This is a genomic window from Paenibacillus sp. S25 (assembly GCF_019454085.1).
In the GTDB taxonomy this organism is placed as follows: Bacteria; Bacillota; Bacilli; order Paenibacillales; family Paenibacillaceae; genus Paenibacillus; species Paenibacillus polymyxa_B.
In genome coordinates this window covers 5,005,343-5,120,685 of record NZ_CP073683.1, presented here as the reverse complement: position 1 = coordinate 5,120,685, position 115,343 = coordinate 5,005,343, and the positions used below count along the sequence as shown (strand labels likewise).

The 115,343-nt window shown below is 45.8% G+C and carries 99 protein-coding genes and 1 pseudogene (2 of these 100 running past the window's edge); 68 read left to right on the top strand and 32 right to left on the bottom strand.

The features are described from left to right. The 4 genes from KAI37_RS26825 to KAI37_RS22490 form a co-directional block, all read left to right on the top strand. Nucleotides 1-204: the 3' portion of a non-ribosomal peptide synthetase gene (locus KAI37_RS26825; protein ID WP_481856563.1), read on the top strand. Its footprint begins 11,007 nt before the window's first position; the window shows 204 of its 11,211 coding nt (coding positions 11,008-11,211); its start codon lies off the left edge, out of view; it ends in the stop codon at nucleotides 202-204. A gap of 1 nt (nucleotide 205) precedes the next feature. Beyond that, the gene (locus tag KAI37_RS26820) at nucleotides 206-7,810 is read left to right on the top strand and encodes an amino acid adenylation domain-containing protein (protein ID WP_481856562.1); all 7,605 of its coding nucleotides are present in this window, start codon (nucleotides 206-208) and stop codon (nucleotides 7,808-7,810) included. Nucleotides 7,811-8,294: 484 nt separating this feature from the next. Beyond that, nucleotides 8,295-8,615: a hypothetical protein gene (locus tag KAI37_RS22495; protein WP_220030258.1), complete on the top strand. Its 321-nt coding sequence runs from the start codon at nucleotides 8,295-8,297 to the stop codon at nucleotides 8,613-8,615. A gap of 101 nt (nucleotides 8,616-8,716) precedes the next feature. Further along, nucleotides 8,717-8,914 (top strand): hypothetical protein, encoded by a 198-nt coding sequence (locus KAI37_RS22490; protein WP_158659126.1) that lies wholly within the window; start codon nucleotides 8,717-8,719, stop codon nucleotides 8,912-8,914. An 864-nt stretch (nucleotides 8,915-9,778) separates the two neighbouring features. Here KAI37_RS22490 and KAI37_RS22485 read toward each other — a convergent pair. Both KAI37_RS22485 and KAI37_RS22480 read right to left on the bottom strand, forming a co-directional pair. Continuing rightward, nucleotides 9,779-10,351 (bottom strand): DinB family protein, encoded by a 573-nt coding sequence (locus KAI37_RS22485; protein ID WP_220030255.1) that lies wholly within the window; start codon nucleotides 10,349-10,351, stop codon nucleotides 9,779-9,781. A gap of 772 nt (nucleotides 10,352-11,123) precedes the next feature. Next, nucleotides 11,124-11,678, bottom strand: a complete 555-nt coding sequence (locus KAI37_RS22480; protein WP_076294792.1) for a GNAT family N-acetyltransferase — start codon at nucleotides 11,676-11,678, stop codon at nucleotides 11,124-11,126. A gap of 692 nt (nucleotides 11,679-12,370) precedes the next feature. Between KAI37_RS22480 and KAI37_RS22475 the strand changes: the two genes are divergently transcribed. After that, nucleotides 12,371-12,613, top strand: coding sequence for a dihydrofolate reductase family protein (locus KAI37_RS22475; RefSeq protein WP_143756843.1), 243 nt, complete (start codon nucleotides 12,371-12,373; stop codon nucleotides 12,611-12,613). 406 nt (nucleotides 12,614-13,019) lie between these two features. Here the strand turns inward: KAI37_RS22475 and bglS are convergent, their stop codons facing one another. Next, nucleotides 13,020-13,733 (bottom strand): beta-glucanase, encoded by a 714-nt coding sequence (bglS, locus tag KAI37_RS22470; RefSeq protein WP_071643153.1) that lies wholly within the window; start codon nucleotides 13,731-13,733, stop codon nucleotides 13,020-13,022. 491 nt (nucleotides 13,734-14,224) lie between these two features. Between bglS and KAI37_RS22465 the strand changes: the two genes are divergently transcribed. The 5 genes from KAI37_RS22465 (at nucleotide 14,225) to KAI37_RS22445 (ending at nucleotide 19,963) form a co-directional block, all read left to right on the top strand. Next, the gene (locus KAI37_RS22465; RefSeq protein WP_071643152.1) at nucleotides 14,225-15,202 is read left to right on the top strand and encodes a LacI family DNA-binding transcriptional regulator; all 978 of its coding nucleotides are present in this window, start codon (nucleotides 14,225-14,227) and stop codon (nucleotides 15,200-15,202) included. 164 nt (nucleotides 15,203-15,366) lie between these two features. Next, nucleotides 15,367-16,692 carry an ABC transporter substrate-binding protein gene (locus KAI37_RS22460; protein WP_104495574.1) on the top strand — a complete coding sequence of 442 codons (1,326 nt, stop codon included), beginning with the start codon at nucleotides 15,367-15,369 and terminating at the stop codon, nucleotides 16,690-16,692. A gap of 59 nt (nucleotides 16,693-16,751) precedes the next feature. Next, on the top strand, nucleotides 16,752-17,636 hold the full coding sequence (locus KAI37_RS22455; RefSeq protein ID WP_053326151.1) for a carbohydrate ABC transporter permease: 885 nt from the start codon (nucleotides 16,752-16,754) through the stop codon (nucleotides 17,634-17,636). Next, the gene (locus KAI37_RS22450; protein WP_071643150.1) at nucleotides 17,636-18,463 is read left to right on the top strand and encodes a carbohydrate ABC transporter permease; all 828 of its coding nucleotides are present in this window, start codon (nucleotides 17,636-17,638) and stop codon (nucleotides 18,461-18,463) included. Before KAI37_RS22455 ends, KAI37_RS22450 begins: the two co-directional genes overlap by 1 nt. An 84-nt stretch (nucleotides 18,464-18,547) precedes the next feature. Continuing rightward, entirely contained in the window at nucleotides 18,548-19,963 is a 1,416-nt protein-coding gene (locus tag KAI37_RS22445) for a glycoside hydrolase family 32 protein (protein WP_220030253.1), read from the top strand. A 75-nt stretch (nucleotides 19,964-20,038) separates the two neighbouring features. Here KAI37_RS22445 and KAI37_RS22440 read toward each other — a convergent pair whose 3' ends face one another. Then, a complete protein-coding gene (locus KAI37_RS22440) occupies nucleotides 20,039-21,226 on the bottom strand; it encodes a macrolide family glycosyltransferase (RefSeq protein WP_076294788.1) in 1,188 nt (395 codons plus the stop codon). Nucleotides 21,227-21,425: 199 nt separating this feature from the next. Here KAI37_RS22440 and KAI37_RS22435 point away from each other — a divergent pair, with 199 nt between their 5' ends. The 6 genes from KAI37_RS22435 (at nucleotide 21,426) to KAI37_RS22410 (ending at nucleotide 28,649) form a co-directional block, all read left to right on the top strand. Then, a complete protein-coding gene (locus KAI37_RS22435) occupies nucleotides 21,426-21,620 on the top strand; it encodes an H-type small acid-soluble spore protein (protein ID WP_025723179.1) in 195 nt (64 codons plus the stop codon). 19 nt (nucleotides 21,621-21,639) lie between these two features. Continuing rightward, nucleotides 21,640-21,810, top strand: coding sequence for a hypothetical protein (locus KAI37_RS22430; RefSeq protein WP_179085973.1), 171 nt, complete (start codon nucleotides 21,640-21,642; stop codon nucleotides 21,808-21,810). 253 nt (nucleotides 21,811-22,063) lie between these two features. Further along, complete coding sequence (locus KAI37_RS22425; protein ID WP_071643147.1) at nucleotides 22,064-23,302, top strand: sensor histidine kinase; 1,239 nt, start codon at nucleotides 22,064-22,066, stop codon at nucleotides 23,300-23,302. Beyond that, entirely contained in the window at nucleotides 23,299-23,949 is a 651-nt protein-coding gene (locus KAI37_RS22420) for a response regulator (protein WP_025723800.1), read from the top strand. Before KAI37_RS22425 ends, KAI37_RS22420 begins: the two co-directional genes overlap by 4 nt. Before the next feature lie 201 nt (nucleotides 23,950-24,150). Next, nucleotides 24,151-25,542: an efflux RND transporter periplasmic adaptor subunit gene (locus KAI37_RS22415; RefSeq protein ID WP_220031518.1), complete on the top strand. Its 1,392-nt coding sequence runs from the start codon at nucleotides 24,151-24,153 to the stop codon at nucleotides 25,540-25,542. Next, the gene (locus KAI37_RS22410; RefSeq protein ID WP_071643145.1) at nucleotides 25,539-28,649 is read left to right on the top strand and encodes an efflux RND transporter permease subunit; all 3,111 of its coding nucleotides are present in this window, start codon (nucleotides 25,539-25,541) and stop codon (nucleotides 28,647-28,649) included. The genes KAI37_RS22415 and KAI37_RS22410 overlap by 4 nt, the downstream gene beginning before the upstream one ends. 140 nt (nucleotides 28,650-28,789) lie before the next feature. On the opposite strand, the pseudogene KAI37_RS22405 reads toward KAI37_RS22410, so the two are convergent. Then, nucleotides 28,790-29,569: pseudogene (locus KAI37_RS22405) on the bottom strand (PhzF family phenazine biosynthesis protein). Nucleotides 29,570-29,784: 215 nt separating this feature from the next. Between KAI37_RS22405 and pdxR the strand changes: the two are divergent. The 3 genes from pdxR to KAI37_RS22390 all read left to right on the top strand — a co-directional run bounded on the left by pdxR (nucleotide 29,785) and on the right by KAI37_RS22390 (nucleotide 32,828). Further along, nucleotides 29,785-31,266 (top strand): MocR-like pyridoxine biosynthesis transcription factor PdxR, encoded by a 1,482-nt coding sequence (gene pdxR, locus KAI37_RS22400; protein WP_071643141.1) that lies wholly within the window; start codon nucleotides 29,785-29,787, stop codon nucleotides 31,264-31,266. Nucleotides 31,267-31,342: 76 nt separating this feature from the next. Beyond that, the gene (locus KAI37_RS22395; RefSeq protein WP_025718002.1) at nucleotides 31,343-31,804 is read left to right on the top strand and encodes a MarR family winged helix-turn-helix transcriptional regulator; all 462 of its coding nucleotides are present in this window, start codon (nucleotides 31,343-31,345) and stop codon (nucleotides 31,802-31,804) included. Then, nucleotides 31,791-32,828 carry a threonine aldolase family protein gene (locus KAI37_RS22390; protein ID WP_071643137.1) on the top strand — a complete coding sequence of 346 codons (1,038 nt, stop codon included), beginning with the start codon at nucleotides 31,791-31,793 and terminating at the stop codon, nucleotides 32,826-32,828. The genes KAI37_RS22395 and KAI37_RS22390 overlap by 14 nt, the downstream gene beginning before the upstream one ends. 223 nt (nucleotides 32,829-33,051) lie before the next feature. On the opposite strand, the gene KAI37_RS22385 is transcribed toward KAI37_RS22390, so the two are convergent. After that, a complete protein-coding gene (locus tag KAI37_RS22385) occupies nucleotides 33,052-33,891 on the bottom strand; it encodes a helix-turn-helix transcriptional regulator (RefSeq protein ID WP_023990412.1) in 840 nt (279 codons plus the stop codon). Nucleotides 33,892-34,079: 188 nt separating this feature from the next. Here KAI37_RS22385 and KAI37_RS22380 point away from each other — a divergent pair, with 188 nt between their 5' ends. After that, nucleotides 34,080-37,388 (top strand): pectinesterase family protein, encoded by a 3,309-nt coding sequence (locus tag KAI37_RS22380; RefSeq protein ID WP_220030251.1) that lies wholly within the window; start codon nucleotides 34,080-34,082, stop codon nucleotides 37,386-37,388. A gap of 189 nt (nucleotides 37,389-37,577) precedes the next feature. Continuing rightward, nucleotides 37,578-38,795, top strand: a complete 1,218-nt coding sequence (locus KAI37_RS22375; protein ID WP_220030249.1) for a macrolide family glycosyltransferase — start codon at nucleotides 37,578-37,580, stop codon at nucleotides 38,793-38,795. 8 nt (nucleotides 38,796-38,803) lie between these two features. Here the strand turns inward: KAI37_RS22375 and KAI37_RS22370 are convergent, their stop codons facing one another. Beyond that, nucleotides 38,804-40,030 carry a sugar efflux transporter gene (locus tag KAI37_RS22370; protein ID WP_220030248.1) on the bottom strand — a complete coding sequence of 409 codons (1,227 nt, stop codon included), beginning with the start codon at nucleotides 40,028-40,030 and terminating at the stop codon, nucleotides 38,804-38,806. Between the two features lie 231 nt (nucleotides 40,031-40,261). Here KAI37_RS22370 and KAI37_RS26590 point away from each other — a divergent pair, with 231 nt between their 5' ends. After that, nucleotides 40,262-40,387 (top strand): hypothetical protein, encoded by a 126-nt coding sequence (locus KAI37_RS26590; protein WP_256703417.1) that lies wholly within the window; start codon nucleotides 40,262-40,264, stop codon nucleotides 40,385-40,387. On the opposite strand, the gene KAI37_RS26815 is transcribed toward KAI37_RS26590, so the two are convergent. The 3 genes from KAI37_RS26815 to KAI37_RS22355 all read right to left on the bottom strand — a co-directional run bounded on the left by KAI37_RS26815 (nucleotide 40,329) and on the right by KAI37_RS22355 (nucleotide 43,295). After that, entirely contained in the window at nucleotides 40,329-40,481 is a 153-nt protein-coding gene (locus tag KAI37_RS26815) for a helix-turn-helix domain-containing protein (RefSeq protein ID WP_081396614.1), read from the bottom strand. The genes KAI37_RS26590 and KAI37_RS26815 overlap by 59 nt on opposite strands. A 105-nt stretch (nucleotides 40,482-40,586) precedes the next feature. After that, on the bottom strand, nucleotides 40,587-42,092 hold the full coding sequence (locus tag KAI37_RS22360; protein ID WP_220030246.1) for an alpha/beta hydrolase family protein: 1,506 nt from the start codon (nucleotides 42,090-42,092) through the stop codon (nucleotides 40,587-40,589). A gap of 429 nt (nucleotides 42,093-42,521) precedes the next feature. Further along, nucleotides 42,522-43,295 carry an alpha/beta fold hydrolase gene (locus KAI37_RS22355; RefSeq protein WP_220030245.1) on the bottom strand — a complete coding sequence of 258 codons (774 nt, stop codon included), beginning with the start codon at nucleotides 43,293-43,295 and terminating at the stop codon, nucleotides 42,522-42,524. A 184-nt stretch (nucleotides 43,296-43,479) separates the two neighbouring features. On the opposite strand from KAI37_RS22355, the gene KAI37_RS22350 reads away from it, so the two are divergent. Then, on the top strand, nucleotides 43,480-45,072 hold the full coding sequence (locus KAI37_RS22350; RefSeq protein WP_081366865.1) for an alkaline phosphatase family protein: 1,593 nt from the start codon (nucleotides 43,480-43,482) through the stop codon (nucleotides 45,070-45,072). A 46-nt stretch (nucleotides 45,073-45,118) separates the two neighbouring features. Here KAI37_RS22350 and KAI37_RS22345 read toward each other — a convergent pair whose 3' ends face one another. Beyond that, nucleotides 45,119-45,910, bottom strand: coding sequence for an arsenite methyltransferase (locus KAI37_RS22345; protein WP_220030244.1), 792 nt, complete (start codon nucleotides 45,908-45,910; stop codon nucleotides 45,119-45,121). A gap of 98 nt (nucleotides 45,911-46,008) precedes the next feature. Then, on the bottom strand, nucleotides 46,009-46,458 hold the full coding sequence (locus KAI37_RS22340) for a MarR family winged helix-turn-helix transcriptional regulator (protein WP_076294337.1): 450 nt from the start codon (nucleotides 46,456-46,458) through the stop codon (nucleotides 46,009-46,011). Between the two features lie 131 nt (nucleotides 46,459-46,589). On the opposite strand from KAI37_RS22340, the gene KAI37_RS22335 reads away from it, so the two are divergent. The 3 genes from KAI37_RS22335 (at nucleotide 46,590) to arsC (ending at nucleotide 48,763) form a co-directional block, all read left to right on the top strand. Further along, entirely contained in the window at nucleotides 46,590-46,940 is a 351-nt protein-coding gene (locus KAI37_RS22335; RefSeq protein ID WP_071643122.1) for an ArsR/SmtB family transcription factor, read from the top strand. Between the two features lie 88 nt (nucleotides 46,941-47,028). Continuing rightward, the gene (locus tag KAI37_RS22330; RefSeq protein ID WP_071643120.1) at nucleotides 47,029-48,318 is read left to right on the top strand and encodes an arsenic transporter; all 1,290 of its coding nucleotides are present in this window, start codon (nucleotides 47,029-47,031) and stop codon (nucleotides 48,316-48,318) included. A 25-nt stretch (nucleotides 48,319-48,343) separates the two neighbouring features. Continuing rightward, entirely contained in the window at nucleotides 48,344-48,763 is a 420-nt protein-coding gene (gene arsC, locus KAI37_RS22325) for an arsenate reductase (thioredoxin) (RefSeq protein ID WP_071643118.1), read from the top strand. Between the two features lie 41 nt (nucleotides 48,764-48,804). On the opposite strand, the gene KAI37_RS22320 is transcribed toward arsC, so the two are convergent. After that, nucleotides 48,805-49,200 carry a winged helix-turn-helix transcriptional regulator gene (locus KAI37_RS22320; RefSeq protein WP_013373192.1) on the bottom strand — a complete coding sequence of 132 codons (396 nt, stop codon included), beginning with the start codon at nucleotides 49,198-49,200 and terminating at the stop codon, nucleotides 48,805-48,807. Nucleotides 49,201-49,361: 161 nt separating this feature from the next. Here KAI37_RS22320 and KAI37_RS22315 point away from each other — a divergent pair, with 161 nt between their 5' ends. Beyond that, nucleotides 49,362-49,922, top strand: coding sequence for an NAD(P)H oxidoreductase (locus KAI37_RS22315; protein ID WP_071643116.1), 561 nt, complete (start codon nucleotides 49,362-49,364; stop codon nucleotides 49,920-49,922). 122 nt (nucleotides 49,923-50,044) lie between these two features. Here the strand turns inward: KAI37_RS22315 and KAI37_RS22310 are convergent, their stop codons facing one another. The 3 genes from KAI37_RS22310 to KAI37_RS22300 all read right to left on the bottom strand — a co-directional run bounded on the left by KAI37_RS22310 (nucleotide 50,045) and on the right by KAI37_RS22300 (nucleotide 53,266). Further along, nucleotides 50,045-51,295: an ABC transporter permease gene (locus KAI37_RS22310; protein WP_220030243.1), complete on the bottom strand. Its 1,251-nt coding sequence runs from the start codon at nucleotides 51,293-51,295 to the stop codon at nucleotides 50,045-50,047. After that, nucleotides 51,279-52,598, bottom strand: a complete 1,320-nt coding sequence (locus tag KAI37_RS22305; RefSeq protein ID WP_220030242.1) for an HlyD family secretion protein — start codon at nucleotides 52,596-52,598, stop codon at nucleotides 51,279-51,281. Before KAI37_RS22305 ends, KAI37_RS22310 begins: the two co-directional genes overlap by 17 nt. 134 nt (nucleotides 52,599-52,732) lie before the next feature. Continuing rightward, entirely contained in the window at nucleotides 52,733-53,266 is a 534-nt protein-coding gene (locus KAI37_RS22300) for a MarR family winged helix-turn-helix transcriptional regulator (RefSeq protein ID WP_071643111.1), read from the bottom strand. Nucleotides 53,267-53,505: 239 nt separating this feature from the next. On the opposite strand from KAI37_RS22300, the gene KAI37_RS22295 reads away from it, so the two are divergent. Beyond that, complete coding sequence (locus KAI37_RS22295) at nucleotides 53,506-54,681, top strand: alanyl-tRNA editing protein (protein ID WP_220030241.1); 1,176 nt, start codon at nucleotides 53,506-53,508, stop codon at nucleotides 54,679-54,681. A 12-nt stretch (nucleotides 54,682-54,693) separates the two neighbouring features. On the opposite strand, the gene KAI37_RS22290 is transcribed toward KAI37_RS22295, so the two are convergent. Both KAI37_RS22290 and KAI37_RS22285 read right to left on the bottom strand, forming a co-directional pair. Next, nucleotides 54,694-55,395, bottom strand: a complete 702-nt coding sequence (locus tag KAI37_RS22290) for a YoaK family protein (RefSeq protein ID WP_071643107.1) — start codon at nucleotides 55,393-55,395, stop codon at nucleotides 54,694-54,696. A 193-nt stretch (nucleotides 55,396-55,588) separates the two neighbouring features. Further along, entirely contained in the window at nucleotides 55,589-56,107 is a 519-nt protein-coding gene (locus KAI37_RS22285; protein ID WP_220030240.1) for a DJ-1/PfpI family protein, read from the bottom strand. 149 nt (nucleotides 56,108-56,256) lie between these two features. Here KAI37_RS22285 and KAI37_RS22280 point away from each other — a divergent pair, with 149 nt between their 5' ends. Beyond that, nucleotides 56,257-56,649: a winged helix-turn-helix transcriptional regulator gene (locus KAI37_RS22280; protein ID WP_013312050.1), complete on the top strand. Its 393-nt coding sequence runs from the start codon at nucleotides 56,257-56,259 to the stop codon at nucleotides 56,647-56,649. 170 nt (nucleotides 56,650-56,819) lie between these two features. On the opposite strand, the gene KAI37_RS22275 is transcribed toward KAI37_RS22280, so the two are convergent. Continuing rightward, nucleotides 56,820-57,155 carry a winged helix-turn-helix transcriptional regulator gene (locus KAI37_RS22275; RefSeq protein WP_023990392.1) on the bottom strand — a complete coding sequence of 112 codons (336 nt, stop codon included), beginning with the start codon at nucleotides 57,153-57,155 and terminating at the stop codon, nucleotides 56,820-56,822. A gap of 252 nt (nucleotides 57,156-57,407) precedes the next feature. On the opposite strand from KAI37_RS22275, the gene KAI37_RS22270 reads away from it, so the two are divergent. From KAI37_RS22270 to KAI37_RS22250, 5 genes are all read left to right on the top strand, one after another. Next, nucleotides 57,408-58,505: an FAD-dependent monooxygenase gene (locus KAI37_RS22270; RefSeq protein WP_071643103.1), complete on the top strand. Its 1,098-nt coding sequence runs from the start codon at nucleotides 57,408-57,410 to the stop codon at nucleotides 58,503-58,505. 83 nt (nucleotides 58,506-58,588) lie between these two features. Next, the gene (locus tag KAI37_RS22265) at nucleotides 58,589-59,353 is read left to right on the top strand and encodes a GTP cyclohydrolase II (protein WP_071643101.1); all 765 of its coding nucleotides are present in this window, start codon (nucleotides 58,589-58,591) and stop codon (nucleotides 59,351-59,353) included. Then, nucleotides 59,350-60,450, top strand: coding sequence for a bifunctional diaminohydroxyphosphoribosylaminopyrimidine deaminase/5-amino-6-(5-phosphoribosylamino)uracil reductase RibD (ribD, locus tag KAI37_RS22260; RefSeq protein ID WP_220030238.1), 1,101 nt, complete (start codon nucleotides 59,350-59,352; stop codon nucleotides 60,448-60,450). The genes KAI37_RS22265 and ribD overlap by 4 nt, the downstream gene beginning before the upstream one ends. 583 nt (nucleotides 60,451-61,033) lie before the next feature. Then, nucleotides 61,034-63,952: a glycosyl hydrolase gene (locus KAI37_RS22255; protein ID WP_220030236.1), complete on the top strand. Its 2,919-nt coding sequence runs from the start codon at nucleotides 61,034-61,036 to the stop codon at nucleotides 63,950-63,952. An 835-nt stretch (nucleotides 63,953-64,787) separates the two neighbouring features. Beyond that, nucleotides 64,788-65,906 (top strand): slipin family protein, encoded by a 1,119-nt coding sequence (locus KAI37_RS22250; RefSeq protein WP_220030234.1) that lies wholly within the window; start codon nucleotides 64,788-64,790, stop codon nucleotides 65,904-65,906. A 60-nt stretch (nucleotides 65,907-65,966) separates the two neighbouring features. On the opposite strand, the gene KAI37_RS22245 is transcribed toward KAI37_RS22250, so the two are convergent. Continuing rightward, nucleotides 65,967-66,380, bottom strand: a complete 414-nt coding sequence (locus KAI37_RS22245; RefSeq protein ID WP_029519325.1) for a chemotaxis protein CheW — start codon at nucleotides 66,378-66,380, stop codon at nucleotides 65,967-65,969. A 275-nt stretch (nucleotides 66,381-66,655) separates the two neighbouring features. On the opposite strand from KAI37_RS22245, the gene KAI37_RS22240 reads away from it, so the two are divergent. The 16 genes from KAI37_RS22240 (at nucleotide 66,656) to KAI37_RS22165 (ending at nucleotide 81,841) form a co-directional block, all read left to right on the top strand. After that, nucleotides 66,656-67,591, top strand: a complete 936-nt coding sequence (locus KAI37_RS22240; protein ID WP_023990386.1) for a DNA-binding transcriptional repressor DeoR — start codon at nucleotides 66,656-66,658, stop codon at nucleotides 67,589-67,591. Between the two features lie 208 nt (nucleotides 67,592-67,799). Next, nucleotides 67,800-68,462 (top strand): deoxyribose-phosphate aldolase, encoded by a 663-nt coding sequence (gene deoC, locus KAI37_RS22235; RefSeq protein WP_076294330.1) that lies wholly within the window; start codon nucleotides 67,800-67,802, stop codon nucleotides 68,460-68,462. 30 nt (nucleotides 68,463-68,492) lie between these two features. Continuing rightward, nucleotides 68,493-68,888, top strand: coding sequence for a cytidine deaminase (locus KAI37_RS22230; RefSeq protein ID WP_076294329.1), 396 nt, complete (start codon nucleotides 68,493-68,495; stop codon nucleotides 68,886-68,888). 76 nt (nucleotides 68,889-68,964) lie between these two features. Next, nucleotides 68,965-70,143: a NupC/NupG family nucleoside CNT transporter gene (locus tag KAI37_RS22225; protein WP_071643087.1), complete on the top strand. Its 1,179-nt coding sequence runs from the start codon at nucleotides 68,965-68,967 to the stop codon at nucleotides 70,141-70,143. 32 nt (nucleotides 70,144-70,175) lie between these two features. Continuing rightward, entirely contained in the window at nucleotides 70,176-71,357 is a 1,182-nt protein-coding gene (deoB, locus tag KAI37_RS22220) for a phosphopentomutase (RefSeq protein WP_025722511.1), read from the top strand. Between the two features lie 103 nt (nucleotides 71,358-71,460). Continuing rightward, complete coding sequence (gene deoD / locus KAI37_RS22215) at nucleotides 71,461-72,168, top strand: purine-nucleoside phosphorylase (RefSeq protein WP_013312036.1); 708 nt, start codon at nucleotides 71,461-71,463, stop codon at nucleotides 72,166-72,168. Nucleotides 72,169-72,200: 32 nt separating this feature from the next. Continuing rightward, nucleotides 72,201-73,502 (top strand): pyrimidine-nucleoside phosphorylase, encoded by a 1,302-nt coding sequence (locus tag KAI37_RS22210; protein ID WP_076294327.1) that lies wholly within the window; start codon nucleotides 72,201-72,203, stop codon nucleotides 73,500-73,502. Between the two features lie 205 nt (nucleotides 73,503-73,707). After that, nucleotides 73,708-74,280, top strand: coding sequence for a TetR/AcrR family transcriptional regulator (locus tag KAI37_RS22205; RefSeq protein WP_220030233.1), 573 nt, complete (start codon nucleotides 73,708-73,710; stop codon nucleotides 74,278-74,280). A 49-nt stretch (nucleotides 74,281-74,329) separates the two neighbouring features. Further along, the gene (locus tag KAI37_RS22200) at nucleotides 74,330-75,520 is read left to right on the top strand and encodes an MFS transporter (protein WP_220030232.1); all 1,191 of its coding nucleotides are present in this window, start codon (nucleotides 74,330-74,332) and stop codon (nucleotides 75,518-75,520) included. Between the two features lie 151 nt (nucleotides 75,521-75,671). Continuing rightward, entirely contained in the window at nucleotides 75,672-75,932 is a 261-nt protein-coding gene (locus KAI37_RS22195; protein WP_258383011.1) for a hypothetical protein, read from the top strand. A gap of 35 nt (nucleotides 75,933-75,967) precedes the next feature. Then, entirely contained in the window at nucleotides 75,968-76,462 is a 495-nt protein-coding gene (locus KAI37_RS22190; RefSeq protein ID WP_220031517.1) for a hypothetical protein, read from the top strand. A 116-nt stretch (nucleotides 76,463-76,578) separates the two neighbouring features. Continuing rightward, complete coding sequence (locus tag KAI37_RS22185; RefSeq protein WP_220030231.1) at nucleotides 76,579-77,262, top strand: hypothetical protein; 684 nt, start codon at nucleotides 76,579-76,581, stop codon at nucleotides 77,260-77,262. A 354-nt stretch (nucleotides 77,263-77,616) separates the two neighbouring features. After that, nucleotides 77,617-78,681: a sulfate ABC transporter substrate-binding protein gene (locus KAI37_RS22180; RefSeq protein ID WP_071643077.1), complete on the top strand. Its 1,065-nt coding sequence runs from the start codon at nucleotides 77,617-77,619 to the stop codon at nucleotides 78,679-78,681. A 78-nt stretch (nucleotides 78,682-78,759) separates the two neighbouring features. Beyond that, a complete protein-coding gene (cysT, locus tag KAI37_RS22175) occupies nucleotides 78,760-79,593 on the top strand; it encodes a sulfate ABC transporter permease subunit CysT (RefSeq protein WP_071643075.1) in 834 nt (277 codons plus the stop codon). A 79-nt stretch (nucleotides 79,594-79,672) separates the two neighbouring features. Continuing rightward, complete coding sequence (gene cysW, locus KAI37_RS22170) at nucleotides 79,673-80,548, top strand: sulfate ABC transporter permease subunit CysW (protein WP_071643073.1); 876 nt, start codon at nucleotides 79,673-79,675, stop codon at nucleotides 80,546-80,548. A 162-nt stretch (nucleotides 80,549-80,710) separates the two neighbouring features. After that, nucleotides 80,711-81,841 carry an aminotransferase class V-fold PLP-dependent enzyme gene (locus tag KAI37_RS22165; protein WP_220030230.1) on the top strand — a complete coding sequence of 377 codons (1,131 nt, stop codon included), beginning with the start codon at nucleotides 80,711-80,713 and terminating at the stop codon, nucleotides 81,839-81,841. An 84-nt stretch (nucleotides 81,842-81,925) separates the two neighbouring features. Here the strand turns inward: KAI37_RS22165 and phnE (KAI37_RS22160) are convergent, their stop codons facing one another. The 4 genes from phnE (KAI37_RS22160) to KAI37_RS22145 form a co-directional block, all read right to left on the bottom strand. Next, nucleotides 81,926-82,723 (bottom strand): phosphonate ABC transporter, permease protein PhnE, encoded by a 798-nt coding sequence (phnE, locus tag KAI37_RS22160; RefSeq protein WP_071643069.1) that lies wholly within the window; start codon nucleotides 82,721-82,723, stop codon nucleotides 81,926-81,928. Next, on the bottom strand, nucleotides 82,720-83,574 hold the full coding sequence (gene phnE / locus KAI37_RS22155; RefSeq protein ID WP_071643067.1) for a phosphonate ABC transporter, permease protein PhnE: 855 nt from the start codon (nucleotides 83,572-83,574) through the stop codon (nucleotides 82,720-82,722). The genes phnE (KAI37_RS22160) and phnE (KAI37_RS22155) overlap by 4 nt, the downstream gene beginning before the upstream one ends. Further along, on the bottom strand, nucleotides 83,571-84,341 hold the full coding sequence (phnC, locus tag KAI37_RS22150; protein ID WP_023990372.1) for a phosphonate ABC transporter ATP-binding protein: 771 nt from the start codon (nucleotides 84,339-84,341) through the stop codon (nucleotides 83,571-83,573). Before phnC ends, phnE (KAI37_RS22155) begins: the two co-directional genes overlap by 4 nt. 133 nt (nucleotides 84,342-84,474) lie before the next feature. Further along, nucleotides 84,475-85,443 carry a phosphate/phosphite/phosphonate ABC transporter substrate-binding protein gene (locus KAI37_RS22145; RefSeq protein ID WP_076294318.1) on the bottom strand — a complete coding sequence of 323 codons (969 nt, stop codon included), beginning with the start codon at nucleotides 85,441-85,443 and terminating at the stop codon, nucleotides 84,475-84,477. 252 nt (nucleotides 85,444-85,695) lie between these two features. Here KAI37_RS22145 and KAI37_RS22140 point away from each other — a divergent pair, with 252 nt between their 5' ends. From KAI37_RS22140 to KAI37_RS22125, 4 genes are all read left to right on the top strand, one after another. Continuing rightward, nucleotides 85,696-87,606 (top strand): bifunctional 2',3'-cyclic-nucleotide 2'-phosphodiesterase/3'-nucleotidase, encoded by a 1,911-nt coding sequence (locus KAI37_RS22140; RefSeq protein ID WP_071643063.1) that lies wholly within the window; start codon nucleotides 85,696-85,698, stop codon nucleotides 87,604-87,606. A 246-nt stretch (nucleotides 87,607-87,852) separates the two neighbouring features. Further along, complete coding sequence (locus KAI37_RS22135; RefSeq protein WP_071643061.1) at nucleotides 87,853-89,259, top strand: DNA-binding protein; 1,407 nt, start codon at nucleotides 87,853-87,855, stop codon at nucleotides 89,257-89,259. Between the two features lie 197 nt (nucleotides 89,260-89,456). Then, nucleotides 89,457-90,266, top strand: coding sequence for a bifunctional hydroxymethylpyrimidine kinase/phosphomethylpyrimidine kinase (gene thiD / locus KAI37_RS22130; protein ID WP_013312022.1), 810 nt, complete (start codon nucleotides 89,457-89,459; stop codon nucleotides 90,264-90,266). A 237-nt stretch (nucleotides 90,267-90,503) separates the two neighbouring features. Then, entirely contained in the window at nucleotides 90,504-92,201 is a 1,698-nt protein-coding gene (locus KAI37_RS22125; RefSeq protein WP_104495607.1) for a M3 family oligoendopeptidase, read from the top strand. Nucleotides 92,202-92,288: 87 nt separating this feature from the next. Here the strand turns inward: KAI37_RS22125 and KAI37_RS22120 are convergent, their stop codons facing one another. After that, nucleotides 92,289-93,260, bottom strand: coding sequence for a ring-cleaving dioxygenase (locus tag KAI37_RS22120; RefSeq protein WP_220030229.1), 972 nt, complete (start codon nucleotides 93,258-93,260; stop codon nucleotides 92,289-92,291). Nucleotides 93,261-93,508: 248 nt separating this feature from the next. On the opposite strand from KAI37_RS22120, the gene KAI37_RS22115 reads away from it, so the two are divergent. Beyond that, complete coding sequence (locus tag KAI37_RS22115) at nucleotides 93,509-94,039, top strand: GNAT family N-acetyltransferase (RefSeq protein WP_220030228.1); 531 nt, start codon at nucleotides 93,509-93,511, stop codon at nucleotides 94,037-94,039. Nucleotides 94,040-94,144: 105 nt separating this feature from the next. On the opposite strand, the gene KAI37_RS22110 is transcribed toward KAI37_RS22115, so the two are convergent. The 4 genes from KAI37_RS22110 to KAI37_RS22095 all read right to left on the bottom strand — a co-directional run bounded on the left by KAI37_RS22110 (nucleotide 94,145) and on the right by KAI37_RS22095 (nucleotide 99,059). Further along, on the bottom strand, nucleotides 94,145-96,685 hold the full coding sequence (locus tag KAI37_RS22110) for an ABC transporter permease (protein WP_220030226.1): 2,541 nt from the start codon (nucleotides 96,683-96,685) through the stop codon (nucleotides 94,145-94,147). After that, complete coding sequence (locus tag KAI37_RS22105; RefSeq protein ID WP_220030224.1) at nucleotides 96,682-97,359, bottom strand: ABC transporter ATP-binding protein; 678 nt, start codon at nucleotides 97,357-97,359, stop codon at nucleotides 96,682-96,684. The genes KAI37_RS22110 and KAI37_RS22105 overlap by 4 nt, the downstream gene beginning before the upstream one ends. Nucleotides 97,360-97,467: 108 nt before the next feature. Continuing rightward, nucleotides 97,468-98,385: a sensor histidine kinase gene (locus KAI37_RS22100; RefSeq protein WP_220030222.1), complete on the bottom strand. Its 918-nt coding sequence runs from the start codon at nucleotides 98,383-98,385 to the stop codon at nucleotides 97,468-97,470. Further along, nucleotides 98,382-99,059, bottom strand: a complete 678-nt coding sequence (locus KAI37_RS22095) for a response regulator transcription factor (protein WP_220031516.1) — start codon at nucleotides 99,057-99,059, stop codon at nucleotides 98,382-98,384. The genes KAI37_RS22100 and KAI37_RS22095 overlap by 4 nt, the downstream gene beginning before the upstream one ends. A 329-nt stretch (nucleotides 99,060-99,388) precedes the next feature. Here KAI37_RS22095 and KAI37_RS22090 point away from each other — a divergent pair, with 329 nt between their 5' ends. From KAI37_RS22090 to KAI37_RS22060, 7 genes are all read left to right on the top strand, one after another. Beyond that, nucleotides 99,389-100,342: an ABC transporter permease gene (locus tag KAI37_RS22090; RefSeq protein WP_025721924.1), complete on the top strand. Its 954-nt coding sequence runs from the start codon at nucleotides 99,389-99,391 to the stop codon at nucleotides 100,340-100,342. Then, nucleotides 100,332-101,282: an iron chelate uptake ABC transporter family permease subunit gene (locus KAI37_RS22085; RefSeq protein WP_220030221.1), complete on the top strand. Its 951-nt coding sequence runs from the start codon at nucleotides 100,332-100,334 to the stop codon at nucleotides 101,280-101,282. Before KAI37_RS22090 ends, KAI37_RS22085 begins: the two co-directional genes overlap by 11 nt. Continuing rightward, complete coding sequence (locus tag KAI37_RS22080) at nucleotides 101,276-102,034, top strand: iron ABC transporter ATP-binding protein (RefSeq protein WP_039273792.1); 759 nt, start codon at nucleotides 101,276-101,278, stop codon at nucleotides 102,032-102,034. Before KAI37_RS22085 ends, KAI37_RS22080 begins: the two co-directional genes overlap by 7 nt. A gap of 12 nt (nucleotides 102,035-102,046) precedes the next feature. Then, nucleotides 102,047-103,027 carry a siderophore ABC transporter substrate-binding protein gene (locus KAI37_RS22075; RefSeq protein ID WP_071643043.1) on the top strand — a complete coding sequence of 327 codons (981 nt, stop codon included), beginning with the start codon at nucleotides 102,047-102,049 and terminating at the stop codon, nucleotides 103,025-103,027. Nucleotides 103,028-103,060: 33 nt separating this feature from the next. Further along, nucleotides 103,061-103,804, top strand: coding sequence for an alpha/beta hydrolase (locus KAI37_RS22070; RefSeq protein WP_220030218.1), 744 nt, complete (start codon nucleotides 103,061-103,063; stop codon nucleotides 103,802-103,804). Between the two features lie 279 nt (nucleotides 103,805-104,083). Next, nucleotides 104,084-104,995 carry an aldo/keto reductase gene (locus KAI37_RS22065; RefSeq protein WP_220030217.1) on the top strand — a complete coding sequence of 304 codons (912 nt, stop codon included), beginning with the start codon at nucleotides 104,084-104,086 and terminating at the stop codon, nucleotides 104,993-104,995. A gap of 148 nt (nucleotides 104,996-105,143) precedes the next feature. Next, nucleotides 105,144-105,470, top strand: coding sequence for a thioredoxin family protein (locus KAI37_RS22060; protein WP_013312008.1), 327 nt, complete (start codon nucleotides 105,144-105,146; stop codon nucleotides 105,468-105,470). A gap of 129 nt (nucleotides 105,471-105,599) precedes the next feature. On the opposite strand, the gene bacA is transcribed toward KAI37_RS22060, so the two are convergent. After that, the gene (gene bacA / locus KAI37_RS22055; protein WP_013312007.1) at nucleotides 105,600-106,397 is read right to left on the bottom strand and encodes an undecaprenyl-diphosphate phosphatase; all 798 of its coding nucleotides are present in this window, start codon (nucleotides 106,395-106,397) and stop codon (nucleotides 105,600-105,602) included. A 125-nt stretch (nucleotides 106,398-106,522) separates the two neighbouring features. Further along, nucleotides 106,523-107,893 (bottom strand): hemolysin family protein, encoded by a 1,371-nt coding sequence (locus KAI37_RS22050; RefSeq protein ID WP_258383010.1) that lies wholly within the window; start codon nucleotides 107,891-107,893, stop codon nucleotides 106,523-106,525. Nucleotides 107,894-108,117: 224 nt separating this feature from the next. On the opposite strand from KAI37_RS22050, the gene KAI37_RS22045 reads away from it, so the two are divergent. The 5 genes from KAI37_RS22045 to KAI37_RS22025 all read left to right on the top strand — a co-directional run bounded on the left by KAI37_RS22045 (nucleotide 108,118) and on the right by KAI37_RS22025 (nucleotide 113,458). After that, entirely contained in the window at nucleotides 108,118-108,918 is an 801-nt protein-coding gene (locus KAI37_RS22045; protein ID WP_025721933.1) for a DUF1836 domain-containing protein, read from the top strand. Between the two features lie 204 nt (nucleotides 108,919-109,122). Further along, nucleotides 109,123-110,064, top strand: a complete 942-nt coding sequence (locus KAI37_RS22040) for a glycosyltransferase family 2 protein (protein WP_076294308.1) — start codon at nucleotides 109,123-109,125, stop codon at nucleotides 110,062-110,064. Nucleotides 110,065-110,105: 41 nt separating this feature from the next. Further along, nucleotides 110,106-111,056 carry a glycosyltransferase family 2 protein gene (locus tag KAI37_RS22035; protein ID WP_076294307.1) on the top strand — a complete coding sequence of 317 codons (951 nt, stop codon included), beginning with the start codon at nucleotides 110,106-110,108 and terminating at the stop codon, nucleotides 111,054-111,056. A gap of 73 nt (nucleotides 111,057-111,129) precedes the next feature. Next, entirely contained in the window at nucleotides 111,130-112,509 is a 1,380-nt protein-coding gene (locus KAI37_RS22030) for a lipopolysaccharide biosynthesis protein (protein ID WP_028541812.1), read from the top strand. Beyond that, nucleotides 112,484-113,458, top strand: coding sequence for a polysaccharide pyruvyl transferase family protein (locus KAI37_RS22025; protein ID WP_013312001.1), 975 nt, complete (start codon nucleotides 112,484-112,486; stop codon nucleotides 113,456-113,458). The genes KAI37_RS22030 and KAI37_RS22025 overlap by 26 nt, the downstream gene beginning before the upstream one ends. A 188-nt stretch (nucleotides 113,459-113,646) precedes the next feature. On the opposite strand, the gene KAI37_RS22020 is transcribed toward KAI37_RS22025, so the two are convergent. Then, a complete protein-coding gene (locus KAI37_RS22020; protein WP_071643028.1) occupies nucleotides 113,647-115,056 on the bottom strand; it encodes an RCC1 domain-containing protein in 1,410 nt (469 codons plus the stop codon). A 219-nt stretch (nucleotides 115,057-115,275) separates the two neighbouring features. Here KAI37_RS22020 and KAI37_RS22015 point away from each other — a divergent pair, with 219 nt between their 5' ends. Then, nucleotides 115,276-115,343 carry the start of a YrpD family protein gene (locus tag KAI37_RS22015; RefSeq protein ID WP_028541814.1) on the top strand. 988 nt of this gene lie beyond the right edge of the window, so 68 of the gene's 1,056 nt are visible here — the first part of the coding sequence; its start codon is at nucleotides 115,276-115,278; the stop codon falls past the right edge of the window.

The following is a 115,343-nucleotide window of genomic DNA, read 5'->3' as shown; positions in this document are numbered from 1 at the left end:
ATGTTGTTCCACAGCCTGCTGGATGCCGATTCGGAAGCTTACTTCGAACAGGTGACCTTCGATCTGCACGGAAGCCTGAATGTCGAAGCCTTCACCCAAGGATTGGATACGCTGGTGCAGCGGAATGAGGCGCTGCGGACCAACTTTATTACCGGCTGGAGAGACGAGCCGATTCAAGTGGTTATTCCGCGAGCGGAAGTGTGAAGTGTACTTCGAAGATATTCGCTTGGTAAGCGATGAAGACCCGGAGAAGACGATAGCCGATTTCGTCAGCGCGGATAAAGCGAACAAGTTCGATTTGGTCCGAGGCTCTCTTATGCGCGTGACCGTCTTGCGCACGGGCGACGAGTCCTACCATGTGATCTGGAGTCACCATCACATTTTGATGGACGGCTGGTGCATGTCCTTCATGATCAAGGAAGTGTTCGACACCTACTTCGCGTTCCAGGAGAAGCGGACGCTGGAGCTTCCTCCGGTTACCTCGTACTCCCGGTATATCGAATGGCTGGAAGCTCAAGATGCCGCGAAAGCTTCGCGTTACTGGTCCGAGTATTTGGCGGGTTACGATCAGCAGACCAAGCTGCCTTGGGAGAAAACAGGGCTGAAGCAGGGCGCTTTTGAAGCAGCTGAGATCGATGTGGAACTCAGCAAGGAACTGACCGGGCAAATCGAGCGGGTGGCGCGCCAGCATCAGGTGACGCTTAATACATTCATGCAGACCGTATGGGGACTGGTTCTGCAGGTATACAACAACAGCGAAGATGTCGTATTTGGCTCCGTCGTATCCGGGCGTCCAGCGGAGATTCCCGGTATCGAAAGCATGATCGGCCTGTTTATTAATACGATCCCCGTCCGTATTCAAGGCAAAGCCGAGGAGACGGTAGCCGCTATCTTGAGAAAAACCCAGGATCAAGCGCTGGCATCGAGAGCTTACGAAACGTTCCCGCTGTTCGAAATTCAGTCGCTGAGTGAGCAAAAGCGTGACTTGATCAACCACATCATGGTGTTTGAAAATTATCCGATGGAAGAACAAATTGAGCAGGTCGTCGGAGGAGACAAAGAAGCGCTGAAAATCGCTAATATCCAGTCGCCGGAGCAAACGAACTACAACTTGGACATTACTGTCATTCCGGAAGAGCATATTTTGCTGCGGTTTACGTACAATGCGCTGACGTTCAGAGAGGATGACATCAGGCAGCTCTACAGTCATTTTACCTGGGCACTGGAGCAGGTTGCAGCTAACCCGAACTTGCGCGTGAATCAGTTGGAGCTTTTGACGGCGGCGGAAAAAGAGCAAATTCTTGGCGCGTTTAACCCGGCGCAGCCGGAAGCGGCTCCTGCGGTCGCATTCCACCGGCTGTTCGAGGAACAGGCGGAGCGCACACCGGAAGAGGCGGCCGTCGTGTACGAGAACGACCGGCTGACGTATGCGGAGCTGAACGAGCGGGCGAATCGCTTGGCGGCTACATTGCGCGCAAGTGGCATCGGCCGGGAGTCAATTGTCGGTATTCTCGCCGAGCGTTCGGTGGACTTGCTGGTGGCCGTGCTGGCCGTCTGGAAAGCGGGCGGGGCGTATGTGCCGCTTGACCCGGATTATCCGGCAGACCGCGTGCGGTTCATGCTCGAAGACAGCGGAGCGAAGGTGCTGCTGACGCAAACGCCGCTGCGAGAGCGCGCCGAAGCCTGGCTCGGCGAAGAGGAGCTGGCGCTGGCGGCGGTGCTGTACCTGGACGACGAAGCGTCGTACAGCGAGGAGCGGGCGAATGCGTCGGTTGTCTCCGGCATTGTCTCCGGCAAGCTGACGGATGCTGTGGACGATGGCGATAAGAGCCATCAGAATGTTGGCACCGACAGCTTCCATGAAGCCCGTCCGGAGGATCTGGCGTACGTGATCTATACGTCGGGAACGACGGGCAAGCCGAAGGGCGTGATGATCGAGCACCGCAGCCTAGTGAACACGGCGGCGGGCTACCGGCGGGAATACCGGTTGGATCAGTTCCCGGTGCGGCTGCTGCAGCTCGCAAGCTTCTCGTTCGACGTGTTCGTGGGAGATATCGCCCGGACGCTGTACAACGGAGGCACGATGGTGATTGTGCCAAAGGACGACCGGATCGATCCGTCTCGTCTGCACCACTGGATGGAGCGGGAGCGGGTCACCCTCTTCGAATCGACGCCGGCGCTGATCGTGCCGTTCCTAGATTACGTGCACGAGCAGCAACTGGATATGAGCTGGATGGAGCTGTTGATCACGAGCTCGGACAGCTGCAGCGTGGCGGATTACCGGACCTTGCAGGAACGCTTCGGCACGTTGTTCCGGATCATCAACGCATACGGCGTGACGGAAGCGGCGATCGACTCCAGCTTCTACGACGAGGAGCTGGCGAAGCTGCCGCAGACAGGAAATGTGCCGATCGGCAAAGCGTGGCTGAATGCGAAATTCTACATCGTGGACGCGCATCTGAACCCGGTGCCGGTCGGGGTGCTGGGCGAGCTGGTCATCGGCGGAGTCGGAGTGGCGCGCGGGTACTTGAACCGTCCGGAGCTGACGGAAGAGAAATTCGTAGACAGCCCGTTCGCCGCTGGGGAGCGGCTGTACCGGACGGGCGACCTGGCGCGCTGGATGCCGGACGGCAACGTGGACTTCATCGGCCGGATCGACAACCAGGTGAAAATTCGCGGCTATCGGATTGAGACAGGCGAAGTTGAAGCGAAGCTGCTGAGTGTAGGTGACGTGAAGGAAGCGGTCGTCGTCGTCAGGGAAGATCAAGAAGGTCAGAAAGCTTTGTGCGCTTATTATACAGCGGAAGAAGGCTTGACGGCGGCGGACCTGAAGCGGGCGATTGCCAGCGAGCTACCGGGGTACATGATCCCGTCGTACTTCGTGGAGCTGGAGTGCCTGCCTCTGACGCCGAACGGAAAGATCGACCGGAAGGCGTTGCCGGCACCGGAAGGCGGAGGCCGCGAATACGTGGCGCCGCGCACCGAACTTGAGGCGAAGCTGGCCGCCATTTGGCAGGATGTTCTTGTTCGGGAGAAGGCGGTAGGCGTAACGGACAACTTCTTCGACCTCGGCGGACACTCCCTGCGGGCGACGACGCTTGTCAGCAAAATGCATAAGGAGCTAGGCGTTGAATTCCCGCTTCGCGACGTATTCCGCTACTCGACGGTTGAGGAAATGGCCGCGGCTATGGAGCTGCTGGAGATCGGCTCGTTCACGGCTATTCCGGCTGCGGAACCTAGCGAGTATTATCCGCTCTCTTCCGCTCAGAAACGTCTCTATATCTTGAACCAGCTGGAAGGAGCCGAGCTGAGCTACAACATACCGGGAGCTATGCTGCTCGAAGGGGAGCTCGACCGGCAGCGGTTTGAAGAAGCGTTCCGCGGGCTCGTAGCTCGTCATGAAACGCTGCGTACCGGCTTTGAGATGGTAAAAGGCGAAGCGGTTCAGCGGATTTACGAAGAAGCCGCCTTCCAGGTGGAATATGTGCAGATCAGCGGGGAGCAGGCGGAAGAAACGGTGCGCCAATTCGTTCGTCCGTTTGATCTAGCGAAGCCGCCACTTCTGCGGGTAGGCCTTGCCGAACTGGCGCCGGACCGGCACATTCTAATGTTCGATACGCATCATATCGTATCTGACGGCGTTTCGATTGACGTACTGATCGAAGAGTTCGTCCGCTTGTACAGCGGGGAGCCGTTGGAGCCGCTCCGCATTCAGTACAAAGATTATGCGGTATGGCAGCAATCGGACGAGCAGAAAGCTCAGCTTGCCAAGCAGGAAGCCTACTGGCTCGACATGTTCCGCGGAGAGCTGCCGGTTTTGGAATTGCCGGCGGACTATCCGCGCCCGGCTATGCAGAGCTACGAGGGCCGCACGCTGCAATTGTTTATGCATAGCGAGAAAAGCGAGGGTCTGAAACGGCTTGCAGCCGAGAACGGGGCAACGCTTTACATGGTTCTGCTTGCTGGTTATACAATATTATTGCATAAATATACGGGGCAAGAAGACGTGGTGGTCGGTACGCCGATTGCGGGAAGAAATCACAGCGACGTTCAGCCGCTGATCGGGATGTTCGTCAATACCCTGGCCATCCGCAGTTATCCGGCAGCCGGTAAGACGTTCCTTGACTACTTGAAGGAAATCAAGGAGACGACGCTGGGCGCTTTTGAACATCAGAATTATCCGTTTGAGGAACTGGTGGATAAGGTGAACGTGGCTCGCGATTTAAGCCGCAATCCGCTGTTCGATACGATGTTTGCTTTGCAGAATACAGAGAATTTGGAAATCCAGCTTCCCGGACTCCATTTGTCGACGTATGCCAGCGAAGAAATTGTTTCTAAATTCGATCTCAGCTTGGACGTCACGGAGATCGAGGAAGGCTTGGAATATCTGTTTGAATACGCCACTGCTCTTTATAAAACCGAAACGGTGGAGAAATTGGCCGCTCACTACTTGCAGCTGCTTGAATCCATTCTCCGCAACCCGTCGGCGACTATTGCCGAGCTGGGCATTTTGACACCGACGGAAAAAGAGCAAATTCTCGGCGCGTTTAACCCGGCGCAGCCGGGAGCGGCTCCTGCGGCCGCGTTCCACCGGCTGTTCGAGGAACAGGCGGAGCGCACGCCGGAAGAGGCGGCCGTCGTGTACGAGAACGACCGGCTGACGTATGCGGAGCTGAACGAGCGGGCGAACCGCTTGGCGGCCACGCTGCGCGCAAGCGGCATCGGCCGGGAGACGATCGTCGGCATTCTCGCCGAGCGTTCGGTGGACTTGCTGGTGGCCGTGCTGGCCGTCTGGAAAGCGGGCGGGGCGTATGTGCCGCTCGACCCGGATTATCCGGCGGACCGCGTGCGGTTCATGCTCGAAGACAGCGGAGCGAAGGTACTGCTGACGCAAACGCCGCTGCGAGAGCGTGCTGAAGCCTGGCTCGACGAAGAGGAGCTGGCGCTGGCGGCGGTGCTGTACCTGGACGACGAAGCGTCGTACAGCGAGGAGCGGGCGAATGCGTCGGTTGTCTCCGGCATTGTCTCCGGCAAGCTGACGGATGCTGTGGACGATGGCGATAAGAGCCATCAGAATGTTGGCACCGACAGCTTCCATGAAGCCCGTCCGGAGGATCTGGCGTACGTGATCTATACGTCGGGAACGACGGGCAAGCCGAAGGGCGTGATGATCGAGCACCGCAGCCTAGTGAACACGGCGGCGGGCTACCGGCGGGAATACCGGTTGGATCAGTTCCCGGTGCGGCTGCTGCAGCTCGCAAGCTTCTCGTTCGACGTGTTCGTGGGAGATATCGCCCGGACGCTGTACAACGGAGGCACGATGGTGATTGTGCCAAAGGACGACCGGATCGATCCGTCTCGTCTGCACCACTGGATGGAGCGGGAGCGGGTCACCCTCTTCGAATCGACGCCGGCGCTGATCGTGCCGTTCCTAGATTACGTGCACGAGCAGCAACTGGATATGAGCTGGATGGAGCTGTTGATCACGAGCTCGGACAGCTGCAGCGTGGCGGATTACCGGACCTTGCAGGAACGCTTCGGCACGTTGTTCCGGATCATCAACGCATACGGCGTGACGGAAGCGGCGATCGATTCAAGTTTCTACGACGAGCCGCTGACGAAGCTGCCGCAGACAGGCCATGTGCCGATCGGCAAAGCGTGGCTGAATGCGAAATTCTACATCGTGGACGCGCATCTGAACCCGGTGCCGGTCGGGGTGCTGGGCGAGCTGGTTATCGGCGGAGTCGGGGTGGCGCGCGGGTACTTGAACCGTCCGGAGCTGACAGAAGAGAAGTTCGTAGACAGCCCGTTCGCCGCGGGCGAGCGGCTGTATCGCACGGGAGACTTGGCGCGGTGGATGGAGGACGGGAACGTGGACTTCATCGGCCGGATCGACAACCAGGCGAAAATCCGGGGGTACCGGATTGAGACGGGCGAAGTCGAAGCGAAGCTGCTGAGTGTAGGTGGCGTGAAGGAAGCAGTCGTCGTCGTCAGGGAAGATCAAGAAGGTCAGAAAGCTTTGTGCGCTTATTATACAGCGGAAGAAGGCTTGACGGCGGCGGACCTGAAGCGGGCGATTGCCAGCGAGCTGCCGGGATACATGATCCCGTCGTACTTCGTCGAGCTGGAGCGCCTGCCTCTGACGCCGAACGGGAAAATCGACCGGAAGGCGCTGCCGGCGCCGGAAGGGGGAGCAAGCGCAGGCCGCGAATACGTGGCGCCGCGCACCGAACTGGAGGCGAAACTGGTCGCCATCTGGCAGAACGTGCTCGGGCCGGTCACGATTGGCGTGACGGACAACTTCTTCGACCTCGGCGGGCACTCCCTGCGGGCGACGACGCTGGTCAGCAAGGTGCACAAGGAACTGAGCGTGAACCTGCCGCTACGTGATGTGTTCCAGCACTCGACCATCGAAGCGATGGCCGAAGCGATCAGCCAATTGGAGCGGCAGGAACACCTCTCCATTCCGGTTCTGGATAAGAGGGATTACTATCCGCTTTCCTCCGTGCAAAGACGGCTGTACATCCAGCAGCAGATGGAAGGCGCCGAGCTGAGCTACAACATGTCCGGCATGACGGTTCTCGTCGGGCGTTTGGAACGGAATCAATTCGAGGCGGCGCTCAAAGGATTGATAGCTCGTCACGAAATTTTGCGAACCAGCTTCGAAATGGTCGACGGCGAACCGGTACAATGGATTTATCCGGACTTGAAGTTTGCCGTCGAGTATACGAAAGCGACGGAAAGTGAAACGAAGAGCATCGTAGACGGCTTTGTGCGCGTCTTTGATTTGGAGCGGCCGCCGCTGCTGCGTGTGGGCTTAGTCGAATGGGAAACGGAACGGCATCTGCTCATGCTGGACATTCATCATATCGTCACGGATGGCATGTCGATGGGCATCTTCGTCGAAGAGCTGCTGCGCCTGTATAACGGCGAGACTCTGGAACCGCTTCGGATTCAATACAAGGAATTCGCCGCTTGGCAGCAGTCCGAACCTGTAAAAGAGCGGCTGAAACGTCAGGAAGCCTACTGGCTGGACGTGCTGGAAGGCGAACTGCCGACGCTTGAACTGCCTACGGACTTTGTCAGACCTGCTGCTCGCAGCTTTGAGGGAGATGTGCTGCCTTTTAGCATCGACAAGCAGAAGACCGACAGCTTGCAGCGCATCGCCGATGAGAACGGTGCCACCCTTTATATGGTGTTATTGGCGGCCTATTCAATCCTGCTCAGCAAGTACTCGGGACAAGAAGACTTCATTGTAGGCACGCCGGTTTCGGGCCGCACACATGCCGACCTGGAGCCGCTCATCGGAATGTTTGTCAACACTTTGGCGATTCGCCATTATCCGTCCGGGGAGAAGACGTTCCTCGCTTACTTGAACGAAGTCAAAGAAACGATGCTGGGGGCCTACGACCACCAGGATTATCCGTTCGAGGAGCTTGTGAAAAAGCTGCAGGCGCCGCGAGATCAAAGCCGCAATCCTGTATTCGATGTCATGTTTGCTCTGGAAACCAAGGAAGATAACGTTCAAAGCTTCGGGGATATCAAGATCGAATCTTATCCGGAAACTCATACGGTTTCCCAATTTGATCTTACCTTGGTCATTTCGTTGCTGGATGAGGGAATGAACGGACAGTTTGAATATGCCACCAAGTTGTTTACGCGCAATCTGATCGACAATTTCGCTCAGGACCTGTTCGTGATCATCACTCAAATTTGCGAACAGCCTTCGGTGCTGTTGAAGGATATTTCCCTGAACGGGCAATCCGAACAGGAGCAAGATGTGCTAGAGGCCATTGATATTATTTTCTAATCCCTTACCCGGCTTGGGTGTATGCCGTATTTCTCTCGGTATGCATCCTGCCGGGTGTTTTTTTTCAAATGAAAGGGAAAAATCCACCACAGGAATCTGACGTCAAGTGCCGCTGAGTAACGATTTCAATTTATTGAAAAATCGACAAAACACAACAGAAATTGTAGTTTACCTTGGGTATACTAAGAATCAAACCATTTAAACAGAGATAATTCCACCATAAAATCCGAATATCCGAAAAACGAAAAGAAGTAATTCCCGATCGTTGCAGACGAGTTTAATCTTTTGACTATGACACCAGAAGAACAACAAAAGGCACATGAAGACTACAGGAAAAAATACAGATATCTAAAACGTGCGCCGCGGCTACTCGTTTACTACTACCTCATAGGGGAAAAGTTCCGAAATACAATGGCCGAAATAGGCTGCAGGAAGTGCTGAGAGAGATAGCCGACGACGTTCTGAGTAAGGAATTTCAACAGGAATGCTAGGCTTGGAATCGATCTCACCGGCACAATTATGCCGCAAGCATAATCAGGTGGATCAGGACCTGCTCCAGCAGGTTTTCGAGCGGCTGGCTATGCAGATTTTGTCTAGGCATGGCTGTTCGATAGCAGACCGCAAAGCACTCCGGATTATCGACTCTACCACCGTTGCTCTTTGCTTGCGGAGGTACAAGTGGGCCGACTTTCGCAAGACCAAGGCTGGTATAAAGCTTCACCTCCGCCTTGCTTTTGCAGATGCTCATGAGGTCCTGCCAGAGAAGGCAACCATTACGACAGCCAAGAAAAATGACCGGACATAGATGGATGACCTTATCGAAGATGCCGGAATCACCTATGTGTTGACCTCGGTTACGTGGACTACAAAGCATACGATCGTTATTGCTCGGACGGGATATACTTCGTGACTCGCTTGAAGGAGAACGCGGTGATCGAACCGCTCCAATCGCTTGAAATTCCAGAGGACAGCAAGGTCACCATGGATGAATGGGTGCTGGTAGATTCCACGCAAAAGCGGATGAAGCACAAGCTTCGCATGATGGAAACAACCGATTCACAGGGCAATTTTTCTAGGGTATCAAGAGATAAAAAGGAAGCGTGAAGCTCTTGGAGAAGACTTTTGGTATTATGCCGAAACGTTTTTTCAGTATTAGAGTCAGGAGGCTGGAATAGTAATCTACCTTCCGTAAGTTCACTATTTAAAGAATTAAGTAAAATCAAGCTATCATTCGAACAAAAAAAGAGAATTAATAAACTAGCTAGAGATATAATGGCTTCATTGAAAGAAGTGAATAATGAATTAGTATATTGAGGAAATGGTTATGAAAATTATATTATCGTAATAGTACAAGTTTCCAACTTTCTTTTTATGGTAATTTGTGGTGGTTTCAGACTTTTTATTTTTCGTGTTTATCACGTGCTCTGGCAAACGCAGTAAAATCAACAAAATTGGTTCACGCTTTTTTATCGCCTGACACTAATTGTTCAGAAACACATTAATGTTGGTAACTACGATTTAGTGTTGGTAACTCAAGATTATTAAAAACACGGCTGCTTTGGTTTAAATAATAGAGAGCGATATTATGGTAAAGAAATATTAGAAAAGTTAAAGACAGGAGAACATATTTATAAGGATTTAACGTACATATTTTTGAAATTTTATTAAAAAAATACAAAACACAAATATTGGATTTTGGTACACAACTTTATTTTTCGAAGAAAGTGTCATAATTAGTGAGGAAATTTACAGATTGAACGAGAAAAATTATCATAATTGATGTTCGAAGAAAATAAAATTTGTAGACTGGGGTTGCTGATTTTACGCGATTGTCCATTTCAAAGGTCGTCAGCTTTTGAGAAATATGTTTTAGACTGATCCGACAAATGCAACAGCGGCAGATAAGGACGCGAAAATAAAATCCTAGACTGGCCGCTGTTGTGGCCAACATTCAACTATCGTGTCCTGTTAGCCTAATAACTCTGCAGTTTGTAAGAAAGAGTCCAGCCGCTCCTTTTGAAGAAGATGATGACGGTAATGCATCTCCACCATCGTGAACCATTCGACCGCGTTTAACGCGCCGAAGGCTACGGCCGGATGAGTCGCCTTTCGCTGTAGCCGCTCTGGGTCTATGTTCTGCAGCGACGCCCCAATCTCATGCATGCGGCGCCTTGCTTCCTCTAGCTTGGCGACAAGCTGCTCCTTGCTCTCTGGCTGAGGAGGCGTATATTGCAAGTCGGCCGGTACCTGAATGCGAACCGGTGGGAAGCTCCCTTGCTCAAACACGCCATGGCCGGCCTCCGTCTTCCCGCCGCCCTCCTCGCTGCCGCCACCGAGCGCCATGCACTGCTCCGCAAGACTGAGCTGCAAGTTCAGCGTGGAATGGGGCAGATGTAGGTACATTTGCCCAAGCGACCATTCGTTCTCGCTTGGCTTGCGACACAGTTCCGCCAGACTATACTTGTCCAGCTCCCGAACATAATGCTTCGAAATCTCGTCGAACCTTACCAAAATATCCTTAATCCCTATGTTCTTGTTCATCAAGATCATCTCCTCGAATACTGAATTACTCTCATCATATGAGAGGATTCAAGAAAAAAGCATATTCGTAGTTTATATCTTTAATACTTTATTTTCCAGTATAAGACTATATTTTCTAATTACACCGGCCGCCGTCGCTAGCGCGCCGATCGCAAAGCTGGACTTCATTCCGGAAGAGCTGGGGAGCGCAACTGCAGCCACGCATGCGGGCCACGCGTCGCCAGTCTATAACTTTATTATCTCAGTCTAGTTCTTTATTGTTTAGTCTAAAACATTATTATTCGCTAACAATTGACAATGAAGAAGTAGTACAACTTCTTATTAATTGTATAAATACGCACTTTTAGAGTTGCGTATATTCTCATAAAATTTGAAAAATTAGGGTGGACCGAATAACTTCGAGTCAATGAGTTCTCACTAATTATGGAAATGATCGTTGAATTATCATATATTCAGCTTGTTGTTTTCTCATTAATTATGACACCTCACAATGTTTGTGTGGTGTTGTTGTCTACAGACAATAAAGTTGTGTTCTAACTTATAGCAACTTGTGAGTGACTGGTAGCTTGCGGAAACAACCTGTGAAGCCGTGTAAGGACGAAGATCGATTAAGGTCAGCAGATTGCAAAGCCGTTTTGGGATAGCTAAACCAGACCCTATATCGAAACTTAAAACCAAACGGCGACTTTTCCCTGGAATCCACTGGAGAGAAGTCGCCGTATTTGTTATGGAACGTTTCTTAGTTTTAAAAATGAGATTAACCTATTGTTCTTTATTTCTGATTAGCACGTTGTGAGAGCCATTCTTTTTTCAGTAATGCATATTGATACGTATTCTCGTATTTCGGCGTGCCGTCTTCATATTTAACAAATGAAACGAATTCCATGAAGCAGCCTTCCTGGCGAAAGCCCAGTTTATCACACAGCTTCTGGGAACGGAAGTTATCGTCCTCGACATAGGCGTACAGTCTTCTTATTTCCTGTTGCGTAAAAAGATATTCTATGAAGGCGTTGGCGCTCTCACTTGCGTACCCTTTCCCTTCAAATCTGGCATTAAAATTCCATCCAATACCATACGTATCCGAATCTCGTTCTTCCTTCATACCAAACAGCTCACCGATCAGTTCGTTGCTGTCTTTCAGGCAGACCGCGATATGGGAGTCGTCACTGCTTCTTTTTTCGACCTCCGCTGTAGCTTCCTCCAACGTCGAAATCTGGTTATCCATAAAGCAGTTAACTCTTGGATTAGCTGTATACTCCAACAATCCGGCAGCGTCAGTTGCGGCAAAATTCCGCAGGATCAATCGGTTGGTTTCAAGTGTTTGCATGGATATACCTCCAGTTGTTATTTAAATAGATGGCTTCGTTCATTCTGTATGATCCTTTTATTCTATCAGAAACCGCTTTTCAATCGTAAACAACTGTCAGCGGACAATAAAGTTGTATACTAAATATTAATAAAACATAGTATAAGAATTACTTTTAGTAAGTCAAAAGCCTATGACACTTGTTCATCGGCTTTTGTTAAAATCAGGGGACGACTGCTTTGGTTTAAATAGATAGCGGTATTATGGTAAGGAAATATTAGGAAAGTTAAAGACAGGAGAACATATTGATAAGGATTAATTTGGAGAGACCCTATATTACTTGTCACATGCTAACATCACTAGATGGCAAAATTGTTGGAGATTTTTTAGAAGAGAATTTTAACGGCATATTTTACCAAAAAATACAAGGGAATTCATGATCGTTACGAATGCCAAGCATGGATTTGCGGCAGGATTACCATGGAGAAACACTTCACTTTTGGAAAAAAAATAAATTTAGATCAAGACAATACTCCGACGATCCCTAGAACAGATTACGTAGCGAATCCCAATGCTAAAACCTATGCAGTTGCAGTAGATCTTTTTGAGAAATTAGATGGACAAAAAACATCATTTCTAATGATGATGATCGATTCGGTCATCATATTATAGAAGTACTTTCCGAACAAGCATCGGATGCTTATTTAGCTCATTTGAAAAAGCTGGGTATATCTTATATTTTTGAAGGAAAAGAAAGTTTGAATTTCACTGTTGAAGGTTTAATTGATGAGATTAGTTTAGTTTTAGTCCCGATAGTAGATGGTGCTTCTAACTCTTTGACGCTATTTGAAACGAGTGCTCATCTTCAAAAAACTAAGCCAGTAAATTTCTTTTTGAAGAGTGTAGAAAAACTGGACGATGGTGGGCTATGGATGAAGTATGTAATAAATCCTTAAATAGGACTTGAGGCCATCAACTGCCCTCTTATTTGCTATGCTCAAGTTGGAGTGGAAGCCCTGATAGGCTGCCATTATTCTTCGTCCTGTCGTAGGTAACTGCCCGAAGGAGCGACGTGTTGTAGCGCAAGAATAATATCGATTACGCTAACGGGAGACGTTAGCTCAATAAAATAGCGACAGTCTAGGACTTTATTTTCTCGTCCTTGGCTGTCGCTATTATAACCCCTTGTTTTTCAAAAATGCCGACTTCATGGTAACCCATTTTTCGATACAGCATCTGACCGTTTTCAAACTAAAAGGCATGAGCCCGGTACAATACCGAGCTCATGCCCAACTGGTTGCATAAAAATATTTGTCTAACTTTAAGGGGGCACTTCATACAGGGCTGCTTTTGTACTACAGGCTAATTGCTCGTGTATTTTACCCAATCATATTCGGCGTATAGCGGATTCGCTCCATTATACGAACCTAGCCAGTCGTCAACGCCAGTGCCATTCCATAAATTCATCATAATCTTGCCTGGCGTGCTTGGTATGTTCGTGGTTGCCGTATGCTTTAGAACCCCGTCAACATACCACTTAATGTACCCTGGCTGCCAATCGAAAGCATAGGTGTGGAAGCCTCTTGATGCATCAAAGCCCAGATCAACAATCTTCTCGTGACCACCGACCCCGTTTGTATAATAGTTGAATTGCACTTTTGTTGTGTCTTTGCCTAAAAATTCAATATCTATTTCATCCCATTGCGTGCCATCAGTAGGTCCCGTATACGTAAAAAAGGAAGATACGATCCCTGTGTTTTTAGCAGGCTTCATGCTGACCTCGTATAAGCCGTATCTGTAAGTGTTCGTCGATCGATACTCTCCGCAGTCAAATTTATTGTACGCAGAACTCGTTAAGCCAAGCTTCATTTTGCCATCGTTTGTAAAATTGACATTATTGGCACGCCAAGTGCAATTAAACATGTTCCCATTGGAATATCCATCCGCTTTTTGCCATGCACCAGAATTGAAACCATTAAGTGGTTCCCAAAAAACATTCCCCGCATAAACGCTTACCGAAACAAACAGAGAGAGAATTCCAGTTGCCAGTAGAGTAAACCAAGATTTCTTTTTCATTTTACACCTCCATAAAAGATTGACCAAACATGAAAGCAATGGCTGACAATGATACATTATTTCGAGTATTGACCAGCTTACCGGGAAAAATATAAAACGCTTCCATATTTGGTATCTTCATTGTAGTTTGAAATTGAGTCGTCCACAATAGAAAACTTAACGCTTGAGGCATAATTTTAAAAAACCTAAATTTTATCAAGTTGTGGTTTAAAAATGCTCCGCTGGATCGCTACTCACCCCGATAACTAGAGCCCCTACGTCAGGGAAGTTGAATCAAAGAAGGATGGTTAAAGAAAAGAAAGCAAGACCTTTTTAAGGGGGTCTTGCTATCATTATGGTTTAGAGCAATTGTGACCTCTAATTTGGGATTCGCAAAGTTCAGTCACCTAACATTTACGGCCATTTTGAGGCCTTCCGTTATGTAAGGTTGTTGAAATGATGAGGAGAGAGTATAGTTTGTATGTATTTATTTTGTGCGGGAAGAGGTTAATATGGCGACAATTCATGATGTAGCATTAAAAGCGGGCGTGTCAGTCACTACAGTATCCCGTGTAATGAATAATCGAGGATATATCAGCGAAACTACACGCAAAAAAGTGTTTGACGCAATGGAGGAGCTTAATTATCAACCGAATGAAATAGCACGATCTCTGCTACGTAAGCAGTCCAATATTATTGGGCTTATTATTCCCAATGTCTCGCATCCTTTCTTCGGTGAGCTTGCCAATCAGGTCGAGTATTATGCCTATCAGCATGACTGCAAGGTCCTGCTGTGCAATTCACATATGGATCCCGTGAAGGAAAAAGTGTATATCGATATGTTGAAGCGGAACCGGGTGGATGGCATCATTATGGGTAGCCATACATTAGAAGTAGAAGAGTACCGACATTTGAATTCACCGATCGTGACGTTTGATAGGCAGATTGACCCGTATATTCCTTACATATCCTCGGATAATTATCGCGGAGGCGAGCTGGCTACGGAGCTGCTCATTCGCAAAGGCTGCCAGAAAATTGCGCATATATGCGGAAATCTGGAGCTGAACATGCTGTCCAATGAGCGGACCAAAGCATTCCGGGATGTCGTGGGCAGGGATGGTGTCCAGCATGTGATCGTTCAAACAGACTTGAATGTGTTCGATCAGAAGGAGTACGAGCGAATCATTTCAAAACTCGTTCATGAACATCCAGATGTGGATGGAGTGTTCGCAACAAGTGATATTATTGCTGCTTTTGCGCTGAAAGAATATATTCGCGCTGGAAGGCATGTGCCAGGGAATGTGCGCATTGTAGGCTTCGATGATGTAAGCGTTGCTTCCTGGCTGACGCCGGAACTTACATCGGTAAGACAGCCGATTGCAGACATCGGCAGACTGGCGGTCGAGCTGATCCGCAGGCAGGCTGAAGGGGAGCAGGTACAACCTGTCAATCTGCTGCCTGTTGAACTAATTGAGCGGGCAACGACCTGAATGAAAATCTGTTCCTCTAACAAGGGGAACAGATTTTTTTTAGTACATGTTAAAATTTCGACATGTCAAACGATTGACACAAGTTAAACCTTTGACATATAATCCGTTTGTAAGCGTTTTATTTAAGTGTTCAGAGCCATTATATAAATAAGGGGATGACAACAGTGAGGAAATTCAAAAGAGTTCAATGGATGGTAATGCTGCTTCTTTTGGTTATGGTGGTGTCTGCATGCGGTGGCTCCGGAGGAGAAGGTAATTCGGCTTCTGGAGGGGGATCAGGGGATTCGAAAAATGTCAAAATTACGCTTTTGAACTCCAAAGGCGAAATCCTTCCACAGCTGGAGGAAGCCGCGAAGGCGTTCCAGAAAGACAATCCGGACATTACTGTTGAAATCCAGCCGGTTCCGACTGGTGGATCTCCTTTTGAGCGTGCCTCTGCATTGTATGCATCAGGAAACCCGCCGACCATGACCATGCTAGATACAGGTGATGTTGAGAAATTCAAGGACCGTATCCTCGATCTAAGTGGGGAAAAGTGGAATGCGGACACTGTTGAAAATGCTACCACTGCTACGACATTTGATGGTAAAAATTACGCGTTTCCGTTGGCTGTTGAAGGCTACGGATTCATTTACAACAAAGCAGTTGTAGATAAAGCGGTAGGCGGAAGCTTTGATCCCACCACAATTAAAACCCGAAATGACCTTGAAAAACTGTTTCAGCAAATCGAGGCATCTGGTAAGAAAGCATTGGTGATTTCACCAATGGATTGGTCTCTGGGCGCTCATTATTTGCCTCTTGCTTATGCAGGCCAGAACAAAGACATGGCTGAAGTGGACAAATTCATGGCGTCACTAAAAGCGGGCCAGGCTAGCTTGGCTAATAATCCTGTATTTAACGGACTTATGGATACATTCGACCTCATGATGAAATACAACATCGATCAGGCTTCTCCGCTAGCAGGAGCTTATGAACGCGGACCGGAGCTGCTCGGCAAAGGTGAAGTTGGCATTTGGTTCATGGGCAACTGGGCATGGCCGCAAATCAACAGTTTTGATACCGCTAATAAAGAATATGGTTTCTTGCCTGTACCCATCAGTAACAATGCCGATGACTACGGCAATCAGGAGATTTCGTCCGCTGTATCCAAGCGCATTGTTATTGACAAGGAGAAGACTACTCCGGAACAGCAAGAGGCGGCGAAGAAGTTCCTGAACTGGATCGTATATGATGCGAAAGGCCAGGATTTCCTCGTGAACCAAGCGAACATTATCCCGGCGTTCAAAAATATTACACTGCCTGCGGCCGACCCGCTTGGCAAGTCCATCCAGGATTATATTGCAAAAGGCAAGTCAGAGCAGTCGATGAGCATGCTGCCTGCCGACCACTGGTCCAAGACAGGATCTTCCATGCAAAAGTATCTGGCGAAACAGGGCGATCGTGCAACACTGGTTAAAGAAATCGAAAACTACTGGAAAACGGTTAAATAAGGTTATTTTCAAATTACCTGGAATAGAGAGAGAAACCCGGAACAAAGGGAGGGATCATCATGATTACGGAAAAAGGAGTATGGAACCGGCTGCGGACGCGGCTACTGTTTACCGGCCCAACCTTGTTTGCCTTCATAACGGTAATGATTATTCCATTTTTGTATGGCATCTATCTGACGTTCACAAACTGGGATGGTATTTCCACCACACTATCGCTGGTAGGCATCCAAAACTATCTGGCTGTTTTTAGAGATATTGAGTTTTGGAAATCGTTCAGCTTGACGCTCAAGTATGTGTTTTATACCGTTGTTCTTATTAATGTGATCGCGTTTATGCTGGCTTATGTGCTGACTAAAGGGTTAAAAGGACAGAGTGTTTTCCGGGCGGGATTTTTCCTGCCCAACCTTGTCGGCGGCATTGTACTCGGTTTTATATGGCAGTTTATATTCAACAATGTGCTTGTCTATTTGGGACAACATGCCAGCATACAGTCGCTCAGCACGACTTGGCTGGCTGATCCCGACAAAGCGTTCTGGGCACTCGTGATTGTAACCGTGTGGCAGAACGCGGGTTACATGATGGTCATTTACATCGCGGGATTGACGGGTGTGCCGAATGATATTATGGAGGCCGCAAGCATTGATGGGGCGAACAGCTGGACCAGACTGCGGAAAATGGTGCTGCCCTTGATGGTTCCTTCTTTCATCGTATGTATATTTTTGTCCCTGCAGCGCGGATTTATGGTCTATGACGTGAACCTTGCGCTCACGAAAGGTGGGCCGTTCAGCAGTACTCAAATGGTGTCGATGCATGTGTATGAAAAGGCATTCCTTTCCCGTGATTATGGTGTGGGGCAGGCAGAAGCATTCGTGTTGTTCCTGATGGTTGCTCTCATCACTCTGCTTCAGGTTTATTTTAGTAAGAAGTTGGAGGTGGAGGCGTAATGACAAGAAAAAGAATTGCTTCCTCCGTAATCAAATTCATTGTGCTGACAGTCATACTCATATTGTTCATCGTACCGTTCGTCTTTCTGCTGATCAATTCGTTCAAGGAAAACATGGCCATCACCTCGAATCCGTTATCGCTTCCAGAGAGCTTCAGTATGGTCAATTATATGAATGCATTTGATAAAATGAATTACATCGCTGCCTTCACCAACTCATTGGTCATAACGGTGTTAAGTGTTCTGTTTATATCGCTGTTCGCGGCGATGACGGCTCATTATTTTGTTAGAAATAACACGAGGTTCAACCAATATACTTTTATGCTGATGGTTGCATCCATGATCATTCCATTTCAGGCTATCATGATTCCATTGGTGAAAATCTACGGGTCACTTGATCTGCTGAACAGTAAGTGGTCGCTGATTTACATGTATATCGGTTTTGGTAGCTCGCTGGCCGTCTTCATTTATCATGGTTTTGTAAAGAGTATTCCAAAGGAACTGGAGGAAGCGGCGCTAATTGACGGCTGCACGCGGTTTCAGACATTCTTCCGGATCGTGTTTCCGGTACTGATGCCCACGACTGCCACCATTTCCATTCTCAATGTGCTGTGGATCTGGAATGATTTTCTACTGCCTTCCCTCATTCTGGTCGATCCGGAGCAAAGGACACTTCCGTTGTCCACGTACAACTTTTATGGAACCTATACAGTGGATTATGGTCCATTGATGGCAAGTTTGGTACTGACGATATTTCCGATCATTATCATCTATCTGTTCGCCCAGAAGTATATTATTCAGGGTGTTATGCAAGGTTCGATTAAATAACTGCAGGGGGGAGGATGCTTTATCAAGCAGACTAGAACGTATACGAGAGAATGTGCAGATCAATTTATTTCCCAATCAAAGCATATGCTTCGGCCAGATTATCGGCTGCACTACCATTTAATGGCTGAATTCGGCTGGATGAATGATCCGAACGGCTTCATTCAATATAACGGGCAGTATCACCTGTTCTATCAACATTACCCGTATAAATCAGTATGGGGGCCGATGCACTGGGGACATGCAGTCAGCCGCGATCTTATGAAGTGGGATTATCTGCCGATCGCTTTGGCACCAGACGGTGAGTTCGACCAGGATGGCTGCTTCTCCGGCAGTGCGATTGAGCAGGACGGGAAGCTTGTCCTGATGTATACCGGACATGTTGTAACCGGGCCTGACAAAGATCAGGATTACAAGCAGTCACAGGGAATTGCAGTATCAGAAGACGGAGTAACGTTCGAAAAGTGGGAGGGCAACCCGGTCATCGGTTATGACGCCGTACCAGACACGATCAGTCGTAAAGACTTCCGTGACCCTAAGGTGTTCAGGCACGAAGATCATTATTACGTCGTTCTCGGTTCTAATGATGCCAAAGGGAACGGACTTGTACTGCTTTACCGTTCTGAAGACCTGAAAAGCTGGACGTATGTCAATGTACTAGCTGCGAGTGACGGAGGCTTCGGCGATAATTGGGAGTGCCCAGATCTGTTCCCGCTCGGTGGTCGACACGTATTTATGCTTTCCCCGCAGCGCATGCCTGCGCAGGGGGAGGCTTACCGCAATCTGCATTCCACTATGTACGGTATAGGTGATTTCAATTCCGCTGCCGGAACATTTACGGCAGAGCGGTATGCTCAGGTGGATCACGGATTCGATTTCTATGCCCCACAGTCCACCTTGGATGATAAAGGGCGGCGTATCGTCATCGGATGGATGGATATGTGGGAGTCGGAGATGCCGACCCAGCAGGGGCACCATTGGGCTGGTGCGATGAGTCTTCCGCGGGAAGTGGTTATCGACGGCGCCAGGCTGCTGTTCCGTCCACTTGAAGAGGTAAAGAATTACCGATGCAATCAGTTTGAGCAGCGAGATATCTTACTGACAGGTGAGCAGATTATGGACACGCGCGGAGATAGCTACGAACTCAAGGTCGTATTTGAGTTTGAGGCCAATAACACCGATGAATTCGGTTTGAAACTGCGGGTGGGTAGCGAAGAGGAGACTGTACTGTCGTACCGTCCCGATGATAGTCTGTTCCGTTTCAACCGAGAACGTGCCGGTATAGGCCCGGGTGGAGAGAGAAGAGTGCCTGTTGACTTACACGAGGGCCGTCTAGAGCTTCGGGTTTTTGTCGATAAAAGCTCGGTGGAAATATTCATCGGCGACGGTGAATACGTCCTCACAGGAAGAGTGTATCCGGGAGTGGAATCTACGGGCATTCGAGCGTTCGCGAGCGGAAAGTGTACGATGGCTTCGTTTCAGAAGTGGGATATATCCACATAGAAATGCATGACAAACAGGCACCCGACCAATGATGGTCAGGGCTCCTGTTTTTTTGTAGAATTGTAATCGTGTGATTTACACAAGCTTATCTTGAAGATAGGCATCAATTTTTGCGAGGGCTTCTTCTGTACCGCCGGACTGCTGGAAGCTATCATTTATTTTTTGTACGCCCTCTTTATACGCCGCGTTCGACATTACCTCATGTACGGCATCTCTTAACGATTGTACATTGATTTGGTCTTTGGTTATACGATAGCCAGCTTGAAGTTCTGTTAACCGCTGTGCGACCATGGGCTGATCCTTGTCCTGAGGCAGTACGACCAAGGGTACATTAAAGTGAATCCCTTCATTCACACTGTTCATTCCACCATGAGTAATAAATACATCTGAATGACGTAATACCTCCAATTGGGGAACATAGGGCGAGATCATAAAGTGCTCTGGGGCTGGATTGATTTTCGTAAAGTCAGCTTTCTCACCAGCAGCAATCACGACGATGCCTTCAAAATCAGAGAATGCTTCAATACAGGTGTTAAAAAAGTCTTCAGTATGATCCAATACTGTTCCCATCGAAATATACAGAACTTTTTTATCTTGTAGTGCATCCAAAGGAAAAGAATGTTCCCCTTTGCGCTCAGGGAAGCTGGGACCAATAAAGAGATTCTCTTCACCAAAGCTGTCAGCGTCTGGTTGGAAATATCGGCTGGTGTATACAACGTTTAGAGCCCCTGTATTGTTCATAAATTGAACTATATCTTTGGGAGCAACACCGAATCTTTCTTTCATAAGATGTAGTGAGGTCGTGGCATGTTCATCAAGTTGAAATGGCACTTTTTCATTAAAGCGAAAGAGATTGGTAGCCATCCGATTCTGTGAAATCAGAAAAGATGGGGATGAAGCAATACCAGGGATTTTCAAATAGTCTCTAACTAACTCGCCAGCTCCGAATCTATCATAGAATACAAAGTCAAAATCAATGCTTTCAGACAGCTGCTTAGTGATTGCTAATATGTCCATTGAAGTCTGGATATGAATATTCATAAATGCGTTCAACCCAGCCGGAGTATGGGTATGAATAGAAGCAGTCCTGATCAGATCGGGATGCAGGTGAACTGTTGCTCCAACGGCTTCGAGTCTGTCCTTGTATTTCTCAGTTGTAATGTAATGTACTTGGTCCCCTCGTGCTGCAAAGGCTTGCGTCATCCCGATCGTAGGGTTCACATGTCCTTCTGCCGGAAAGTTAACCATTAATATGTTTAACATTCATCATTACTCCTTTTCTCTACAATTAAGATTGCAGTTTTCACTGAATCTCTCAATCCATAATAACAATAATATTTATATTTTCAAATGATATCCTTTCATGATCATAAAACACATGTTGGCATGAAATGTGTATAACAAATATTTACCTCGTGCATAGTAAGGGGGAACTCTACTTAGCAAGGGAGGTTTTTTCTAAGTGAATGTTCAAAGAGCGCAAGAAATAGCGTCCTCTTCCATAATGGCGAATGTGTTGTGTGATGGGTTACCCATTTATATTCAGCATGTGAACGAGCAGAGTGAGACGGCACGCATTTATGCGCTGAACCATCCAGAAGAGGAACGGGAAGTACCTTTGTACACGTTAACGGAACGAGATCAGGCACTGGAATAAGAAAGGAGCGATATGAAAAATGAAACCAAATCAACAGAAAGTAGTCGAGGCAGACCGTTTGAATTTTCGTGACCAGACGGATGATGTGGTTAGAGAAGTACCGGCCACGACGGATGCCAGCGAAGCAGTTGCAGCAATAACCTCGCATATCAATAAATACGATATACCGGATGAGTTGGAGGAGAAATAGAGAATGACCGAGCGCGCACAGGGTAACCTGTTGCGTGCTTTTTATATGACACATATTGGGCTGGAATCGAACAAATAGTATTTAATGCCCAAACGTACAAATGATATTGCCCATGTGTACGTTTTTTTCTTTTTGTTTTTTTGTAAAATAATATATAAATGATTTCTGTTCAAACTAAATGGACCAGGTGCTCTCATAGCGGCGTTGTCTCTAATAAGTTGAAAAGCCGAATTCAGAATTGTAGGAGGGAATTATGATTGATGTATTCAATGAACAGATTCAAAATCTAGATCCAGAAATAAGTGAAAGTGAAGGTGAATTTGAGAAGAAAGATATTTCAAAAGTGTTAACTATAATATGGATTTTTATAATTTATAGTGAGTCTGTCATTCTTCAACATTTGTCCAGCGGTCTAAATCTGCCGCAAAGTGTCTTATTCACTGTAATCATCATATTGCACATCCTCTTGTACTTGCATGCTCAAAGAGTTGCAAAATATTTTTCATGGGCTTATTTTGTTGTGCAAGGGGGATTGATCTTTTCAAGTGCATTTCTTCTACCTGAAAGTTTCTCCATTGTACTGGTTGGGTTAATGCCAGTTTTGGTGGGTCAGAGTATAGGCATTTATTACAAGCCGCTTAAGGTTATTCTTGTATTTTTGATCTCCTATGTACTTTTTTGTGTGGCTGTGGTCTGGCATAATGATGGCAAGCAATTTGTGTTGTTCATCCCGCTGTTTTTTCTAATTGCAGTTGTTATAGTAGCTTATGCCGTTCTTTTTCTCAAACAAGTCAAAGCACGAATCCGAACGCAAAACGTTCTTAAAGAACTTGAAATCGCACATCAAAAGGTCGAAGAACTTACAATTGCTAACGAACGACAACGTATGGCCCGTGATCTTCATGATACGCTGGCTCAAGGGCTTGCTGGGCTAATCATGCAGCTTGAAGCCATTGATGCCCATCTGACAAAAGGAAGTACGCAAAGAGCTCAGGAGATCGTCCAACAATCGATGTCACAAGTGCGAAGAACATTGTCTGATTCAAGGCGAGCTATAGACAATCTGCGTTCGAAAACCATCTCGGAAGTTGATTTTGCAGAAGCAGTGGAGGAAGAAATACAGCGATTTACAATGGCTACGAGCATTCGTGTAATACGCAATATCAAAATTAAAGCTTCAGTCCCCAGACTGTTATTCGAACATGGATTGTTTATTATAAGCGAGTGTTTAACCAACGTAGCGAAGCATTCGCATGCTAATACCGTATGGATTAATATTTTAGATAACGAAGGTAAGATTGAAATCGAGATTCGCGATGATGGAAAAGGATTTGATACGGATATTATTGCCAAGCAAACAGGGCATTACGGAATAATAGGTATACATGAACGTGTGCGGATGCTGGGTGGAAAAATCAATATCAGCAGTATATTTCAAGAAGGTACAGCTATAAAAATAGAGGCGCCTCTTACTAAAGGAGACCTATCATGAAATACAAGATTTTAATCGTCGACGATCATTGGGTAGTTAGAGAAGGATTAAAGCTGGTGCTGGAGACCAATGACAGTTATGAAGTTATTGGTGAAGCCGGAGAAGGTGCAACGGCTCTTAAATTGATCGAAGAACTTCAGCCGCATGTCATATTGTTGGATTTATATATGCCACAAATGAGTGGTTTGGAAACCATGAAAGCCCTCAGAGAAAAACAAAATGAAACACCAGTCATTATCCTGACGACCTATAACGAAGATGATTTAATGATTAAGGGACTCTCTTTGGGCGCAAAAGGATATTTATTAAAAGATACCAGTCGAGAAAACTTATTTCGCACTATTGAGTCTGCGCTAAGGGGTGAAACGCTGCTTCAGCCAGAAATAACAGCAAGGGTATTCGCTGCCACGAATAAGAGAGAAGCTGAGATAGAGTCACACGAAAGAAACTTAGTTCTGACTGATAAGGAAAAGCACATATTAAAGTCTGTTGCACATGGTTATAAAAGTAAGGAAATTGCGTTTGATATGGGAATTTCCGAGCGTACCGTAAAGGCACATTTAACGAATATTTATAACAAACTTGGTGTTGATTCCAGATCCGAAGCTGTTGCCGTTTCGTTGGAACGTGGTATTTTACAGCTTTAGAAATAATAACTGAAAATATGTTATTTATTTGCCCAGTCGTACATAAGGTGCTTGCCCCTTTGTACGATTTTTTTGTTTGTTCATTGTTATAACATGAAAAAAGGATGAAAAAGTTTACTTGACCCACGGGTTGCTGATAGCACCTTTAGAAGAGAGAATCAGAGAGGATGACATTAGTTGAAGAGAAAAGAAATCAGGATAATGATTGCAGGGGTTGCATTAGCCTTAGTAGCTTCCAGTTGCTCCAGTGCATCGGAGAACACTGTAACAGAAGCCAGTCACCCGGTAAAAATTGAGAAACTTGCAATGAAACCTTTGGCCAATGATTTTAATTTGGCGGGAACATTGCAGGCAAGTAATGAGGCCAATGTTTCCTTTGAAGCGGATGGACGTATATTGAACACTATGGTCGAAGTTGGGGATTCAGTAGAAAAAGGAAGTGTCCTTGCGAAGTTAGATACATCTGCTTACCAGTTACAGCTGGATCGGGCAAAGGCAACCATGGAAAAGGCAAAGGCTGGTGTTAGCCAAGCGGAGGCTTCTGTTCAATCGGCACAGGCGGGCATTCATAGTTCACAATCCCAGGTCAATGCGGCCCAATCCAAATTGCAGGAATTGAACAATGGCGCCAAAAAGCAGGAGATTGCACAGTCTCAAAATGCGGTTACTGCAGCAACCAATACTTACAATAAGAAAAAGGCAGATGCAGCCCGGACGCAAAGTCTGTTCCAGGCAGGTGCAGCATCATTGACAGAAAATGAGAGTGCACAGCTAGAATTAACAAATGCGCAAAAAAGTTTAAGCGACGCACAAGAGCAATTGTCCCTTTTGCTTGCGGGAGCCTCTCAGGAACAGCGTGCCCAAGCTTCGGCCGGCGTAGATCAGGCCAGGGCAGGGCTGGAGTCAGCTAGGGCTACTAGGCAACAAGGGCTAGCCAGTAAAGCTCAGGCGCAGGCTACCTATGAGGATGCACTGGCTGCTTATGAACAGTCATCCTTGTCACTGAAAAAAGCTACTTTAACCTCCCCGATCACAGGTGTTGTGATTGAAAAAAAGATATCTGATGGTCAACTGGGCTCCAGCGGGAGTGAGGCATTTGTTGTCGGGAATATCAAGACTTTAAAAGTACTCCTCCCCGTACCGGACAGTGAAATCTTATCGTGGAAGAAAAACCAAAAAGTAAATATGTCTCTCTATGATGAAATTAGAACAGGGACTGTTACCCAGATCTATCCATCGACTAACTCCAAAACGGGAAGCATCAATGTGGAAGTTAGCATTCCCAATCCTGAACTGAATTGGAAGCCTGGTCAAGTCATTAGTGCTTCTAAAAGCATGAATCAAAACGAAGCGCTTTTAGTACCCGTAGAGGCTGTAATTAGTACGGAAAATGACCCGTATGTCTTTAAAGTTGTGAATGGAAAGGCCGTAAAAGCCGCGATTAAACTGGGGAAAGTGACTAATAATCAACTCGAAGTGGTCTCTGGGCTACAGGCAGGCGATCAAATCGTTACGCAAGGAGCAGGAACCTTATTTAATGGTGATTTAATTGGGAATGATGTACTTGGGAAATCGGAGGAGTCGTCCGAATGATTAAATATATCGTTAAAAAGCAGAAAATCACACTTATTTTCTTTGGCATGTGTATTTTGCTAGGGATTTACAACTTTGCATCGTTACCTAAACAGGAGATGCCCGACGTTATTCCTATGTCAGCCAGTGTCACAACTGTGTATCCAGGGGCCTCACCTGAAAGAATCGAACAAACCATTACGAAGATATTGGAACAGAAAATTAAAGAAGTGGAGGGTGTCAAAACTATTTCTTCCACTTCATCTAAGGGCCAATCTAGTATAAGTATAGAAGCTTTGGATGAGGCAAATCCGACAAAAGTGTGGGCCGATCTTCGTACAAAGGTACAGGATGCGCAGTCTGAACTTCCGGACGATGCGATGCAGCCCATTATCAATGATAGTATGGCAGGCTCCTTCATCGGGTCATACGCAATCACTTCTGATAAAGTTGAAAATTTGTATGCGTTAAATGAATTGATGAATAAATGGAAAGATCAATTAAAAACGGTCTCAGGAATTTCAAAAGTTAATATTCAAGGAATTCCAGAACAAGAAGTACGGATAAGCCTGAACACTCAAAAAATGCAGCAATATGACATCTCCTGGGAACAGGTCGTTCAAGCCATTAAAAATGAAAACGATAGAGTGCCTACAGGAAGTCTGGATTTCAATCAGCGTACGTATCAGTTGACAGTAGATGCTTCAACTGATCCCAATGTTTTAAATAATGTTCAGATTTCAAGCAACGAAGAAGGGTTCCCTATATCCTTGAAGGATATAGGTTCAGCCTCGCTTGTTTTAAAAAAAACGGGGAGTTATACGTATGTGAATACCAAGCCTGCTATTTCAATCAGTTTGAGTGGAGATAAAGGCACAGACGTACCAACGGTATCCAAAGCGGCAACAGCCAAAATCAACGAACTTGCGAGTAGTTTACCTAAGGATGTACATTTTGAACTACTTTTCGCTCAAAATGACCGTGTAAGTGAAATATTTGGTAATCTCTCCAAAGAGATGATTATTGCTATTGCATCGGTTATTGTGATTTGTACATTAGGTTTGAACTTGCTGACCTCTGCATTTGTGGCCTTGGCTATCCCTGTTTCTATTGCCATCGGTTTTATTGTCTTGCCGATGACAGGAACGACGCTGAATCAAATTTCAGTCATCGGATTAATCATCGTACTGGGGATACTGGTTGATGATGCCGTTGTGGTAAACGACAACATTGAACGCCGACGCTCTGAATTTGGGGAAGATGCTACGGAGGCGGCAATTAAAGGAACGAAAGAAGTATCCTTATCGATCATTACAGCCACGCTGGCTACGGTTGCAGCATTTGCCCCGCTTTTATTTCTACCGGGCAATATGGGAGACTTTATTAAACCGATCCCTACCGTTATTTCGTTAACGATGCTGGCCTCCATGATTATGTCGCTTACGATCATTCCTATTTTCCGTCAATGGTACGATAACCGTCATAAAGGTAAAGAACGTAGCAAACCGACCAAGCCTCCAGGGCTTCTTGGCAATCAAATTCAGTCCCTCTCTAATGTATACGCTAAAAACTGGATGCCGAGAATACTGCGTCGACCACTTTTCACTGCGCTTATTGGTCTTATGATTGGTACGGCAGCTTATGGACTGCTTGCTATTGTGCCCATTCAATTATTTCCTGAATCGGACCAACCGGATGCCACAATCAACGTAACGATGCCAGAAGGAACGTCGTTGCAGGCAACCAATCAGGTTATAACCGAGATTGAGAACTGGGTTAAAAAGCAGCCAGAAACCGAACATTTGGCAGCAACGGCAGGTGGTGGAGCACCTCAAATGTACAGCGATATAGTAGCTGGTAGTGGCTCCGTGGGAGCGGTACACGGACAACTTACTGTTGTTGGTAAAGAGGGAGTCTTTGATATCAAAAAAACAGTGGACAGCTGGACAAGTACGCTGCAAGCCAAATATCCAGCAGCATTAATAAGTATACGTGTTCCTCAATTAGGCATCCCAGTCGGTAGTGCAGTATCTGTCCGTATTAAAGGAGAAGACCTTGGAAAGTTGCAAACGATGACCACAAAAATAAAAGAAATTGTTGCGGGAACTTCTGGAGCTGTAGATGTGACCGATAATATGGGGATGCAAAGCTATAATTTGAATTTTCAAGTCAACCAGCAGGCCTTGGATAAATATCAGGTCAATTATTCCAACTTAACCCGCACTTTGTTGCTAATGGGTGACGGAGTGAAGGTCACGGACTTTGACACGGGTAAGGAACTGCTGGATATCAATATGTACATGGATAAACCTAACCATGATCCTGAGGTGTTATTCCAACAGCTAAGTGTCACTAATGCGGGAGGAGAGCAGATCCCGTTATCCCAGTTAGCCACGATGAAACCGGACTTTTCCATTCAGCAAATCCACCGCTATGATTTGGAACGGACGGTAACGATCTCCGCCAATGCAAAAGGGCGTACGGCTACGGAGCTCACCCAGGACATCCGTAGCAAGCTTACAAGTACACATTTCGATTCGGGGTACACTTGGGAAATGGACGGGGAAACATCTACGCAGTCCGATTTGTTTAAGGATTTAGGCAAATTAGCCGTTATCGTTGTTTTTCTCATTCTGCTCTTGATCACCATGCAGTTTTACTCGGTTTCCACACCGATCATTATAATGACGACTGTGTACCTGGCAGCAGCAGGAGGAGTGCTTGGTAGCTTTATTACAGGTATGCCAATCGGTTTTATGAGTATTATGGGTATCATTTCACTTGCCGGTATCGTCGTGCGCAATGGTATTGTATTGATCGAGTTTATTGAAGATGCACGGCGTGAAGGCGCAGAATTAACAGAAGCCATCTTAATGGCATGCTCTGCCCGTTTCCGTCCGATCTTGCTCACCTCGCTAACTGCGATCGTCGGAATGATACCGATTGCTACGATGGGAGAAATTCTATTCAAGCCATTGGCAGCGACCATTATATTCGGACTGATTTTTTCAACCATTTTAACGTTGTTTGTAGTTCCGACTCTTTATATGGTCGTAGCTCATCTGAAGCTGAAACGGAAGCATAAGAAGGAAAAGGCTATAAATAGCGATAGCTCATTGACCTTGTAGGTAAATATAGAAAAGAATAACTCTATTTTTCCTTTAATAATGCGGGATCGTACATTAGACGAGTGTCTTAATGTACGATTTTTTCTTTTGTCGTTGATAAGCCGAGACTGACGTAGAGGCTTTTAAAAGGTAGAGATAACTTATTTAATGCGAATATCGGCAATGGAATACAGTGCTGCTGAACCACTAATCTTGACTCTATCCCCGTCATATCTACAGTATAATGTTCCACCGCGTTTGGAGAGTTGTCTGGCAACCATCTCTACCTTGCCCAGACGTTTAGCCCAATAGGGAATAAGATTGCAGTGAGCTGAGCCACACACCGGGTCTTCATTTACATTAAGTTTTGGAAAGAAGCTTCTTGAAGCAAAATCGTATTTTTCACTTTTCGCTGTAATCGTAACGCCTAGACCATCCGGTAGGTTCGCTAATTTGGAGAAGTCGGGGGAAGCGTTATACACATCTTCTTCTTTTTCCAATACAAACATTAGATCTCTGCCTAAATAAGTCTCTACAGGCTTTACACCAAGAGCCTCAATCATTTGCTCTGACAGGGGAAAGACTTTCGGCATTCTGCTAGGAAAATCCATTTAGTAAAGGTCATCCTTCTTGACCACAACAAGTTCTCCGCTTAAAGTGTGGAACTTGATGGTTTTAATATTCAGATCATAGTAGTTGGAAATGACATAAGCGGTTGCTAAGGTTGCGTGTCCACAGAGATCAATCTCGTTCCCTGGGGTAAACCATCTTAAGCGATAACCATCTTTTTCTTTTACCGCAAATGCGGTTTCGGAAAGGTTATTTTCGATCGCGATTTTTTGCATAAGATCATCCGGAAGCCATTCATCCATAACACAGATCCCAGCAGGATTTCCTTCGAAAACTTTATCTGTAAATGCATCTACAACAAAATATTTCATGATTTTTCCGCCTTTTTTCTTGTGATTTTAATATGCTGAGGTTTTATTTTCATGTAATATCCTAAAAAAACAAAATTTTGCATACATAAATTTTCTTTGTATAATATCGAAATATGTATGCGGCGTTTAGATCAACGTTACTTTACCGTATGTGCATGTATAACAGTCAATATAGGTGTATAACACATAAATGATTGAAAGAAGGAGGGGATATCATGAGAATTGAAATAAACCGGAATTCCCATATATCTATTAATCAACAAATATATGAAAATATATCGGACCGAATTAGATCGGGGACCTTGATTGAAGAAGAACGATTGCCTTCAGTTCGAGGGTTGGCTAAGCAGTTAGGAGTAAGTTTCCTGACCATTGTACGAGTCTATGACTTGTTAGAAAAAAATGAGCTGATTATTCGTATTCAAGGAAAAGGTACGTTTGTTAAAACAAGCTCTTTCTCAAAAAGCAAAGTGGATGAAGAGGAAAATAATTTTCAATGGCAAATATCCATACCCGATTATCTCCCTCGAAAACAGTTTGCTACCTATTATGATTCGTTCGAAAACAGCATTCAATTTTCCATTGCAGCTATTTCACCTTCGCTTCTTCCAACCCGTTACTTGGAAAAAGAAATTCAATTGGTGTTACAGAAAGACCCCAGCATTTTGGCGAAATATGGCCCTGTACAAGGTGACAAAGAACTTCGACAAGCCATGTGTGAACAGCTACGAAAGCAAAATGTGTATGTTAACGACCAGGATATAATAATTACCAATGGTACTCAACAAGGAATAGACTTGGTTTCGAGAACATTCTTAGGTCCTGGAGATATTGTGGTTGTAGAATCTCCTACTTATCCAGCAGCACTTGATACATTTCGGGCTCGGGGAGCTACTATTATTCCTGTCCCTTTAGATACATCAGGGATTAGGATGGACTTTCTGTTGAACATTTGTGAAGTGCATAAACCCAAGCTCATATATACCATCCCTAATTTTCAAAACCCTACAGGAATAGTTTTAGCTCAAGAAAGAAGGGAGCAACTGCTAACTCTTGCCCAGGAACATCAAATCATCATCGTCGAAGATGACCCATGGAGTGAAATATTTTTTGATGTAAAACCACCTTTACCTATAAAAAGTATGGATACGAATGGTTTTGTCATTTATCTAAAAGGGTTAAGCAAGACTCTAGTTCCTGGCTGTCGAATTGGTCTGCTTGCAGCTAATGGTACTCTTTTGACCCGTTTATTGGCATCTAAGGTTAATGCAGATTTGGGCAGCCCATTATTAACACAAAAAGCAATTCTCCCATTTTTTTATTCTAAAAGGATGGAGAATCATTTGGAAAAGTTGAGATCGACTTTAAAGCTACGAAGAGACAAGGTTCTAATGTACTTACAAACATATATGCCTAAAGAAATACAATGGATTGAGCCAGCAGGTGGGTTAAATATTTGGCTGTCTATTCCACCCGGATGGGATACCAACCACTTGCTATTAAAATGTCAAAAAGAAAATATTTTTTTTCTTCCAGGATCAGCTTGTTTTGCAGGAGAACCGGAAAACAATCATCTAAGGCTAAATTTTTCTTATTTAGAAGATGATATGCTAGAAAATGGAGTTTTAAATCTTTCAAAAATAACCGATGAATACTTAAATTCTGCTCCTTCTCAAAGACAAACGCCTAATTCATAAAACAATTATTTCATTGACATAGTCCACAAAAATCATTACTATAATTGTTGCAAAAGTCCACTAAATTGGGGGAGTTATGATCAATATAGATGCTAATATGATAGCGGATATGAGGCGTTTTAATCGGTTCTATACGAATATACTGGGTGTTTTAGATAGACATGTGCTGGATAGCGGATATTCCTTTACCGAGGCCCGTGTCATTATAGAGATCGGGTTGATCGAGCCATGTATTGCGAATACTCTAGTCGAATCTCTTAAAATTGATCGCAGCTATATGAGTAGGATCATTGCTAAATTTTGCAAAGAGGGCTTTCTTGTTAAGGAAAATTCAACGTTGGATAATAGAACAAATCTGATTCGTTTGACTCCTAAAGGAAAGGAGTTCTATAACCAACTGAATGAAAGGTCTGATGAACAAATTCTAAAATTAGTTCAAGGACTTTCAGAAGAAGAGATAAAGGAATTACATGCTTCTATGTTGTTAATTCAGAAGAAATTGGATAATTTGGAGAGGATACAGAATGATACGATTTGAATGCGACTATACCGAAGGTGCCCATGAGCGCATATTAAAGCGACTACTGGAGACTAATGATGAACAAACTCCAGGTTATGGCGTGGACGATCATTGTGAAAAAGCCAGAGCATATATTAAAGAAGCATGTGACTCCCCAAATGCGGATGTACACTTTTTGGTTGGAGGTACACAAACCAATACCACCGTCATTTCTTCTATTCTGCGTCCACATCAAGGCGTCGTTGCGGCAGTATCTGGACATGTTGCGGTTCATGAAACCGGAGCGATTGAAGCTACTGGACATAAAATACTTACTTTGCCAAGCGGGGATGGGAAGATCCGGGCCGAGCAGGTACAAGATTTGTATGACGCTCACTGGAATGATGCCGCTCCTGAGCATAGTGTACAACCCGGGATGGTTTATATTTCCCAACCTACTGAGAATGGAACCATCTATAGTAAATCAGAGCTGGAAGCATTAAGTAGAGTCTGTCGAGAGTGTGGTTTACCACTGTTTATAGATGGAGCCCGATTAGGTTATGGCTTGGTGGCCGAAGATAGCGATGTATCTTTAGCAGATATAGCAAAGCTTTGCGATGTATTTTATATTGGCGGGACAAAAGTTGGAGCATTGATGGGAGAAGCAGTAGTCATTCTAAATGATACATTGAAAAAAGATTTTCGATATATGATCAAGCAAAAAGGAGGACTGCTGGCTAAGGGAAGAATGTTGGGCATTCAATTCGAAACTTTGTTTGAAGACGGTTTGTACGTTGAAATTTCCAGGCACGCTATAGATATGGCCATGCTGCTTCAAAGCGGATTATCTGAGCAAGGTTTTTCTTTTCAGTACCGTTCTACAACCAATCAGCAGTTTCCGATTTTACCAGATCGTATACTAAAGGCATTGAGTGAAAAATATACTTACTCCTTTTGGGAAAAGGTTGATGATGCACATAGTGCTGTTCGATTTTGTACCAGTTGGGCTACAAAGAAAGAAAATGTTGAATTACTGATTCAGGATATAAAAGCATTGCGATAAAGGTCATAGAAAGAGTAATTTATAATTTTAAAGATGTAGAATGACTATGTAATAGCCATACTTCGTTGCATGCATTGCAGCGAAGTATGGTTTTTTTTGTGCATTTTACTTATTCCAAAGCGGCTTGTCTTTAGTTCCATGAAAGAGCAAGTGGATATAAAAATGGAAAAACAAGACAAGAGCGGAGGTATAAAATCGGCGTCTAATTCTTTACACTGAATATCTACCGAACCTGCTTGCGGTACTGAAGAGGGGAGAGCCCAGTTATTTTTTTAAAGATTTTATTAAAGTGGGAAGCATGACCGAACCCGACATCCTCTGCAATATGCTGGATTTTGTCCTTGGTGGTTCGAAGTCTTGTTTGGGCCGCCCTGACCCTCACTACGCGGATGTATTCGCTGAAATGAAAACCAGTCAACTTTAGAAAGATACGGCTTAGGTAAGCTGGACTAATGAAAAAGCAGGCGGCCACTTGTTCGAGAGTTAACGGTTCATTGTAATGATCCTGAATAAAAGAAGAAATTTCCGTGATTTTCTGATGCATGGGATGAGAGGAAACAGGTTCACTACGCTCAATCGCTTCCGATCGGTGCACCAGGATCAGCATTTCCAGCAGTAGATGCTGTACGCAACGGTCATGCAGAGGCTGCTTATTCCTGCATTCGGTATTCATCTGTAGGAATAAACGTTCAACTTCCACTTGCTCTCTCGCAGGTAAGCGAAGCAACGCGGATTGCTGATACGGCGGCAGGTCAAGAATGTCATGATCCTGCTGTGGGAGAAACGTCGGAGAAAAATGAATCAAGATGCGCTCTGTTTCCTGCAATTGCGTACTGGCGGTAGAGTGCAAGTCATGAGGAAGGATGAATATCAGATCCCCCTTGCGAGCGGTGTATACCTTGCCATTCATAAAATAGATGCGTTCGCCTCGCAGTAAGAGATACAGCTCATAGTTCTCATGGACATGAGGCCGGGGCATGACTGTGAAACCGGTACGATAGATGTGATGAATGGAAAATTGTTGTTCGCCAATGACATATTTATCTTCTTTCATTTCATTCATGTGCTTCTTCCTTTACAAATTAAGATAAGTAAGCGCATTCATATACCAACAGTATATATGACAACCTGCCAATGATAAAAGCAGAAAAGATTGATGAAAGGAGGTGAAGGCGCTTCTGAACGTCTCGAATCGTGTTTTTATAAAAATATGCGCTGATGTGGAAGAAAATCTTAGGGAGGAAACAGAATATGAGCAAGCAGCGTACATGGAAAAAGGTGCTATGTAATGTGGTTGTGGGTTCATTGTTGTTGACCTTGTGCCCACCACTAATCCAAGCGGAGACTGCGGTAGGAACAGAGAATGCAAAGGTGTCAAAAGTGGCGACGGATATTCCGGCGTTTCCGGGGGCTGAGGGTGGCGGTAAATATGTTACCGGTGGACGTGGAGGTGAAGTGTATGAGGTCACCACGCTGGCAGACTACGGCAAAGGGGAACAGATAATACCCGGATCTCTTCGCGCAGCGGTCAGCTCCGATAATCGGACGGTCGTATTCCGGGTGGGTGGAACGATTCACCTCAAGGAGCCACTTAAAATCTTGGGAAACAACCTGACGGTTGCTGGTCAGACAGCTCCTGGCGACGGTATAACTGTAAGCGATTACACAACAGGGATTGATGCAGATAACGTCATTCTCCGTTACCTGCGTTTCCGATTGACCGACCGTTACCCCAGTGAGGATGACGCGTTAGGAGCCAGATACCATAAAAACATAATGATTGATCACTGTTCCTTTAGCTGGTCGGTGGATGAGGTACTGAGCCTGTATGACAACGTTAATACAACGGTACAATGGTCCATTGCGTCAGAAAGTATGCTAATGACTACGCACCAGAAAGGTCGCCACGGCTATGGCGGCATATGGGGCGGACGAAATTCCACCTATCATCATAACTTGTTGGCTCACAATGCAAGCCGTAATCCGCGTTTTCCAACCGATAAAAAACAAATCGACGCTGTGGAAATGACCAATAATGTCATTTATAACTGGGGATTTTTCTCTTCATACGGCGGCGGTGAAGGATCGTATAATGTGCTAAATAACTATTATAAGTATGGCCCCAACACATATCAGGACGTTCGCGGTCAAATCTTTGTGGACGTGGGTAGTAAAAAATATAAAACACGCATCTTTATTGGTGGTAACTACATGTACGGCAATGACTCGGTTACAAAAGACAACTGGCAGCTTGGAACATCCATTGGGTCAATTATTGATCCTTCCACCCGTTTGGCGGAGCCGATTGAAGTCAGAGGGGAATACGACAACGGAATCTCACCAGATGCGTATGGTCCATATCAAGCGACAGATGCACAAACCGCATATACTGAGGTGCTTGCCGGCTCAGGAGCCACGCTGCCAAGAAGAGATGCGGTAGACGCCCGAATTATGAATGATGTGAAGAATGGAATGGGTGCGTTTATTAACTCTCCGCGTGAAGCAGGGTGGATTTATGACGATTATAACGTAACGACGACGGAGCTTTCTGACAGTGACCATGATGGAATGCCGGATGAATGGGAACGTGCTCATGGGCTGGACCCCAATAATGCAGATGACCGTAACGGTCAGGGGCTTGCCGGCACAGGGGCGTATGCTCATTTTGCCAAGGGGTATACCAATCTGGAGGTCTATTTAAATGATCTTATTGAGAAGCTGTCGAATGGAAATGAGGTGGATAATCCAGAGGTCGTCGTTAAGGTGTCGGATGCAGACGGACGTCCACTAAAGCATAACGATATTTTGGAAGCAGGCCGGGATGCGACCATAACAGCAACAGCCAAGGACAAAGATGGTATTGCTCACGTTGAATTTATCATTGACGGCAAACTTGTTGGTAAAGTAGAGACCGCACCTTATCATCTCGATTGGAATCATGTAACAGACGGTACCCATAATATTATTGTACGGGTGACCGACCGCAAGGGGACTGCTGTATTTTCCAATCCTGTTACCATTCACGTCAATACGACTGCGCCATCGGGAAGTTGGCTCAGCGAAGAGATTGGCTCTGAGGGCAACGATGGTTATATAAAAGGGCATACTCAGGTCTTAAAAGAAGATGCAAGCGGCAGCAGTATAAGACTGAAGTCAGCGGGAGACGTGGACGGTAAGGCAGATATTTTCCATTATGCTTATCAAAAATGGGAAGGCGACACTGAAATTACAGCCCGTGTGGAACAAATTACCCCGGTGGATGATAATGCTGAAGCGGGTGTAATGATTCGTGAATCGCTGAAGGCTGGATCAAAAATGGCTTTTATGTCTTTAGCATTTGTTAAATATGGAAAACAGGGTATTCTTATCAGTCGTGATCAAACGGATGGCACGACGAAACGTGCGTCAATGGAGACTTTTATTGCAACGCCATATTCGGTTCGTCTTGTACGACAAGGACAAAAGGTTACCGGCTGGGTATCCGCAGATGGTGTGACGAACTGGGAGAAGGTTGGCGAAACTGTTATAGATGTGCCGAATAATCAGCCGCTATTGATCGGGTTGGCTACCGATGCATCCAAACAACAAAACGATGTATGGAATTACAATACGTCGGAATTCAGCAATGTCACCATCCGCAACCTGACAGACTCAGGAGGAACTCATCCCACTAGTGTGGTGGTGGCGACCTATGGCCCTGCTGACTTTAGATCTCTTCAGGCAGCTATTGTCGCAGTCCCTGACGACAGTAACACAAGGACAGTTATCCATCTCAAAAACGGTACGTATCGTGAAAAAATAAAGGTGAATTCCTCCAAAAAAAATCTGAGCATTATCGGAGAAGATCGCGACAAAACGATCATTTCTTTTGACGATACGGCCAAAACCGTGGTGGACGGAAAAGAATTAGGAACAAGCAACAGCTATACAATGCGTGTGCAAAGTCCCGATTTTGTGTTGGAGAATGTCACGGTTGCCAATACAGAAGGAACCGGGCAGGTGCAGGCTGTAGCGTTATATGCCGAAGGCGATCGTGGTAAGTATCACAATGTCAAAATTACTGGCCTACAGGATACGTTGCTTGTGAACCGTGGCAGACAGTATTTCAAGGACAGCTACATCAGTGGCAGTGTAGATTTTATATTTGGCAATGCACCTGTCGTGTTTGATAATTCGATCATACACAGCCTGCGTGCTGGATATGTGACAGCAGCTTCAACAGAAGAGAACAAGCCGGGTTTTGTATTTATTCAATGTCGTCTGACAACAGAAAATGGCTTGACAGGCAAGGTGGATCTCGGACGGCCATGGCGCCCTAACGCTCATGTTACTTTTTTGAAGACCTATATGGATGACCATATCAAGCCGGGCGGCTGGAACAATTGGGGCAAGGAATCCAATGAGCAGACCGCAAGATTTGGAGAGTTTGACAACTTTGGGCCAGGTGCAGAAAGTAGCGGGCGTGTACCTTGGGCCAAACAGCTTACCGCCGATGAAGCAAGCCAGTACACCGTTGAAGCTGTTCTGAGCGGGACAGATCATTGGGATTGGCGTCTTTAAATTTGATGTTCAATGGTTAAGCGGGGCAAGCGCTTCTAGCGTTCAGCCTCGCTTATTTTTATAGTTTGAGTAGAGGATACATACTTAATTTTCGGTGTTGAAAATACTTGTTTATATGGAAAATGTTTGCTATGTTAAAAGTGCATTTATTTCAAATTGTAATTTATTATTGATTTGGAGGTGTAAGGTATGGCACGTGTATTAGTAGTGATCACGCCTGCTGAAGGCCATGTTAATCCGACACTAGGATTAGTGAAAAGGTTGGTAGACAGTGGGGAGGATGTTGACTATGTGTGTACGGAAGAATATCGTACGAGAATTCAACAGACAGGAGCACAGATGATAACCTACCCTTTTGTTGATGATGCTTTTTCTAAAGACTCTGATTTAAAGCCAGCAGAATACAAACATCATTATCAATTTTTGTACATGATGGTAAAAGGTATGATTCTTCCGATTATTCCAGAGGTTTTGAGAGTTATTGAAAACAGAACCTATGATTATTTAATCTATGATTCTTTGATGGGTTGGGGAGGCACGATTATTGCAGAGAGGCTGGGAATCCCTGCTGTGTGCTCTATCGCTTCTTTTGCTTTCGTAGATCCATTGGGATCGGGGCAAGGCATGAATGACAATGATCCGGAGGTAAAAAAGTTGTACACGGCTACGATGCAAATAACGCATCAACTAGCTAAGGAGCTTCAGGTTGACGCTCCGGCTATAGAAGAGATTGCTCCTCATGGCGGGCGCTTAAGAATAGTTTATACAAGCCGCTATTTTCAACCGCAAGCCGAAAAACTGGATCACAGTTTTATTTTTACAGGTCCTTCTATTGTACCGCGTAAAGATGCTCCATCTTTCCCGTTCGAACAACTTCGTGTTCTGCATCCACAGGCGGTTTACATTTCAATGGGTACTATTTTGAATAAAGACTTGGAATTTTATAAGCTTTGTTTTGAAGCATTTCGCGATTTGCCTGTGCAGTTTGTGCTGTCTTCAGGCAATTATACAGACATGGAGCCATTGGCCCCGTATATCCCTGACAATTTTATAATCAAGCCTTATATTCCGCAATTGGAAATGCTTCAGCATGTGGACGCTTTTGTTACACATGCGGGGATGAACAGTACAAGTGAAGCCCTGTATTACAATGTGCCGCAGGTCATGATTCCTTTAACATCGGATCAGCCGATCGTAGCTAGTCGGGTGCAGGAACTGGGAGCGGGTGTTGTTGTGGATAAAAATGAGCTTACACCCGCTAGTTTGAGAGCTGCCTTATTAGAGGTATTGAGTCATCCAACCTATAAAGAACAGGCTCACGTGATCGGCGAATCATTACGCCAGGCTGGTGGGTATAGACATGCGGCAGATACAATTATGAGTCATTTCTCCACCATAGAAAAATAAGGCGCAGTCTATATACTGTGATTCCTTTCTTTTAAAGCAGCAGATTTTTCAAACTCTAATTTCTTTGAAATCGCCAGAAGACCAAGGGAGCAGATGATTAGGGCCAAACATACCCAATAGGTGTTTCGGTAACCAATCCATTGAGCGGTTAATCCGCCCATCAAGCTCCCCACCAGTCTTCCAATGGTTGTCGCATTGGAATATAGTGTCGATGCGTACCCTGGAAGAGAGGGCAATAAATCCTGCATGTAACTAATGCCAATGGCAGAAATCACTGCAACAAAGAAGGCTAGAAGAAGCTGCCCCACGAATAGCTGCCACATCTCCGTAGACATAAGGACAAGGATATAATAGGCAACTCCTGTTAATGCCCCTAAAAATACAAGCAAACGGTTGGAGTATTTAGCTGCTAGTACGCCTAGCATGAGCATCAAGGGTATTTCTAAAATTGCGCAAATACTGGATACTAGAGCAACGTCACTCGTGTCACCTTTTAAATTGTGAATGATGAACAAGGAAATATTTAAACTGTTCATCCAGTGAGACGTATAGAGCAGAGTAAGAACTAAAAAGGGGATCAGAATCTCAACATTTTTATGTAAAGTAATGTGATGAAGTGAAAGTTGATTCTTATGTTTAAGCTGAGCGGGAGGCTGCTTGATAAAAAAGAATAAAAGAACAGCAATGAGAACAAAAATAGAGGTCGTTCCCATAAAGATACCCTTAAAGCCCGTATGTGCAATCAAAAAGGAACCAAAAAGCGGCCCGGTAATAAAGCCAAGAGAAAACATAGACCGAAGCGTTGAATTAGCAAAGGCGTGATCCGCAGATTTACTGCGATCTACTGCTTCACGTGCACTGGCAAATAACTGCGGCATCCCAGGAGCACCAATGGCCGTAAAGATCGTCATATAAACAAAAAGTACATAAAAATTTTGGATTACAAGATATCCTGCAAAGGCTGTGGCATTAAATAACGTACAAATTACCAAAATTTGTTTACGATCTAATCCGGTATCAGACCGTTTGGCAATCAGAGAGCTTATCCATATGCCACAAATCAAAGTCACAGCTGTAAATACACCAAAGGTTCCCACAGATACGCCAAGTGTACTTGTAAAATATACAGCTAAAAAAGGTGCGCTGATGGATATAGCCATACCTTGCAATAACATGCAGAGCATGAACAATGGGTAGTTAGGGATAACAAAAAGATTCTGAATACGCTTTAGCATTTCATTTTTACACTCCTTCCGAATACATATCAATCCCAACCAAACTATATATGACTTTAGCATAATTTGTATATTTACACGTTGTAAAATATTATATATTATTTCTCACTTTGATGAGCAGGTCAATACAGGCGAAGATACAGTAATAGGCAAAGCGTCAAACTCTCCACACCTTCAACTACTAACCTAGCTATGAGATCATGAGATTAACCTGAATACGGAGGGGAACTCATGAATGCCAAAGAACAACGCAGACAAGATTGGCACACTCGTATCGTAGCCTATCGGGCAAGTGGTCTCACGATGAAAGCTTTGTGCTTCGCAAATCATCTGGACCGTGCCCCTTATACTTCTTGACCCATTGGTATACTTGATGATAGGAAACCTGATACTGTTCCGCTGTCTTCCGGTAGTCATGATCGTGGGCAAGACAGTGAAGAACAACGTTTATTCGTTCTTCTTAGACAAAGGAAAGCTCCCCTTCAAGTAGCGGTTTATTTATTAAACCTGTCTACTTGAAGGGGAGCATATCAAAATCGGGAGCCTGTTCCGTAATTTATAATAGCGAGGTTACGAACTTCACCTCCGGAAAGCGGTTATCCGGTCCTTTCATTAAGATTCCGCCTTGATTTTTCAGATATCTATCGAAGAAATCCAGCATATAGGCATTGATAACGGAGTTCGCTCTTTCGGGCGAAATCTTTCCTGTAATGCCCAGCATTTCGAAAATCGGAGAAATGAACTGTACGTCGGCAAAATTCAAATGCTCCGTATTTTCGATATAGAGGACTTGTCCCCCTTCGTCGACCGTTTCGCGCATCCGTTCAAGCTCCAACTTTTTATCTTCCGTTACTTGATCCTCCCACTCTCTTGTTGAGCCCATACGGTTAAGCTCTGCATCCGTGTAGACCCGGTTATCCATCACCATTTTTAATTTTTCGAAATAGCTTTCCGAGTTGATGAACAAAAACGGCTTTCGCAGACCCTCTCTGTCACGCAGTCGATAAAGCCCTCCATCAAGGTCTATTCCAACCGCGATTCGCGGATCGTAAGAAGCGTCATAGGCCGTCGCTCCGCCGATGGAATGACCGAACACCCCGACATGACCGAGATCAATCCTCCCTTTTAGATGACTTGGAATCTGCCCCGATTGGATGAGCTCGAATTGGTCCAGCGCAAACGCCACATCGCCGGTTAAAACTTGTCCCAACTTGTCGCGATTTCCTCTACTCGTCTGATAATCATGGGCGGGCGAGAATAAGTCGTTGGTTGTGCTGGTCGTGATTCGCCCGTCCGGAAACTCGGTTGCAAATGTATTGTAGGTGTGGTCGATCACTGCCACGATATATCCATGACTCGCGAGATTTTCGGCTTGCGACGTGTGGAGGAACCTGGAAGAGCCGTTGCCGGGATTCGCAAGGATCAGCGGGTATGAAGTCTGTGCCGAAGAGACTTCGGCCTTCGAATAAGCATGACTGGATACGTACTTCAGGTGTTGAAAAGTAAACCCGGGAAGGCCATAGTCCGCGGCCATATAACGTAAAATCTGGGTATCGGGAATAAAGGGAGCGTACTTGTCGGCGCCAGCTTGAGCCGGATACCATACCTGAACCATCAATTCCCTTTTGCCTGTCGCGGTTTTGCCAAATGTCTCCTCCCGGCTTGGATCGATGAAATGAAAGACTTGCGTGCCTACCTTCAACTCGCCGGTTGGCGCCGGAAAGTCGAATACGGGAAACACATAGAGGAAGCACCCCGTTGCGATTAGCCCAATCACGATAAAAAGGCGGCCCAGCACCCTACGGATTCGCGAGGCAGTCCGAACGACTTTCAGCGTTATGAAAACGTCTATAAGCGAAAGCATAAGCATCAGGATCGTAAATCCGTATAAAAATAAAAGCTGAACCCTGTATCCTTCGACAAGCAAATGTATCACTAAAAAAATGGAGCCTGCTCCGCTTGTCAGGAGCAAAGCTGGTCTTCGGATACGTTGATTGAAAATGAACAGGAGTGCCAACAAACAAGCACTTGAAAAGAATAGCAGCATTTCAAAAAACCTCACGCCAACTCCCCCTTAAAAATAATCCTATCAATGGATTAGTATAGAGGAGCAGCTAGGTTGATACCATTGATCTAGATGACAATGGCCTTACACTCTTGTAAGGTTGCGCGACGATGGCGCAGAAAACGGCATGTAATGTGCTGATTCCTGCCTTTCGGCCGGGGTTGTTTGTTTCACAATTGTGAAGACAGCTCAATCTCCAATCTCCGATACAATGATTTTCAGAACTCGGCTTCTTGCTTCGTTTATGGAGGGTTCAAAGGCGAGATTGACCGAAACACCTCGGTCAGCTTCACTTCCGCTAACTTGTTAAATCATAATTCAGCATAACTTAGCCCTCATCTAGTTGAACAGGTGGGGGCTATTTGATGCTTACGTAACAGGAGTGGGGTGTAGATATGTATGTGAAATTTTCCTGTAGGATTTGCCTTAAAGACTGAAGCGATCTACGAACTGCTTGATCAGTTCATTCAATAATCCGGCGGCCTTCGTAGGAAGGCGATGATCAGCTTTCTTAAGGAAAACCAGCTCACTATTTGGTAACTGTTGATGCAACATTTTGGCATAGGGATGAAAGTGCTTATCTTCTTCACCATAAATGAGCAGGACAGGAAGATGGATTTCCCCGAGCCGTGAGGTGCAGTTGTACTTCAAGCTGTAACGGTAATATTGTTCGACATTCCTGGGATTTCCCTGCTTCGCATCGTTGAATAACTTACGGAACAAAGATAGTTGTTTCGTTTGTGACCAAGCAATAGAAAGGGCAAGCGTACCGACTGCGCTGATTTTGGAAAGAGCAATGCCCAAAGAAATTTTGTTTCTTAGTCGCCATTCGTTTACTTCCGACATTCCACTGATAACAATGCCTCCCCATGCCCGATCTGGATAAGTCAAGAGGAACTCAAGTACTATCGAGCCTCCGGTAGAATAGCCACACAAAAATACTTTATCCAGGCTCATCCGGTCCATCAAATGTTTAATATCCAGGGCGATGAGAGGATAAGTAACTGTTTGTTTGGAAGGCTGACTTTTACCGTGTCCTCTGATATCAAAAGCTATAGTTCGAAAATCGGATGATAATCTTTGGAATTGGTATGTAAAATTTAAGCTTGTGAGTACTGGAGGGTGAATGAATAGGATGGCCATTCCTTCCCCGGAATCCATGTAATACATAGAGTATTCGTTTATGTTTGTAGTAGTCATGGTTATGCTCCCTCCCTGAATGGTTTGATCTTAAATTTGGCTTATTAGATCCAAAAAATTCATGGAGGTGTAACTTTAATTGCTTGTATGAGATACCTTTGTCCCGATGATCCAATGCAGGAATAATATTTTTAGTACAAGAAAAAATAAGAGGATCAAGTTTTTCTAAGAAAGGGACGCATACATGGGCATGAAAAATAAGGTTACCATAGCACTAGTGCTGAGTTTATTGTTGATGATCTTGGGCTGTAGAGCAGACTCCAGTCAACAGCTAAAACAACAGAGTGTGAAGCCACCTATCACAGTAAATCAAATGGGCAAAAAACCTGTCATTGTGATCTTAATTGATTCTTTAATGGATAAACCTTTGCAAGATGCGATTCAAGAAGGCCGCGCACCGGCAATGCAATATCTCCTTAATCAAGGGCAATATTTCCCGCATGTAGTGAGTTCATTTCCCACGATGTCTGTGACAATCGACAGTACATTATTAACGGGAACGTATGCAGACCAACATCATGTACCCGGACTCGTTTGGTACAGCGACCCAAAGAAACGCATGATTCTCTACGGCAATGGTGTTAAAGAAGCCTTGAAGATAGACCAACTGCAAGTATTCTTAGACGCAATTTACCAATTAAACCAAGTTCATTTGAATAAAAAAACGAAAACCATACATGAGGAATTGGCCGACAAAGGAAAAGAATCCGCGTCCATCAATGCTATTGTCTTTAGAGGGAAAACGAAACATGCCTTAAAAGTGCCTGACTTCATAGCGAATAGCAACAGGGTGCCAGAAAAAATGATAGTAACAGGGCCTAAATGGTTATCTTATGCAGCTCTGGCACAATTGAATCCGAAAAATAGCTGGAATACTCCTTTGTGGAAAAAATTTGGGATGAACGATGAATTTTCCGCAAAAGATACCGCTTTTCTAATAAGCCAGAAGAAACTCCCAGACGTAACCATCACATACTTTCCAGAGAATGATAATTTGGCGCATAGAAAGGGTCCGACTCAACTGGAGGGAATCGAAAAAGCGGATCAAGCACTGCAAACTGTGTTGAATGCATATGGTTCGTGGGAACAGGCGGTAAACAATGCCATATGGATTGTCATGGGTGACAGTGCGCAAAGCGCTATTTATAATGATCGACAGGTAGCAACGGTTGATTTAAAGTCGCTTTTGAATCATTACCGCATTGCAAAATTAAATCAACCAGTAAGAAACGAGGATCAAATAGTAATTTCCGCTAATGAACGGATGGCTTATATCTATGCGATAAACGATAACGTAGAGCTGTCCAACGTGGTGAAGCTTTTACAAAATGAGGACAAGCTCGACATTATCGCTATGAAAGATGGTAAAAACAATATTCATGTTACAAAGGGGAAAAAGGGTAAGCTGTTTTCTTATCATCCCGGTGGAAAATTCATCGATGAATATGGGCAATCGTGGACCTTGTCGGGCGAAGAGGACCTTGTGGATATTACGGTGAATAACAACCGGATCAAATATGGAAAATATCCAGACGTGTTGGCGAGGCTACACGGGGCAATGAATTCACATAAAGGAAGATATGTTGTCGTCACGGTCCAACCTGGATATGAACTCGTCGGCGAAAGTTCTCCTACCCACATCGGAGGGGGAGCTCATGGATCGCTGCATGAAAAAGATTCCCTTGTCCCATTAATTATTTCCGGAACGAATACACGCCCCAAAACACTGCGAATCGTTGATATAAAAGACTGGATTATGCAATTGGTGAACGAATAAGGGGGGATCGCCTATATAGCAATGTTCCCCCCTGACACATTGATTTCTAAGCTTTGATGGCTTTTATGACGGCGGAAACAATGTAATCATCCACGTTTGCACCAGGCACCCAATCTTTGATAAATGATTTGGATTCGTCTTTAGGTTCGATACTAATGCTCGTAAATCCACTTTGCTGCAGCATAGATTCTACTTCTTCCAACGATGAAGCCCCGGAAATACACCCGGAATACAGCTCATCCAGATCGTTTTTTATTTCAGGGGGGAGTTCTGTGGTCGTAATGATATCAGAGATCGCCAATCTGCCGCCGGATTGCAGAACACGAAAGGCTTCGTGAAAGACCTGCTGTTTATCTGGTGAAAGGTTAATCACGCAGTTGGAGATGATCACATCCACTGTGCGATCCGCTACCGGAAGGTGCTCGATTTCTCCTAAACGAAAGTCGATGTTTGTGAATTTTCCTTTGAGGGCATTACTTCGGGCACGACTGACCATATCTGGCGTCATATCGACTCCGATCACTTTGCCACTGTCTCCTACTTGGCGGGAAGCCAAAAAACAGTCAAATCCGCCACCGCTGCCCAGATCTAGGACGACTTCTCCGGCTTTCAATTCTGCAATGGCCTGCGGATTACCACAGCCAAGTCCGAGATTTGCTCCTTGAGGCACAGCTGTTAACTCCGCGATGGAATAACCCATTTGCGATGATAGTGTATCCGCATCAGACGGCCCCCCACAACAACTGCCGGCCAGGGGTGTACTGACTTCCTTAATGGCAATCTGTTGATAGCGGTTCCGTACATTTTGGCGGATTTCATCATTCGTAAGTTTATTCATATTAACCACTCCTTTAGGTTGGATAGGTAGAACGAAACTAAAAAAAAACCCACTTATATGAATTTATACTTGTAAAATGCAAGTATTGGAGGAGGATGTTACCCCGTTACTGGAAAACAACACTTGCTTGATTGGGCCATCGCGCCATTAAAGAGTTTCACAGATCGAATCACAGTTTCTTTTTCAAAATCAGTCAAATACGAAAAAACTTCGTTTAAGTAGTCATTCATTTGCGCGTCAATAGTAGTCGCTACATATTTACCTTCTACTGTGAGGGATAGAGTATAGACTCTACGATCGCTAGGGTCTGGTGTTTTCTCAACCAGATTCATCTTGATCAAACTCTGAACCTGTCTGCTGAACGTTGTGATGTCTGTTCCAAGGGTTTCTGCAATCTGCTGCATAGAGGGTTTATGCTGACGGTCAACTTCATAAAGAATATGACTTTGAACCGGAGAAATGTCATGCCCACCCACGGTACAACAGTTTTTGTTCAGTAAACCTAAACGACGGGTCATGTTTTGAAATAATTCTCGTGTATTTTCCATTTATGTTTCACCTCATGCCTTAGTTATACGTTATTCATTTGCGAATTGCAAGTATTATTCGTGCTTGATATTAAAACTGTACTCCATTAGTATATAAGCATATAGTTATATGAGTGGAAAGGGGGCACACCTTGGATCAACTTGGTTATGTAGCCGATCATTTAAAGCTATTGGGGGATAAAACTCGGCTGGCTATGCTTTCCCTGCTAAGAGAGAGAGAATGGTGTGTTTGCGAATTTGTAGATATCTTTGATATGTCTCAGCCAGCCATTAGCCAACATTTGAGAAAATTAAAGTCGCAAGGAATTGTAAAAGAAGAACGACGAAGTCAGTGGGTGTACTATTCCTTAAATGTAGACGACAAGCCGTATATTCAAGCTGTTCTTGAGAGTATGCCAGACTGCAAGCAGATTTTAAAATGGCTGAATAAAGAGGAGCCGATCGCATTTTGTGGACCGGATTCCTCAGCTTGTTCATCCTAAAGTCTACTCCGTTTATATCCTTGGGGATAAACGGTGTTTTTAATATAAGTATATGTTTATATGGTAATGTAATGGAGGTTTTAAAAAATTGATTTTGTTGGCATGCATTATATTTTTAGCCACTTTAGTGTTGGTGATCTGGCAGCCTAAAAATCTGTCCATCGGATGGTCTGCCTGCGGCGGTGCCATACTCGCCTTGTTAGTGGGTGTAGTCGATTTACATGATGTTTGGGAAGTTACTCATATTGTCTGGAATGCGACACTGGCTTTTGTAGCCATTATTCTGATTTCGTTGGTGCTTGATAAAATCGGCTTCTTCGAATGGGCGGCGCTTCACATGGCACGAGCTGCGCGAGGAAGTGGAACCCGGATGTTTGTTTATGTGACCATTCTTGGCGCCGTTGTTGCTGCTTTTTTTGCGAATGACGGTGCGGCCTTAATACTGACACCGATTGTACTGGCGATGGTTCGGGCACTTAAATTGGATGAGAAAATGGTTTTTCCTTTTATCATAGCGAGCGGTTTTATTTCAGACACGACGTCGCTTCCGCTTGTGGTCAGCAACTTGGTTAATATTGTGTCAGCCGATTTCTTTGGGATCACCTTTATGGAATATGCGAGTCGCATGATTATACCTAATTTATTTTCTTTAGCAGCCAGTATAGGAGTACTGTATCTCTTTTTCCGCAAAAGAATTCCGAAAACGTTTGATGCGACACAATTAATCACGCCTGCGGAAGCGATTAAAGATCCAAAGATGTTCCGTATGTCCTGGATCGTCCTCGCGGTTTTGTTCGTTGGCTACTTTGCATGCGAATTTTTTAATATTCCCGTTTCGGTGGTGGCCGGTATTATTGCTATCTTTTTCTTATTGATGGCGCGTAGAAGCCCTGCAGTGCCGATGAAAGAAGTCATCAAGGGCGCTCCATGGGCTATCGTATTTTTCTCCATCGGAATGTATGTTGTGGTGTATGGTCTACGTAATGCCGGTTTGACGGATCTGCTGGCCCATGTGATTCAAGCGGCTGCCGATCAAGGTATGTTTGTGGCCACCATGGGCATGGGTTTTATTGCGGCGATCATCTCTTCAGTCATGAATAACATGCCTACGGTCATGATTAATGCGCTTGCCATTGATGCCACCCATGTAACCGGTATAGTCAAAGAGGCGCTGATTTATGCTAACGTCATCGGGTCGGATCTCGGGCCGAAGATAACCCCAATCGGTTCGTTAGCCACATTATTGTGGCTGCATGTGCTTCGTTCGAAAAACGTGAAAATTTCTTGGGGGACTTATTTTAAAACGGGCATTGTCTTAACTATTCCTACACTTTTTATTACCCTACTGGGCCTATATCTGTGGTTAATCATTTCATAATTGAACATTGAAGGAGACGGTAATGATGGAAAAGAAGACAATTTACTTTTTGTGCACTGGTAATTCTTGTCGCAGTCAAATGGCAGAAGGCTGGGCCAAAAAATACTTGGGAGACCATTGGAATGTATACAGTGCGGGCATTGAAGCACACGGCCTTAACCCTAAAGCGGTGCAAGCGATGAATGAAATAGGGATCGATATTTCCGGTCAAACTTCAGATATTATTGACTCTTTTTTGCTGAATGGTGCTGATTTAGTTGTGACCTTGTGCGGAGATGCTGCTGATAAATGTCCTATCACACCTCCGCACGTTCGTCGTGAACATTGGGGGTTTGATGATCCGGCTAAAGCACAAGGAACAGAAGAAGAGAAATGGAGCGTATTCCAGCGTGTACGGGATGAAGTAGGGACTCGTATTCGGAAATTTGCGGAGACTGGTGAATAAACAAGGTGCACAGCTATAGTATTTCAAACAAGCACGCCTCCTTAAAGAGGTGGTGCTTGTTTGGCGTTTTTTTCCTTTACAGAATACTCTTCCAGTACCTTTGTTTTATCTCCATAGATCCTATCCAAATGATCTTCTCCCCATAAGCAAAAACGATCAAGCAGATCTTTAAAATCCCATCCATATTCACTAAGCTCATATTCCACTTTGGGGGGGACTTGGTTATAAATGATACGGTGGATGATTCCATCCTTTTCAAGCTCTCTAAGCTGTTGGGTGAGCACTTTTTGGGTGATTTTCGGAATGAGTTGACGAAGTTCGTATGTACGTTTTCTGCCGCTGGTTAAATGGTGTAGGATAATGCCTTTCCACTTTCCACTGATGACCTCCAAAGTTGCCTCGATCCCGAGCATATAGGTTTTGGCTTTGTCTTCCATAGACTTTCCCCCTCTCCGATCTGTAGTACAAAAGGCACTAAGGAACCTTAAAGTACCTACAGTACATTGAAGTGCGTACTTCACACTTTAATGTATAACATCCATAATAGCATCTGTAGACAGGGTTCAACAATTATGAGGAGAAAGAAGGTTACGGATACATGAAAGTTCTATTGGTCGTCACGCATCCTAGAGAAGATTCACTTACCCTTGCGGTCATGAATCGTTTTGTAGAGGGATTGAAAGAGAATAAGCACGAGGTAGATATTTTGGACTTGTATCGGGATGGGTTTAATCCGGTATATAGCGCGGCAGATGAGCTGGATTGGAATACGCCTCATAAACAATATGCTCCTGAAACACGGAAAGAGATGGACAGAATTGCTGCTGCGGATGCTCTGGTCTTTGTATTTCCTCTATGGTGGTACAGTGTTCCTTCCATGCTAAAAGGTTACCTGGATAAAGTATGGAACATAGGTTTACTTGAGGAATTTACGACGAAGCAGGTTTTGTGGATGTGCTTGGCGGGAGGGACTAAAGAACATCTGATCAAGTATGAATATCACGATTTGGTTACTCAATATTTGAATAAAGCCATTGCTGGTTACGCAAGAGTAAGAGAGTCCAAGGTAGAGTTCTTCTATGATACTTTGTCCGAATCGAAAGAATACATTGAAGGTTTACTGGAGCACGCTTATCAATTAGGTCGGGCATATAAGTGAATTTTATTCTGATAACAATGAGGATCTAATATTATTGAGGATTTTGCAAAATCCTAATTATTGAAAAAGGGTTAAGGCTCGTTAGACGGCACTTAACCCATTTTTATTTTATAGACGAGACTCTATCCTTTTATAGGCTCGTGCATAGGTGCTGACGGTGCTCCTTGCATAGATAACCCGCCGCCAGTTGTGCTTGCTGGAATAACGGGATGTGGTGAGCCCTTTTCAGAAGCAGAACCCGCAGTTTGCTTGGCCAGCTTTTGTTTTTCCCATAGGGCTCTGGCGATAACCAGCATGGAGAGTACACCCACATATAGTAACAGAGAACCGAGTTCGGGAAGCATCTCCTGCAAAGGTGCACCACGCAGACCCATGGTGCGCAGGAATTTATACATCCATACAAAGGGGAAGAAATCACCGATTTGAATCGCTAAAGGTGGAAACAGTGATCTGGATAGAACAGCCCCTGATAAAACAAAAGCAGGCATGAGTATCATCACCATTCTGCCAATGGCTATTCCCGGATGTGCAGCGCCCCATGCAACCAGGACATTGATACAAACGGTACCGAATACATACAGGACAACCGGAATTATAAAGAGAATCGGATTGGCCTCGAAACGGCCTCCTCCAAACACTTTAAGCATCCCGAGAGAGAAGATTAAGCCAGCCGTCGAAAACAGCGTATAAGGAAGCATACGCAGTAGTATGTTGAACGGATTTTGCAGCTCAGCAGCCAGCCTCTTGGAAACCCGGAGTCTAGCGACCAGAGGTAAGCTATTTATGTTTAGTATCATAAAAGAGAACATACAAGTGAATGCAAGTATCGTCGTATTCTGATAGTCATTCGTTGGATTAAACAGGGAACGCACCTCCAAGGCGATACCATTGAGGGCCCCTTGGGCCTGTTCTGCGTTCATCCCGGTTTTCAACATAGCTGGAACAGACAGTTCCATATTCTCGGAAACGCTAATTTCCTGCATAGCTGTACGAATCGAAGTAATAGATTGTACATTGGTATTATCGAGAATGAGACCCACGCGGCTGGAAAGGGAGCGATTGTGATTATCCTCTAAACCATGCGGCAAGGAAATAACAGCCAAATATTGCTCATGATAAAAATATTGTTCAGGGTTGTCCGTATACGACACAATCTCAGCTACGTTCATATACGGAGAAGCATCTATTTTCTGAATGAACTCACGGCTGTAAGCTGTGTTATCTTGATCCACCACTACCACGTTAGCGTCGTTAATCTGGCTGCTTGGGAGCAACAGTGAATACCCCAGTACGGCAATCAACGGGAAGATTATTGCTATGATCGGATACTTGGAGTGAACCAGATACAACCATTCATCACGAAGAGATTTCATTTGTATTCACCTCAACTGTCATGCCTGGTAGCAAAGTTGCTTCTCTTGTTACATATACACGTACCTGGAATGTAGCGGTATCTGCTTCTCCTTTTTCACGGGACATCTTCACATTAGCGAATTGTGGCGCAGCAGTTACATAGCGTACAGTACCTTTCAAATCCTTATTGAGACCAGAGATATGAGTTTTAATTTCTTGTTTGGCCTTGAATTTACCCGCTTGTTCTTCATTCACATAGAGATCGTAATATAAATCGTTGGTTTCCAGGGTAATCACAGGAGCCCCTTGCGCCACATTTTCGCCGACTTTGGTACTAATCGAAGTAACCTTGCCATCCTGTGGTGCTTTTAACACCAGGCGTTCCTTTTTGAGCAGCAACGTTTTAAGCTGAACTTCCTGTGTGTCTTTTTGTTGCTTTAAGAGGTCAATAGCCAGCTTCTGGTCCGCCAACTGTTGACGGCTCTGCTGAATGGTTTCCAGTTGGGTCTTGGAACGATCGACGGACAATTGGGCACCGCGAATTTCTTCCTCGGCTTGTTTTACCGAAACGGCTGCTTGTGTCGTCTGTTCACTGGCCTGCATACGCTCTTCAGAAGTGGCGCCATGAAGTAGCTTTTGAAGAGACTCTTTTTGCTGACTCAACTGATTTGTCGCTAAAGTCAAGGAGGATTCGGCATCATCCAACGCTGCTTTGGATGCACTTCCTGCATCATAGAGTGCTTTATTACGCTTATAGTTGGTCTGCGCTGTCTGAACGTTTTTGGTAGCTGATGCTACGGCAATTCGTTGCTGCTGAACATCTTCATCCCGAGCCCCGTTATTGACCTGTTGTTCCGCAGCAGTGGCTTGACGCTCAGCCGCTTGTGCCCGCTGCAATGCGGCCTGATTTTTACTCTCAGTCACTTGAGCTTGCGCGATATCTAGCTGTGCCTGTTTTTCCTGAGTTGTTGCTCGTGTATACCCTAAATGGATGGATTGTTGTTGTTGGCTGATTTGCGTATTGAACTGGGCGATTTGCGTCCGCAGTTGCTCAATTTGCAAATCCACATCTTTAGAATCCAAAGTCATAAGGACAGTTCCTTTTTTTACCTTAGTTTCTTCTATTACCGGGATGTTCAGGACTTTGCCGCCTACTTGTTCAAACGATACATGAATGCTATCCGAATTAAGCGTTGTGCCTTTAACGGAACGAGAAGCATTGACTTGATCTTGTCCGTTGGTCTGAAGCAGGAACCCCCCGCCGATAAGGCAGGCAATAGAAATGACAGGGATGATGAGGCTGGCGACTTGTGTGCGATTCATAAGTAATACGCTCCTTAAATTCCTAAAATGAGTTAAACATAGACTCGAATAAATATCCTGATATGTACATTTTATTTATTCTTTTATTTAATAATTAAAAAGTTAGCCGGCTAACTAAAATACAAAATTAAAACTTATTCTGGCTTTGCTGCTTTATATATCTCTTTTGCTTGAGGGATGCCGCTTTCTATTTTTTTCAGTAACATCAGGAGCAGCTCTTTTTCATCGGTGGACAGGTGGCTCATCAGTGTGGAAGTGCTTGTAAAGTGTATAGGCAGCAGTCTTTCCATCATTTCTGTTCCTTGTTCGGTCAGTTTAACAATGCTCATACGGCGGTCGGAAGGGTGTACGGATCTCATAGTAAGCCCATCGCGTTCCAGGCGATCAAGCAGACCGGTAACGGTAGGCTTGCTAACCCCTACTTTCTCCGCAAGCTCTGTAGCCAGCAATCCTGTATGGATGTTGCGGTACAGAAGAATTAGTATTGAAAATTTTCCATGAGATATACCGAACTTCTCAAAGCCCTCAAAACTGACTTTAAAAACACTGGAAGATACTCGCATAAAAAATAGCATAGCTTCTGTCGCTCTTACATCAATCTCGGGGATACGCTTAGAAAATTCTTGCAGCGCCTCACGAGTGGGCAAGTCCCGTAAATCAAAATCCATAGGATTCTCCTTTCTTCTTACAGTATGTTCCAATCGACAAATTAGTTAGCCGACTAATCTTAATCTATTCAAAAATGAATTTCAAGCTAAATTTTGTTAATCGTCATGCAGATTTTTCACCATATGGAGGTTGTTCGTGCAATGGTTCAAGCTTCTCCCTACATTGATATTTACAATGAAGTGCTTGATAATAAGTGGATATCGCACGAGACCAAGAACCCAAAAGTGAGGAATCTGGAATGACGACAAAATTATACTACACTGCTCCAAATCTTACGGAGTGGGACACTCATATTACACAGAGCATGGAAAGAGACGGAAAATATTTGGTTATGCTGGAGGAAACGGCCTTTTATCCGCATGGTGGAGGCCAGCCTTGTGATACAGGAACAATTCAGGGCGTCCGTGTATTAGATGTTGTCCTCGAAGATGGGGACATTTGGCATCAGGTAGAGCATTTGCCGGAGGATCGAAAAGTGGCCTGCCAATTGGATTGGGAGCGCAGATTTGATCATATGCAGCAGCATAGCGGGCAGCATTTGCTGTCAGCGGTTTGTCTGGAACTGTTGGGTGCGCGTACTGAAAGCTTTCATCTGGGACAAGAATATGCCACGATTGATGTGAACTGTTCGGATGTAACACCTGCGCAGCTATCAGCAATCGAACAGGAAGTAAATGAGCAAATCTATAGTAATCGTAGCATAAAAAGTTTTTTTGTAACCAGTGAGCAATTGAAGGATATTCCGCTTGTGAAAACGCCCAAAGTGACGGAAAATATTCGGATTGTCGAGATCGAGGGCATTGAATATAATGCTTGCGGCGGTACTCATGTAGCTCAGACCGGGGAAATTGGGATTATTAAATGCTTAAAATGGGAGAAGCAGAAGGGGATGGCAAGAATCCATTTCAAATGTGGCGTTCGCGCACTCCAGGACTTTAACGATAGTGTTCAGATACTGGATGTGTTATCTACGAAGTTTAATACCGGGCGAAAGGATATTTTGACCCGATTCGAAAAGTGGGAGCAGGAGCACAAGCAGCTCAAGGCGCAAGTGGAGCTCCTACAAGAGGAAAATGCTTCGTACCAGGCGAAAGAGTTACTATCTGCTGTACAGGGGCATGTTCTTGCTCATGTATTCGAACAAAAATCCCTTCAGGACATGCAGCAATTGGCTACCAAGCTGACAGCTGAGCATGATCTACTTGTTTTATTTGCCACAACAGCAGAAAACAAAATTATTCTGGCACATAACGGCACCCAGTCTGTTGCCTGCGGAGCATTTTTGAAAGAGAATCTGGGCGCGTTTCACGGTAAGGGGGGCGGTAGCAACCAATCTGCTCAGGCTGCATTCTCGTCCCGCGAAGACCTTTTGAATTTCTTTGAAACGGCCCAGCGGCAGTTCATTCAGGGTTGATGTAATGGAGGATTAGTGGCGAAGGGGAAGCTTCCACTTTTCCTTTTCTGTAAATAAAATAAAAGAAAAAATAAGTGCAACAACAGCGCCCCAAATGGCTTTATCTCCAATCGTCAAAGTCAGAAATCCCCCCAGCAAAGCCCCGACCAAAAAGGCGGCCAGGATGACACCATAACGCATTGCTCGAATGGCAGCGTTCGTGTCCTTGGTCGTTATGGCGACATACAGCGCCTCTGTAGCAGATCGGAGGTTGCCGGTGCTGACAGTAGAGGTGTATGGCACATCAATGAGCTTGCGGAAGGAAGTCATTTGTACAGAAGCGACAAACGAGACGATCACCACCACTACCGTATTGGGAACTCCTTGTGGAATCAATCCCACGATGAAAAAAATTGCAATTTCCAGTAAAAGAATAGCGCGGGCCCAGTCTGGAGTTAAACGGTGAGTTGATTTTCTTTTAATCCATTCTGCAACAAAAACGCCCAGTGAAAAGGCGATCAGGGGCGGGATAAAGGCTAACGCCTGAATCCAGTGCCCTTCAATGGCTTTGACAGCCAGCAGCACGATATTGCCTGTCTGTGCGTTGGCGAACACACCGCCTCTCCCAACATAGGTATATGTGTCCAAAAAGCCCCCTACTAATGATAGTAAGGCGCCCAGTCGTAACGATTCGGACGTTACCTGATGTAAATGGATTTTGCCTTTCATAATCACGGCATAAGCCTCCTATGCTAAAACGTCGATTTCTTTAACATAGCACGACAATGCAGATTCGACAATTGATTTGGACACTTCGGCACGGAAATGGCACAAAGAAACCGCATCCAGTCCCCTTTCAGTTAAAAGGACGCGATGCGGCTTTTTGGAGTGCTGTTTAAAGTGCCCACCTAGAACCTCAAAGATGTGCTTATTGCAGGGCTTTGACAAGTGCTGCGCCGAAGTCCTGTGCACCATCTGGACCGTCGGCTGTAATAATGTCGCTATGCGCAACGACATGCTGTGCCACATATTCGGCTTGATGCGATTGGAGCTGGTCCTTTTGTACATCCACAGGATAGCATGTAGCTGTTCTACCAGAGAGTAGTCCGGTTTGAGCCACGGCCACAGAGCCTGCGCAGATGCCAGCCAATAGTTTCTTTTGCTCATGCGTTTGTTTCAGTAGAGCTTGGAGATCCGCGTTATTCCAAAGATGATCATTCGTTCCTGATCCGCCGATCACAGATACCACATCATAATCAGCCAGCACAGCGTCAGTAAAAACAAGATCAGCTGTCGCTTTACCGTTGTAGTCACCCGTGATTTCGCCGGTTTTTGTACTAGCTAGCGTAACAGTAACGCCTGCTTGCTCCAGCGCTTCCTTCGGTTTAAACAATTCATCCTCATTAAAGCGCTCTGGGGGTATAATAAAAAGAGCTTTTTTACTCATACTTCATTCCTCCTTGAATGTGAAACGATATCTACTATTGTAGGATGGCTTCGTCAGGCTGTGAAGAATGCACTTTCAAGTACGGAGGTTACCTGCAGGTTACTATTAGAGTGCAAAACCATGATGATTTAGAAGGGGTTAATTGATATATGTCCGATACGCTAAGAGAAGAAATACGGGAGAAGATCGTTAACGGAGACTATAACTGCGAAAAGGAACTGACCCTTTCGGTCTTAAGCGGAAAGTGGAAGGTCGTCATTTTATGGCATCTGGGTGTAGAAGGGGCGCACCGTTTCAGTGACCTGCAAAGGCTGTTTCCGAAGCTGTCGCATAAAGTGCTGACCAATCAGCTGCGGGAGTTGATGGAGGACGGCATTGTGCACCGGGAAGTGTATCCCGAGGTACCTCCAAAGGTGGAGTATTCGATGACCGAGCTGGGGATGACGATTTTACCCATTGTGGAGATGATGTATGACTGGGGGAAAAAACGGGTGCAATCCATTCGTGAGGAAATGCAACGCAGCGGTGAGGGAAACGTTTAAATAATGGAATCGATATGTAGGTGAATCAATAAAGTTCCTTCATATAAAAAATAGAACGCCTTGCACTATGAGTACAAATTGTACTTAGAGCAAAGGCGTTCTTTGGCATGTTAGCAGTCTGTGTGTTTTTATCATGTTAGTTTAAGAAAAATAGCTGTAGCCCCTATGGATCATTGCTTTTCAAGTGCTGGTAGAACCTCAATCCAACGTGTAGCCCAAGTACCGATATGGTCAAACAAAGGAGCTAAATCGCGTCCCTTATCTGTAAGAGAGTATTCAATCCGTACGGGCTTCTCAGGATAGACCATACGTTGTATGATTCCTTCTTCCTCCAGCTCTTTTAGACGGTCGGAAAGGACCTTTCCACTTAAATTAGGGATTGAATTCTCAATAGCGACGAAACGTTGCGGACCATTGGTTAGTTGAAATACGATCAACACCGTCCAACGCTTACTCAGTAGCTCCATAGCTTTTTCAAACCGTGGGCACATCTGCGGAATGTTCATGTGATCACCTCATGCTCCTATTATTAACGATTCACTGTTAAAAGTAAATGATTTTACTTTACATAAATTTATTACTTGACGAAATTGAATGATATAAATATACTTTGTTACATAAAGTAACTCATTGGATTGGACACGGAGATTTATATATGAAGATTTAACAAGATGAATATGTATTACGGCTTATAAAAAATAGTTTTGTAGGTATGGGCTATCAGTTGAGGCCATGGTTCGGGCGTAGGGGGAAGTCAGATGAAGTTGGAATGTGAAGTGTGCGTAGTTGGAGGAGGACCCGCAGGGACTTTGTTGTCCTGTCTACTGGCAGAGCAGGGTGTATCCACGATATTGATTGAGCGGCAGAGCATAGCGGGAAAGGCCTTTCGCGGTGAAATTTTAAATGATGAGGGTCAGGAAGTGATCCAAAAGCATAAGCTGCTCGAACAAATTCATGAGGACTATGTTCTCGCCTCCACTAGAATCGAATACTGGGAGCATCAGCAGCAAGTGAAGACGGTCAAGCCAGCATCAGTAGATGGTAATGTGGGGGTTCATATTCCACAGCCTCGATTTTTGGAGTCTCTGCTCAAACAGGCGTCAACTTACGAGTCCTTCCGTTACCTGGCGGGTACAACTGTGACTGCGTTGCAAGGTAACAGCGAGCAGGGGTACACAGGCTTGATCGCCCGCGATAAGAACGGTCATGAGATCACGATTGACAGTTCGTTGATTGTAGGGGCAGACGGCCGCTATTCGACTGTGCGCAAGCTAGCGCAGATGCCTGTGACAAACATTCGACACGGCTATGATCTGCTATGGGCGAAAATCACGGCACCTGCTGGGTGGGAGCCCGTCACTCGTCTGGCACGGGTCAACGGAGGGCAGTTGGCTTTATTCTCGCAGACTGAGGGCTATATTCAAATTGGCTGGAATGTGGAGCAAGGTAGCTTTCCAACCCTGTTTAAGCAATCTTTTGAACCATTTATACAACGGTTTACCGAGGCTTTTCCAGATTTGAAGCATAGTGTGCATGATCACATTCGTTCATGGAAGGACTTTGTACCGTTGGATATTTTCAGCAGCCGCAGTGATACCTGGGCGCAGAACGGACTGGTCCTTATTGGAGATGCGGCGCATACCATGACACCTACCGGAGCTTTTGGCTTGAATGCAGCTTTGAAGGATGCCGATGTGCTAGCCAGTGAGCTTCTTCGTTTACGACAGAAGAGCTATACCGCAGGAGACCTAAAGGCGTTCGAAGACGGACGACGACAGGCTGTCACCGAGCTTCAGGAACGGCAGCTGACGATGGAATCCACGTTTCATGAACATTTCTTACACATAGTTCAATGATTTATGATCCTGACAATAACGATTAGCCTCTGAAAAATTAGGCATTTTCTATATAGAGCTCATATAAAGGATGGTGCAGAGAGATGAACCAAAAGGATGTAGCTACGCTACTTAACGATAAAATTCAAACCGTTCGCGGAGAGCAATCTTCGACGATTTTGGTAGGACCGATCAAGCTGCCAGTTAATATGGAAGGAGAAACGGTTGTTTTTCAGTGGTACTGCTGGTTGCCTGTACGGGATGAGGAAGATCGTCAGGACTTACTGAATGCCACCGCTGAGACGATTGTGAAGCGATTGTCCACACTGGATTTGGCAGAGGGACAACAGTCAAGCGTTTTGGTGTATGGCGATCTTGAACAGTCGGAAAATGCATTAGTTCGCATGCATAGTATTTGCCATACTGGAGATATTTTTGGTAGCAAGCGTTGTGATTGCGGATTTCAACTCCACCAATCCATGAAAATGATTGTGGAACATGGAACGGGTGCATTGTTCTATCTGGCTAACCATGAAGGCCGGGGAATCGGTTTGTTTAGTAAAGCAATGGCTTATATTCTGCAGGAAGAAGGCATGGATACTGTAGAAGCCAATCATCAATTGGGTTTTGAAGATGATACACGCAACTATGCGGATGCCATTAGTGTGCTTCGTCACCTGAGACAAAAACCAGTAACCCTGATCACAAATAATCCCAAAAAACTGGATGCCTTGAAGAAATCGGGTATGAATGTGGCGGGTCGCATGCCGCTCTGGGGCGATGTGTCGCAATATAATGAACGGTATTTGAATACAAAAGTGGAACGATCCGGCCATTTGCGGGATTCCGATCTCAGGGAGGTTCTATGACCACTCACGAAAAATATATGCGCCTGGCACTGGAAAATGCCAGAAGTGCTAAAGGGCAAACCGAACCGAATCCGCTCGTCGGATCAGTCATTGTCAACAACGGTCGTATCGTTGGGATCGGCGCTCATCTGAAGCCCGGCGAGCCACATGCCGAGATTCATGCGTTGCGTATGGCGGGTGAACACGCTCAGGGAGCGACAATTTACGTAACGCTGGAGCCGTGTTCCCATCACGGTCGGACAGGCCCGTGCGCGGAAGCCATTGTGAAGGCAGGCATTCGTCGGGTGGTGGTTGCAGCGCTGGACCCGAATCCGCTGGTTTCCGGCAGAGGGGTACAGATTTTGAAAGATGCGGGCATTGAGGTCATTGTCGGAGTATGTGAGCAGGAATCCATCCGCATGAATGAAGTGTTCAATCAATATATCGTGAGCAAGCGTCCTTTTATTACGATCAAATCGGCAGTAACACTGGACGGTAAAATTGCAACCCGGACCTCGGAAAGCAAATGGATTACATCTGAGGCTGCACGGGAGGATGTGCATCGTCTTCGTAACGAGCATGTGGGAATTCTGGTTGGTGTACAGACGGTGATTCACGATAATCCTCAGCTTACGACTCGTCTACCGGAAGGACGGAATCCGATTCGTATCATTTTGGATAGCAAGCTTCGAATTTCATTGGATGCCCGTGTCATTACAGATGGGGAGGCGCCTACCTGGATATTCACAGGACGCGCTTATGATGAAGGCAAGCGTAGCCAGTTGGAACAGCTGGGTGTGAAGGTATATCCGACACAGGATGAAAACAGTGATCGGGTTAACCTGCCGCAAATGCTGGATATTCTAGGGGCAGCGGAGGTGTCGTCCGTGTTCGTAGAAGGTGGAGCCGAGGTGAACGCTTCGTTCGTGCAGCAAGGGCTGGCAAACAAGCTGGTGCTGTACATTGCACCAAAGCTGGTTGGAGGACACGCAGCCCCGGGATTCCTCGGGGGAGAGGGCGTGTCTGCGATGAGCGATGCGGTGGCATTGCATGATTTGAGCGTGACACAGGTTGGTGTAGACTGGAAACTAGAAGGGTATTTTGAGCGGGAAAAATGAGTGAATTGAGGGTGGAGGAGGCTCCGCGAAGGGGTTGATCTTCCGATCGCTGTTGCAGTGGGATTCTTCGGATTGTATAAGACATTTAAAGGTATGAATCCACAGCAAAGGCGAACGCTTACGCTTCTCCAGATTCAACCCCTTCGCTCCGCTACTGCCCGCCGCAAAGTCACTCTTTTTCCGAAATGGTGTGGGGCATGGGAAGGGCAAAAGGACTTAAATACTCAAAAGCTCAAAAGCTTTATACTTAAAAGAACAAAGAATCTGAAGGGCTAAAAGGCCTGGAGGATTCTTTTTTTATATACTAAACGTTTATTGAGGTGAATGGTTAATGGGATGAATAACTCATAGAGTGAATGTCTAATGGGGTGAATTTGAGATAACATAAATACGCATGCTTAGGTTTTTCGTCCTGGTTTCTTATGTATTTTTAGAGACTTTCGCCTCGTTTAGTTAGAATATAGAAATAAAAGGATTGACCTGGAAATTGAGATCAAGCACAATGAAGTTGAATTCAACTTGGAAGAGAAGGGAAAAGCCTTGCAGTGAAAGGAATTATAGAATTCAAAGGAGGATGTAGGTTGTGAAAAAAACGATATTATGCTTGTTAAGTGCCAGTCTGATATTTTTAGCTGCACCGGTTTCTACTAAAGCCTTTTCGGGTGAGATCACACAAGGCGCTGGCTCATATTCAACCACACTACCTGCCGGAGCAGCAACACCGCAAAACGAGATTTACAAAACAGCGAATGTAACCAGCCCAATGCCTACCAATGACTGGTGGAGCAGCCTCGCCTGGGTACCGTACTCCGAGGCTCAATATCCGCATCCCCTTGCCTTGAAAAATCAGCAAAACGGTTTACGCATCTTTAACCCTAGTGGGAAAATTACGGTAAATCCGGGATATATCGCAGGCTGGATGGATGATGTGAACGATTTTTCCGTCGGCCATTCTGTAAGCGCTTCATTTCCTGATGCCAAGGTGGACGGTTTCAGCGACTGGTTTGTCAAATCATTATTTCAAAGCGGCAGCAATAAAATGAGCGCTACCTATGGACACGGCTCCCCCTATGTTTTTTTTGAGTTTGGCGGTGGCAATCCCAAGCTTTCATTTAATGGGGTGCCAGAGGTTTGGTCTGGGTCAGCTAGTTCCCCTGTGCTTGGCATTACGGTTAATGGCTCACACTATGGTCTGTTTGGTCCTTCCGGCAGCACCTGGTCTGGTCTCGGAACGAGTACACTGATCAATCAATTGAACGGGAAAAACTATTTTACAGTGGCGGCTTTGCCTGACAAAACAACCGCGACATTGGACAAATTTCAGCAGTACGCCTATTCTTTCGTTACAAACTCCAAAGCACAGTACAGCTATAACGAAGCCTCTTCCGAGGTGACGACCACCTTTACTGTTGCAACAACAACGAAAGAAGGCACGCAAAGCGGCACTATTTTTGCCTTATACCCACATCAGTGGAAAAATTCATCACAACCCCTGCTAGGCTATACGTACAATTCGGTACGCGGTCTGATGAAAACAGCAGAGGGGGCTTCTTTTCAAACGAAAATGAATTTTACAGGGGTACTGCCTTCCCTGCCCGACTTGGGGGCCTACGATAAAAATACGCTCAACAGTTATATAGACGAAGCGAAAGCGGAAGTCTACTCCGGCGATAGAGACACGTACTGGATTGGAAAACGTCTTGGCAAGCTAGCAGCGCTGGCGCCGATTGCCGACCAGGCTGGCAATACCGCAGCAGCGACCCAGTTCCGCAATGAGATCAAAAGCCGGCTGCAGGACTGGTTTAAGGCCAGTGACAGCTCGGGTAATCTGAAAAGCTCCAGTCTATTTGTGTATAACAACAATTGGGGGACGTTGATCGGTTATCCCGACAGCTTTGGCAGTGCGGTAGAATTAAATGACCATCACTTCCATTATGGATACTTTATCAAGGCCGCAGCCGAAATTGCACGTGTGGACAAGAGCTGGGCATCCAATTCCCAATGGGGGCAGATGGTACAGCTGCTCATTCGTGACATCGCCAATACCGACAGGTCTGATTCGAAATTTCCATATTTGCGTAATTTTGATCCCTATGCCGGGCATACCTGGGCTTCCGGCCATGCCAAATTTGGCGATGGCAACAACAATGAATCCTCCTCGGAAGCGATGAATGCCTGGGCTGGTCTTATTTTATGGGGCGAGGCGACGGGAAATACTCAAACTCGTGATCTGGGCATTTATCTATATACAACTGAAATGAATGCGATTAACGAATACTGGTTTGATGTGCATGGCACAAACACCCCAGCAGGGATGCAAAGCGCGACGGCAAGCATGATCTGGGGCGGTAAAACGGTAGGGAATGCAACATGGTGGACCAATAATGCCGCAGAGGTGCATGGTATCAACTGGCTGCCAATTACCTCGGCCTCCTTGTATCTGACGCAATATTCGGAGTATGCGGCTAAAAATTATAACGATCTGCTGCGAAAAAGCGGTGGGAATTTCAGTCCATGGGAAGATATTGTGTATATGTACAGAGCGATCTCGGACCCGTCCGATGCCAAGGCCAAATTCAGTGCACGCGTAGCGGCCATGACACCGGAAGCGGGGAATTCCAAGGCGAATGCCTACCACTGGATCTACAATTTGGATGCTTTAGGCAACATCGACCGCAGCATCACCGCTAATTCACCTATTTATGCCGTATTTCATAAAAGTGGTGTAAAAACTTATGTGGCCTACAATTTTACAAACCAGGTCAAAACGGTAACCTTCTCAGATGGGCACAGTATTACCGTGCAGCCGAATAGCTTTAATACCGGAAATGGAAGCGGCGGTGGCAATCCGCAACCTGATACGGAGGCTCCATCCATCCCGGCGAATGTTCGAGCTACGACCAAAACGGCTTCGGCGGTCACTCTGGAGTGGGATGCAGCTACAGACAATGTTGGCGTTACGGGTTATATCGTTTATAAGGATGGGGCTCAGGCAGCAGAGATAAGCGGTACTTCCGCTTCAATTACAGGGCTGAATGCAGCTTCCACTTACAGCTTTACCGTTAAGGCTCGAGATGCAGCTGGTAACCTATCTGCAGCAAGCAATGCGGTAGGGGTAACGACAGAGCCGGCATCTGGTGGTAATGAGGGTGGCGGGGAAACGGAGGATTATAAAGTAGGAGCTCGCTTTGTCAGCGATCATGAAGCATTGCTTCAATTCACACCCAAAACAGCCTCGGCCTATGTTGACGTGCATTATACTTTAACTGGTGGACAACAGCTCAATTACCGAATGACAAACAATGGCGGTGTCTGGGAGCAGCGGGTTACAGACCTCAATATCGGGAAGGCTGTCAGCTATTGGTTTACCTATGAAAAGGCGGGATTGCAATACGAGACCCCTTCATTCAGCTATACACACCAGCAGACTGCTTCTACAACGACAGACGTTCCACAACTTCCACTACCGAGCGTTGATCCCGTTTTCGAAAAAACATCCTAGGTGGATCAGGCTTAAGATACGAACGCGACAGTTAACTATAGAAAGACACAAGGGAAGCACATACGCTTCTCCTGTGTCTTTTTTTGTTTTTTTATAGGGTCGTAATACTTTCGCCATGTTCGTGAGTTCCAGGTTGCGCAATAATGATAAAGGCTGATACAGGAAGATATTACCGAGGCGTGGATTTCCAAAGGTCCCGCAGTGCCTGCCCTGATGGGGTCAGGTATCCTGTAATTCTGATGTATCCACCAACATTAGGGTTCAATTCCCAATCGCCTTCCACGCGACTTCTGGTAGAGTATTCGAATGATCGAATAAAAACAATGAAAAGACCCGGATAAGAGCATCCCATGTCTGGTCTCGATGACAGGTACCGGGGCGATGGCTATGCGGCCAGCGGATACCGGAGAGAGCAAGCGCCGACAGGGTTCGAGGCTTCGGGGATACAGATTCACAGTCGATGTTGGGCTGATGAATCCCATCCCTAGAACACGGAAACAGGCGGTATCTTTCTTTTTCCTTAAGCTTGACCCCGCCGTCCACACCGAAGGGATGCTCTGCAAGGGTCACTAATCCTACTACAACAAATAAAAATAAAAATCCTCATTTTAAAAATGTGTGTTTACTATAACATGCGGATCAGCGGAGCGGTCCATTTTGAATCAGAAGAAGCGTTAGCGTTCGCCTTTGCAGTGGAATTCCTACCTTTAAATGTTTTATGTAATTGAAGGGATTCCACTGCAACAGCGATCGGAAGATCAAATGGAACGTGAAGCCGCTACACGCGGAAATGTACATTTTTAAGTTGAGGATTTTAAATACTAGGAGTGATACGATGTTTAAGAAGATAACGATTAAATCTAATGAGCGCGGGCTGCTGTTCAAAAAAGGAAGCTACCACAAGTTGTTGCACCCAGGAACTTACCTATTGAAGACATTTCAGCAGGAAGCAGTTGAAATTTTGAATGTAGCCGAACCTTTTTTTGTACCTGATCATGACATTCGTTTGTTTTTAACAGATCCCCTATTGTTTGAGCAATTGAATGTCATTGATGTGGAAGACCATGAATATGTGCTGCATTATGAGGATAATCGGTTTGTGGAGCTGCTGACGGCTGGGAAATATGCTTATTGGAACATGCTCAAGGAACATCGGTTTGTTCGTGCAGATACTCGGCAGCCTGCAATTGATAAGGCATTGGGCCAAGCATTCTTGTCCAAGACACCGGGCTTCTGGAAGGCACTTCAGGTGGGCAGCTATGAATTGGGATTTTTATATTACGATAATGTGTTGCAGGGTGAGCTGAAACCGGGCAAATATTATTTCTGGATGTCCCCAGTGAATACAGAGATCAAAACGATAGATATGCGACAACAGCAGATGGACCTGATGGGACAGGAAATCATGACAGAGGACAAAATCACGCTGCGCCTCAACTTCGTCTGTCAGTACCGTATCATCGACCCGTTGCGGGCGTCGGAATTCCGGGCATACGAGGAGCAAATGTACATTATGCTTCAACTGCTGTTGCGCGAATACGTTGGCACGATGAAGCTGGATGATTTGCTGAAAATGAAGCAGGAGATTGCAGAATATGTTTTGACTCGACTGAATGAGCAGAGTGGCGAATATGGAGTAATTTTTACGTCAGCAGGGGTGAAGGATATTATTTTGCCGGGGGATATCAAGGATATTCTGAATACCGTGCTGTTGGCAGAGAAGAAGGCACAGGCCAACCTCATCACACGACGTGAAGAGACGGCATCCACTCGCAGTCTGCTCAATACGGCCAAGCTGATGGACGAGAATGCGACCCTCTATCGTCTTAAAGAACTGGAATTCATGGAAAAAATCTGCGAGAAGATTGGCACGATTTCGCTGACTGGCGGAAATACGTTGCTGGAGCAGCTGAACACGCTGGTTCACATGAAAGAGGGGCAGGGACTCCAATAACTGAAAATACTCCCCAACGATGAGTGTAAGCCTGCTCAAGGTTTGGGAGTATTTTGCGTTTTAGTTCGTCTTGGTGGATGCAAGAAAAGCGTCCATATCGATCACCGGAATGAGGGTACCCTGATGCTCCATCACGGTAGGGAACAACTCGCGCTGCCACTCTTCCTCATTGCTTTGTAGCTGACTGTCCTCGGCAGAAGCCGTGTCCTCCACCTGATCGACAAGCAGAGCAATCTTCGCACGGCTGAGCAAAATCATTTTGTCCTCGGAGGAATCGCTTGATGCAGGAAGAAGCAGCTTTTTGCGTAAATTAAGGATCGTAAATACATTGCCGCGAATAGTCACCATTCCTTCATGCCACGCCTCGGAAAAGGGAAGGGGTGTCCCTTTTTTGGCATTCATGACTTCTTCTACTTCCACAAAGTTTAACGCGAACTTTTTGTCCGCCAGACTGCACACAATAAATTCAGACATAGCAATTCTCCTTACATATTCAGATAAGCCATCACAGGTTGTGAATGAGCGGTAAAATGGGTTAACTATTGCGTTTTGACAGATGGAACGATAAAGTTGAGGATGCGGTAAAGTAGTTGTAGTTAATCACAGAATATCACAAACGAGCAGTTAAATCTTCCAAATTAACAATCATACGGCCAAGGCGTGGCTTCAAGTTTCCCTTCATATATAATGTTTGGGACTAAAGCTGTGTCCGCTGGCACTACATTTTAAGATAAGCGGGTTGAGGTAGAATGGATCATGAAAAGCAGCGATTAAGTATCGAGGCAGCCAGATTATACTATCTAAACGACTACAGTCAGCAAGATATCGCGGTCAGACTCGGGGTTTCGCGTCCTACGGTATCACGGTTACTTCAGGCTGCCAAGGAACAGGGATACGTGCGGATCAGTATTGTGGACCCGATGGAGGATATGGACGCGCTCGGAGAGCAGGTGAAGAAGAAGTACGGACTGGATACCGTGTTAGTCTGTTATTCGCCGTTAAATGAATATCAGGAAATCAAGAAGCATATTAGCAAAAAAGCAGCCGATTATTTGCATGAAACGGTACAGGATGCTGATATTATTGGTGTGACATGGGGAACAACAATGCATGCCGTGGCGCTTCATCTCCAACAAAAGCAGGTCAAGGGTGTTGAGGTGGTTCAGCTCAAAGGAGGCGTGAGCCATTCACATGTCAACACATATGCCGTGGAAACAGTGAACTTGTTCGCAGAAGCCTTTCATACCATAGCAAGGTATTTGCCGCTGCCTGTGATTTTTGACAGTCACGCCGTTAAGAAAATGGTCGAGGAGGATCGGCATATTCAGCGTATTATTGAACTTGGCAAGCAGGCGAACATCGCGGTGTTTACGGTGGGTACGGTCAAGGAGGATGCGTTGCTGTTCCGATTGGGTTATTTTAACGGGGAAGAGCAGAAGCTACTGCAAAGAATTGGCAAGGGCGATATTTGTTCACGCTTTTTTGACGCTGAGGGCAACATATGCAGTCAGGAAATCAATAGCCGTACCGTCGGGATTGATTTGCCTGATTTGCGAAAGAAGGAGAAGTCCATTCTCGTCGCTGGAGGCCAGCGTAAAGTGGAGGCCATTCGGGCATCGCTGCGTGGCAAGTATGCGAATATCTTGGTGACGGATCAGTTTACGGCACAAGCACTTTTACAATAGAGCAAGTCGTTTCAATCCAGCAAAATACACGGTTATGGCGTTTCCCTACAGGGTAATATGAAATGTAGGTGACGCCTTGCGCATAAGCTTGAACATAATTTCAAAATGTGTTTTACATATGTTCAAAGGCGTGCTATGATGGTCTCATCACAGAGAAATAAAAGACTTTTGTCTTTACACTATTTATCTAATGAAGGAGTTTTTAGATATGAACATTGCAGCATTAATCGACCATACATTGTTGCGTGCAGATGCGACGAAGGATGAATTTACGAAATTGACTGCCGAGGCAAAAAAATATCAGTTTGCTTCTGTATGTGTGAACCCGGCGTGGGTGGCTTATGCAGCAGAACAGCTCGCAGGCACAGGCGTAGCCATCTGTACAGTTATCGGTTTCCCGCTGGGAGCGAGCACGTCCGCAACGAAAGCATTTGAAACGAAAGATGCTATTGCTAACGGAGCGACTGAAATTGATATGGTTATTAACATAGGCGCTTTGAAGGAACGTAATGTACAGCTCGTCGAGCAGGACATCCGTGCGGTCGTGGAGGCAGCTGCCGGTACACTGGTAAAAGTGATTATCGAAACATGCCTGCTGACAGACGAAGAGAAGGTACTGGCATGTGAACTGTCCGTCAAAGCGGGAGCGAATTTTGTGAAAACCTCGACAGGCTTCTCAACAGGTGGAGCTACTGCGGAAGATGTGGCTTTGATGCGCAAAACGGTAGGACCTGAGATTGGTGTCAAGGCTTCAGGCGGTGTACGCAGTCTGGAAGACGTGCAAAAATTAGTAGAAGCTGGCGCAAGTCGGATCGGTGCAAGTTCCGGTGTGAAGATCATCGAGGGCGAGCAGTCAACATCTTCCTACTAAGTTTATTTTAAAGTCATGGAGGGATTCGCGATGAAGGATCAATTGATTCAGAGAGCGCTTGAGGCGCGTAAACAGGCATACGTTCCGTATTCGAATTTTCAGGTGGGTGCTGCGGTTCTCGGAAGCGATGGCACGATTTACCACGGATGTAATGTGGAAAATGCCTCCTACGGCTTATGCAATTGTGCAGAGCGGACAGCGATTTTCAAAATGGTATCCGAAGGCTGCCGTCAAATTGATTCGATTGCGATAGTAGCTGATACGGAAGGACCTGTGTCTCCATGTGGGGCCTGTCGTCAGGTTATTTCCGAATTTGCTCATCAAGATACCAAAATTTATCTGACAAACCTTCATGGCAACACGGAAGAGTGGACGGTGGATCAATTACTGCCGGGTGCTTTTCGACCAGCGGATCTGGGGAAATAAAAAAAAGGAATGCCTCTTTGGAGCGCATTCTTTTTACGGGGAATGTAAGCGCTTAATGTAATGAGGGGGAAATTAAATGAAATATGTAATCGCTCTGGTGGGACTGCTCGTTGTATTTGCACTTACTTACGTTGCCAGCAGTGACAAGCGTAAAATCAGGTATCGTCCGCTGATAGTAATGGTTGTTCTGCAAGCAGCGCTTGCTTGTGTGCTATTAAATACACGTATTGGCGAACTTCTGGTCAAAGGCTTTGCAAAAGGTTTTAATAGTCTTTTGGCATATGCAACTGAAGGGATTAACTTTGTTTTTGGCGGAATTGCGAATGAAGGAGCAGCACCGTTCTTTATCGGTGTACTGCTGCCAATCGTGTTCATATCCGCGCTGATTGGTATTTTGCAATATGTAAAAGTGTTACCTTTTATTATTAAATATATCGGGCTTGTCTTGAGCAAAGTAAACGGAATGGGTAAACTGGAATCCTACAACGCTGTAGCTTCGGCTATCTTGGGTCAATCCGAGGTGTTTATTTCCGTTAAGAAGCAAATTGGTCTGCTGCCAAAACATCGGTTGTATACGCTGTGTGCGTCTGCGATGTCTACGGTGTCCATGTCGATTGTGGGAGCTTACATGCAAATGTTAAACCCCAAATATGTGGTCACAGCTTTGGTATTGAACCTGTTCGGCGGCTTTATTATCGCTTCCATTATTAATCCGTACAAGATTGAGAAGGAAGACGATTTACTGGAGGTTCAGGAGGAAGAGAAGCAGTCCTTCTTCGAAATGCTCGGGGAATATATTATGGACGGTTTCAAGGTTGCTATTACGGTAGCTGCAATGCTGATCGGTTTTGTGGCGCTGATTGCCATGGTTAACGGGATTTTCTCCTGGTTGTTTGGAATCAGCTTTCAGGCGCTGCTTGGATATGTGTTTGCGCCTTTCGCTTTTGTCATGGGTATTCCGTGGAACGAAGCCGTTCAGGCGGGCAGCATTATGGCTACCAAACTCGTATCCAACGAATTCGTGGCCATGCTTGATCTGACCAAGCAAACAGGCTTGTCGGAGCGCACGGTCGGGATCGTATCGGTATTCCTCGTATCCTTTGCTAACTTCTCATCCATCGGTATCATTTCCGGGGCTGTAAAGGGTTTGCATGAAAAACAGGGGAATGTGGTGGCCCGCTTTGGTCTGAAGCTGTTGTACGGGGCAACGCTGGTTAGCGTGCTGTCGGCAACGATTGCAGGGTTGTTTTTGTAAAAAAAACAGCGAGTCAGGAAAGGATTTTTATAATGTCTAAATTCAAACGAATTCACTTGGTGGTTATGGACTCGGTTGGTATCGGCGAAGCGCCGGATGCTGCCCGGTTCGATGATTACGATGTAGATACACTCGGTCATATTGCCCGCGAACGCGGTGGTCTAAAGATGCCGAATATGGGTAAGCTCGGTCTATCCAATATTCGTTCCATAGAAGGGGTGGCTGCGGCCGACAAGCCGCTCGCGTATTACACTAAAATGCAGGAAGCGTCCAATGGCAAGGATACGATGACAGGTCATTGGGAAATCATGGGCTTGAATATTGCCGTTCCTTTCCGTGTATTTCCTGATGGGTTTCCGGATGAACTGATTCAGCGCATTGAGGAGCACACAGGTCGCAAAGTTATTGGCAATAAGCCTGCCAGCGGAACGGAAATCATGGATGAGCTGGGCGAAGAACACGTGAAAACTGGAGCGCTCATCATCTATACCTCGGCGGACTCTGTGCTGCAAATTGCGGCACATGAGGAAGTTGTACCTTTGAAAGAGCTCTATGAGATTTGCGAGTTCTGCCGTAAAATCACACTGGAAGATCCGTACATGCTAGGTCGCATTATTGCACGTCCATTCGTAGGCGAGGCAGGGAACTTCTCCCGTACCTCCAATCGACATGATTATGCGCTCAAGCCGTTTGGTCGCACCACCATGAACGAGCTGAAGGATGCAGGTCTGGATGTGATCGCCTTGGGTAAAATCTCCGACATTTATGACGGTGAGGGTGTGACGAAGGCGGTGCGTACGGTGTCCAATATGGACGGCATGGATAAGCTGGTGGCTACGCTTGATGAGGATTTCACCGGATTAAGCTTTCTAAATTTAGTGGACTTTGACGCCGTATACGGTCACCGTCGTGATCCGCAGGGATATGGTCAGGCTTTGGACGATTACGATGCGCGTCTGCCAGAGGTTTTTGCCAAAATGACCGATGACGATCTGCTAATCATCACTGCGGACCATGGGAATGACCCGACGTATCGGGGAACGGATCACACCCGCGAATATGTACCTTTGCTGGCATATTCCCCGCGTTTTACAGCTGGGGGCAAGGAGCTTGCGGTTCGTAAAACCTTTGCTGATATTGGAGCGACCGTAGCGGATAACTTTGGTGTGAAACTGCCTGAACACGGAACGAGCTTTTTGGCGGAGCTTCAGTAATCAAGAACCAGCAAGAGTACAAGTAAGATTACAAGTAAGATTACTAGTAACGATATAAATAACGATACAAGCATGGACAAATGGGACGGAGGAATAAAAAAACATGAGTGTACACATTGGAGCCAAACCCGGAGAAATTGCAGAAACGATTTTGCTGCCAGGAGACCCGCTACGGGCAAAATTTATTGCTGAAACGTATCTGGAGGACGTGACCTGCTACAACGAGGTACGCGGAATGCTCGGATTCACGGGTACGTACCAAGGCAAACGCCTGTCTGTACAGGGAACTGGGATGGGGCTGCCTTCTATCAGTATTTATGTCAACGAACTGATTAGCGAATATGGTGTGAAAAACCTGTTCCGCGTGGGTACATGCGGCGGAATGAAGGAGCATGTGCACGTTCGTGACGTCATTTTGGCACAAGCATCCTGTACGGATTCTGGCATGAACCGCCATATCTTTGGCGGCTACGATTACTCGCCGATTGCCAGCTTCGATCTATTGAAGGGCGCTTATGATCGCGGTGTTGCCAAAGGCTTGAACATGCATGTCGGCAATGTATTCAGCTCAGATAGCTTCTACCGTGATGACAAATCAGTGGTACAAAAGCTGATGGAATACGGTGTGCTGGGTGTAGAGATGGAAACTTCGGCTTTATACACGTTGGCAGCCAAGTTTGGCGTAAACGCACTGACGATTCTGACGGTAAGCGATCATTTGCTGACGGGGGAAGAAACGACCGCAGAAGAACGGCAAACAACCTTTAAAGAAATGATGGAAGTTGCACTGGATACAGCAGTATCTCTGTAAACGATCATACGCACAGTGAGGAGAAATGACATATGAGAATGGTAGACTTGATTGAGAAAAAACGTGACGGAAAAGAACTGAGTACAGAGGAAATTAATTTTATTATCCAAGGCTACACTCAGGGTGAAATTCCTGATTATCAAGTCAGTGCATTGGCGATGTCCATTTTCTTCAAAGATATGACTGAACGCGAACGCGCTGATCTGACGATGGCGATGGTTCATTCGGGTGATACCATTGATCTGTCCGCGATTGAAGGTGTAAAGGTCGATAAGCATTCCACTGGCGGTGTGGGTGATACGACAACGCTGGTACTGGCTCCGCTCGTAGCGGCCTTGGACATTCCGGTAGCCAAAATGTCAGGCCGCGGCCTCGGACATACCGGAGGAACGATCGACAAGCTGGAAGCTATTGCAGGCTTCCACGTCGAAATCAGCAAGGATGAATTCGTGGATTTGGTGAATCGCAGCAAAATTGCGGTCATCGGACAAAGCGGCAACCTGACACCTGCGGACAAAAAGCTGTATGCCTTGCGTGACGTTACAGCGACGGTAAACTCGATTCCACTGATTGCCAGCTCGATTATGAGTAAGAAAATCGCTGCCGGCTCCGATGCCATCGTGCTCGATGTAAAAACAGGTGCAGGCGCATTTATGAAAACCGTAGATGATGCCAAAGCACTGGCACATGCCATGGTGAGCATCGGTAACAATGTGGGTCGCAAAACGATGGCAGTCATTTCCGATATGAGTCAACCGCTGGGTCTGGCCATCGGTAACTCGCTGGAAGTGAAAGAAGCGATTGATACGCTGCGTGGCGAAGGACCAAAAGATCTGGAAGAGCTGTGTATGGCTTTGGGCAGTCAGATGGTGTTTTTGGCAGGGAAGGCAGATTCCCTCGAAAACGCCGAAGAGAAGCTCAAAGAAGTCATTCGCAATGGCAAAGCACTTGAGAAATTCAAAGAGTTTATTGCGAATCAGGGCGGAGACGCTTCTGTAGTGGATCATCCTGAACGCTTGCCGCAAGCACAGTATCTTATTGAGGTGCCTGCGAAGCAGGACGGTGTGGTAGCTGAAATCGTGGCTGACGAAATCGGTACCGCAGCGATGTTGCTTGGAGCAGGACGTGCGACCAAAGAATCCGAGATTGATCTGGCTGTCGGCTTGATGCTGAACAAAAAGGTCGGGGATGCTGTTCAAAAAGGCGATTCACTGGTTACTATTCATGCGAACCGTGAAGATGTAGCCCAAGTGCTGGAGAAAATCTACGCGAACATCCGTATTGCGGATCACGCGGAAGCGCCAGTGCTAATCTACGGAACAGTGACAGAGTAAGCGATAAGCCCTATTCATAAAGTCGTAATAGTAGCATGGTTATGAAGCCGGGAGCCCTCAGTTTGGGGGCTTCCGGCTTTTTTGTTGTTCACGTTCTCAGGCAACTGAACGGCAGAGTTAAAAAATGCGGTTGTCAATTTCTAGTGTGGACACTATACTGAACCTATAAACTGACGACCGTTCGTAAGGTAATTGGAGGAAAAACATGACACTACAAAAAATCAAAACAGCTAGCTTGCAGCAATTTGCGAAAAAGGGATACGATGCGGCTTCTCTGCAACTGATTGCTGATGAGGTAGGGATTAAAAAGCAGTCTATTTATGCTCATTTTAAAAGCAAAGATGAATTGTTTTTAGACATATTTGCGGATGCGGTGGATCAGGAGATTTTGGAACTGGATCGTTATTTTCAAGATCAATCCGAACAATCACTTGAAGTTGTTCTGCGCGGACTAATCGTCGAATTTAAGGAACGCTATGAATGTGCAATGAATTTGCGTCTGATTCTATATGTCGGCTTTCTAATTCCATCTGCGCTGGAAAACCAGGTTCAGGCTTTGGTCACACGCTATGTACAGCATAAAACCAGCTTGGTACACGAGCGACTAACAACTGAAACATCGGTTAAGCTTCGCGTTCCGGCTCAAACTGCCGCGACAGCCTATATGAATTTAATTGAAGGCATGTTGGTAGAACTGGTGTACAACGGCACCGACGGTTTTGATCCGCGTCTGGAAAGCTCTTGGGATATTTACTGGCATGGCTTGATTCAGGCCTGAACAACTGATCACTTGAAGTAAACATGATTGTATTGGGGGGAAGAGAACTGTGTCTGTGAAAGAAAACTTTTGGTCCAGAAACTTTATATTTTTGATGATATCCAACGCTTTATTGTTCATGGCATTCGAAATGCTTATGCCTACGCTACCGCTGTTTGTGGAAAGTCTTGGCGGTAGCCCATCCCAGATTGGATTGGTGACAGGCGTGTTTATGTGTTCAGCTATATTGATTCGTCCATTTTCAGGTACGCTGATCCAGCTTTTGGACAAGAAGTATGTTCTGATTATCGGAGTTGTGATTTGTATGCTGGCAACGGGAAGCTACATGCTTTCCAGTAGTTTGGTACTGCTGTTAGTATTTCGGCTGGTACATGGCTTTGGATTCGGCATTGCGAGCACGTTGTATGCTACCTCAGCCTCAGATGATTTGCCGCCTCACCGTATGGGGGAAGGAATGGGCTACTTTGGCGTAGGTGAAACCGTAGCGATTTCAGTGGGGCCACTGATTGGTATATGGATGCTTCATGCATCAGGTTTTAACGGGCTGTTTTCCACGGGAGCTATAATTCTACTGTTATCGCTCATTATGAGCGTATTGGTTCGTCGCCGTTCTGCGAAACCCACGACGGCGGATACAGTGAAGGGTAAACAGAAGGTTCCATTTAAATTATTTGAAAAAAGAGTGCTACTGCAATCCTGTCTTGCGCTGCTGGTTGGCGTGGTGGCAGGTGGAGTGATGTCTTTCGTGGCTTTATTTGCCAAGGAGCAGGGCTTCACCAACGCGGCATGGTTCTTCTTTACTGTAGCTATGGCAAGCTTCCTCGTCCGGCTGGTGTCCGGTAGAATTTTCGATACCAAAGGCCCGGCTTATATCCTGATTCCCGCAGGGATCGTGCTGATTGCCGCTATCGTTATGGTGGCTTCATCGCGGACCGAGCTCCAATTTTTGATCGCTGCTGTGCTGTATGGTTTGAGTTTTGGAGCTATTTTCCCGGCTTTGCAGGCTTGGGCAATCAGTGTGGTCGGCGAAGATGAGCGAGAGGACGCTGTAGGCTCCTTTTATAATTTCTTCGATTTGGGGATTGGAGGGGGCTCTTTAGTTCTAGGAATGGTTGCTGGATTAACCTCTTATAAAACAATGTATTTGTTCTCCACTTTGTTGATTGTGGCTTATCTAATTATATTTGTGGTGTATAGTGTATTGGATAAGAAAAAGTCCCGTAACACATTGAACGTATAAGCTATTGTTATGGAATACAAAATGTATGATGGAGCGCTTGCGTTTGGGTGTCTTTGATCAAGTTTGAAAAATATGACAGCCGGACTCATAATAGCTATGAGTTCGGCTTTTTTTATTGTAAGAGCGAAGGGCAGCACAGAGGGGGAGAGACATGTTCAGATTATACAGCGATGTCCGGAGAGCAGCCTATGAAGGACTGATTGAATATGCTATGGAACGGGCAGACACGTTTATGCTAGGCCTACATAAATGGGCGACAGAGGATGAGAATGGAGTGATCGACCAGGATATCCTGTTCAAGGAATTACTACAGCAATTGAAACCTTTTTTACTGTCCACACACTCATATGAGGAAATTAGGGGCATGCATTCCATTGCCTACACACAGGAACATTTTGTGCAATCACGGTGACGACTGAAGGAAAGATAAGAAGAGGAGGAAATCAAATGGTGGAGAAATGGGTTTGGATGGGGGTTGCAGGGGCAATTGTGGGTTATGCGACTTTTGCTAGTCTTCCGACGAACACGTATACTACATCATCGGCGAGTGTAACGCACCAGGCAGTACCGCTTAGCAAGCAGAATGAGCAAGGGGGCGTAGCGAAGCGTATCGTACATGACCAAAGAATGCAATTTGGAGGACAAGGACAAACGAGCTTTAGATTTGAAGAGGGGCGCAAGTTATACATCAGTATCAAGAATACAGGTAAGCAACCCGTACAATACAAGCTCAATAGTGCGAATGGATTAGACTTGCAAGGTACAACGAGCGGGTTTTCCAGCCGAACGTTGCAGCCGGGAGAACGCCACGATCTGGTGTTTGTAAAGCCAGAGGGACAGGTTGAAGCTGCAAATGACTCCTTAAAAGAGATGATTTTGAAAGTAAGTACGGATGATGGATCGCAAGGAAACGTTAAAACCTTCGCATATATTACACTGTAAACTCCTTCCAGAAAGGGCACGACATGCGGTCATTAGTCTACTTATGTTACAATAGAACGGTTGAAGACTTAATGAACAGAATAGGTCAGAGCAGAAAGCAGAAAGGATGGCCCGTTGTGCCCAAAAACCATGAATTCGGTAATCAAAAGATGTCACGGAGGCTGTCACTCACAGCCATTTTACTTACACTTACCTTTGTAGCACTTACTGGCTGTGGTCAGGATAAGAATGCTGAAACCATTGATACTGGAAGCAGTACAAGCGTAATCGAGAACGGAGCCGGTGGTAATCGTAGCGGTTCAGCCCAAAGTGACAAAGCAGCGAAAGAGAGCGAGAGTGCAGAAAACAGCGGTACTGATGCACAAAAATCAACTCCTTCGGCTCCAGCTGCTTCATCGGATACATCTTCTTCTCCGGCAGCCTCCAATCCATCGCAAAATCCATTTGAGGTAGCAGGTATTCAAGATCCTAAAGCGTTTTTGAACACGTTCAAAGCGCTGCAGAAGGCAGTTGCCGACAATGACAAGGAAAAAGTGGCCAATTATATTTTGTACCCTCTGCGTGTTAATGATAGTGAAAAGTCGCTAACGATTCCGAATAAGAAAGATTTTATGGCCAAGTATGATCAGATTTTTACGGACGCAATTCGCGAGGCGCTGGTGAATCAAAAGACAGATGATTTGTTTGTTAATTATCAGGGAGTCATGGTGGGATCGGGTGAACTGTGGTTGAGAAGAGCTACGGACAATCCGAAGCTTTTTGGAGTCTTTTCGATTAATCTTGAAACGGTTGCCAACTAAGTCGTACTTCGTGTGTAAATGACCTCTAAACGGTCGGAAACATATATAATGTTTCTGACTGCCCCCCCTTAAAGAAAGAAAAGTCCAGATGATACATACCAAAAAAAGGTTTGACATCACTCCTAAACTCTCGTATTATATCCATATAACTCATTAAACAGGTAGGAATTAAAGAATTAAAGTATGATCTCGCCATTTTGGCGGAGAACCTCTAGGAACAGCAGGCAGACACTGTCCACGTGACAGGTTTGACCTATCAGGGCTGCATCAGGGAATTCTCCGCTCTTTTTTTGATTATGTCTGTCAATAACAGGCGTAAATGAATACAAATTACATAGAATTCGGGGTGTCTTGATGAAGAGGCAATGGAAAAGTGGACTTATTCTCGGACTATCTTTGGTTTTAACGATTATGCTAAGCGCTTGCGGGGCAAGCAAGGGAGGGACGCAGGCGGATGGTAGCTCTGCTGCTGGTTCCAAGGACGTGGAGTTACTCAATGTTTCTTATGATCCGACCCGTGAGCTGTATGAGGCATATAATAAAGCATTTGCCGCCCATTGGGAGAAGGAGAAAGGGCAGAAGGTTACGATCAAGCAATCTCACGGAGGATCTGGCAAGCAAAGTCGTTCTGTGCAGGATGGACTGGATGCGGACGTGGTAACTCTGGCCCTGGGCTATGATATTGATGCGCTACAGGAAAAAGGAATCGTTAAAGAGGGGTGGCAAAGTAAATATGAGCATAACAGCGCCCCGTACACTTCAACCATCGTGTTACTGGTACGCAAAGGGAACCCGAAAGGGATTAAGGACTGGGATGATTTAATCCGTGGCGATGTGCAAGTTATTACACCGAATCCTAAAACTTCGGGTGGAGCACGTTGGAACTATCTTGCAGCCTGGGCCTATGCGCTCAAGAAGAACAATAACGATGAAGCCAAGGCCCAGCAGTTTGTACAGGAGCTGTATAAGCATGTGCCGGTATTGGATAGCGGAGCACGTGGAGCGACAACGACTTTCGTAGAGCGTGGAATTGGCGATGTACTGATTGCATGGGAAAATGAAGCACTGCTCTCTGTAAAGGAGCTGGGTGCGGACAAATTTGATATCGTGTATCCGTCGATCAGTATTTTGGCGGAACCTCCGGTAGCAGTAGTCGATAAGGTGGTAGATAAAAAAGGTACACGCGAGGTGGCGGACGCATACCTGAAATATTTGTACAGTGAAGAAGGGCAGACCATTGCTGCTGAAAATTATTATCGCCCAACACTGGAGAGTGTGACGGCAAAGTTCAAGGATCAATTTCCTAAATTGGAGCTCGTGACCTTGAAGGATGTATTCGGGACATGGAAGGAGACGCAGCAGAAGCATTTCAGCGACAAAGGCATTTTTGACCAGATTTATGTACCCGGCAGTTCATAAAATAGGTGGACTGTGTAGGGATTGGATCGATAGCCGCGAGTGTCATAGTGAATGGATTCAGAGAGGGATGGACAGAACATGAGTCAAGTGCAAGCCACTCGAAAACGTGTACTTCCCGGGTTCGGGTTAACAATGGGTTATAGTGTGCTGTATCTCAGTCTGGTGGTGCTGGTGCCTTTATCGGCACTGCTTCTGAATTCAACTGGACTGACGTGGGAGAAATTTTGGGACGTGGCGACTGATGTCAGGGTGCTGGCTTCCTACAAGGTAAGCTTTTTGTGTGCCGCGGCTGCGGCGCTGATCGACCTGTTTCTCGGTTTATTGATAGCCTGGGTGCTGGTGCGTTATGAGTTTCCGGGGAAACGAATTTTTGATGCGGTGATTGATCTGCCCTTTGCTTTGCCTACTGCGGTAGCAGGGGTTGCTTTGACTGCTCTGTATGCGCAGAATGGCTGGATCGGTTCGTTGTTCGAACCGCTTGGATGGAGGATGGCGTACTCACAGACGGGGATTACGCTAGCATTGATGTTTATTGGCATTCCGTTCGTCGTACGGACAGTGCAGCCGGTGCTGGAGGAGCTAGACAAGGACGAGGAGGAGGTCGCTGCTACGCTGGGAGCTGGCAGATGGCGTATCTTCTGCAGCGTTATTGTGCCGGAGCTGGTGCCACCGCTGCTGACGGGTTTTGCGCTCGCCTTTGCCCGTGGCATTGGCGAGTATGGTTCTGTCGTCTTCATCTCTGGCAATATGCCGATGAAGACGGAAATTGCTCCACTGCTCATAATGTCCAAGCTGGAGCAAAATGACTATGCAGGAGCTACGGCGGTAGCGTTGATGCTGTTGGTGATTTCATTCGTGCTGTTACTCGTGATTAACAGCATTCAGCGCTGGTCACGGCGGCGTACTGCCTAAACTCAACTGTCTAATGTAACTATCTAACATTAACATGCAGGGCTGCGCATGATACCCACGTTCTAAGGAGGGATACACCATGTCACAAGCGATAACTGGGCAGGAGCTTGCTTCTGCACCAGTGCCTTCATCTGCACCGCCCAACAGGGTCACGACCGAGGCCGCTTGGGTGAAGTGGACGCTGATTGGTGCTGCTTTTTTAGCTTTGCTCTGGGTGCTGGTATTGCCGCTAATCGTCGTGCTTACCGAAGCGCTCAAGCAAGGATGGGGCGTATACGTCGAAGCGTTACGGGACCCAGATGCCATGTCTGCATTGCGGTTGACGCTGCTGGTGGCAGCGATAACGGTACCGCTGAATACGGTATTTGGTGTAGCTGCCGCTTGGCTGATCACGAAATTTCAATTTCGCGGCAAAGGCTTGCTAGTCACCTTGATTGATTTACCCTTTGCCATCTCTCCTGTCGTCGGAGGGCTGATGTATGTATTAGTGTTCGGCGCACAGGGCTGGCTTGGACCGTGGTTGGACGAGCATGATATTAAAATTATATTTGCTTTGCCTGGTATTATTTTAGCGACGCTGTTCATCACCTTTCCATTTGTGGCGCGAGAACTCATTCCAATGATGGAAGATCAGGGACAGCAGGAGGAAGAAGCGGCGGTCATGCTGGGCGCGCACGGCTGGCGCATTTTCTGGAAAGTGACGCTGCCGAACATCAAGTGGGGTCTGCTGTATGGCATCATTTTGTGTAATGCGCGAGCCATGGGTGAGTTCGGTGCAGTGTCCGTCGTCTCCGGACATATCCGGGGAGAGACGAATACACTGCCGCTGCATGTAGAAATTTTGTATAACGAATATCAGTTCTCGGCATCTTTTGCGGTGGCCTCGTTGTTATTGTTACTAGCTCTGGCTACTTTGGTGCTTAAAAGCTGGTTTGGACGCAAACGCGTGCATTAATTTATGATTTTGTATATGATCCCTCAGGGCCTCTCTTTGCGTCTATCGTCTGTTAACGGCGAGAAGATGGGAAGAGAGGCCCTTGTTCTAAGGTGGCTTATATGGATAATAAAATGATCATATCAAGGCACGTTGGTGTGCTTAGGAGGAGCGAAGGGAAAAATGAAACATCCGTTTCAGTCCTACCGTCAGCTGTTTCCAGTGCTATCCTCACATATCCATGTAGGGAGCTGTTCCCAGGGGGCCGTATCGAGGCCGGTTTCCGCTGCCATTGAGGAATATCATCGAAGTTTGCTGCAACACGGTCATAACGGAGATCTGTCTATGGCACGTTTGGAGGAGGCCAGAGGGCATTTTGCCAAGCTCATTGGGGCGGAGCCTGACGAAATTGCGGTCCTGTCCTCAGCCTCTGAGGCGATTGCTGGGGTGGCTACAGCCCTTCCTTATGTACCAGGTAAAGAAGGCATTGTGTATGCGGATACCGACTTTCCGACGGTGGGACACATCTGGCACGCACAGGAGATGTTTCGTGATCACATCTGCTGTATCCCCTCCATCGAGGGAGAAGTGATGATAGAGCAGTATGAGGAGCATGTTACGGAGAAAACTGCGCTCGTTATGGTGTCACAAGTGAACTATACCAACGGATTTCAGCAGGATTTAAAATCCATTGCAGATATAGCTCATCGAAATCAGGCGTTGCTGTTTGTGGATGCTTATCAGTCTGCAGGGATCGTTCCAGTGGATGTTAAGGCAATGGGCGTAGATATTTTGGTCGCGGGAGCACGCAAATATATGCTGGGAATTCCGGGCGTGGCTTTTCTTTATGTAAGCAAGGACCGAATAGACCGCTTCAAGCCCCGTCTTACGGGCTGGCTTGGGCAGGAGCCTGCTTCCCGGTTTGATATTGCTCACCCGGTTCCGGCGGCGGGAGCCCGACGCTTTGAGACGGGATTGCCTTCTTTTATTAGCATTTTTGCCGCCAATGCGGCTTTAAAGCTGCTGCTGGAGATTGGAGTCACGAATATTCAGGCCTATATGAGTGAGTTGTTGGATTTTTCCGTTGAATATGGACGGCGCAAAGGGTTACACATACGTGTACCTTACAGGGGAGGCACATTACCAAGCTTGCTCGCTGTTGAAGTAGCCGACGTGTCAGCTGTGGAGAGGAATTTGAGAAGCCAAAATATGATCGTTTCAGCACGAAAGGATGTTATCCGTGTGGCTCCGCATTTTTACAATACGGCTGAGGAAGTCCGACGGGTCATAGATGAATTGGCAGTGAGATGTTGAACGACAAAAGCCTCTTCCGAGTGAATGGGAGCATGACATGTCCCTTTTTACACAGGAGAGGCTTTTTGGCGTTTAGAGTTCTAATTATACGATCCTTTTGCGCAGCCAGCCGGAAATAAGATCCGTCAAAATGATCAGGACCACAATGCCGAGCAAAATAACGCCTACACGGTTCCAGTTGCGCATTTGGAGTGCAAATAGTAGCGGAGTACCGATACCGCCTGCACCGACCAGACCGAGCGTGGTAGCGGAACGGATATTAATTTCAAAACGGTAAAGCGAATACGAAAGAAACTGTGGAATCACCTGCGGTAGCACGGCAAAGAAGATCACCTGCCAACGATTGGCGCCGCACGCGATCAAAGCTTCCTGGGGCCCGTGATCGACGCTTTCGATCGTTTCCGAGAAAAGCTTCGCCAGCATGCCGATGGAGTGAATGCCAAGGGCGAGAACACCCGCAAACGAGCCGGGCCCTACGGCTTTGATAAACAAGATGGCGACGATCATTTCGGGAAATACCCGGATGACACTAAGCACAAATTTCCCGCTACCCGATAAGGTACGCAGACGGGTCATATTGCTGGACGCCCAAAAGGCGAACGGAAGGCAGACAAATGCGGATACGAAGGTTCCGAGCACTGAAATGACCAGCGTATCCAGCAACCCGCGCAGCAAATCCTCTCCCTCAGGGATGTAGACAAACGACCAGTCGGGATGAAGGAAGCCGTCCAATATAGCGACAGAGACACTTCTGGCCGTCCCCTGTAATCCTTCAAACTGCATCCCGCGAAAAGCCCAAATATAAATGATGATTAGCAGAATAGCTATCGCCCATAGGCGCAGGCGGGAGCCAATAGGTCTGCGAAGCGTAGGATCATTCATAATAATTTCCTCCGTAGCAGGTTACTGCCGTAATCAATCGCAAGGACGATGACGAGGGTCAGTAGAATAATGATGCTTGCCCGATCATATCGGAACAGCCCAAGGGAACGGTCAAGCAACAGACCGATACCGCCAGCGCCGACCAGGCCCAGAACGGAAGCCGCGCGCACATTAACCTCAAAGGTATACAGCAAGTACGACACAAAATAAGGAAGAGCCTGCGGAACCACACCAAAGGCGATGACCTGAATGCGGCTCGCGCCAACAGCGGTCATGGCTTCCAGCGGCCCGGGATCAATGGCTTCAATCGCCTCAAAGGTCAGCTTGGCTATGATGCCAAAGGAGAAGAAGAGCAGGGCGAGCATACCTGCAAACGGCCCGATGCCGAACACCGCCACAAAGATCGAGGCAAACAGCAAATCGGGAATCGTCCGTACTAGATTCAGGATCGTGCGCATCGGCAGCGAAATCAGCTTGCGCGGCATCACATTATAGGCACACAGCAACGCGACAGGGATCGCCAATATGGCTCCCAGTGTCGTGCCGACAATGGCGATCTGGATCGTTTCCAGCATCGGTTTCCAGATGGTAGGCAAGTAGCTCCAGTCGGGTGGAAACATTTCGCCCAACAATTTGCCCATCTCCGGCAAGCCGACGATCAACTGGTAAGGTGTGGCATCCGTATGAATGGAGCAGGCTACCAGCACCACAATAAAAATCATCCAGGTGGCATAACGCTTGTAACGTCCTGGCAAAGGTGGCCCTGCGGGCGGCTTACTTGGCTGCGGCGGTCCAGCATGCGGTGACGATTGCGTCGAAGAGAGCGGCTGGGCAGTAGAGTCGGGCTTCATGATCCCACTCCCAGCAGCTCATCATGCTTGATGGCCCGGCCGTAGATCTCCGCAAAGGCCTCATCCGTAGCCTCCTCCGGTGTGCCGTCAAAGACCACTTCTCCGGCGCGCAATCCGATGATCCGCGTTGCATATTCGCGCGCCAGATCAATGAAATGCAGATTGACGATGGTTGTAATCTGCATTTCACGGTTGATGCGCTGGAGGTCATCCATTACCTGGCGGGTGGTCAGCGGATCCAGCGATGCGACAGGCTCGTCCGCCAGAATGATTTTAGCCTCCTGCGCCAGAGCACGGGCGATGGATACGCGCTGCTGTTGGCCACCAGACAGCTCATCTGCCCGGCTGTAGGCTTTTTCGCGGATGTTTACGCGCTCCAGCGCCGTTAGTGCCAGTTCGATATCTTCCTTCGGAAAGAGGCCGAGAATGGTTCGCAGCGTTGAATGATAGCCGACGCGGCCGGAAAGTACATTGCGGAGCACCGTCGAACGCTTAACCAGATTGAAGCTTTGAAAGATCATGCCGATATCACGGCGAATGCGCCGTAGCTCGCTGCTTCCAGCAGACGTGACAGACCTGCCACCCACGACAATGTCGCCGGACGTAATGTCATGCAGTCGGTTAATGGAACGCAGCAGGGTAGACTTACCTGCGCCGGATAAGCCGACAATGACGACCATTTCTCCCTCCTGAATCGTCAAATTAATATTGTTCAACCCTTTGGTGCCATTCGGGTATGTTTTCGATACGTTACGGAATTCGATCATATGCTCCCAACTTTCTCCCCCGATGGGGTGGAATGAAAACAACACCGCCATGAATACATGGACGGTGCTGCCCTGTCATTCGTAAAGCCTGTTTCGTAGCTGTTACTTCATTAAAGTACCTTGTTTGTTCCGATTACTTAACCGCTTGACCAACGGCTTCGGCGTATTCACGCACGGAGTCGAAGTTTTTATCGTCGCCCTTTTCATAACCTACATGGGTGTAAATCTCTTTAATGATTTCGCCGCCTGCAGGATCTTTAGCGATGTCAATAAAGGCTTGGCTGATCTTGTCTCTCCACGCTTGATCCATATCAGAACGTACGCTGACGGTGTCATTTGGAATTTTAGCTGTGTAATGAATGACGCGAGTTTTTTCAAATACATCCGGGATTTCCTTCTTCACCGTGTTACGTGCATCCTGGAAAACAGCTACCGCATCAACTTGACCGTTCAGCAATGCCAGAATAGCAGCATCGTGGCCTTTGATTGTCACACCCTGCACGTCCGTGTCCGGGTCCACGCCAGCTTTTTTCAGCTCTGCTGCAGGGTACACGTAGCCTGCGGAGGAGGTTACATTTTGCCAGCCAACCTTCTTGCCTTTCAGATCAGCTAGACTTTGAATCGGAGAATCCTTTTTCACCACGATCATTGCTTTATAAAAGTTTACTTTTTCAGTCGTGTCCTTGCCTGTAGCATCTTCAATTCCGTAGCGTTGAGCTTGCAACAGCAGGTCGGCTGCTTTACGGTTATCGTGGGCCAGTACATAAGCATTCGGCGGAAGAAATCCTACATCTACCTGTTTGGAAGACATGGCTTCTACAATTGTATTGTAGTCAGGAGATACCGTTACTTTCACCGGGATTCCAAGCTTGTCACCCAGCAGCTTTTCGAGCGGTTTGGCTTTGGCTTCGAGCGTATCTGCATTTTGAGAAGGGACGAACTGTACCTTTAACTCCTTAGGAACATAGGCTGTGCTTTCGCTTTTTGTACCATCTGTACCTGGAGTGGACGCGCTGTTGTTATTGCTTGCATTGGAGCCACAAGCGGCTAGACCCGCTGCCAGTGTGAAGGTCATGCACAAGGTCAGTGCTTTTTTGAACAAAATAATTTCCCCCTAAACATAGTGATAACGATAATAAAAAACCTGTAAATGCTGTGACAAACCAAATCTTAACAGCTAGTCCCGCAGCTAGGGTAAAAATTACTCCTGACTTTGGTAAAAATGATGTAAAATTTATCGTATGCTAGAAACTGCATTCTAGATTTATACAAATTGCTTTTTTTAACATTCTCTTAACAGTGCTCTGTTAGACTTGTTCAAGCTCTATGACCGAAGCTGAGGGAGAGAACAAGATTGGATATTTTGGATATTAACGAAAAGGCAGACCAGGGAAATGTAAGCCTTGTGAAAGTGAAATTCCGCATTATGGTTACAACCGATTTGCATGTCAGCTTGTGGAATTACGATTATTATACGGATCAGGAGACGCTGCATTATGGTCTGGCGCAAACAGCCAGCTTGATTCAAATAGCCCGGGCGGAGGTACCCAATCATCTGCTGCTGGATAACGGAGATGTGATTCAGGGGAATCCAATGGGAGATTATGCTGTACAGCGAATCCAACAGGACCCAAGCGCGGTGCATCCCGCCTATAAAGCCATGAATCTGCTTGGGTATGAGGCAGGCAATATCGGGAATCATGAATTTAACTACGGACTGGAATACTTGCAGACTTGCCTTCGAGGAGCGCAATTTCCTTATGTGAATGCCAACATTTATATAGCGGGAGAACAAGAACGAAATTACTTTAAACCTTATCTATTGCTGGATAAGACGGTAGAGGATGAAGCAGGTGGTAAGCATCTGTTGAAGGTGGGGGTCATCGGCTTTGTCCCTCCGCAAATTATGCAATGGGACAAGGCGTGGCTGGAGGGGAAAATCATCGTCAAAGATATGCTGGAAACGGCAAGACGGTTTATTCCAGAAATGAAGGCGGCGGGAGCCGATCTCATCATTGCTATGCCCCATGCAGGCTTTGAGGATATTCCCGAAACGCTTGATATGGAAAATGCGGTGCTGCATCTGAGCAGGGTGGAAGGGATCGATGCCATTGTGTTTGGTCATGCACATAAAGTATTTCCCGGACCTTCGTTTATGGGGAAAACAGGTGTTGATGTTGAGCGAGGTACCATCTACGATATCCCAGCAGTGGAGCCGGGCTTTTGGGGGGATCATCTGGGTATCATTGATCTGGAGATGACCTTTAGTGGAGGGAAGTGGCAAGTGGCTGCATCTGCTGCCGAGGTACGCCCGGTGTATGATCCGATACACAAGGAGGCGCTGGTACAACCGGATACTGCCATTCAGCTGGCGGTAGCAGAAGAACACGCCGGAACACTGGAGTATATTCGTGCACCTGTAGGTCAGACGACGGTGGCGGTGAACAGCTTTTTTGCTCAGGTGATGGATGATGCTTCGGTTCAGCTCGTGAATGATGCGCAAATGTGGTATGTGAAGCAGCAGATGCAAGGGAGCGAGTACGAAGGATTGCCCGTTCTGTCGGCAGCAGCTCCTTTTAAAACAGGCGGCAGATATGGCCCATCGTACTATACCCATATTCCGGCGGGGACGTTTGCGATCAAGCATATCGCCGATCTGTACAATTTTCCGAATACGCTGCATGTCGTTCGACTGACCGGAACGGAAATTCGGGAATGGCTGGAGTGGTCTGCTGGACAATTCCAGCAAATCGATCCTTCAGCAGAACAAGAGCAAGAGCTGATTAATTCTGATTTTCCAAGCTTTAATTTCGATATCATCGACGGCATCAGGTATCAGATTGATGTAACACAGCCAGCCAGATATGATGCTGACGGGGGCCTAAAGGACCCAGATGCACACAGAATCATTCAGATGGCTTTTGATGGCGAACCGATGGATATGCAGCGAAATTATCTGGTTGTTACGAATAACTATCGCGCGTTTTCCTCTACGCTAGTCAATCCGGGTGGAGAGCGAATTATACTTGCTTCACCGGATGAGAACCGTCATGTGCTGACTGAATACGTGCGGCATATGAAGACGTTGACGCCAAAAGCTGATGGCCATTGGTCCCTCGCCCCATGGTCAGGGTGTCCGCATGTGACCTTCCTGACCTCACCGCAAGCAACGGATGCCGCTAATGCCTATTCAGAGTTGATTTATGAAGGGTTAACGGTAGAGGGATACGCTAAGTTTGCCATCGATTTCGGACGTTCACGGTAGAACTGCTAACTTGTTTTTGTCCTATAAGTCCACAGCATCAAAATAATAGAAAAAGACTGTCCCACAGAGGACGGTCTTTTTTCATAAAACAGTTTTAAAATCGTACAAAATTCGTGATTTTATATGTCCTGAGTCGTGTTTAAAGTTATTGACCTCTCGTATAAATAGACATATACTTTGATTAAACAAATTTTGGTTTAAAAGGTAATGAAAAAGTCACCATCATTCGTTTGAGGGGGTGTCCCTTTGGAAAAAAACACCACGATCCGCGCAAAAATAGAAAAGTATATTCAAAGTGAAGGCATTTCAATGCAATGTTTCGCAGATGCTTCCAAGGTAAATCCGGGTACACTTAGCGGTATACTTAATCGAAATCCACCACGGCCTATCTCAGTCAATCAGCTTGATCTGATTACCGAAGCCATGGGATTGGAAGAAGGATCTTTGTTCGAGATGTATGTGGATGAATGTTTTATTCATTCCTTACCACACTGGAGGAGGTTGCGTCCTTTTCTCCTACGGTGCTCAGAGTTGAACAAGCTGGAGTGTATACGCAGTGTACTTGGCTATTTGATGGACGATTTATCGAACGTTCCTGCTATTTTTGAGACCGCAGAAGCGATGTTTGAGGATGGCAGACATGAAGCTTCCATGCTTCTGTATGATTGTGTCATCGAGAGTGAGAAGTATACCCACTCTGAACGATTGGCGATCAGCTATTTCCGTATATTCCAGATCCAGATTAAGGATAACACACGGAACTTGAAAGCTGCTGTACAATTCCATTTGTACCGTAGTCGTCTACCGGAAATTTACGCACTGGAAGGCTTACATATGCTATCTCAAGTGTTTGCTTTAAAAATGCAATGGTCCGAGATGGAAATGTATGCGGACGAGCTAAGAGAGCTGGCGCAGGCATTGTATCGCAATCGGAACCGTTTTGGAGATGAGCACCTGGAGCTGCTTAAGCCGCTCGTTTATTACTATGCTCAGGGGCATCTGCTCAAGGCCAGCTGCTATGAGTTTCAGGGCAGATATGAGGAATCCAAGCAATGGATTGAGGGTTATGCAGATTTGAGCTGGTTTGAGGGTTTAGACGAAGAAGGCTGGAAAGTGGTCAACCTACATCGTGTATATGCACGGGGTAACCGACTTTGTATTGAAATTAAAATGGGCAACACTTCTGCAATCTATGAATACATTACTTACCTGCGTGAGCATCCGGATGAGACACTGGAAGGCTTAAACACCTTGCTCGAATCGGCGAACCGGTTCGGTTATTTCGTGGATGCCGAACTGGGACTGTTTGGTCAGCAACTCAAGAGCTTCTGGGAGCTTGCACCGGAACGATGGGACACTCATTATCGTAAGCATTTTAATGCATTTCGCTTTGCATCCTTTTGTAAGGTGTTTGCAGAATATTATTTCCGAAAAGGCGATTACCCCGAGGGAGTGGGACAAACACTGCATTGCTTGCAACTGTCTGTCGATAATAGCTATACCGAACATATCATTGGTTGTATGGCTTTATTTGAGCAGCACCGGAATTTTGCTACACCGGAACAGCAGCAGTTGTATCAGAGTCTGTGCTTGGGCGTACGTGCAAATGAAAAGAATCATGCCTATGATCACAGTACTGGTGGGTATTTATAATTCTAAATTCCATTCGAATTCTTCATATAACACGTTATTGCGAGGATGTTCCCGTTTCAAAAGGGGATGTTCTCGTTTTTAAGCTGATGCTGTCGCTTGTGACTTTTAGCATAGAGAGGACCGTTTTGCGCGTTGACAAGTTTCGTAAGCGGGATTAGGATAAATGCAGCACAGAAAGTGAAGGAGAGCATGAACAAATGACGATTCCCAAAACATTAACGATAGCCGGCTCCGACACAAGCGGTGGAGCGGGTATTCAGGCAGACCTGAAAACCTTTCAGGAGCTTGGTGTATATGGTATGACCGTATTGACAACCGTAGTAGCGATGGGTCCTAAAACCTGGGACCATCTTGTATATCCTGTTGCGTTGGATGTGGTAGAAGCGCAGCTGCGTACTGTATTGGAAGGTATCGGTTTTGATGCGATGAAAACCGGTATGCTTGGTTCCGTTGAAATTATCGAGCTGGTAGCCAGCCATTTGAAAAAGCATGATCTGAAGCGGATCGTAATTGACCCGGTCATGGTCTGCAAAGGCACGGATGAAGTGCTCCAGCCAGAAAATACAGAGGCGATGCTGGAATTATTGATTCCTGGCGCTGACCTGGTAACACCGAACTTGTTCGAGGCTTCGCAACTGGCGAAGAATGGACCGATCACGACACTGGAGCAGATGCAGGAAGCAGCTGCGATTATTCATGAGCGTGGGGCTAAGCATGTACTGATCAAGGACCGTGGCAAAATTCGCGCAGGTAAAGCGATGGATCTGCTATATGACGGAATCACTTTTGACTGGTTTGAAGCCGATGTTGTAAAAACAAACTTTACCCACGGTGCAGGCTGCACCACTTCGGCAGCGGTAACGGCTGGTTTGGCTCAAGGTCTGACTGTACGTGAAGCAGTGGATCAGGCCAAGAGATTCATTACACAGGCCATTGAAGGTAGCTTCAAGCTGAATGAATTCGTCGGTCCGACTTTGCATGCGGCACATCGTTTGCAAAATCAATAAAGCATAAATGTCTGCGATCTTAGAAAGACTTATAAATCTCCATCAGGCTGAATATATATTAGATTGTTTTAGACCATGACTTTTTTGATATATAGAGTTAGATGAGGCTCAAGAGCCGTAATACATGGTATTGCGGCTCTTGAGGTTGTATTTTTTTGGAATTATAGCTTCCAGTTTGGTCTAATCGTACTGTATAATAGGCATCAGATTTATTACATTTAAGGAGGAACCGAAGCAATGACCTTATTCAGCCAAATGGCTTACAGCCGACCAGAGCAACTTGTAATTGAACAGCGGTTTAAAACGCTGTTGCAGCAGTTTCGTGAAGCGGACAGCGTAGAACGTCAAAATGAAGTGATTCATGCGATTAACAAGCTGCGCAGTAACGTGGAAACGCAATTGCAATTGGTGGAAGTTCGGCACTCCATTAATACGGAGGACGCCTTTTACAAAGCGGAGCAAGAGTACGCTGATGATTTCATGCCGGTTATTCAGGAGTATGTAACCGATTACTACCGGGCATTGGTGGATTCTCCATTCCGAACCGAGTTGGAGAGTCAATGGGGCAGCCAGCTTTTCAGTATTGCCGAGGTAGCACTCAAGTCGTTCCATCCGGATATTATTGAGGATTTGCAGCAGGAAAATAAGCTGACCTCGGAATATGCTCAATTGATTGCTTCAGCGAAGATCCCGTTCGAGGGAGAAGAACGCACATTGTCGCAGCTCCTGCCTTTTGAAATGGCTACCAACCGGGAGACGCGCAAACAGGCCTCCGAGGCTAAATATCAATTTATGAGTGAGCATGAGGACGAGCTGGACCGGATCTATGATGAACTGGTGAAGGTACGCACGCGCATGGCACACAAGCTGGGCTATGACAACTTCGTAGAATTGGGCTATGCTCGCTTGGGACGTACAGATTACAATGCCAAAATGGTAGCCAATTTCCGCGAGCAGGTGCTGAAGCACATCGTTCCTCTGGCAACCAAGCTGAAGGAACGCCAGCGCGAACGGATCGGAGTAGATCAGCTTCGCTATTATGACGAGGGCTTCAACTTCCTGTCAGGCAATCCTACGCCTAAAGGTGACCCGGAGTGGATCATTCGCAATGGAGCACGTATGTATGAGGAACTTTCAGCGGAAACACATGAATTTTTCAGCTTTATGATTGAACGTGGATTGATGGATTTGATCAGCAAAAAGGGCAAGCAAAGCGGAGGCTATTGTACATTTTTGAGCGAATATGGCACGCCGTTTATTTTCTCCAATTTCAATGGTACATCCGGAGATATCGACGTATTGACGCATGAAGCAGGTCATGCCTTCCAGGTCTATGAAAGCCGACATTTTGAAATTCCTGAGTACCATTGGCCAACCATGGAGGCGGCTGAGATCCACTCTATGAGTATGGAGTTTTTCGCATGGCCTTGGATGAATCTGTTCTTCGAGGAAGATACGGATAAATATCACTTTGAACATCTATCCTCATCGTTGCTGTTCGTGCCTTACGGCGTAGCCGTGGACGAATTCCAGCATGCCGTATACGAACATCCAGACTGGACCCCCGCCGAACGTAAAAGCGCATGGCGCTCCATTGAACGTAAGTATAAACCGCATCTGGATTATGAAGGCAACGAGTATCTGGAGCAGGGCGGGTTTTGGCACAAACAGGGTCATATTTTTCAATCCCCGTTCTACTATATTGACTATACACTCGCGCAACTGTGTGCGTTCCAATTCTGGAAACGCATGAGTATCGACCGGACAGCTGCGTGGGAAGATTATTTGAAGCTATGCCGTGCCGGGGGAAGTCGATCTTTTACCGGATTGGTTGAGTTGGCTGGACTAATCTCGCCGTTCCAAGATGGCTGTATCGCCTCTGTAATCGGAGAAATCGAAGCATGGCTGAACAGTGTGGATGATAAAAAGCTGTAAGCATAACTAAAAAGGGCATTTCGCTTACCTGTCAAAGCTAAAAGCTTGCAGATAGCGGAATGCCCTTTTGTGTAAAGGAAACTTCAATTAATGTTTGGTATTAAGCGGTTTGAGATTGGCTTCAATAGAGGCACGGCGCGATTCCAAAAATGGCGGTAACGCCAGCGATTCACCCAGAAACTCCAGTTCTTCATCCGTATCAAAGCCGGGCCCATCGGTTGCCAATTCAAACAGAATGCCGTTCGGCTCGCGGAAATACAATGAACGGAAGTAAAAGCGATCTACAAAGCCTGAGTTGGAAATTTGCAGCTGCCCAATACGGTCTACCCACTGTTTGAGCTCTTCCTCAGTTTCAACACGGAAGGCTACGTGATGCACACTGCCGCGTCCTGGTCGTTCTTGTGGCAGATCGTTACGCTCTTCCAGATGGACTTCGGTTCCTGTACCGCCTTCACCCGTTTCGTAGATGACCACATCCGGTTGTTCAGCAACAGGGGAAGGATAGGAGCCTTTTTTGCGGAAGCCCATAACCTGTTCAAGAATGAGAATGGTATTCTCCGCTTTAGGAATGGTCAGATGAACCGGTCCAAGCCCTACAATGCCGTACTCGGCAGGGACAGGGCTTTTCTCCCAAGGCGTGCCACCGCGCATTCCGTTATCATGCTCATCTGAAACGAGGAAGAAGCGTTGTCCTTCAAAATCTTCGAACGAAAGTGCCAGGCGTCCTGCTTGATCCGTAATTTCACCATGCTTTACATCCAGCTGCTCGAAGCGGTTTTTCCAGTAGTCCAGTGCCTTGTCGTTCGGTACCCGTAGGGAGAGCGCTGAAATGCTGTTATTTCCTGTACGAGTTTGCCCCGCATGTGGAATTTCAAAGAAAGTGACTTCCGTACCCGCAGTTCCACGCTCATCTCCGTAAAAAAGGTGATACACACTAACATCGTCTTGGTTCACCGTTTTCTTGATCAATCGAAGTCCCATTACCTGAGTATAAAAATCAACATTTTTAGCCGCCGCCGCAGTAATCGCCGAAACGTGATGCAATCCTAATAGTTTCATGTCTTTGTCCTCCTTGGTTTATATATCATTAGGTTTTTCTAAACAAAATAAACAGTCGAAAAACTTTTCTTTATATTTATTATCTTGATATTAAGATATATTATTTTTGATTGTTTGTCAACTTGAATTTGCACTGGCTCCAAAGACGGACAAAAATAGAAATTCGAAATAATGCAAAAGCAGATACAATAAAGTCCAATATAGCCCAATATAGATAGAATGAATTTAATACTAAAGGAGTTTACTCAATGTATACGGATAAGGATTTAACGATTAGGCCTGTTACAGAAGAAGACCTGCCGGCTCTTTGGACGTTAACTTTTAAGGAAGAAGCACCGGAATGGAAGCAGTGGGATGCACCCTACTATGAACATAAGTCACTTTCTTTTGATGATTATTTAAAAGAGAAGGAAAAACGAATCGGGCAAGATGATTTTTGGATCATTGAAGTGGAAGACAAGGTCATTGGATCAGTGAGCTACTATTGGGAGCATCAGCCTTCACAATGGCTTGAAATGGGGATAGGTATCTTTGATTCGCAGTATTGGAGCGGTGGGTATGGTACGAGGGCACTTCGACTGTGGATCACGCATTTGTTTAATACATTACCTCTAGTAAGAGTAGGCTTTACAACATGGTCAGGAAACCATCGGATGATGAAGGTTGGGCAGAAGCTGGGCATGACCCTCGAAGCCAGGCTTCGAAAGTGCAGATATTATAATGGAGAGTATTATGATTCGATCCGAATGGGGCTTCTACGGGAAGAATGGGAATTGTAGATATGCATACAAAGTACCTTTCTATGCATAAAAAGATGACCTCTGAATTGATCAGGAGTCATCTTTTTATAATCCACACCGGTATTTTGGACTTTCTCGGTAAATCTATTCTGATTCCCGAAGTCGTTCTACAATACTTTGTTTGTCGTTCATAGAATAGACTGCTACTGGAATAAGTATCCCCAGCAATAACAGTAAAGGCAATGAGGCTAGAAGTGGCCAGATTATAAAGTGATAGCTCAAAAACCACATCATACTGCTTAGGGGTTTCACAATTGAAATAGAGAATATGATCCCTAATAAAATGGAGAATAGGGCGGTGCCGAGAACATAATATAGCCCTTCATAGATCAGCATACCCCGCAATTGCTTTTTGGTCATGCCGATACTTTGCAGCATGGCAAACTCCTGACGCCGTGTCAATATACTCGTCAGAATTGCGTTTACAAAGTTGAGGATACCAATTAAGCCGATAATCAGACTGAGCGTGCCACCGATCATCATGATGGTGTTTTGCATACCGGAAAACTCATTCATTGAAGTGAATTTGGATGTGTAATTCATTACCGGCTCTGTAGTTTCGGTGTAACTTTTTAAAAAGCTCTCCATGGCCTCTTCCTGATCAGGGGATACATTAAAGGCGTAGCTCATCACAGCAGGCTGCTCCGCAAGCGGCTTGTAAATATTCGCTGGAAGATAAAAATTATACTTATCTGAAAGGCGATCAGAATTGGTCATATATTTAATTGCAACATGACCAAGCACTGTGAATGCATGCGTAGTATACTCTTTATCCAGCGGAGCTTCTGCTGCTCCCATATAACTGTGAAGCGTGACCTTTTCACCCACCTTATACAGAGCTTTTTCCATGTGGGGGATGTTATGGTCATCTAAATCTACCCCTTCCAATATATACTTACCAGAAGCCAGCTTCTCAAAATCAAGCTCACCGTCTAGCAATTGCAAACGGTGCAGTGGTAAATCTTCCAGCCCATATACTGTCGCCATGAAGTTGCCGCGAGAGTCAGTCACATCGTCCTCATTGGTGTCTTTTCCATTCTCGACAGTAAGCACTAATTTGCCGCCGTACAAACGACCGCCCTCTTCAAAGCCGGGCTGTGTCTGTACAGCCTGAATAAAACTCTCGGAGGTCTCATTTTCAGGGCCTCTAAAATAGGGGCTATGAAAATATTCAGCATGAGCAATGAGAAAGTCGGTGTCATTGAAATTGGATACAAACTTATCCATATCAATGCTCTGAGACAGGGTGAAGGCCGTGTTAAGAAGTACAAGGCTCAACGAAAGACTGATGACTACCAACACGGTACGCTTTGTATTGCGCCCCAAGTTGGAGCGAGCCATGTGGATCATCTTAGCGCCGTCAGTGGATTTTTTCAGCTTACGGCCGCCCTTGGTATTTCCGTCTGTGTATCTTACTGCCTCAACTGGCGAAACAGCTGCCGCAATTCTGCCTGGCTTGAAAGTGCTGATCATTACGGTAATGAGCGCGAACAAAGCCGATCCTATAAAAATCCATGGGTTGGGAGATACCGATACCTCGGTACCAGCAAAAGTAGTGTGGTTTATAAGAAGTGGTATAAGTGCTTTACCGACAAAAAAACCTGCTATTAACCCAAACGGGATTCCTATCCCTGAAAGAACTAACGCCTGTCTGCGAATGATCCGGCGGATCTGCTTGCCGCTTGTGCCGATCGTCTTTAAAAGACCATAAAAACGAATATCTCGCATCACCGATATTTGAAAAATGTTATAGATGATCAAATAGCCGGTAAATACGATCAGTATCAGGGCGGAAGTAAGTGCCATGATTGTTCCTGCATCCATACTAAAATTGGTTGAGATGTATGACCAATTTACATTATTCGCGATATAGTTCGGTGCATCTTCGTCAAGCGAATACCCGCTTTCGGTAATCACTTTACTGAGCTTTCCCCGCAAATCAAGGCTATTGTCGAACATCATATATGCACTAATGGTTCCTGTATAGAAGTGATCCTTATTATAGGTGCTTTGTAGTTCCTTGGAATGAGCATCCACATAGGACCTGGAGGCCAAGATTTGTCCTACGTTAACCACAGGATCACTTCTCCACCAGCCGGAGAGGACAAAATCACGCTGTACTTCTTTACCCCGTATGTCAAGCTTTAGCCTCAAAGGTGCTCCAACCTCCAGTGGAACACCCAATAGCTGCAACGTCTTGGAGTCTGTAATCACTTCATTTTCCGCCACAGGCTTGTGCCCCTCTTTAAGCTCAATAAAACCAAGCTTCATCCCTACATCATCGTAATACCAGAATTCCGTATGGCGTTTTAGGAAGTTATCGTTTTTAACTCCGTCGCTTAATATACGGTTATAAGCTATTTCCTTGATCAATGGATGATCCTTGACATGATTAAATTCGTCATCCGTTATATATTTAAGTACGGCATGTCCATCTCCACCGACCTGGCGCATGGTCGCCCTTTGTAAGCTTTCCACAGCGCCAATCCCCATAGTGAAAAGTGTTGTAAATAGCAATGAGGTTAGTACTATGGCAACAATAGCAATGAGGTTACGTGCTTTGTTTACTTTGAAGCTCTTATCTGCCAGCTTGCGGATTACTTTTTTGTTCTTTACCTTGATCATTTTGTATCACCGCCGACAATTTTACCGTCTTCAATACGGATGATCCGGTCTGCCATTTGCGCAATTTCCTCGTTGTGGGTGATCATCACTATCGTTTGGCGGAACTGCTGGCTGGATACTTTGATCAATCCCATCACATCCAGACTGGTTTTACTGTCCAGATTTCCGGTGGGTTCATCTGCCAAGATAATGGCGGGTTTGGCTGCCAGTGCTCTGGCGATAGCTACACGTTGCTGTTGTCCACCGGAAAGATTGTTTGGCAGGTTATTCAACTTTTGGTCAAGACCCAAGGTATGTACAATTTTATCTATGTGGGTTTTGTCTGGCTCTTTACCATCCAGTTTAATAGGAAGCACAATATTCTCGTAGACATTTAAAACGGGCACCAGGTTGTAATTTTGAAAAACAAAGCCAATCTTTCGTCTGCGAAAAATAGTCAATTCTTCGTCCTTCAGTGTAAAAATATCCTTGCCGTCAATCGTAACGTTTCCACTGGTTGGACGATCAAGTCCACCCAGCATATGGAGAAGGGTAGATTTGCCGCTCCCGGACGTACCGACAATGGCCACAAACTCTCCGCTTTCCACCTCCAGGTTCACACCGTCTAAAGCATGAACAGTATGATCCCCGTTACCATAATACTTTTTCAACTCCTGTGTTTTTAATAGAGCCATATACGTTCTCCTTCACAAAAAAATGTCTGGATCGTAGTCATCTACAGTACAGACACTAACACACTAATCTTTCTACAATCTTTCTGGAATCTAACGGTATTGAAAGAATTAAGTATCCATAGAAAGGAAAATAGAAAAGGTGGAGCCACTGCCGTAGCGTGACCGTACCTTGATGTAACCACCCTCCGCAGCGATGATTTCTCTAGCTAAAAACAGGCCAATACCTACACCCTCCTGCGTGTTTACAGTAGGGGAGCGATAGAAGCGGGTAAAGATCTTCTCTTGTTCATCTTCTGCAATCCCTATGCCGTTGTCGGTAATATCAATTCGGCAAAACAAATCGTATGCCATTACTTTTATATTCATGCTTCCGCCTGTCTCTGTATATTTTATGGCGTTATCCATAATGTTATAGACAGCTTCACTCGTCCACTTTAGGTCAAAATAAGCATGGATAACTGTGTCCTCCATAACAACTGTTATCCCTTTGGCATCTGCTTTTGGCATCATTTGCTCCAGTGCAGCACCAAGGAGCTTTTGAACAGATTCCCGCCTTGGCGATACCGTGATAATCCCCGTTTCAAGCCGCGATGTTTTCAACAATGCCTGAATCAGGAAGTTAAGCTTTTCAGCCTGTGCAGATAGAGCTTTCACACAAGTGGAGGTATCCTGTGATAGTTCGTATTCGCTAAGTAGTTGGGAATAAAGCAGGATGTTGGCCAATGGTGTTTTCGTTTGGTGTGAAATGTCGGAAATCAGCTCATTTATTTTATTCTTTTCGGCAAGCAGATTTTTGGAGGACACGGAACAAATGGAAAGAAATCGCGCAAATTTAGCTTCTATTGCAGAGAGAACGGATTCATCAAAGACATCCTCCGAGAAGCTGCCATTTATCGCGGCATCCAGCATGTTCTCAATAGTTTTCATTGTTTTATGGATGCTCCTGCGATAAAGCATAATAGCACACACAGCGGTGCATACAGCAACAACGGCAATTCCAATACATATATATAGGAGTGTTGTCATTTCAACGCCCATGTGTAGCCTAGCCCGTAAACCGTTTTAATATATTGTGGGGAAGAAGGATGATCCTCAAGCTTGTCACGTAGCCTTTTTATCGTAACTGACAAGGCATTTTCACCTACATATTCAGCCCCGTCAGTCCAGATGCTGTCTATCAAATGATCACGCGAAACGGTATTTCCTCGATTGTTGATTAGGATGCGCAACAATTTTTGTTCCGTTTTACTTAGTTCAATGGGCGTACCCTTCTTAATAAATTCCATTCTCTCGAATGAAAAAGAAAAATTGTCTAGCTGAATGGAGTCTGCAAGCGAGTATCTGGATTTCTTTAGCTGAACGCCAACTCTTGCTCTCAGTACCATAAGACTGAAAGGTTTGGTGATATAATCGTCAGCACCCAGCTCAAAACCAGTGACGACATCTGTTTCCATATCATTCGCAGTCAGAACGATGACGGGTATAGTTGTTTTTTTTCGTATATGGGTTAACAGGTCGAGTCCACTTCCATCCGGCAAATTTACATCAAGAATCACTAGGCCAAAGGCAGTAACGTTCAAATGTTCTTTTGCAGTAGCTATGTCATACGTTTGCGTAAATACGTTGTTAGGTTCTTTAAGGGCAAGAACAATACCGTTACTCAAGGCGATATCGTCCTCGATGATTAATATGTGATTCATCATTCTCCTCCTATTTTTTACTAACCAAAGTCAATGAACTCGGTTTCCAGAACTGCTCACCATAAACATAAAAAAGGGCTCCCCAAACTCTCTATTTCCAGTTTACCGGATTTTACTCTTATTTGCTCCCAGGGTTGTCCAGGTGGGATGTTGAGAAAATTCTCAGCAGCTTTTTTGTCCTGAATTTAAAACCTCATCACATTGACAGATACGATATCACTGATATAATTTATGCTAGTTGATTTTGATAATCATTATCATTATTAGAGGGGAGGACAGGGCCGAAGCTTGGTACAGGTTGTTGGAGAACAGGCTCCCTTGGTTAGAACATGAAATTGCGTTATTTAATACTGGCTTTTCTGGTACTGGCCTTCGCCTCGGTTTTTATCGGTGTTCATGATGTAACTCCACTTGATGTGTTCCACTTAACCAACGATCAGGCGCAGGTACTCCTGATTAGCAGATTCCCACGTTTGATCAGTATCATTATCGCAGGGGCGAGTATGAGTATCTGTGGGCTCATTATGCAGCAACTTACCCGGAACCGATTTGTATCTCCCACCACTGCGGGGACGATGGACGCGGCACGATTGGGTGTGCTGATGGCTATTATGGTGTTTGGAGCGGCGGGATTTTGGACGAAGATGCTGACGGCTTTCGGATTTGCTCTAGGGGGAACACTGATTTTCATGAAAATCCTGGATAAAATCCGTTTCAAGGACCCAGTATTTATCCCGCTTGTCGGTTTGATGTTTGGAGGCATTTTAAATTCGGTAACGACCTTTTTTGCTTACAAATACAATCTGATCCAGGGCATTTCTTCGTGGATGCAGGGGGATTTTTCTCTAATCATGAGTGGTCGCTACGAGATGCTATATCTTAGTGTTCCTTTGGTTGCGTTGGCGTACATATATGCGAATCGTTTCACAATTGCAGGCATGGGTGAGGATTTTGCGGCCAACTTGGGTGTACATTACAAGCGCACCGTCAATGTCGGTTTGGTGATCGTGGCTTTGGTATCCTCTGTTGTCATCTTAACCGTTGGGACGATTCCCTTTTTAGGGCTGGTTGTACCCAATCTGGTCAGCATGTATATGGGGGATAATCTGAAAAAAAGCCTGGCCCATACAGCGATCTTGGGCGCCGTCTTTGTGCTGTTTTGCGACATTTTGGGACGGGTGATCATTTATCCGTATGAAATTTCTGTAGGGCTTACGGTTGGTGTGATCGGGAGCGCGTTGTTCTTGTATTTGCTGCTGAGGAGAAGGGCCTATGAATCCTAAATTAAAAATCGGAATATTAGCCGCTGCCGCGCTTGTGTTGATTGCTGCTTTCGTGTTTATAGATCTTCCGCATACCTGGCACTACGCGCTGCCACGACGATTAAAAAAGATCGCAGCCTTCATTCTGACAGGTGGCTCCATTGCTTTTGCAACAGTTATTTTCCAGACGGTTACGAATAATAAAATTTTGACTCCGGGTATTATCGGACTGGATTCACTGTATATGCTGATTCAGACGACGATTATTTTTGCATTTGGTTCCGTACCTTTCATTTCGACCAGCAAAGAATTGAACTTTTTGCTGTCGGTGGGGCTGATGGTGCTGTTCGCAGGACTGCTATACAAATTAATTTTCCGCAAAGATGGACGCGGGATTTATGTACTCTTGCTGATTGGTCTGGTGTTCGGCACACTATTCAACAGTTTATCTACCTTTATGGAGGTACTGATTGATCCGAACGAATTTGCGAAAATCCAGGACAAGAGCTTTGCTAGCTTCAGTAATGTAAATACCGAGCTATTGTGGCTTTCTGTATTCATTCTTGTTCTCGTATTCGCTTATACGTGGAGGTTCATCAAGTATCTGGACGTGCTGTCGCTCGGACGGGAGCATGCGATTAACCTGGGTCTTCCCTATGGTTTTATCATTAAAAGGCTGCTGGTAATCGTAGCGATTCTCATTTCCATTTCTACAGCGCTTGTCGGGCCGATTACGTTTCTCGGATTAATTGTGGCCAATGTGGCTTATCAGGTGATGAAAACCTATCAGCACCGTTATATTATTCCGGCCTCTATCTGTGTCAGCGTCATTGCGTTGGCAGGATGCCAACTGCTGGCAGAAAGAGTATTTGACTTATCGACAACGGTCAGCGTCATTATTAACTTTATCGGGGGGGTGTACTTCCTGTACCTTTTGCTGCGGGAGAACAAATCATGGTAGAAGTCAAAAACGTATCCAAACGCTACGGGAATAAAAATGTGGTGGATCAGGTATCCGTCACTGTACCTAAAGGTACGATTACCTCCTTTATTGGACCTAATGGCGCTGGAAAAAGCACCTTGTTGTCGATGATCAGTCGCCTGACTGACAGTGATGAGGGAGAAATCCTCATTGACGGGCAGGCCGTGAGTCTGACGAAAAGTGAGGAGCTAGCCCGGAAGATATCTATTTTAAAACAGACGAACGATGTCAATATCCGCTTAACCGTGAAGGAGCTGGTTAGCTTCGGCCGTTTTCCGTATTCCAAGGGCAGATTGAACAGCGAGGATCGCAAAATGGTGGAGCAGTCTATGGCTTACATGGGACTGGAGGATATGAAAGACAAGCATATTGATTTGCTCAGTGGGGGACAGCGACAGCGGGCTTTTATTGCCATGATTTTGGCTCAGGACACAGAATACATCCTGCTGGATGAGCCGCTGAACAATCTGGATATGAAGCATTCGGTTCAGATTATGAAGACGTTGCGCGGTTTGGTGGATGATCTGGGCAAAACGATTCTGGTTGTGCTTCACGATATTAATTTTGCATCCTGCTATTCAGACTATATTGTGGGGATGAAGGATGGAAGGTTGCTAAAACAAGGAACGGCTGACGAGATGATTGATAGTCAGGTATTAAAGGATTTGTACGATATGGATATTCCGATTCAACAGATCGGTGATCATAAAATTTGCGTTTATTTCACTTAGGGGGAATGTTAAATGAAGAAAAATATGATGTTTTTAACGCTGATGCTTGCATTGGTACTGATTGTGGCGGCCTGTGGCAAAGCAGCTCCGGCAACACCGGAAGCGACTGGAAACGGCTCCTCTGCGGCAACAACGGAATCCAAAACCATCTCGGTCAAACACGGACTGGATGAAAACCCGGTCCAAGTCAAAGTTAATCCAAAAAATGTCGTTGTCTTTGATTTTGGTTCATTGGATACGCTGGATAAGCTGGGTGTTGACGTTGCGGCAGTAGCGCAGCAGGATCTTCCTACGTATTTGAGCAAATATAAAGATTCCAAATATGCAAGCGCGGGCACGCTGTTTGAACCGGATTACGAGAAAATCAGTGATCTGTCTCCTGAACTGATCATCATCGGCGGCAGACAAGCTGATGCATATAAAGAGTTGAGTAAAATTGCACCGACCATTTCGATGGCTGTAGACACCAAGGATTATATCAATTCCTTTAAGAAAAACGTTGAAACATTGGGTCAAATCTTCGATAAAGAGGCTGCTGCCAAGCAGGAGCTGGCTGCGATTGATAGCTCCATCAAGGCCGTACATGACAAGGCTGTAGCGAGCAAAGCTAAAGGACTGATTGTGCTGACGAATGAAGGAAGCCTGAGCGCATATGGCTCACAGTCCCGCTTCGGTATCATTCATGATGCTTTTGGCGTAACCCCTGTAGATCCTGACATTAAAGTATCCACGCATGGGCAAAAGGTTTCTTTTGAATATGTACAGCAAAAAAATCCGGATTATATTTTTGTCGTTGACCGTGGGGCTGTTGTGGTCGAGGAAGGCAAGGAACAGGTTACAGGTAAACAAACCATTGAGAATGAACTGGTGAAAAAAACCAATGCATTTAAAAACGGTCATATTGTATACCTTGATCCTAACTACTGGTATCTGTCAGGTAATGGTCTGGAATCCGTATCTGAAATGATTAAGGAAATGGATGCTGCACTGTAATGAATACATTCACATCATGGAGGACTGTGTAGGATGAAAGGTCATGTAGATGAAATTTCATTAGATGGGGATCTTGTGCACGTCTATACACCTCCCGTCTCCGTGAGTCATAATGAGCTGTATCCTGTGCTGTATGTGCAGGATGGCAGCTCTTTATTTCTAAGCGGGTTGGATGAGCTGGAAAGAGGTTTTTCTACGGGAGAGTTGCCCCGTGTCGTGCTGGTAGGTATACAGCCCGTAAATCGGCTGGATGATTATACGCCTTGGAAGGCAGCTGCTTTAGTAGAAGGAAGACCTGCTTTTGGTGGTGACGGAGATGCCTATCTGGCGTTTGTGGTTACAAAAGTAATGCCGTACGTCGAGGGGAGATATCCGGTAAAAACCGGACCGGAGCATACGGGAATCATCGGCGCCTCATTGGGCGGATTAATTTCCATGTATGCCGTCTTCAAGTATAAGGACGTATTCGGACGTGTCGGTTCCATCTCAGGCTCGTATTGGTATCCGGGTATGATTGGTTATATGCAATCTGCATCTTGTGCAACTGTGAGGGAGGGGATACATCGCTTTTATATATCTGTTGGGACCCGTGAAGGTGAAGGGAAGATGAATGTACAAAAAGATATGGTTCCGCTGACCCTCGAGGCACACGAGGTGCTGCGGACACAGGGACTGGATGCAAAAGATGTGCTTCTTGAGTTGGATCAGGATGCGGTGCATCGTGTGGATTGTTTTCAGCGTCAATTTCCTAAGGCCGTCCAATGGCTGTTCGGATAGCATGAATGGTATACGGATCTCATACAACAGCCTCAAAGGATTGGAGAGCGTGGAGTCTCTATGTCTTTGGGGTTGTTTTTTTTGTATATTTTTTTCGTATAATAGAATCAATTTCATAATACCTTCAGTAGCTTTAATAAAGAGTACATATAGATCAAAATGGTTTAATTTGTCTATATGTATTATACACTTCGTTGGTTTAATCATTTATGAAATTGATTCAATAGAGAAATGTTAAAAATTTAAAGTTATATGTTGTTGGAAGTGAGGGGAGCATAAATGAAAAAAAAACGCCTGGGATCATCGGATTTGCTGGTAGGTGAAATTGGTCTGGGATGTATGTCGGTCGGTACGGAGGAGCAGCAAGGTGTTTACTTGATTCATGAAGCGCTAGACAGGGGCGTAAACCTGTTGGATACGGCAGATTTGTACCAGCACGGACGCAATGAAGAAATCGTAGGTGCAGCGATCCGTGGACGGCGACAGGAGGTCATCCTGGCGACCAAGGTTGGCAATCGGCGTCTACCGGGGCAGGAGGGCTGGGGATGGGACCCATCCAAGAAATATATTCTGTCTGCTGTTAAAGAGAGCCTGCGCCGCCTTGGAACGGACTACATCGACCTGTATCAGTTGCACGGAGGGACGATTGACGATCCGATGGACGAAACTATAGAGGCTTTTGAGCAGCTACAGCGGGAGGGCGCCATCCGTTATTATGGTATTTCCTCGATTCGCCCTCATGTCATCCGTGAATATGTGGAACGATCGAATATCGTTAGTGTTATGAATCAGTATAGTTTACTGGATCGGCGTGCAGAGGAAGAGGTACTGCCATTGCTTCAGCAGCGGGGAATTAGCGTGATTGCACGTGGGCCTGTGGCTAGCGGCGTATTGGCCGATAAAGCAGAAGGAAAGGTAGCCAAGGGGTATCTGGACTACGAAGAAGCAGAGCTGCTGGACGTACGTAAGCAATTAAAGGCTTTTGCAGGATCAGAGCGTAGTATGGGGCAGACAGCTATTCGTTATAGCTTGTCACATCCGACTGTTGCTACTGTGATCCCGGGTGCAAGCTCTTTGGGACAATTGGAGCATAATATTTCTGCGGCGGATATTGCACCGCTAACTCAACAAGAGCGGCAGACACTACAGCAAATCAGCCGAGCCAATCGTTATGATGCGCAATACCGCTAATCCGAGCAATAATAGGACAAGTGTCAAACATGTACCCGTCCCAGTTGCAATTTATAAAAGAATCATTACAATATAGGAATAAGCCTCGGTTTATAATTCATATGTGAATATGGAGACGTTATAAATACACTCTAGGAGGGACCAACGAATGGAACGCATCGAATCTCAGCAGCAATATCAGGATTTAATTAACGGTGACGGGCTGACTGTCGTGAAATTTGATACAACCTGGTGTCCGGATTGCAAGACACTGGATAAATTTATGGACGGCATTATTGAGGAAAACGCGGATAAGCGCTTCTTTGCCCTCGATGCGGAGAAATTCCAGCCGATTGCAGAAGAAAATCAAGTGCGCGGCATTCCGAGTCTGCTCGTGTTCCGTAATGGCGAAAAAATTGCTCATTTGCACAGCAAATACGCTAAAACGCCAGCTCAAATCTCGGAATATTTGACTACGCTGGAATCCAAACAATAATCAGAACGCACGATAGGGATAGTTCAGTACGATCTATCCTTTCTGCAAAATAGTAAAAGGGATATCCAAGGCTGATCATTCAGACCCTATGGATATCCCTTTTTTTATTTATTGGTACCAAACGATGGCTTATAAAATAATGAAAAAGAACACAGCCGCCAGCACAAAGCGGTAAATGGCGAATGTAGTCAGGCTCAAGCGTTTGAGCAGACCGAGGAATGTTTTGATCGCCAGCATCCCGACGATAAAGGCAGTAATAAAGCCGGCCGCGAACACTGGGAAATCACTCATAGACAGATGATCCATACTTTTGATCATATCAATACCTGATGCACCCAGCATGACCGGAACAGATACGAGGAATGTAAATTCCGCGGCTGCGGTATGGCTTACACGTGCGAATAGGCCCCCAGACATGGTTGAGCCTGAACGGGAAAAACCTGGCCATAGGGCTAGGACTTGGAACAAACCGATCGTAAAAGCCTGTTTGTACGTGATCTCATCCAACGTATGTGATCTAATGGGCGGATGGAATTTCTCAGCCGCAATCATCAACAGGCCTCCGATGACCAAACTGTAGAGAACCGTTTCAGGACCAAACAGGTATTGCTTGATTACATCACGGAACAGTACGCCAATCAAGCCTGCAGGGATCATGGCTAAAATAATATGTAACAGGTTTAGACGTGGCTGGCTCGAGATTTTGCGTCTAAAATCAAACAGGCTCAGAAATCTGCGCCAGTATAATACGACGACCGCCAGCACAGCACCTAATTGCACGATAACCTCAAACGTTTTGACCGTATCATTCTCTGTGTTTAATCCTAGAAGATCAGCCGTGAGGATCATGTGACCCGTCGAAGAGACCGGCAAAAACTCTGTCAGTCCTTCAATAATTCCCATAATAATAGAAGATAAAATATCCACTTTACTAGCTCCTCCTTACACGCGTGCAGGGCAAACGACCTAAGCCGTTTGCCCTGGAAATATGTCATTTCAGTAGGAGTGAACACAAGTGTCAAGTGCAAAGATACACGCTCAGGTCACACGGTTCACTCCCGGGAAGAAGTGTCCGATTCTGCTTCCCATTCAGATGCGGGGGATGTGTGGTGTAAAATAATCTCCACCCGACGAATACGATTTTTACCCATTTCACGAATGATAAATTTCACATTCTCTTCTATGAATTCCTTGCCCTGTCTAGGTTCCGGAACCCGGCTATACACCCACCCTCCGACAGTATCCACGTCTTCATCGTCCAATGTCAAGCCCGTCAGATCACTCAGATCGGAAAGCATCACTTTACCATCCATCAAATAACTGTTCTCCGTCAGTTTCTCGATTTCCTTCCGTTCATCCTTATCAAATTCGTCCCGAATTTCGCCAACAATCTCCTCCAAAATGTCCTCAATGGTAATGAGGCCGGAGGTTCCACCGTATTCATCGACCAGGAGAGCGATATGAACCTGCTCCTTCTGCATACGTTTCAGCAGTGTGTTGACGGGCATAACTTCCGGAACGGTCAAGATCGGTTGAATCAGGCTGTCGAAAACAAGCTCGGGATTGCGATCATACTCAAGGAATAGCTGTTTGGTATTAATCATACCAATGATCTGATCCTTGCTGTCTGTCGCCACCGGAAAACGGGTATACTGCTCTTCGTGAATAGTCAGCATGTTTTCTTTTAGCGAGCGATTCGTAAACAAGCATACCATATCTGTACGTGGCACCATAATTTCTTTGGCAACGGTCTCGTCAAATGCAAAGATACGATTTACGTAGCCATATTCGGTGTTATTGATCTTACCACTTTCCACGCTTTCGGACAAAATGATCTGAATTTCTTCCTGAGAGTGCGCTTCTTCATGCTCACTAGCCGGTTGAAGACCAAACAGACGAACCAGACGATTGGCCGAGCCGTTAAGGAGCCAAATAAACGGATACATAATCCGGTTAAACCACACGATGACTGGGGAGGTTAACAGACTGACAGCTTCCGCTTTGCGGATCGCCAATGTTTTGGGAGCCAGTTCGCCGATCACCACGTGCAGGTAAGTTACAATGACGAATGAAATAATAAAGGCCAGGATATGTGAAAATTCCCCATTGATGTTGAGCTGTTGAAAGAGAGGCTCCAGCAATTTGACTACGGTCGGTTCACCGAGCCAGCCGAGTCCCAACGCTGTAATCGTAATACCAAGCTGACAGGCGGACAGGTAGCCGTCCAGATTATTGACGACTTTTTGTAGCGCCAGTGCGTTTTTACGGTTCTCCACGACCAGCTGATCGACCCGGCTGGAACGGATTTTAATAATCGCAAACTCGGTAGCCACGAAGAAAGCACTAAATAAAATCAACACCGCAAACAAAAATAGACTGACACCTATACCCATATAATTTTCACTCATCCCTTTTTCGTTCAATTTTTTAAGGAACTCCATTTTAAGTTCACTTGAACTTATTTTAAGAACTTAAAAGAAAATATACAAGGTTCATATGGAATCGTAGCAGGTCACCTACCTCCAATTTACACGGAAAATAAGGCATAATAGAACCCGGACGTCTCATTGCTTCACTTTACAAGCCTAGTTTGAGGGCGTATGATGAGTTCAAATGAACTTGAAATGTAATAAAGGGAGGAAAGCAGATGGAGTCTTTTACCCTTACTCGTCGTGATATGGCCCATTTGCTGCTGGCCATGGAAGGGCGCCGCGAATTGCAGCCTTTGGCCGTTCTGCAGGACGCCTGGAGGCGCACTCATAGCCATCTCGCCCGTTCCGGGAGCACGATGCCGACATTTTTATACACCGACGTGACACCTGTGCTAGATAAAATCATCAAGGGTAAGCACAGCGCAGCCTTTTCGCTGCAGGAGATCGTTTCCCTGGGTCAACTGGTCGAATACAGCCATGTCTCACTGGCATCCATGCAAAATTGGGTCAAACGCGACTTCAAGGAATTTCTCGGCGCTCCGAAGATCGGCAAAAAATACTCGGTCAACCAGGCAGCTATATTGCTCATTGTGGAAGATTTAAAATCATGTCTTGATTTTGAATCCATTCGTCAGCTATTTCATATCCTGTTCCAACAACCCGAAGATGATACGGACGATCTGATTCAGCCGGTCGATTTGTACGCCGCCTATTCAACTTTGTTTGAGGAGCTGGATGCGAACGGAGACCAACTGCTCGATGTTGCTGGAGCAGGCTATGCAAAGGACAACGGAAATTCCGTTACAGGACAGCAGCGTCAGGAAGGTGCGACAGAGGAGCTGCTGGTTCAGGCGGCTGATCAATACACCAGCCGTTTACAGCATTTGACCCCTAACCAGTGTGAAGCGGTGCGTAATACTTTGCTGGTGGCAGCAGTAGCGGTGCAAAATAGTTATTTTTTGTCCATGGCACGTCGGTATGTGAATGCGACGTTGTTTCTGGACTTCCAGGGGTAAATCAGGATTGGCACTAGAAGCCAATCCTATTTTTTTGCTCTTTTTAGAGGATTGTCTACCCTTTTGGAGACTGAAAAAGTATACAAAAGAGGTATATACACTAAAACGCTGTCAAAGATACAATAAACATATATAATCCAGCAATTGGAAAAACTTTGAATATCTCTTCCAAAGCATCTGGATACACACACAGGAGGTAATGGCATGTCCGATGTCTCCATCATCATTTGTACCCGCAACCGGATCGAAGACCTGACACGCTGTATACAATCTATTGCAGTACAGCAGCAATTGGAGCATACGGCTGTAGAACTGCTGATTGTTGATGACGGCGATATTTCCGACCAACAGATCGAGCAGTACCGTCACATGGTATCCGGATTGCCTCAAAGTGTTTTGAAATATTATAAAAAAAGTCGTCCCGGCGTTTGGTTATCCCGCTATGAGGCCTTGTCCCTTGTGCGGTATGATATTGTGCTGTATTTTGACGATGATGCAGAACTGGACGATAAACTCTATATCCGGCGCTTGCTCGATACCTATGATCAGGATGAAACGATTGTGGGTGTTGGAGGGATTGCAAAGGGATTACATTCGAGCCGGGCAGGAAAGCTGCTGGGCGTTTTGACATTTCAGATGTCTTCATCCCTCGGCAAGCTCTCGCCTAGTAGTCTGGCAGGTTCTTTGCTACGTTGGGGCGAAGCGACTGAGGTTTTCGATACAGAATTTTTCCATGGCTGCAATATGTCATTTCGGAGGAATGCGCTTCGGGACATGAAGCCGTATCCGTGGATGACCAGTTATGCCGTGGCTGACGATTTGTACATGTGCCAGTTGGCGAGCCGTTACGGCAAATTGGTTATCAATCCTGACTTAACCATCATTCATCATGAATCTCCAAGCTCGCGCGATAAGGCGGGCAAAGTAGCCAAGGCTACAGCGATTAACCACTATTATTTTCTTGCCTTGAAAAAGGCTGGAGTGATTCAGTATGGAGCCCTTTTATGGACCTTATCCTACTTGATGCTCAAAGAAATGCTGCGCCGCAATTTTAATGCCGCAGATGGATACAAGCAGGGGGTGTTGTTCATTCTGAATCCGCGCAAGCAAAAATATAACGAATATTTAGGCCCGGCGGTTCAGTAAACTGTTTTCTTTACACACTGACAGGATAAAGGGGGAGTATGATGTTAAGCTTGTCCATTGCTCTGTGCACCCGAAATCGAGTTGATGATCTGACCCGATGCATTAATTCAATTGCCATTGGGGGAGCACCGGAGGCATGTGAAACCGAGCTATGGATTATTGACGACGGAGAACTGCCGAAACATGTGCTGGAACGTTATGAGCGTCAGTTGGGCAGAGCGGGAATTACCTACCGATATCATCGCAAGGAGCAGCCGGGATTATGGTTATCTCGTGTAAAGACAGCTGAACTTGCGCAGGGTGACATCATTTTGTTCCTTGACGATGACGTTGAGCTGCCGAGCAACTATTTGAATGAGTTGATGCGTACCTATGAGGCCTACCCGCAGGCCGCTGGTGTCGGCGGTATTGCACAGGGAATGACTAACAGCTTCATGGGAACGATTCGATGCTTGCTGTCATTCCAGCAGTCTTTGTCCAAAGGGAGGTTGTCCCTCAGCGGTCAGTCCGGCTCGATGTATAACTGGCATAAGGCCAAGAAGACGTTTAGAACCCAGTTTTTTCATGGCTGCAATATGTCATTTCGCCGTGAGGCGATTCGCAGTCTGGAGCCGGTACCTTGGTTGCAAAGCTATAGCGTAGGCGAGGATTTATTGCTTTCACGCATCGCAATGAAAAGCGGTCCGTTATACATTAACCCGGCGCTTACGCTGCTTCATCACGAATCGCCGTCCTCGCGCGACAATATGGAGCAGGTTACTTATATGCGGGTGATGAATCATATTCATTTGCTGCGTGACGAGGGATCTGGGCCGATTGGTTATGCAGCACTATACTGGACGACGTTGTATCAGATATTGAGAGAAAAGCCCAAAAAAAATCATACTGCCATTCAAGGCTATAGAAGAGCGTTGAAAGCGATCTTTTCAATTCCAAAGGAGCCTGTTGGCGGGCAGTTGCCTGAGCGCAATTCCAAAAAAACGGTAGGCTGATGGAGGTGCGTCAAAAGACGCAATGTGAGCATAGAGACGAGAGGCTTAATAAGGAACAGGAGTTGGACGTAACATGAGCACATGGACAGCAGCAAGGAAAGTATTCACGGGTGACAGTCTCGCCAAAACGATCATGCGCACGAGCTTTAACAATTTTTTTGTGCTAATCGTCACGACCCTGACTTCCATCCTGACCGCACGTATGCTCGGAGTAGAGGGGAAAGGAGAACTGGCGGCAGTTCTGTTCTGGCCTACGCTGATCGGCAGTGTGTTGAGCTTCGGATTACCAACGTCGTTAATTTATAACATCAAGAAGAAAACAGGCACGACGGAAGAACTGCTGGCGTTGTCGCTCTGGATTCAGTTGCCTGCCAGCTTGTTGGCGGGAGCGGTGGCCTGGATATGCATGCCGCTGTGGTTGAATGGTTATGGTGCGGACATCATCCAGCTGTCCCAGCTTTATTGTGCGGCAGCCATACCGCTGGCAGTGCTTACAGCGCTGACGACAGCATTGTCGCAAGGGCTGGATCGATTTAGCGTATATAACGGCCTGCTGTTTTACTACCCGTTACTGAATTTCATCGGTCTGGTGACACTGTGGCTGATGGGCCTGCTCAATGTGCAGCTGGCAGGAGCAGTGAATTTTGCCGCGAGTTTCCTTGCGCTAGTATGGGCGTTCCTCCGTTTGCGCAAGTATATGAATTTGCGTGCTTTCCGCCCATTTACCAGCCGCCAAGTGCTTCGTCCTTATTATAGCTATGGAGCGAGGGTTTACGGGATGGAGCTGATGGGGACGCTGTCCACACAAACGGACAAAATCGTTATTGTGGCGCTGCTATCACCCAAAGCGTTCGGTCTGTATTCTGTCGTCTACGCCTTGTCTCGTGTGTTCAATGTGGTGCAAAACGCCGTCACTAACGTTACCTTTCCAAAGGTGACGGGGATGGAGCACAGCAAGATTGTCGAAACAGTAGGTCGTGCTTTTCGCATCTCTATGGCTGCGATGCTAATCGTCATTGTGCCTGCTCTCTTCATTGGACGATACATGCTGGGTTTGCTGTACGGCCCCGCTTTCCTGGAAGCATCGCTAACGTTCTACCTGCTGTCACTGGAATGTATCATTGGTGGTGGCTCATGGATTCTGGCTTCGGCCTTTAACGCTCTGGGACGTCCGGGACTGGTATTGTTCCGGCAAATTGTAGCCTATGCGATCACCGTCGGTCTATTTTTTATTTGTACACCGATCTTTGGTCTGGACGGCATTGCGATTGCTTTGCTTGTAGGCGCTTGTGTACGGTTGGCATTCTCACTGTTCTCGTTCCCCATGTTTTTCAATGTTCCGCTATCACGGATCATTTTTGATAAAAGTGATATTACATTTGTCATTCAGACTATACAAAAGAAGCGCAGGAAGGGAGAACTGAAAGATGCCGAATTTGCATCCCATGGCTAAACTGAAAAATAAGCTGAGCGTCATTCTCGACGTAGTCCCCCAAGGTTCGAATATCATTTATGTCGACTATCCCGTCTATAATAACGGTGGGGATGTACTCATCATGAAAGGCACCGAGGCGTTCTTCAAGGATAATGGCATCCGTGTCCGTGCCCGTTATAGCGCCATGGATATTCCCGATCAGCTTCAAATTCCGGGTGACTGGATTATCGTGTGCCACGGCGGCGGCAACTTCGGCGATCTCTATTCAAATCACCAAAATTTGCGGGAACGCATCGTTCGCGATTTCCCTAACCACCGAATTGTGATTATGCCGCAAACGATCCACTTTCAATCTGAACAGAAGGCTAATGAGGTCGCTGCCCTGTTTAATGCTCACCCGGATCTACATATGTTTGTGCGGGATACTCGCTCTTATCAGTGGGCTAAGGACAAGCTGAACCAGTGCAGTATCACACTATGCCCTGATATGGCGCACCAGCTCTGGCCATTGAAGCCGACTACGGAAACAGTGAAGGATGTATTGTATTTCCTGCGGACTGATATTGAAACGGTGGGTGGACAAAAGAAGTTCGATGACGAGGCAGATGCCGCTCACCGGCTGGACTGGGATACTTTGTTTACTCCGCTGGAAGTGAAGGGAATTGTCTATTTCCAGAAGTTTTATCGACTGGATAAGAAAATCGGTGGACCGTTGCCTACACGTACGTTCTGGTACAAGTACACAGACCATCTCATGAACAAAGCGGTTACGCTGTTCAGCTCTTACCGCGAGGTTCGCACTTCACGGCTGCACGGTCACATTCTGGCCTGTCTGCTTGATATGCCGCACGTTGTCATTGACAATTCCTACGGCAAGAACTCGCAATATTATAATACCTGGACACAGCCGAATCCAAAAGCGCAGCTGTTTAGTGAAGCTCCAAGTGCGTTGGAGCAGCCATCTTAATAGTAAGAAAAGATACGTATGATTAATTTCAAAGGTATGATAACGGCAAAAAATCTCCTGACCATTTCATTGGTATAGGAGATTTTTGCTTGTGTTAAATTAATAAGGATAGTTAAGAGTTAAGCTTGTGAACTATTAAGGCTATTCATATTTAATGGGATGATCGCTCGTTCTTTCTTTCTTGGCTTCTATTGATTATTGACAGTTACCTCATATTTTGATGCGTTCCAGTTTACCTTTGCACCCAAGGTTTGAGAAATGAATCTGATCGGTACCAAAATACTCCCGTTTATATATTTTGGAGGAGCAGCGAGACTTACTTTTTTTCCATTAACCAATGCGAATTTTTGGTTTACAACTAGTTCTATAGTCAGTTTACCTTTTGTGATGGTGACATGATCCCTTTGGCTATTATTCCAAATGACTTTAGCTCCTGATTTTTCAAATATTCCTCTGAAAGGAACATAGACTGAGCCGTTCAGTAATTTGGGAGTGGTAGTCAGATCCATGATAGAGCCATCTACGGTCAATTGAATAGGCTTCACTACAATAGTCGGTTGCTTTACATTTTTCAATGTCGAGTCAATTCCAAGTTGACCGTTAACGTTGCTCCCCCAACTCCATAATTTATTGTTTTCCGTTCTTACGATTGTAAAGTCGTTTCCAGAGTTTACTTCCGATATATTAGCAAGCCCCTTTACTTTCTCTGGATTGGAATTACCAGCAGAAATCCAGACATCGCCAGTAGTTGTTACAAATGAAACAGTGTGGTCGAATTGAGCAGAGATATCTTTTAACTTCTGTGGAATTTTAAACTGTTTAGTTTTGCTCTCTAGCGGATTATATGTCCACCCGTTGCCATTCATATCAATTGCACTTATAGCAAAATCTCCACTTTTAATCATTTTAATTTTTTTAAGTTGTTTAAGCAGCTGTGGTTCTTTAATATTCGCATCTTCATTGTCGCCGCCCCAATAGAGCAATGTTCCATCCTTGGAAAGTGCAAAGGAACCCTGATTCGTAGCTGCTATACCCACAATATTCATGGGTAGATCTTTTATTAAAGTTGGTTCATTGATGAAAGATGACTTAAAGTTGGCTAATTGTCCCCGAGAATTATCACCCCAGCCCCAAACCTGCCCACTTTGATCTAATGCTAAAAAGTGATCTCCTCCGGCGGCAATTTTAACAACATTTTTTAGGCTTGAGAAGGTTTTAGGGGCAACACTACGACCTTGATTTTTTTTACTTTGCCAACTAACAACGGTACCATCTGTTTTTATGGCTAGAGAACCAAAGCGACCCGTGGTGACCTGTTTAAAAGTATCAGATGACATAGAAACCACAGGAGAGGGTACGGAACGATTTATGCCGTCTTCTGAGCCTAATTCCCCATCTTCATTACGCCCCCATGCAAGTAGCTTTCCTTGATTGTCAATAGCGTAAGTATGTTCACCACTGCTTGAAAATTGAACTATATCTGGAGATGGTTTTACATATTCGTTTGAATATGCTTCTTTTGAAACTAAGCAAGAGGAGAAAATTAGTAAAATAACTGATAAAGCTATGAAACATTGCTTTAAATTTTGATTTTTCAAAATATGCTCTCTCCTTTTTTGAAATAACTTCTAATATCATATAACCATAAACAAGAAAGAAATTGCAAATAAATCCAGAGAATATGTATTTATTTCCATAAAAAATGTAGACAAATGAATAATGAAATACTATTATATGTTTTGGGTGAAAATTTTTACAATATTAGGGAAGGAGGATAGCAAAAATTTTTCTCAAAAATTAGGATGAGGTGAGAGTGAATGAAAAAGGTAAAGTTCTCAATAATTATCTTTCTGTTATTCTCTTCAATTGGTGTTACTGCTTCGGC

Bases quoted from the DNA above. Each gene is read 5' to 3' on its own strand.
- KAI37_RS22495 (WP_220030258.1), top strand. From the start codon at position 8,295: ATGCTAGGCTTGGAATCGATCTCACCGGCACAATTATGCCGCAAGCAT.
- KAI37_RS22485 (WP_220030255.1), bottom strand. From the start codon at position 10,351: ATGAACAAGAACATAGGGATTAAGGATATTTTGGTAAGGTTCGACGAG.
- KAI37_RS22480 (WP_076294792.1), bottom strand. From the start codon at position 11,678: ATGCAAACACTTGAAACCAACCGATTGATCCTGCGGAATTTTGCCGCA.
- bglS (WP_071643153.1), bottom strand. From the start codon at position 13,733: ATGAAAAAGAAATCTTGGTTTACTCTACTGGCAACTGGAATTCTCTCT.
- KAI37_RS22465 (WP_071643152.1), top strand. From the start codon at position 14,225: ATGGCGACAATTCATGATGTAGCATTAAAAGCGGGCGTGTCAGTCACT.
- KAI37_RS22455 (WP_053326151.1), top strand. From the start codon at position 16,752: ATGATTACGGAAAAAGGAGTATGGAACCGGCTGCGGACGCGGCTACTG.
- KAI37_RS22450 (WP_071643150.1), top strand. From the start codon at position 17,636: ATGACAAGAAAAAGAATTGCTTCCTCCGTAATCAAATTCATTGTGCTG.
- KAI37_RS22445 (WP_220030253.1), top strand. From the start codon at position 18,548: ATGCTTCGGCCAGATTATCGGCTGCACTACCATTTAATGGCTGAATTC.
- KAI37_RS22440 (WP_076294788.1), bottom strand. From the start codon at position 21,226: ATGTTAAACATATTAATGGTTAACTTTCCGGCAGAAGGACATGTGAAC.
- KAI37_RS22430 (WP_179085973.1), top strand. From the start codon at position 21,640: ATGAAACCAAATCAACAGAAAGTAGTCGAGGCAGACCGTTTGAATTTT.
- KAI37_RS22425 (WP_071643147.1), top strand. From the start codon at position 22,064: ATGATTGATGTATTCAATGAACAGATTCAAAATCTAGATCCAGAAATA.
- KAI37_RS22420 (WP_025723800.1), top strand. From the start codon at position 23,299: ATGAAATACAAGATTTTAATCGTCGACGATCATTGGGTAGTTAGAGAA.
- KAI37_RS22415 (WP_220031518.1), top strand. From the start codon at position 24,151: ATGATTGCAGGGGTTGCATTAGCCTTAGTAGCTTCCAGTTGCTCCAGT.
- KAI37_RS22410 (WP_071643145.1), top strand. From the start codon at position 25,539: ATGATTAAATATATCGTTAAAAAGCAGAAAATCACACTTATTTTCTTT.
- pdxR (WP_071643141.1), top strand. From the start codon at position 29,785: ATGAGAATTGAAATAAACCGGAATTCCCATATATCTATTAATCAACAA.
- KAI37_RS22395 (WP_025718002.1), top strand. From the start codon at position 31,343: ATGATCAATATAGATGCTAATATGATAGCGGATATGAGGCGTTTTAAT.
- KAI37_RS22390 (WP_071643137.1), top strand. From the start codon at position 31,791: ATGATACGATTTGAATGCGACTATACCGAAGGTGCCCATGAGCGCATA.
- KAI37_RS22385 (WP_023990412.1), bottom strand. From the start codon at position 33,891: ATGAATGAAATGAAAGAAGATAAATATGTCATTGGCGAACAACAATTT.
- KAI37_RS22380 (WP_220030251.1), top strand. From the start codon at position 34,080: ATGAGCAAGCAGCGTACATGGAAAAAGGTGCTATGTAATGTGGTTGTG.
- KAI37_RS22375 (WP_220030249.1), top strand. From the start codon at position 37,578: ATGGCACGTGTATTAGTAGTGATCACGCCTGCTGAAGGCCATGTTAAT.
- KAI37_RS22370 (WP_220030248.1), bottom strand. From the start codon at position 40,030: ATGCTAAAGCGTATTCAGAATCTTTTTGTTATCCCTAACTACCCATTG.
- KAI37_RS26590 (WP_256703417.1), top strand. From the start codon at position 40,262: ATGAATGCCAAAGAACAACGCAGACAAGATTGGCACACTCGTATCGTA.
- KAI37_RS22355 (WP_220030245.1), bottom strand. From the start codon at position 43,295: ATGACTACTACAAACATAAACGAATACTCTATGTATTACATGGATTCC.
- KAI37_RS22350 (WP_081366865.1), top strand. From the start codon at position 43,480: ATGGGCATGAAAAATAAGGTTACCATAGCACTAGTGCTGAGTTTATTG.
- KAI37_RS22345 (WP_220030244.1), bottom strand. From the start codon at position 45,910: ATGAATAAACTTACGAATGATGAAATCCGCCAAAATGTACGGAACCGC.
- KAI37_RS22340 (WP_076294337.1), bottom strand. From the start codon at position 46,458: ATGGAAAATACACGAGAATTATTTCAAAACATGACCCGTCGTTTAGGT.
- arsC (WP_071643118.1), top strand. From the start codon at position 48,344: ATGGAAAAGAAGACAATTTACTTTTTGTGCACTGGTAATTCTTGTCGC.
- KAI37_RS22320 (WP_013373192.1), bottom strand. From the start codon at position 49,200: ATGGAAGACAAAGCCAAAACCTATATGCTCGGGATCGAGGCAACTTTG.
- KAI37_RS22315 (WP_071643116.1), top strand. From the start codon at position 49,362: ATGAAAGTTCTATTGGTCGTCACGCATCCTAGAGAAGATTCACTTACC.
- KAI37_RS22310 (WP_220030243.1), bottom strand. From the start codon at position 51,295: ATGAAATCTCTTCGTGATGAATGGTTGTATCTGGTTCACTCCAAGTAT.
- KAI37_RS22305 (WP_220030242.1), bottom strand. From the start codon at position 52,598: ATGAATCGCACACAAGTCGCCAGCCTCATCATCCCTGTCATTTCTATT.
- KAI37_RS22300 (WP_071643111.1), bottom strand. From the start codon at position 53,266: ATGGATTTTGATTTACGGGACTTGCCCACTCGTGAGGCGCTGCAAGAA.
- KAI37_RS22295 (WP_220030241.1), top strand. From the start codon at position 53,506: ATGACGACAAAATTATACTACACTGCTCCAAATCTTACGGAGTGGGAC.
- KAI37_RS22285 (WP_220030240.1), bottom strand. From the start codon at position 56,107: ATGAGTAAAAAAGCTCTTTTTATTATACCCCCAGAGCGCTTTAATGAG.
- KAI37_RS22280 (WP_013312050.1), top strand. From the start codon at position 56,257: ATGTCCGATACGCTAAGAGAAGAAATACGGGAGAAGATCGTTAACGGA.
- KAI37_RS22275 (WP_023990392.1), bottom strand. From the start codon at position 57,155: ATGAACATTCCGCAGATGTGCCCACGGTTTGAAAAAGCTATGGAGCTA.
- KAI37_RS22270 (WP_071643103.1), top strand. From the start codon at position 57,408: ATGAAGTTGGAATGTGAAGTGTGCGTAGTTGGAGGAGGACCCGCAGGG.
- KAI37_RS22265 (WP_071643101.1), top strand. From the start codon at position 58,589: ATGAACCAAAAGGATGTAGCTACGCTACTTAACGATAAAATTCAAACC.
- ribD (WP_220030238.1), top strand. From the start codon at position 59,350: ATGACCACTCACGAAAAATATATGCGCCTGGCACTGGAAAATGCCAGA.
- KAI37_RS22250 (WP_220030234.1), top strand. From the start codon at position 64,788: ATGTTTAAGAAGATAACGATTAAATCTAATGAGCGCGGGCTGCTGTTC.
- KAI37_RS22245 (WP_029519325.1), bottom strand. From the start codon at position 66,380: ATGTCTGAATTTATTGTGTGCAGTCTGGCGGACAAAAAGTTCGCGTTA.
- KAI37_RS22240 (WP_023990386.1), top strand. From the start codon at position 66,656: ATGGATCATGAAAAGCAGCGATTAAGTATCGAGGCAGCCAGATTATAC.
- deoC (WP_076294330.1), top strand. From the start codon at position 67,800: ATGAACATTGCAGCATTAATCGACCATACATTGTTGCGTGCAGATGCG.
- KAI37_RS22230 (WP_076294329.1), top strand. From the start codon at position 68,493: ATGAAGGATCAATTGATTCAGAGAGCGCTTGAGGCGCGTAAACAGGCA.
- KAI37_RS22225 (WP_071643087.1), top strand. From the start codon at position 68,965: ATGAAATATGTAATCGCTCTGGTGGGACTGCTCGTTGTATTTGCACTT.
- deoB (WP_025722511.1), top strand. From the start codon at position 70,176: ATGTCTAAATTCAAACGAATTCACTTGGTGGTTATGGACTCGGTTGGT.
- deoD (WP_013312036.1), top strand. From the start codon at position 71,461: ATGAGTGTACACATTGGAGCCAAACCCGGAGAAATTGCAGAAACGATT.
- KAI37_RS22210 (WP_076294327.1), top strand. From the start codon at position 72,201: ATGAGAATGGTAGACTTGATTGAGAAAAAACGTGACGGAAAAGAACTG.
- KAI37_RS22205 (WP_220030233.1), top strand. From the start codon at position 73,708: ATGACACTACAAAAAATCAAAACAGCTAGCTTGCAGCAATTTGCGAAA.
- KAI37_RS22195 (WP_258383011.1), top strand. From the start codon at position 75,672: ATGTTCAGATTATACAGCGATGTCCGGAGAGCAGCCTATGAAGGACTG.
- KAI37_RS22190 (WP_220031517.1), top strand. From the start codon at position 75,968: ATGGTGGAGAAATGGGTTTGGATGGGGGTTGCAGGGGCAATTGTGGGT.
- KAI37_RS22180 (WP_071643077.1), top strand. From the start codon at position 77,617: ATGAAGAGGCAATGGAAAAGTGGACTTATTCTCGGACTATCTTTGGTT.
- cysT (WP_071643075.1), top strand. From the start codon at position 78,760: ATGAGTCAAGTGCAAGCCACTCGAAAACGTGTACTTCCCGGGTTCGGG.
- cysW (WP_071643073.1), top strand. From the start codon at position 79,673: ATGTCACAAGCGATAACTGGGCAGGAGCTTGCTTCTGCACCAGTGCCT.
- KAI37_RS22165 (WP_220030230.1), top strand. From the start codon at position 80,711: ATGAAACATCCGTTTCAGTCCTACCGTCAGCTGTTTCCAGTGCTATCC.
- phnE (WP_071643069.1), bottom strand. From the start codon at position 82,723: ATGAATGATCCTACGCTTCGCAGACCTATTGGCTCCCGCCTGCGCCTA.
- phnE (WP_071643067.1), bottom strand. From the start codon at position 83,574: ATGAAGCCCGACTCTACTGCCCAGCCGCTCTCTTCGACGCAATCGTCA.
- phnC (WP_023990372.1), bottom strand. From the start codon at position 84,341: ATGATCGAATTCCGTAACGTATCGAAAACATACCCGAATGGCACCAAA.
- thiD (WP_013312022.1), top strand. From the start codon at position 89,457: ATGACGATTCCCAAAACATTAACGATAGCCGGCTCCGACACAAGCGGT.
- KAI37_RS22125 (WP_104495607.1), top strand. From the start codon at position 90,504: ATGACCTTATTCAGCCAAATGGCTTACAGCCGACCAGAGCAACTTGTA.
- KAI37_RS22120 (WP_220030229.1), bottom strand. From the start codon at position 93,260: ATGAAACTATTAGGATTGCATCACGTTTCGGCGATTACTGCGGCGGCG.
- KAI37_RS22115 (WP_220030228.1), top strand. From the start codon at position 93,509: ATGTATACGGATAAGGATTTAACGATTAGGCCTGTTACAGAAGAAGAC.
- KAI37_RS22110 (WP_220030226.1), bottom strand. From the start codon at position 96,685: ATGATCAAGGTAAAGAACAAAAAAGTAATCCGCAAGCTGGCAGATAAG.
- KAI37_RS22105 (WP_220030224.1), bottom strand. From the start codon at position 97,359: ATGGCTCTATTAAAAACACAGGAGTTGAAAAAGTATTATGGTAACGGG.
- KAI37_RS22100 (WP_220030222.1), bottom strand. From the start codon at position 98,385: ATGACAACACTCCTATATATATGTATTGGAATTGCCGTTGTTGCTGTA.
- KAI37_RS22095 (WP_220031516.1), bottom strand. From the start codon at position 99,059: ATGAATCACATATTAATCATCGAGGACGATATCGCCTTGAGTAACGGT.
- KAI37_RS22090 (WP_025721924.1), top strand. From the start codon at position 99,389: ATGAAATTGCGTTATTTAATACTGGCTTTTCTGGTACTGGCCTTCGCC.
- KAI37_RS22085 (WP_220030221.1), top strand. From the start codon at position 100,332: ATGAATCCTAAATTAAAAATCGGAATATTAGCCGCTGCCGCGCTTGTG.
- KAI37_RS22080 (WP_039273792.1), top strand. From the start codon at position 101,276: ATGGTAGAAGTCAAAAACGTATCCAAACGCTACGGGAATAAAAATGTG.
- KAI37_RS22075 (WP_071643043.1), top strand. From the start codon at position 102,047: ATGAAGAAAAATATGATGTTTTTAACGCTGATGCTTGCATTGGTACTG.
- KAI37_RS22070 (WP_220030218.1), top strand. From the start codon at position 103,061: ATGAAAGGTCATGTAGATGAAATTTCATTAGATGGGGATCTTGTGCAC.
- KAI37_RS22065 (WP_220030217.1), top strand. From the start codon at position 104,084: ATGAAAAAAAAACGCCTGGGATCATCGGATTTGCTGGTAGGTGAAATT.
- KAI37_RS22060 (WP_013312008.1), top strand. From the start codon at position 105,144: ATGGAACGCATCGAATCTCAGCAGCAATATCAGGATTTAATTAACGGT.
- KAI37_RS22045 (WP_025721933.1), top strand. From the start codon at position 108,118: ATGGAGTCTTTTACCCTTACTCGTCGTGATATGGCCCATTTGCTGCTG.
- KAI37_RS22040 (WP_076294308.1), top strand. From the start codon at position 109,123: ATGTCCGATGTCTCCATCATCATTTGTACCCGCAACCGGATCGAAGAC.
- KAI37_RS22035 (WP_076294307.1), top strand. From the start codon at position 110,106: ATGTTAAGCTTGTCCATTGCTCTGTGCACCCGAAATCGAGTTGATGAT.
- KAI37_RS22030 (WP_028541812.1), top strand. From the start codon at position 111,130: ATGAGCACATGGACAGCAGCAAGGAAAGTATTCACGGGTGACAGTCTC.
- KAI37_RS22025 (WP_013312001.1), top strand. From the start codon at position 112,484: ATGCCGAATTTGCATCCCATGGCTAAACTGAAAAATAAGCTGAGCGTC.